Origin of the sequence: Tychonema sp. LEGE 06208 (assembly GCF_015207505.1) — a bacterium.
Taxonomy (GTDB): Bacteria; Cyanobacteriota; Cyanobacteriia; order Cyanobacteriales; family Microcoleaceae; genus Microcoleus.
Window position 1 is genome coordinate 57,672 of record NZ_JADEWT010000002.1, and the last position, 88,205, is coordinate 145,876.

The 88,205-nt window shown below is 46.0% G+C and carries 55 protein-coding genes and 1 tRNA gene (1 of these 56 only partly in view); 31 read left to right on the forward strand and 25 right to left on the reverse strand.

Annotated features, from left to right (window positions below):
* Positions 1 to 309, reverse strand: the 5' portion of a protein-coding gene (locus IQ263_RS01060; protein ID WP_194010863.1) for a hypothetical protein. 36 nt of this gene lie to the left of the window's left edge; 309 of the gene's 345 nt are visible here — the first part of the coding sequence; it begins with the start codon at positions 307 to 309; its stop codon lies off the left edge, out of view.
* Between the two features lie 651 nt (positions 310 to 960).
* Between IQ263_RS01060 and IQ263_RS01065 the strand changes: the two genes are divergently transcribed.
* Positions 961 to 4,347, forward strand: a complete 3,387-nt coding sequence (locus tag IQ263_RS01065) for a PAS domain S-box protein (protein WP_370588906.1) — start codon at positions 961 to 963, stop codon at positions 4,345 to 4,347.
* 362 nt (positions 4,348 to 4,709) lie between these two features.
* On the opposite strand, the gene IQ263_RS01070 is transcribed toward IQ263_RS01065, so the two are convergent.
* Complete coding sequence (locus IQ263_RS01070) at positions 4,710 to 5,777, reverse strand: ABC transporter permease (RefSeq protein WP_194065758.1); 1,068 nt, start codon at positions 5,775 to 5,777, stop codon at positions 4,710 to 4,712.
* Between the two features lie 367 nt (positions 5,778 to 6,144).
* Positions 6,145 to 7,278, reverse strand: coding sequence for an AI-2E family transporter (locus tag IQ263_RS01075; RefSeq protein WP_194065759.1), 1,134 nt, complete (start codon positions 7,276 to 7,278; stop codon positions 6,145 to 6,147).
* 101 nt (positions 7,279 to 7,379) lie between these two features.
* On the opposite strand from IQ263_RS01075, the gene IQ263_RS01080 reads away from it, so the two are divergent.
* The 3 genes from IQ263_RS01080 (at position 7,380) to IQ263_RS01090 (ending at position 13,166) form a co-directional block, all read left to right on the forward strand.
* Positions 7,380 to 7,565: a hypothetical protein gene (locus tag IQ263_RS01080; RefSeq protein WP_194065760.1), complete on the forward strand. Its 186-nt coding sequence runs from the start codon at positions 7,380 to 7,382 to the stop codon at positions 7,563 to 7,565.
* Positions 7,566 to 7,656: 91 nt separating this feature from the next.
* Positions 7,657 to 9,450, forward strand: a complete 1,794-nt coding sequence (locus tag IQ263_RS01085; RefSeq protein ID WP_194065761.1) for an efflux RND transporter periplasmic adaptor subunit — start codon at positions 7,657 to 7,659, stop codon at positions 9,448 to 9,450.
* Positions 9,451 to 10,055: 605 nt separating this feature from the next.
* A complete protein-coding gene (locus tag IQ263_RS01090) occupies positions 10,056 to 13,166 on the forward strand; it encodes an efflux RND transporter permease subunit (RefSeq protein ID WP_194065762.1) in 3,111 nt (1,036 codons plus the stop codon).
* Between the two features lie 384 nt (positions 13,167 to 13,550).
* Here IQ263_RS01090 and IQ263_RS29110 read toward each other — a convergent pair whose 3' ends face one another.
* Complete coding sequence (locus tag IQ263_RS29110; RefSeq protein WP_255515782.1) at positions 13,551 to 13,682, reverse strand: hypothetical protein; 132 nt, start codon at positions 13,680 to 13,682, stop codon at positions 13,551 to 13,553.
* Positions 13,683 to 13,748: 66 nt separating this feature from the next.
* Here IQ263_RS29110 and IQ263_RS01095 point away from each other — a divergent pair, with 66 nt between their 5' ends.
* The 8 genes from IQ263_RS01095 (at position 13,749) to dpdE (ending at position 23,592) form a co-directional block, all read left to right on the forward strand.
* Positions 13,749 to 13,997, forward strand: a complete 249-nt coding sequence (locus IQ263_RS01095; RefSeq protein WP_194065763.1) for a DUF4160 domain-containing protein — start codon at positions 13,749 to 13,751, stop codon at positions 13,995 to 13,997.
* Positions 13,998 to 14,013: 16 nt separating this feature from the next.
* Positions 14,014 to 14,310 carry a DUF2442 domain-containing protein gene (locus IQ263_RS01100; RefSeq protein WP_194065764.1) on the forward strand — a complete coding sequence of 99 codons (297 nt, stop codon included), beginning with the start codon at positions 14,014 to 14,016 and terminating at the stop codon, positions 14,308 to 14,310.
* A 435-nt stretch (positions 14,311 to 14,745) separates the two neighbouring features.
* Complete coding sequence (locus IQ263_RS01105) at positions 14,746 to 14,922, forward strand: hypothetical protein (protein WP_228049705.1); 177 nt, start codon at positions 14,746 to 14,748, stop codon at positions 14,920 to 14,922.
* 103 nt (positions 14,923 to 15,025) lie between these two features.
* Entirely contained in the window at positions 15,026 to 17,605 is a 2,580-nt protein-coding gene (locus tag IQ263_RS01110) for a calcium-binding protein (protein WP_194065766.1), read from the forward strand.
* Positions 17,606 to 17,874: 269 nt separating this feature from the next.
* Positions 17,875 to 17,946 (forward strand) — tRNA-Gly (locus tag IQ263_RS01115).
* A gap of 54 nt (positions 17,947 to 18,000) precedes the next feature.
* Complete coding sequence (gene trhO, locus IQ263_RS01120) at positions 18,001 to 18,945, forward strand: oxygen-dependent tRNA uridine(34) hydroxylase TrhO (protein WP_194065767.1); 945 nt, start codon at positions 18,001 to 18,003, stop codon at positions 18,943 to 18,945.
* Between the two features lie 516 nt (positions 18,946 to 19,461).
* Entirely contained in the window at positions 19,462 to 20,118 is a 657-nt protein-coding gene (locus IQ263_RS01125; protein ID WP_194065768.1) for a glutathione S-transferase, read from the forward strand.
* A 138-nt stretch (positions 20,119 to 20,256) separates the two neighbouring features.
* Complete coding sequence (gene dpdE, locus IQ263_RS01130) at positions 20,257 to 23,592, forward strand: protein DpdE (RefSeq protein WP_194065769.1); 3,336 nt, start codon at positions 20,257 to 20,259, stop codon at positions 23,590 to 23,592.
* Positions 23,593 to 23,727: 135 nt separating this feature from the next.
* On the opposite strand, the gene IQ263_RS01135 is transcribed toward dpdE, so the two are convergent.
* The 7 genes from IQ263_RS01135 to gatB form a co-directional block, all read right to left on the reverse strand.
* Positions 23,728 to 23,946: a type II toxin-antitoxin system RelE family toxin gene (locus IQ263_RS01135; protein WP_194065770.1), complete on the reverse strand. Its 219-nt coding sequence runs from the start codon at positions 23,944 to 23,946 to the stop codon at positions 23,728 to 23,730.
* Between the two features lie 142 nt (positions 23,947 to 24,088).
* Entirely contained in the window at positions 24,089 to 24,292 is a 204-nt protein-coding gene (locus IQ263_RS01140) for a hypothetical protein (protein WP_194012618.1), read from the reverse strand.
* A gap of 204 nt (positions 24,293 to 24,496) precedes the next feature.
* Positions 24,497 to 25,690, reverse strand: coding sequence for a pentapeptide repeat-containing protein (locus IQ263_RS01145; RefSeq protein WP_194065771.1), 1,194 nt, complete (start codon positions 25,688 to 25,690; stop codon positions 24,497 to 24,499).
* Between the two features lie 128 nt (positions 25,691 to 25,818).
* On the reverse strand, positions 25,819 to 26,457 hold the full coding sequence (locus IQ263_RS01150; RefSeq protein ID WP_194065772.1) for a Uma2 family endonuclease: 639 nt from the start codon (positions 26,455 to 26,457) through the stop codon (positions 25,819 to 25,821).
* Positions 26,458 to 26,538: 81 nt separating this feature from the next.
* Positions 26,539 to 27,114, reverse strand: coding sequence for a Uma2 family endonuclease (locus tag IQ263_RS01155; RefSeq protein WP_194065773.1), 576 nt, complete (start codon positions 27,112 to 27,114; stop codon positions 26,539 to 26,541).
* Between the two features lie 39 nt (positions 27,115 to 27,153).
* Entirely contained in the window at positions 27,154 to 28,320 is a 1,167-nt protein-coding gene (locus IQ263_RS01160) for a pentapeptide repeat-containing protein (protein WP_194065774.1), read from the reverse strand.
* Between the two features lie 658 nt (positions 28,321 to 28,978).
* On the reverse strand, positions 28,979 to 30,475 hold the full coding sequence (gene gatB / locus IQ263_RS01165; RefSeq protein WP_194065775.1) for an Asp-tRNA(Asn)/Glu-tRNA(Gln) amidotransferase subunit GatB: 1,497 nt from the start codon (positions 30,473 to 30,475) through the stop codon (positions 28,979 to 28,981).
* A 171-nt stretch (positions 30,476 to 30,646) separates the two neighbouring features.
* On the opposite strand from gatB, the gene IQ263_RS01170 reads away from it, so the two are divergent.
* The 5 genes from IQ263_RS01170 to IQ263_RS01190 all read left to right on the forward strand — a co-directional run bounded on the left by IQ263_RS01170 (position 30,647) and on the right by IQ263_RS01190 (position 39,963).
* Positions 30,647 to 30,847: a hypothetical protein gene (locus tag IQ263_RS01170; RefSeq protein ID WP_194065776.1), complete on the forward strand. Its 201-nt coding sequence runs from the start codon at positions 30,647 to 30,649 to the stop codon at positions 30,845 to 30,847.
* 259 nt (positions 30,848 to 31,106) lie between these two features.
* Complete coding sequence (locus IQ263_RS01175; RefSeq protein ID WP_194065777.1) at positions 31,107 to 34,385, forward strand: PAS domain-containing sensor histidine kinase; 3,279 nt, start codon at positions 31,107 to 31,109, stop codon at positions 34,383 to 34,385.
* Between the two features lie 357 nt (positions 34,386 to 34,742).
* Positions 34,743 to 37,919 (forward strand): EAL domain-containing protein, encoded by a 3,177-nt coding sequence (locus IQ263_RS01180; protein ID WP_228049706.1) that lies wholly within the window; start codon positions 34,743 to 34,745, stop codon positions 37,917 to 37,919.
* Between the two features lie 106 nt (positions 37,920 to 38,025).
* Positions 38,026 to 39,615, forward strand: a complete 1,590-nt coding sequence (locus IQ263_RS01185) for a glycoside hydrolase family 57 protein (protein ID WP_194065779.1) — start codon at positions 38,026 to 38,028, stop codon at positions 39,613 to 39,615.
* A gap of 84 nt (positions 39,616 to 39,699) precedes the next feature.
* Positions 39,700 to 39,963, forward strand: coding sequence for a hypothetical protein (locus tag IQ263_RS01190; RefSeq protein WP_194065780.1), 264 nt, complete (start codon positions 39,700 to 39,702; stop codon positions 39,961 to 39,963).
* Positions 39,964 to 40,009: 46 nt separating this feature from the next.
* Here the strand turns inward: IQ263_RS01190 and petP are convergent, their stop codons facing one another.
* Positions 40,010 to 40,210, reverse strand: a complete 201-nt coding sequence (gene petP / locus IQ263_RS01195) for a cytochrome b6f subunit PetP (RefSeq protein WP_194065781.1) — start codon at positions 40,208 to 40,210, stop codon at positions 40,010 to 40,012.
* A gap of 659 nt (positions 40,211 to 40,869) precedes the next feature.
* Here petP and IQ263_RS01200 point away from each other — a divergent pair.
* Both IQ263_RS01200 and IQ263_RS01205 read left to right on the forward strand, forming a co-directional pair.
* The gene (locus IQ263_RS01200; RefSeq protein WP_194065782.1) at positions 40,870 to 41,976 is read left to right on the forward strand and encodes a FecR family protein; all 1,107 of its coding nucleotides are present in this window, start codon (positions 40,870 to 40,872) and stop codon (positions 41,974 to 41,976) included.
* A 540-nt stretch (positions 41,977 to 42,516) separates the two neighbouring features.
* A complete protein-coding gene (locus IQ263_RS01205) occupies positions 42,517 to 44,328 on the forward strand; it encodes a CHASE2 domain-containing protein (RefSeq protein ID WP_194065783.1) in 1,812 nt (603 codons plus the stop codon).
* Between the two features lie 419 nt (positions 44,329 to 44,747).
* Here IQ263_RS01205 and alaS read toward each other — a convergent pair whose 3' ends face one another.
* Entirely contained in the window at positions 44,748 to 47,399 is a 2,652-nt protein-coding gene (alaS, locus tag IQ263_RS01210; protein WP_194065784.1) for an alanine--tRNA ligase, read from the reverse strand.
* Between the two features lie 1,277 nt (positions 47,400 to 48,676).
* Between alaS and IQ263_RS01215 the strand changes: the two genes are divergently transcribed.
* From IQ263_RS01215 to IQ263_RS01245, 7 genes are all read left to right on the forward strand, one after another.
* A complete protein-coding gene (locus tag IQ263_RS01215; protein WP_194065785.1) occupies positions 48,677 to 49,285 on the forward strand; it encodes a hypothetical protein in 609 nt (202 codons plus the stop codon).
* A 6-nt stretch (positions 49,286 to 49,291) separates the two neighbouring features.
* Positions 49,292 to 52,240, forward strand: coding sequence for an OmpA family protein (locus IQ263_RS01220; RefSeq protein WP_194065786.1), 2,949 nt, complete (start codon positions 49,292 to 49,294; stop codon positions 52,238 to 52,240).
* Between the two features lie 2 nt (positions 52,241 to 52,242).
* Positions 52,243 to 52,779 (forward strand): Rab family GTPase, encoded by a 537-nt coding sequence (locus tag IQ263_RS01225; RefSeq protein ID WP_194065787.1) that lies wholly within the window; start codon positions 52,243 to 52,245, stop codon positions 52,777 to 52,779.
* On the forward strand, positions 52,776 to 54,326 hold the full coding sequence (locus IQ263_RS01230) for a PAS domain-containing sensor histidine kinase (protein WP_194065788.1): 1,551 nt from the start codon (positions 52,776 to 52,778) through the stop codon (positions 54,324 to 54,326). The genes IQ263_RS01225 and IQ263_RS01230 overlap by 4 nt, the downstream gene beginning before the upstream one ends.
* A gap of 232 nt (positions 54,327 to 54,558) precedes the next feature.
* Entirely contained in the window at positions 54,559 to 57,363 is a 2,805-nt protein-coding gene (locus IQ263_RS01235; protein ID WP_194065789.1) for an adenylate/guanylate cyclase domain-containing protein, read from the forward strand.
* 313 nt (positions 57,364 to 57,676) lie between these two features.
* Positions 57,677 to 61,066: a PAS domain S-box protein gene (locus IQ263_RS01240; RefSeq protein WP_194065790.1), complete on the forward strand. Its 3,390-nt coding sequence runs from the start codon at positions 57,677 to 57,679 to the stop codon at positions 61,064 to 61,066.
* A gap of 4 nt (positions 61,067 to 61,070) precedes the next feature.
* The gene (locus IQ263_RS01245) at positions 61,071 to 62,183 is read left to right on the forward strand and encodes a hybrid sensor histidine kinase/response regulator (protein ID WP_194065791.1); all 1,113 of its coding nucleotides are present in this window, start codon (positions 61,071 to 61,073) and stop codon (positions 62,181 to 62,183) included.
* A gap of 395 nt (positions 62,184 to 62,578) precedes the next feature.
* Here the strand turns inward: IQ263_RS01245 and IQ263_RS01250 are convergent, their stop codons facing one another.
* Positions 62,579 to 63,778: an NAD(P)/FAD-dependent oxidoreductase gene (locus tag IQ263_RS01250; protein WP_194065792.1), complete on the reverse strand. Its 1,200-nt coding sequence runs from the start codon at positions 63,776 to 63,778 to the stop codon at positions 62,579 to 62,581.
* Positions 63,779 to 64,104: 326 nt separating this feature from the next.
* On the opposite strand from IQ263_RS01250, the gene IQ263_RS01255 reads away from it, so the two are divergent.
* Positions 64,105 to 64,383 (forward strand): hypothetical protein, encoded by a 279-nt coding sequence (locus IQ263_RS01255; protein WP_194065793.1) that lies wholly within the window; start codon positions 64,105 to 64,107, stop codon positions 64,381 to 64,383.
* A 51-nt stretch (positions 64,384 to 64,434) separates the two neighbouring features.
* Positions 64,435 to 64,974, forward strand: coding sequence for a DUF2231 domain-containing protein (locus IQ263_RS01260; protein WP_194065794.1), 540 nt, complete (start codon positions 64,435 to 64,437; stop codon positions 64,972 to 64,974).
* Positions 64,975 to 65,029: 55 nt separating this feature from the next.
* Here the strand turns inward: IQ263_RS01260 and cutA are convergent, their stop codons facing one another.
* The 8 genes from cutA to IQ263_RS01300 all read right to left on the reverse strand — a co-directional run bounded on the left by cutA (position 65,030) and on the right by IQ263_RS01300 (position 73,021).
* Positions 65,030 to 65,362: a divalent-cation tolerance protein CutA gene (gene cutA / locus IQ263_RS01265; RefSeq protein WP_194065795.1), complete on the reverse strand. Its 333-nt coding sequence runs from the start codon at positions 65,360 to 65,362 to the stop codon at positions 65,030 to 65,032.
* A gap of 424 nt (positions 65,363 to 65,786) precedes the next feature.
* Positions 65,787 to 66,677: a pentapeptide repeat-containing protein gene (locus IQ263_RS01270; RefSeq protein ID WP_194065796.1), complete on the reverse strand. Its 891-nt coding sequence runs from the start codon at positions 66,675 to 66,677 to the stop codon at positions 65,787 to 65,789.
* A gap of 250 nt (positions 66,678 to 66,927) precedes the next feature.
* A complete protein-coding gene (locus IQ263_RS01275; protein ID WP_194065797.1) occupies positions 66,928 to 69,438 on the reverse strand; it encodes a VIT domain-containing protein in 2,511 nt (836 codons plus the stop codon).
* 845 nt (positions 69,439 to 70,283) lie between these two features.
* On the reverse strand, positions 70,284 to 70,802 hold the full coding sequence (ilvN, locus tag IQ263_RS01280) for an acetolactate synthase small subunit (protein WP_194012453.1): 519 nt from the start codon (positions 70,800 to 70,802) through the stop codon (positions 70,284 to 70,286).
* A 169-nt stretch (positions 70,803 to 70,971) separates the two neighbouring features.
* Entirely contained in the window at positions 70,972 to 71,784 is an 813-nt protein-coding gene (locus IQ263_RS01285) for a carbon-nitrogen hydrolase family protein (RefSeq protein WP_194065798.1), read from the reverse strand.
* A gap of 145 nt (positions 71,785 to 71,929) precedes the next feature.
* Positions 71,930 to 72,169 carry a hypothetical protein gene (locus tag IQ263_RS01290; protein WP_194065799.1) on the reverse strand — a complete coding sequence of 80 codons (240 nt, stop codon included), beginning with the start codon at positions 72,167 to 72,169 and terminating at the stop codon, positions 71,930 to 71,932.
* Between the two features lie 118 nt (positions 72,170 to 72,287).
* A complete protein-coding gene (gene psaJ / locus IQ263_RS01295; protein WP_193971956.1) occupies positions 72,288 to 72,416 on the reverse strand; it encodes a photosystem I reaction center subunit IX in 129 nt (42 codons plus the stop codon).
* Between the two features lie 116 nt (positions 72,417 to 72,532).
* Positions 72,533 to 73,021: a Photosystem I reaction center subunit III gene (locus IQ263_RS01300; protein ID WP_194012451.1), complete on the reverse strand. Its 489-nt coding sequence runs from the start codon at positions 73,019 to 73,021 to the stop codon at positions 72,533 to 72,535.
* A gap of 341 nt (positions 73,022 to 73,362) precedes the next feature.
* Between IQ263_RS01300 and tsaD the strand changes: the two genes are divergently transcribed.
* Positions 73,363 to 74,433 (forward strand): tRNA (adenosine(37)-N6)-threonylcarbamoyltransferase complex transferase subunit TsaD, encoded by a 1,071-nt coding sequence (gene tsaD, locus IQ263_RS01305; RefSeq protein WP_194065800.1) that lies wholly within the window; start codon positions 73,363 to 73,365, stop codon positions 74,431 to 74,433.
* Between the two features lie 362 nt (positions 74,434 to 74,795).
* Positions 74,796 to 75,287 (forward strand): GNAT family N-acetyltransferase, encoded by a 492-nt coding sequence (locus IQ263_RS01310; protein ID WP_194065801.1) that lies wholly within the window; start codon positions 74,796 to 74,798, stop codon positions 75,285 to 75,287.
* 63 nt (positions 75,288 to 75,350) lie between these two features.
* Here IQ263_RS01310 and IQ263_RS01315 read toward each other — a convergent pair whose 3' ends face one another.
* Positions 75,351 to 76,094, reverse strand: a complete 744-nt coding sequence (locus IQ263_RS01315; protein ID WP_194065802.1) for an HAD family hydrolase — start codon at positions 76,092 to 76,094, stop codon at positions 75,351 to 75,353.
* 227 nt (positions 76,095 to 76,321) lie between these two features.
* Positions 76,322 to 80,527: a CheR family methyltransferase gene (locus IQ263_RS01320; protein ID WP_194065803.1), complete on the reverse strand. Its 4,206-nt coding sequence runs from the start codon at positions 80,525 to 80,527 to the stop codon at positions 76,322 to 76,324.
* A 1,215-nt stretch (positions 80,528 to 81,742) separates the two neighbouring features.
* Between IQ263_RS01320 and IQ263_RS01325 the strand changes: the two genes are divergently transcribed.
* Positions 81,743 to 85,969 (forward strand): chemotaxis protein CheB, encoded by a 4,227-nt coding sequence (locus IQ263_RS01325; protein WP_194065804.1) that lies wholly within the window; start codon positions 81,743 to 81,745, stop codon positions 85,967 to 85,969.
* Between the two features lie 398 nt (positions 85,970 to 86,367).
* Here IQ263_RS01325 and IQ263_RS01330 read toward each other — a convergent pair whose 3' ends face one another.
* Positions 86,368 to 87,777 carry an adenylate/guanylate cyclase domain-containing protein gene (locus IQ263_RS01330; RefSeq protein WP_194065805.1) on the reverse strand — a complete coding sequence of 470 codons (1,410 nt, stop codon included), beginning with the start codon at positions 87,775 to 87,777 and terminating at the stop codon, positions 86,368 to 86,370.
* Positions 87,778 to 88,205: the final 428 nt, after the last annotated feature.

The following is an 88,205-nucleotide window of genomic DNA, read 5'->3' on the forward strand; positions in this document are numbered from 1 at the left end:
AGACTTGATGTCGCCTACTCTGGCGACTAACAAGTTTTCGCTGCCGGCATCCTGCAACCTGTCCTTCCAATACTGGATGCTCTCGGAGTTGTGAAACCAGAAACTAATTACGGTGTCTACGACTCGATCGACATCCCAGCCGCGATAGGGAGAAACTATCTCTACGGATGCCACAAAGGAGTCGAGAGTGCACTTCCGGTTTCCCAAGTATTCTACACCGGACGGTTGCTGTTGTTGCAGCAATTCCTGCTGCTGGTTAAAAAATGATAAAGTTGGAGATACGCCCAGGATTTCAAATGTATAGTTCATGTCATCCTCCAGAAGTATTGTTTTGCTAAAAGGTCGTAGCGGAGCGGGGCGCAAGCGATCGTCCGTTTGTCAACTGTCAACAGTCTACTGTCTACTGTTCAACCTCTTTTGGCGCGATCGGGATTTGGCCCCCTTATTTTATTAATAGCAAATTTTTTAACAGGGGATTGTCAAATAACTTACATTTGTGATGGCTTGGTAGAAAAATTTAGAATCAATTTTTTATTCAGCAGGGACAAGGCTGGCGTTCGGCACCCGGAGAAAATGAGAGAATTGTAGATTTTAGACAATTTGAGGTTTGAGGTTAAATAATAATTGGGACCGATCGATCAATTAAGGGATCAAAGCTTGCCTGCAGTTGTATTATGTTTGATCGGGTGTGAGTTTTGGGCACCGTGTCCCCGATCGCGATCGGCGCATTCACACAAGTAGTGGCACAATTAATATTATAATTTTTTACAGTAGCTGTTGAAACCTCAACCAAGTTTTGAGCGGCAGGCCACGGCACTTCACTATTGGTGTGCAACTTGATAATTTATAATATCTAGGGCATCTTTTAATCGATAAACGATACGCAAACCTGGTAAGTGCAAGAATATTGATGTTATTGAAAAGTCTGAGCAGTGTTGTCTGATGAAAAGCTCGCCCAAGATGTCACTGAGCCTAGTTTTGTTGATACCCCTGGTGGTACAAATCTCCGTAGCAGTCGGCGTAACGGGATGGCTGTCGTTTCGCAACAGCCAGAAAACCGTCAATAACCTTGCTACTAGGTTGAGCTTGGAAGTCGCAGCCCGGACGAAAGAAAATTTCCGCAGTTTTGGGGATGTGTCTCACCTGTTTCTGCAAATGAATACTGCTGCGATCGCTTCGGGAAACTTAAACCCGGAAGATTTCCCCAATTTAGAGCGCTATTTGTGGAACCAGACCAAGCTGAGCGATCGAACTACAACCATTTACTACGGCGACGAACAGGGCAAATTCCTCTTGCTCAAACGCGAAGCCGAAGACTTAGTATACATCAGAGACGAATCAACCGCTCCCAACCGCCAAATTTATCGCCTCGACAGCCAGGGAAATCGCACAGAGCTAATTAAAACGGCCCCCTACGACCCCCGTACAAGACCGTGGTATCAAGCTGCCAAACAGTCAGGAAAAGCCAGTTGGTCTCCGATCTACGTCTTCACTGCAGCGCCAGTTCTGGGGATTACGCCGGTGATGCCCATCTACAACCAAACGGGCAGCCTGCAAGGGGTTCTGGCAATTGACTTGACTCTTTCTCAAATCAGCGATTTTCTCAAAAGAATCAAAATTAGCCCGTCGGGACAAGTTTTTGCGATCGAACGCAGCGGGGAAATAGTCGCCAGTTCCACGGACGAACTGCCCTTTGTCACAACCAAAGACGGACAAAAACGGCTGTTGGCGACACAAAGCAAAAATTTGCTCATTCGATCGGCATCCACATACTTGCAAAAACAATTTGGCAGTTTTACACAAATTAGCAGCCAAGGACAGTTTACCTTCGATTTAGACGGCAAACGTCAATTCATTACGGTCGCTCCCCTGCAAGACGGCCGCGGCCTCGATTGGCTGATCGTAGTGGTCATCCCGGAAGCAGACTTTATGGAGCAAATTAACGCCAACACTCGCACAACTATCTTATTGTGCTTTTTTGCCTTCATATTGGCGATCGCCCTGGGAATCTTCACCTCTCGCTGGGTTGTCCAACCGATTACCCGATTGCTAGAAGCTTCCAAAGCATTAACAAAAATGTCCGAATCCTCCGACTTCACATCCTCGGAATTAGACGGCGAAGTCGAAGTCAAAGGCATCAACGAACTCGGTCTTTTAGCTCAGTCTTTCAACCAGATGGCCAGACAATTGCGATCGTCTTTTGTCGCCCTAGAACAAACCAACTCCAATTTAGAACAGCGAGTAGCAGAGCGGACTGCCGAGCTCGAAGCCACCGAAGCAGAATTGCGGGCTTTGTTTGCAGCCATGAACGAATTAATTATAGTTTTGGACTCCACCGGCCGCTACTTGAAAATCGCGCCCACAAATATGTCTCTGCTATACAAACCAGCCGAAGAATTAGTGGGCAAAACTATCGGAGAAATGTTTCCGCAAGCTACAGCCGACAATTTTACCAGCCATATCCGAGCAGCTTTAGAGACTCAGCAAACTATCAGTATCGAGTACGATTTAACCATTGATGAACGCGAAGTTTGTTTTGCCGCCAGCATTTCGCCGCTGTCAGAAACATCCGTAATTTTGGTAGCCCGCGACATTACCGAAAAGAAGCGAGCCGAATCGCTGCGGCGGATGAGACAAAAACAATTGCTCACACAAAATACAGTTTTGGTAGAATTAGCCAGAAATAAAGTGCTATATCGAGGCAATTTGCAAGTAGCTTTGAGGCAAATCACTGAAGCTGCGGCTCGTACCTTAAATGCAGAAGGAGCAGGAGCTTGGTTGTACGATGAGGGCCGCTCGAAACTGCAATGTCTCGACCAATTTTGGTGCAGCAACCAGCAGCACTCCCAGGGTGTGGAAATCGCTGCAGCAGACTATCCAGCTTATTTTAAAGCTTTGGAAGAAGACCGGACGATCGCAGCCGACAACGCTCTCTCAGATATCAGAACTAGAGAATTAGCGACATCTTACTTTGCCGAAAACGGCATCACATCCACCTTAGATGCGCCAGTGCGACTGGGAGGCCAAACAGTCGGAGTTATCTGTATCGAACAGGTGGGAAGTGTTCGCCACTGGACAGTAGAAGAGCAAAATTTTGCTGCTTCCCTGGCAGATTTGGTATCATTGGCGATCGAAGCTAGCGATCGCGATCGAACACAAAACGCACTGCGTCAAGCAGAACAAAAATACCGCAGCATCTTTGAAAACGCAGTCGAAGGCATTTTTCAAACAACCCCAGAAGGCCGATTCTTGAGCGTCAACCCAGCTTTAGCCCGCATCTACGGCTACGCAACTCCCGAAGAATTGACATCAAATCTCACAAACATCAGACAGCAAGCTTACGTCAATCCTAAGCAGCGCCAGAAGTTTATGCAAGTGATGCAAGAATGCGGACAAATATCAGGATTTGAGTCAGAAGTTTACCGCGTTGACGGCAGCATAATTTGGATTTCTGAAAGCGCCCGCGCAGTGTGCAGCGCCGACGGTGAGGTACTCTACTACGAAGGCAGCGTCGAGGATATTAGCGATCGCAAAGTCTTTGAAAACGCCTTGCAAGTCGCCCTAGAAGCAGCCGAAGCCGCCTCCACCGCAAAAAGCGCATTTTTAGCAAACATGAGCCACGAACTGCGAACACCCCTCAATGCCATCATCGGATATAGCGAAATGCTGCAAGAAGAAACCGAAGAATTGGGCTATGACGAAATAACCCCAGATTTAGACAAAATCCGCACATCCGGCCGACACTTGCTGTCACTAATTAACGACATTCTCGATATTTCTAAAATCGAAGCCGGCCGCATGGATCTTTACTTAGAAACCTTCGACATCGCCGCCTTGATCGAAGAAGTAGCCGACACCGCCACCCCACTAATCGAAAAAAATAATAACACTTTAAACTTACAAGAAATTACCAATCTTGGCAGTATGTACGGTGACATTACCAAAGTGCGGCAGATTTTATTAAATTTGCTAAGCAATGCTGCCAAATTCACTCAAAACGGTACAATTACCCTCACCGCCAGCCGAGAAAACGCCCGCAACAACAGCGAAGCGATAGCAGAAAACCGTTCTGAAACGGCAGAAAATTCTGCCCAATCAAACTCCTCTAAAGAATTTTTAGTTTTTAATTGTACAGATACAGGAATTGGAATGAATCAAGACCAATTGCAGCACATTTTCCAACCCTTTACCCAAGCAGACGCTTCTACCACACGCAAGTACGGCGGTACAGGTTTGGGACTAGCAATCAGCCAGCGTTTTTGCTTAATGATGGGCGGCAATATTTCAGTAAACAGTCAAGTCGGCGTTGGTTCTACTTTTACCATCCGCTTACCTCTCAATACTTAAATAATTGGTTATTGGTTATTGGTTATTGGTTATTGGTTATTGGTTATTGGTTATTGGTTATTGGTTAGTGGTTAGTGGTTAGTGGTTATTGGTTAGTGGTTATTGGTTAGTGGTTAGTGGTTAGTGGTCATTAATATAATTCCGTAGGGCGCGTTCACCAACAATCTTTCCTTCACATCCCAAATATTAATAAACCCGCCCCCACACCGCGAATTATCTACATCAACCTTGAGAATTGAGATTATTTCGATTCATTCTTGGGGCGGAGGTGGGTTTTTCAGTTCTGGGATTTGATGATATAAATTTTGGTGAGCTCGCCCTACAAATAGGTTAATTCTTAATTACCAATTACCCATTACCCATTACCTTTGAATGCTTCTCGGATCGAGAGCATCCCGCAACCCATCCCCCAATAAATTGAACGCCAAAACTGTCAAAATAATCAGTGTCGCCGGAGGCCAAACTAACCAAGGCTGCAACACTAAAATTGAGGCATTTGTAGACAGAGATAGCAAATTTCCCCAAGAAGGATCGGGTTGTTGAATTCCCAAACCAATTAAACTCAAAACCGACTCCGCCACAATAAAACCCGGAACCGACAAAGTAGCAGAAATAATAACATAGGTTGCAGTTTGTGGCAAAACGTGGCGGACAATAATATAAATTGGATTCGCACCCATAGCCCGCGCCGCCTGTACGAATTCTCGCTGTTTTATTGACAGTACCTGACCGCGAATTACCCGTGCTAAACTCGCCCAACTGATAAATGAAGTAATCAGCACAATCAATATAAATCGCTGAGCACTTGTTAATCCGGGAGGGAGGACTGCTGCTAGGGCTACTAATAAATAAAGTCCGGGAATCGTCATCAATACTTCGGCGAATCGCATTAAAATACTGTCAATCCAACTGCCGAAATAACCGGATATTCCTCCGATTAACAATCCCAAGGGGAAAGAAATTGCTATACCAACTAAACCGATGCTGAGGCTAATTCGGCTACCGTGTACTAGGCGGCTGAATTGATCGCGAGCTTGTTCATCTGTGCCTAAAATATTGATTTTGGCTTGGCCGGTAGTTCCAAACAAGTGGATATTTAAAGGTAAAATCCCTAAAAACTTATAGGGAGAACCTTTGACAAACAAACCGACAGCAGAGGGTTTTTGCCAGTCTACAATTAGCTCGCGAGCGCCCGTATTCACGTCTACTGGGCCCTGAGTGGTCGGATAAACGTGAGGCCCGATAAATCGCCCGTCTTTGGTGCTTAAATGAATCTGAGTCGGCGGCAACAATGAACCGTTTAATTGAGAGTCGTAGGGGTCGTAGGGGGCCACAAATTCGGCAAAAAATGCGACTGTATAAAAAAACAACAATACCACTGCTCCCAGTCGAGCCAGAGGATTTTGCCTAAGATTTTGCCACCATTTCATAAGTTTTAGGTTTGAGATTTTAAGTTGGTTCGTAGTGAGGACTTTAGTCCTTTTAAAAGGTTCGTAGTCAGGATTTTAGGGCTTATTGAAAAGTTCGTAGTCAGGACTTTAGTGCTTCTTAAGAAACGAAGATTTTATAACTTAAACATCTGCCCAAATCCTATGTTTTCAGAAGCAGGGAGGTAAAGAGAAAGAGATGCAGAGCCTCCGAATCTGCATTACCAGGTAGAGCCTGGTAACGAGCAAGTTTTGCTTAAAAGGTTCGATCGTTCGGAATGCAAGTCCTTCTTAAATAAATCAGTAGCAAGGGCTGAATTCGTGACTGATAAAAACTTTACGGACAGAATTTTTTACTGCGAACCTTAGACTATTTTTCTTCATCTGGAACCAAAATTAGTTGAGTTTCACGATCCGTTGTTTGACTCAATTCCTCGCCGTTAAAAGGGTTGTAGAAAAACGAGCCTGTTTGCGGAGGCAATTTGGGATTGAGTAAGATTTCTACTATACTTTTGACAACGCCAGTTAGGGGAATGGCCAGGATAACTCCTAACAATCCTCCTACTCTACCTCCTAAGAGTAAAGCTGTGAAAATAATTACTGGGCTCAATCCGGTGAGATTCCCCATGATTCGGGGGGCGACTAAATTGTCTTTGATTTGCTGGAGACCGATCGCCACTGCCAACACTTGCAGCGCCAGCCACCAATCGATAAATGCTACAATTATAGTAACCGCTCCAATTCCAAGCGTCGCTCCGATAAACGGAATTATTTCCATCAATCCGATAAACACGGCAAACAACAGAAAAAACGGAACTTGCAGCCACGAAAAAGCGAGAGTTAGTCCGATCGCCATAAATAGTCCCAGCAGCAACTGTCCCGATACAAATCGTTGGAGGTTTCGCTGCAAAGTTTCGGTTAACACATAGCGAATATCTGGGGAAAAAATACTGGTCAAACCCTGCCACACTCTTTTACCGTCTAAGAGCATATAAAATGAAATTACCAGGATAAAGATTAAGTCGATAAACCAGTTAAAAGTACCTACGACTAAACCTAAACTTGTACTTGCGATCGCCTGTACTTGCTCCTGTACTTTCGCCGATAACTGCTGCTCCAATATTTGCACGTCGAAGGGCAAATTGCGATCGGCACTCCATGTTTGAAATTCACCTAACTGCTGCCGCGCCGACTCCAGCAAGTCCGGGAACCTTACCCCTAACTGACTCGCTTGGGTGAACACAGGCGGTACAATAGTTAAACCAATTACTAATACTAGCAAACCCGCAACTAAATAAACGAGCGCAGCAGCTACTCCCCGCGGCAAAAATACTTGAAGTCTTGCTACTGCATAATTTAATAAGAATGCAATCAGTCCGGCTGTCACTAAAATGCTGACCAGTTCCCCAACATAACTGATCGCAGTTAGGGTAAACCATCCCGTTACTAGCACTAGCAACCAAGTAATTAGCAACTGTTGGACGGGAGAAAAAACACTGTTCATTATGATTTTTGTCAATTAAACTGGTACAACTTTTTAGCCGATGTGCCTGATTTTAGCAATAATTCGTTCAAAATTAGGCTTAATTCTGTGAGGATCAGTTGGTGACGAGAAAATTGTTTTGCTACAGACAGGGCTGGCCCGATCGCCCGCAGGCTCCAAATCACGCTAATAATACTCGGCGAGGAACCCTGGGCGAATTAAATGTCGATCGCAACTCTCCGGCGATCGGCCAGCCGTCAAGTGAAATCGCCTCACACTCACCCAAAAGGAGGACGCGACATTACTAGCGCCCTCGGCTAAAATAAACTAAATATAAAAATTGCAATCTTTCTTTACAATTGAAAAAATCAAGGGCTCAAACCGGCGGGAGGAACTAAAGTGACCAATCAAGTTTTTTCAGAAGCGGAAGAAAAGCAACCGCTTCTCCCCGTGCAAAGCGGGCGCGACAAAAATTCAATAGCCGATGGGCCTGAAAGTGGAGTTTCAGACCGATCTAGCTGGCACTTTTCTGGTGAGGAAGATGAACGAGAAAGATCCCTAGAAGTTCCAGAAGATGGGGAACAATCAGAACTTGAGGAACCAGAAGAGCCGGAAATTGGGCCCAGCAAAAAAATCAGGTGGCCGACGGTGTTGGCGGGCGCGGGGATTGGCGTAGCTGCAACTCTGCTAGCGGTACACTTGACTGCTGGCCAGAAGAGCGCGAAACCGGCCGCTACAGCCCCAGCGGCTGCTCAACAGACGGCGGCCCAAACGGTGACAGTCGCGCCTGTGAAATCGGCCGATGTGGCTAAAACTCTCGAAGCGACGGGGACTGTGGCCCCCTACGATTTGCTGCCGGTATTGCCGCAAGCCAACGGCTTGCAAATCCAACAGGTTTTGGTGAAGGAAGGGGATGCGGTAGAAAAAAATCAGGTAATGGCGATTTTGGATGATTCGGTGGTGCGATCGCAAATTGCCGCAGCGGTGGCTAAAGGACAATCGGCCGATTCTACAGTAGACCAAGCGCAAGCTCAGGTGCAGCAAGCTCAATCAAGCCAAAAAGAAGCCCAAGCCGGTGTCGAACAGGCTCAAGCTGGCGTGGAAAAAGCCGTTGCTGACTTAGCGCAAGTTAAAACCGGTGTCGGCCAAGCCCAAGCAGGTGTCGAACAAGCTAAAGCTGGCGTGAATCAAGCTAAAGCGGGAATTGCTTCGGCCGAGGCTAAATTAACTCAAGCTCAAAGAGATGTAGAGCGTTTTTCCAATTTGGCGGCGCAGGGAGTAATCAGCCAACAAGATTTGGAACAGCGCAAAACCCAGCAAGAAACTGCTCTTCAAGATGTGAACAAAGCTAAGGCTGATTTGAATAAAGCTTTGGAAGAACAGAACAAAGCAGCGGAAGAAGTGCGATCGGCTAAAGCTAAAGTAGCTAATGGCGAAGCTAATATCAGTACGGCGCAAGCGGCCCTCAGCAGTGCCCGCGCTAAGGTGAATACGGCGGCCGCAACTGTCAGCAGCGCTAGAGCAAATGTGGGGAACAACGCAGCAAGTGTCCGCAGCAATGATGCCCAAATCCAACAGTTAGAAACTCAACTTTCACAAACGATCGTCCGAGCACCGGACAGCGGTATTGTTGCTGAAAGAATTGGTCGTGTTGGGGATGTTTCTTCGGGGAGTCAAAAACTATTTTCGATTATTCGCGGAAACAAGCTAGAACTGCAATTGAAAGTGCCGGAAACTCAGATTTCGCAAGTGCAGCCGGGAACAGCCGTGCAGATTACTTCAGATTCTGACAAGCGGATTAAGTTGTCGGGAATTGTGCGAGAGATTTCGCCGTTAGTTGACCCGCAAAATCGCCAAGCTACGGTGAAAATTGATTTGCCGCCAAGCGATTTTTTGCGATCGGGAATGTTTTTGCGCGCTTCGATTTCGACGGCGACGGAGCAAGGTTTGAAAGTTCCTGCTAAGGCTATTTTACCGCAGTCTGACGGCAGTTCTATTGTTTACAAACTTGTGGGCGAGGACAAGGTGCAGGCTCAGAAAGTGGTAGTTGGGGAGATTACTGGAGGGGCGGTTGGCGATTTGACGAAAGCTCAGGTTGAGATTAAAAAAGGGTTGAAAGCGGGCGATCGCGTGGTTATTGCTGGGGCTGGTTATCTGAAGGATGGCGATCGGGTAAAAGTTGTTAGTCAGTAGTCAGTTGTCAGTAGTCAGTTGTCAGTAGTCATTAGTCAGTAGTCATTAGTCATTAGTCATTAGTGCGATCGCGAACGTTATTAGTGAGTGGTTGTAGGGTGCATCAAGGCTAAATGTTTTCTCAGAGATTGCTGATTAACTTTATCCCTGACGCACCCTACGATTAGTTAATTAGTTTCTTCTTTCTTCCTTATTCCTTATTCCTTCTTTTCACCCGCTCAGCTTCGCCGAAGGGAATTATTCCTTCTTCCTGATGACGTTGGACAGAAAGCTCGGGGGAAGGGACAGCACTAATAACCAATAACCAACAACTAATAACCAATAACTAATAACTAATAACCAATAACCAACAACCAATAACCAACAACCAACAACTAACATTAAACAACCAACATTAAACACCTAATAACCAATAACTAATAACCAATAACTAATAACCAATAACTAATAACCAATAACTAATAACCAATAACCAACAACCAACAACCAATAACCAACAACCAACAACCAACAACCAACAACCAACAACCAACAACCAATAACCAATAACTAACAACTACTGACTACTGACTACTGACTTCTTCCCTTCTTCCCTTCTTCCCATTATGTCTTTCAATATTTCGGCTTGGTCGATCAAACAGCCAGTCCCCACGATTGTTCTATTCTTAATTCTGACAATCGGGGGTTTGGTATCATTTCCCGTTTTAGGCATTGATGATTCACCTAATATCGATATCCCTTCTGTTTCGATATCTGTCAGCCAACCGGGGGCAGATCCAGCAGAACTTGAATCTCAAGTTACGAAAAAAGTAGAAGATGCTGTGGCGGGCTTGGGGAATATTGACCACATTATTTCTACTGTTAATGATGGTTCTTCTAATACGACAGTTAACTTTTTGTTGGGTACAAATAGCGATCGCGCTACGAATGATGTCCGAAATGCGATCGCCCAAATTCGCCAAAACTTGCCGCAAGATATTAATGATCCCGTTGTCAAGCGGGTGGAATTTGCGGGTAGTTCCATTATGTCCTACGCCGTGGTTTCCGATCGCCAAACCGTAGAACAGTTAAGCGAATTAATCGACCAAAACATCAGCCGCGTCCTCCTATCCGTTAAAGGTGTCGCTCAAGTGCAGCGAATCGGAGGCAGAGACAAGGATGTTCGAGTTGATTTGAACCCGGAATTACTGCAAAGTCTCGGCATTACAGCTACCCAAGTTAACGACCAAATTCGCAATTTCAATATCAATCTTCCCGGTGGTAGAACTGAAATCGGCAATTCCGAGCAAACAGTCCGCACCCTCGGCAGTGCCAAAACTATCGAACAGTTGAAAGCTTATCAAATTACTTTGCCCAAAGGCGGTTTTGTGCCGCTTTCTAGTTTGGGAAAAGTTGACGAAGGCTATGCAGAAGCGCGTCAGGGCGCGCGGCTAAACAACAAACCCGTGGTGGCTTTTTCTATCCTCCGCAGCACCGGCAGCACTCTCGTGACTGTGGAAGAAGCAGTGCGGGAAGCTGTCAAGACAATGGAAACAACTTTGCCGCCGGATGTGAAGCTGGAACTTATTTATACCTTAGCAGATCACATCCGAGATTCTTATCAAGCTTCTGTGGATGCTTTAATTTTGGGGGCGGCTTTAGCGATTATTACTATTTTTATTTTTCTGCGGGATTGGCGGGCAACTTTGATTGCTGCTGTGGCTTTGCCGCTGTCGGTAATTCCTACTTTTGCTGTGCTGAGGATGGTGGGATATACGCTTAACAGCATGACTTTGTTGGCGCTGTCGCTGGTGGTTGGCATATTAGTTGATGATGCGATCGTCGAAATTGAAAATATCGAACGGCACGTCGGGATGGGGAAAACGGCTTATCAAGCTGCTTTGGATGCTTCGGCTGAAATTGGTTTAGCTGTCGTTGCTACGACGATGACAATTGTTTCGGTATTTGCACCGGTGGCTTTTATGCCGGGAATTCCGGGTCAGTTTTTTCGGCCTTTTGGGGTGACGGTTTCGGCATCGGTGTTATTTTCGCTGTTAGTAGCTAGAACCGTGACTCCGATGATGGCGGCTTATTTGTTTAAGGAGAAAGGGCATCATGAGGAACTCAAAAAAGACCAACTTTCTTATCAGTACCGCCGGCTTTTGACTTGGGCGCTGAAGCATCGGGCGATCGTCCTAATTTTAGGAATTGCTTTGTTTTTCGGCAGCGTTCAATTAATACCTTTCATTCCGACAGGGTTTATCGATCGCGATGATACCGGACTTTCTACTGTCTCGATCGAATTACCCCCCGGTTCCACCTTGCAGCAGACAGATTTAGCAGTGCAGGAAGCAACTAAATTATTGCTCGCCCACCCAGCCGTAGATAGCGTTTTGGAGACTGAAGGCGCTCCGACTGTCTCCGGGGGCGCGGGTGGCGGCGGAGGGGGCGCGGGTGGCGTAAATTCAGCCAGTCTGTACGTGAAATTAAAGCCGGCAGATCAACGGATCGGACAACAGAAGTTTGAGGAGGGAATGCGGCCGAAACTGCGGGATGTTCCGGGCGTGCGGCTGAGTTTTGCTCAAGGACGTGTGGGCGGTAGGAAGCAAATGTCGATCGTCCTCAAGAGCGAAAATGCGGAAGCTTTAACCAAAACTGCGGCATCTCTGACGCAACAAATGAAGCAAGTTCCAGGGCTGATTGAGGTAGAATCGAGCGCGAGTTTAGTGAAGCCGGAGATTTTGGTAAAACCCGATCCAATTAGGGCGGCGGATCAGGGTGTATCGGTGCAACAAATTGCTCGCACTGCATCTCTGGCAACAATTGGAGATGTTGATTCAAATCTGGCTAAATTTGATTTGGCTGACAGACAAATTCCAATTCATGTGATGTTAGCGCCGCAGTTTCGCAGCGATATCGAAACAATTAAGAACCTGCAGGTACCGGGAAAAAATAATACTTTAGTGCCGTTGAGGGCGGTGGCGGATATTGCTTTGGGTAGCGGGCCTTCTCAGATCGATCGCTACGACAGAGCCCGTCAAGTATCTGTAGAGGGCAATTTGTTGCAGGGTACGACTTTAGGAGAAGCTTCGGCGGCGGTAAAGAAACTGCCTGCAATGAATCCTTTACCTCCCGGTGTGGAACAGGAATCTTCGGGTGATGCCAAGGTGATGCAGGATATTTTCAGCGGTTTTGCGGGGGCTCTGGGAACGGCGGTATTGTTTATTTATGGTGTGTTGGTGTTGCTGTTTGCAAATTTCCTGCATCCGATCACAATTATGGCGGCCTTACCTTTGTCTCTCGGTGGCGCGCTGCTGGGACTTTTGGTGGGACAAAAATCCCTCGGTTTGTACGCTTTGATTGGGGTAGTGTTGCTGATGGGAATTGTGACGAAAAATTCGATTTTGTTAGTGGATTACGCGATTATGAATCAGAAGGAAGGCGAACCGACGTATGAGGCGACGCTGGATTCTGGAATAGCGCGGTTGCGGCCGATTTTGATGACAACTATTGCGATGATTGCTGGGATGGTACCGATTGCGCTGGGAATTGGCGCTGGTTCTCAGGTTCGCAGCCCGATGGCGATGGCGGTAATTGGCGGTTTGATGACTTCGACGCTGCTGACTCTGGTGGTGATTCCGGTGGTGTTTACTTATATGGATGGTGTGCAAATCTGGATTTTTAATTTGGTGCGGGGGAAGAAAAAACGTCAAGGGCGATCGAAGTTCTCTGGCTAGGGAAATGGTACAGCCTAGAAGCTGTCAATTTAAGCCTTAAATCCCTGAGAAATTTCGCTTTTGGCAGTAGCCAGATCCCCCTAAATCCCCCGGATAGTCGGGGGACTTTGACAAGACTATTTTCCCCCCTTTCTTAAGTCGGGTTAGGGGGTATCGGGAGGCTCATGTTAAGGGACAAAAGACTGGTTTTGCTCGTTGTGTTCGTTACCAGGTTCTGCCTGGTAATGCAGAGTCGGAGGCTCTATGTTCTAAATCCGATCGAGCCTCAGCAATTTGTTCGTTACCAGGAAGAGTCTCCTTTGATCTGACAAGTTAAAAGAGAGAGGACTTTAGGAGGTGTTTAAGTTATGAAGTTTTCGATCCTTAAAACCTACTCCCTATCATTTAACCAGATTGTGGAGCCAGAGAATCAATATGATCTGTGGCAAAATTGAGAAAGTATTCTGTCGGCGATATCAGTTGTTTGGCGTCGGTTTCTGTGATATTGCGATCGACATTCGCTAGAAATTCCTTCAATCTCAAATCTCATTGGGCCCTAAACTTGGTTACAATAATCCTTATCTAGTCGTTTAGAGAAGCTTTATGCCAGAAGTTGCACGATTTTACGGAATCATCATCAAAATTTTCTTTGGGGATCACGCACCTCCTCATTTTCACGCAGTTTACGGTGAGTACAATGCTTTGATAGCCATTGAGTCTTTAGAGATTATTGAAGGAGATTTACCGAATCGGGCCCAAAAGCTGGTATTAGAATGGGCTGCGCTGTACCAAAAAGAACTGCTGGATATGTGGAACAGCCAAGAATTTAGTAAACTTCCACCGTTAAAATAACTGTGATTTTTTTTTTATGAAACCTGAGCGCATTGTTTCGGCTAAAGCTATTGATGATAGCACCTTGATTGTTAAATTTACCAATTCAGAAATCAGAAAATATGACATTTCTAAATTATTAGATAATCCAATGTTTTCGGACTTACGCAATCCTGGGTTTTTCAGAAACTTTAGAATTGAACCTGGTGGTTATGGGCTGGTTTGGAATGAGGACATCGATCTCAGTGAATATGAACTTTGGCAGAATGGAATTAGTTTGACGGATGAGGAAATTGAGCAATATATTGAATCTATACATAGTGTTGCTCACTGAGAAACAATGCCTGATGTTGGGCGATCGAATTTTCGATCGCGCACATCTCGATATCAGGAATGAAAATTTAATAACTTAAGCGATTGCTCGTTACCAGGAAGAGCCTGGTAATGCAGATAGGCGAGGCTGTGCTTCCTTTGATATCGTAACTTACAGGAGAGAGGACTTTAGGAGGTGTTTAAGTTATGAAGTTTTCGATCCTTAAAACCTACTCCCTATCATTTAACCAGATTGTGAAGGCAGAGAATCAATATTATCTGTGGCAAAATTGAGAAAGTATTCTGTCGGCGATATCAGTTGTTTGGTGTCGGTTTCTGTGAGATTGCGATCGACATTACAGTCACAATTCTACTATACCAAAAAGCCGTGAAGCGAAGTTATCCCCTAGGGAATCGCCCTGCGTATTGCCACAAGAACCTACAATATTTTCCCGCTATGGAAAAAGCACTGCCCTGTCCGAGTGCGGTGTCGCGATCGGCATCTCGTTGTTTAATTCAGTTAATCGATCGGTGCGTAGATACAGATTTTGGCGATCGCTCAAATATGAAGGTAGTAACTATAACATCTTTTGGCGCAAATAAAATAAAAAAAATCTCGCAAAAAAAACTTTGACAATTTGCATAATTTTTGAGGAAAACCCCTGATAGATAAGTAAGGTGTGGCGCTTAATCTCAAAATTAGCCCCCACCTGTTTATCGTAAGCAGGAAAAAAACATTGGCAGTATTAACTGGTACATCCTCAAACGACAACCTGACAGGCACCCCAGATGATGACAACATCACAGGCTTAGAAGGCAACGACACCATCGCGGGCTTAGACGGCAATGATACTTTGTCTGGCGGTGGAGGAGACGACAACCTCAGTGGAGGTGCGGGCAATGACTCCCTCCTTGGTGGCAGTGGCACTGGTAGCAGTGGCACTGACACCATCGATGGCGGTGCGGGCAATGACTTTCTGAATGGTGGCGGTAGCCTGGCCGGCGGCGATGGAGACGACACCCTGTTCGACTCTGGGTTTAGCACGGTCGATGGCGGTGCGGGCAATGACTATCTCAGTGGTGGTTTTAATAGCACCTTAGAAGGCGGTGCGGGCGATGATACGCTCGCTGGATTTATCAGTGGGAGTGTGCTGCGAGGCGGTGCAGGTAACGATCGCTATTTGTTGCGGGCGAACGGGCAGAGTCAACTTCAAATTCAGGATACTGGCGGGAGCAATCGCCTAGACTTTACTGATTTTGACAGCGAGATCAACACCAGCACTGCGCTGTCGCTGTCGCTGTCATCGGGCACTTTGGGATTGAGCCGCCAAGGCACGAGTTTAGCCATCGACACCAACAAAGACGGCATCATCAGGGCTACCGATGACGTTGTGATTTTAGACTTTTTCGGCGCATCCCCAACTGTCGCGGGTGCTGGCTTCATTGAAACTGTGGGCAACCTCACTGGTGCCGATATTCTGGCTGCTAATCTCACTGAGGCTACGGCGGCACCCGGAACTAATGCGCTCACCGGAACACCAAACGATGACAACCTGACAGGCACCTCAGCCGATGACAACATCTCAGGCTTAGCAGGCAACGACACCATCGCGGGCTTAGAAGGCAACGATACTTTGCTAGGCGGTGATGGAAATGACAGCCTCAGTGGAGGTGGCGGAAATGATTCCCTGATTGGTGGCTTCAGTGGCACTGACACCCTTGATGGCGGTGCGGGCAATGACTTTCTGAATGGTGGCGGTAGCCTGGCCGGCGGCGATGGAGACGACACCCTGTTCGACTCTGGGTTTAGCACGGTCGATGGCGGTGCGGGCAATGACTATCTCAGTGGTGGTTTTAATAGCACCTTAGAAGGCGGTGCGGGCGATGATACGCTCGCTGGATTTAGCACTGGGAGTGTGCTGCGAGGCGGTGCAGGTAACGATCGCTATTTGTTGCGGGCGAACGGGCAGAGTCAACTTCAAATTCAGGATACTGGCGGGAGCAATCGCTTAGACTTTGTGAATTTTAACGACGAGATCAGTACCAGCACTACGCTGTCGCTGTCGCCGTCATCGGGAAGTACAGGCTTGGGCCGACAAGGTACTAGCTTGCTGATCGACATCAACCAAGACGGAATCGCTGACCCTGCTAAGGACGTTGTGATTTTAGACTTCTTCGGTGCATCGCCGACTGTCCAAGGTGCTGGCTTCATCGAAACTGTGGGTAATTTATCGGGTGCCGATATCCTGGCCGCGACAACCCCAACACCAGCGACGACGCCCACACCAGCGACAACCCCAACTCCAGCGACAACGCCCACACCAGCGACAACGCCCACACCAGCGACAACCCCAACTCCAGGGACAACGCCTATTCCTATTCCTATAAGACCAACACCGGCAGCCACACCAACACCGGGCACAAACACACCCACACCGGGCACAAACACACCCACACCAACACCTCCACCTTTCACGCCCGCGACTGCACTGTCGATCGCACAGCCGATCGCACCCACATTCACCAACAGGCCCGCACCAAGCGAATTGCCACAGGTTTTGGGCACCAGCGGCAACGACGCGATCGGTGGTAGCGAAGCCAACAATATCTTGTATGGCAACGCTGGAAACGACACCGTGGGAGGCAATGGCGGCGACGACATCGTATTTGGCGGCAAAGGCGATGACGGCTTATTCGGCGATGTCGGCAACGACCTCTTGTTTGGCAACCTCGGCAACGACACCCTTGTCGGTGGCGACGGTGCAGATACCGCATTGGGCGGCAAATCTGACGATTTGATATTTGGCGGCGCTGGTAACGATGTCCTCGGCGGCGAACTCGGCAACAATACTTTACTCGGCGGCGAGGGTAGCGATACTCTGTACGGCGGTGAAAATAATGATGTCTTGTTTGGCGGTAGCGGCAACGATTTCCTCTACAGCACAAAAGGTAACGACATCTTGGTTGGTGTTGACTATACCGGTGCTAATCCCGGACGCGGCGAAGTCGATACGCTGATTGGCGCTGAAGGTAGCGATACTTTCTTGCTGGGAAATGCCACAGAGTTCTACTACAGCGACGGCATCGATAGCAGCACTGGCGCTGGCGACTACGCTTTGATTGTCGGCTACAACCCCAGTAACGATATCATCCAACTTCAAGGCGCTCCCAGCACCTACAGGATCGGCGCTTCTCCGGCTGGATTGCCCGAGGGTGCTGCTATTTTCAAGAAGACTGGGGGTGCGGATGAGTTAATCGCGATCGTCCAACCTGTTTCTGGCTTTGGCCTTGACAGCAGTTCTTTGCGCTTTGTTTAACGGTTGAGGGCGATCGATCGGGCGATCGATTGTCCAATAGCCCCGGCGGTTGAAACCGCGTTTATACAATGTCCGCTGGCGCGGGTTCAAAACTAGAAGTATAAGTCCTGCCTTTGGTGCAGGACTTTTTTTGTTTGGATGGGCGATCGGGCACCGAAACTTAATTCTCAAAATAGTTGACTCAGAATCGCAAAATTGTTGTATAATGTTTCTCTAGTCATTTTTGACCGCAATAACTCAAAAGTAAAAGCAGGTACAATAGACTAAGCGCGGGCGTAATTCAGTGGTAGAATGTCAGCTTCCCATGCTGGACGTCGTGGGTTCGAGCCCCACCGCCCGCTTTAACTGAATTTTCATAGTTCTATGAAAATTAATTAGTGCGATCGATTCAATTTATGGCTAAATTCTTAACCGCTGCATTATATAAGTTCGTTGAACTGTCGGATTTTGCCGACCTCAAAGCACCGCTACTCGATTGTTGCAACAACCACAACGTCAAAGGCACTATCTTGTTGGCTGCAGAAGGCATCAACGGGACGATCGCCGGTTCGTCAGAAGGCGTGCGCGCAGTCCTCGCATTCTTGCGCTGTGACGCGCGTTTTGCTGATTTGGTTCACAAAGAATCTTTTTCCGAAAAAGCCCCGTTTTACCGCCTAAAAATCCGCTTAAAACGCGAAATCGTCACGATGGGAATACCTGATATTAATCCATCTCTCATGGCTGGCAAATATGTCAAACCCGATGAGTGGAATCAGCTACTTGACGATCCTGATGTGGTGGTAGTTGATGTACGCAACGACTTCGAGGTATCTATGGGTACTTTTGCAGGCGCTATTAATCCCAAAACAAAAAGCTTTTCCGAGTTACCTGAATGGGCGCTCAAAGAAGCTGCTTTGCGCGAAAAACCCAAGGTAGCAATGTTTTGCACTGGCGGTATTCGCTGCGAAAAATCTACTGCTTTTTTGCGCTCTCAAGGTTTTGAAGAAGTCTATCACCTCGAAGGCGGAATTTTAAAATATTTGGAAACGGTGCCCGCAGCAGAAAGTCGTTGGGAAGGTGAATGTTTTGTCTTTGATGAACGGGTTTCTGTTGTTCATGAATTAAAACCTGGTAACTACGAACTTTGTCGCGGTTGTCGTCACCCCATTAGTCAGGAAGATAAAGCTTCTGAATTATTTGTAGTTGGTGTAAGTTGTCCTCATTGTCATGACTCGAAAACTGAAACCAAAAAACAAGCCTTATTTGAGCGGCAGCGTCAGATTGAGCTTGCTAAAAGCCGCAATCAAACACATATTGGCGCGCGCTATGATGTTAAGGAAAAAGTTGATAATGGGATATAGATTTTCTAGCGAAAGATGAGGTAATATCCGGGATAGGGCATAGGGCATAGGGCATAGGGCATAGGGCATGGGGCATAGGGTATAGGGCATAGGGCATAGGGCATACCTCACCACGCGATTGAACCGCTATAGATTAATTAGTATTAACACTAAGCTGAAAGAAACCGGGTTTCTCTGAAAACTCTGGTTGGGCGGCGTAAAATCTCGAAAGAAACCCGGTTTCTGACTCAATTAGTATTAGCGCGTTTATGAAAGAAACCGGGTTTCTCTGAAAACTCTGGTTGGGCGGTAAAATATAGCAAGAAACCCGATTTATGACTCTAAAGCCTTCATTCTTCCTGAAGACTAATGACTAATGACTAATGACTAATGACTAATGACTACTGACTAATGACTAATGACTAATGACTACTGACTACTGACTACTGACTACTGACTACTGACTACTGACTACTGACTACTGACTACTGACTAATGACTACTGACTACTGACTACTGACTACTGACTACTGACTAATGACTACTGACTACCCAATTTTGTATTCTTTCCGCCGCTGTCCCTATGCTATGCGCGCGCGCTTGGCGCTAATGATTAGCAATCGGGTGTGCGAGTTGCGGGAAGTTGTTTTGCGAGACAAGCCACAAGAAATGTTAGATGTATCGCCCAAGGGTACTGTACCGATATTGATTGATGTTGACGGGCGGGTACTGGATGAAAGTATTGATATCATGTTGTGGGCCTTAGAACAATACGATCCTGAAAAATGGTTAATTCCAGAACAAGGTACTGTTGCAGAAATGCTAGCACTAATTGCTGAATTTGATAGTGGCTTTAAATATCATCTCGACCGTTATAAATACCCGGAACGTTATGCTGGTGTTGAGGCTAGAGTACATCGAGATAAAGCTGCTTTGTTTCTGGAAAAACTCAATGCAAAGTTAAACGCGACTAAATATTTGTATGGTAATAATGTAGCATTGGCCGATCGCGCGATCGCACCTTTTGTTCGTCAATTCGCTCATACCGATAAAAATTGGTTCAACGAACAGCCTTGGTATCAGCTAGAAGCTTGGTTAGCCGCCTTTACAGACTCGGAAATCTACGCTAGTATTATGCACAAATACCCGAAATGGGAATCTGGCAATGCCGGGGTTGTTTTTGGGCGATCGTAATTACCTATCAACCGTTTGTAGTGAGGACTTTAGTCCGCATCCAAGAGAGGACTAAAGTCCTGACTGCGAACCTAAACTAATGTTATTTTTGTCGCTCAGGCGTTACTGTATTCTAGTGAGTATTGTCAGGCTGAAATTATGATTGATGTTGGTTCGTTAGTTCGATCGCCCAAAAACGATTTGGGAATCGGAAAAGTTGTCGAGGTATCGTCTACCGATGCCGTAATTGAATATTTTTGCTCAGTAAAAAACCGCTTCCGCAAAACTATAGCGTTGGGTTTGCTACAAGAAGCTAGACTTCAGCGACAAACCCGCTGCTACCTCTGGAGTAACACTCAGGAAAGGTGGATAATCGGGCGAATTTATGATTGGGATGAAGATAAATTAGAATACGAAATTGACCTCCCCGACAGCCAAAGTTTGCAAGCTGTCGAAACCGAACTTTACGTCCGCTGCAATATCCCGATCGCCGATCCGATCGATATTTTAGCAGTCAAAGGCCAAGAAACACCGTATTTTCACGATCGCCGATTGGCATTTGTGCAATCGGCGATCGAACAGCGCGCCGTCAGCCGCGGCATGACCGGATTAATTTCTGCTAACATAGAGCTCTACCCGCACCAAGTTGAAGTCGTCCGGCGCGTCCTAGAAGACCCGATCGTGCGCTATTTGTTAGCAGACGAAACAGGACTAGGGAAAACCGTAGAAGCCGGGACAATTCTCCGCCAATTCCTACTCGACGATCCCGACGGACGCGCTGTAGTGCTCGTTCCCAAATATTTGCTCGAACAGTGGCGACAAGAGTTAGAAAATAAATTCTATTTGTCTCATTTTGCTGACCGAGTGCAGCTTGTTGCTATTAGCGAAATCAATCAAATTAGCCGCAACGCCAACCTGGATTTTCTGATTGTGGATGAAGCGCAGGAACTGGCCGCAATGGCTAATTCGGGCGATCGCAATCAGCAACAATCCTTTGAACTATGCCAGCAACTCGCTCAAAAAAGCAATAACTTATTGTTATTATCTGCAACGCCAGTTATCGGTCGCGAGCAAGATTTTCTGACCATGCTGCACTTGCTAGACTCGACTACTTACCGTCTAGATGACCTCGAAAATTTCAAAGAAAGAGTGCAGAACCGTCAGGAAATCGGTCGCGCCTTGCTAGATTTTAGAGAAACAGCCAAGCCTGCTGTTTTGCAAACAAAAATCGCTCAACTCCGCACTCTGTTTGCGAAAGATGATTATTTGCTCGGATTGATCGACGAGTTAGAAACTTGTTTGAAAACCGCAGAAACTGCCGAACAATCTCGCCTTGTCCAAACTATTCGCACTCACGTTAGCAATACCTACCGCCTCCACCGCCGCATTCTCCGCAACCGCCGGGATGCGGTGGAAGATGTGATTTTCGATCGCGATTGTGTGCCCAAAACCGAGTACGATCTCAATGACGAACAGTGGTCGGAAATTCAAAGCGTATTCGATAAATGGCGCGCTGCTGCTCCCAAATCCAGCGAATATCAGAGAATTTTTCTGCTGTTTTTCCGCGCTTCGGGTACTTGGTTGAATGTTTTGGAACGGGTTGTCAAAGCTCGCTTGCAGAAAAAATCGACTCCTGAACTCGATCGCGAATTCGGACAAAGCGACACCGCAATTTTGACCAAAACAGCGCTGTTTCCCGAAGAAAAGGAAATGCTGGAAACCTTGCTCAATAGCCTGCAAAAGCCCCAGGAAGGACTCGACAGATTGAGTTTGTTACGAATTGCTATTTTGCGATTTTTGGCAGTTGCTTTGAAGGTTCCGCGCGAGTATCACAACAATTCTCGCGATTTGCTATCGAGAATTCAACAGCAAATTAAACGGCCGATTCCGGGCGAACGTTTCCCGAAAATTGTGATTTTTACCAGTTTTACGGCAACTTGTCAAGAAATTGCGGAAAACTTAGCTAAAATATTTGGTAAAAAGGCGATCGCCAGCCACGACACCGGCAAGTCTGGGGATGATGTTGAGGCTAGTCTCCATCGGTTTAAGACTGAGCCGCATTGTTTTATCTTAGTGTGCGATCGATCGGCAGAAACAGGCGTAAACCTGCAAATAACCGATTGGTTAATTCACTTCGATTTACCGTGGTTTCCCAACCAGCTAGAACAAAGACTCGGCAGAGTCGATCGCATTGGTAGCAAAATGGGAGTACAATTTTGTTTGTTTGCAGGCCCGGATCTGCCAGAAAGTCCCCACGAAGCTTGGTTTCAAGTCTTAAAAGACGGCTTCGATATCTTCAACAAATCGATCGCCAGCCTTCAGTTTTATGCCGAACAAAAACAGCTAGAACTTGAAGCAAAGTTGTTTGCTGAGGGAGCAAAGGGCTTGTCAAGCGAAATTGAATCAATCAAAAATCAAATCGCCCAAGAGAAAACCAAAATCGACGAACAGTACGTTCTCGATGAAATTGACACTCTAGAAGACAGCGCATCTCAGTATTTTGAATCTCTCGAAAACTGCGACGACCGCCATAAAGAAATGCAGCGGGCGACGGAAGGTTGGCTTTGTCAAGCTCTCCACTTCAAACAAATCGAACATCCGACAGTATCAGGGTTGATGCGCTATCAACCCACTCAAAAAACCTTGATTCCTTCAAACGATTTGAGAACTCGATTGATTCCTTATTGTCAGCAGTACGGTAGTTACAATCGCCGCATTGCTCATCAAAATAACGATGTAGTTCTTTACCGCATTGGAGAAGGATTGATCGATGCGCTTGGCTCTTACATTCGCTGGGACGATCGGGGTCAAGCTTTTGCGATGTGGCGGCACGATCAAAGTTGGGATGCTGCGGAAGGGATGGAGTGGTTCGGCTTCCAATTTAATTATTCTATCCAGACTGATGTGGAACCTGCAGCTCTAGTTTTGCAAGCACAAAGCATCGAAAATTACAACTTGAAAGCTTTGCAGCGGCGCGCTGATGCTCTGTTTATCCCAACTTTTGAAACTGTGTTTGTAGACGCTCGCAGCGAGCAGATGTCTCTGGTGGAAGATGCGGAAGTTCTGCAGATTTTGCAGCGGGGTTATAAAGGCAAAGGCGGCCCGAATCGGGATTATAATTTGTCTAAAAATCGTACTTCGCTGATTGACAGTTTTGTCGATCCGTTGGAATGGGATGATTTTTGCCAAAAAAGCCGGGTGGTATCCGAGGAATTGCTGCGAGGGCGCGAGGCTTTTGTGGAAATGTGCAATAATTCTGCTGTCAGTGCTGCAATCCAACTCAAAAACCGGGTGAATCAATTGCAATTGCGATTGAATCGACTTTCTAAATCCGAACAACTTTTAGAATCGGTTTTAGGTGATGAAATCAGTACCGAAAGTGCGTTGAGTGAAGCGGTTTTAGCGGGAATTCGCCGCCCGCAGATGACCCTTGAGTCGGTGGGATTTATTGTGATTTCTGGGCGCGCGCCTGTTAAGGAGAAGGAAGAAGGATAGCTTGTTTGAGTGGAGTTCGATCGCTCTTTTTGACCTGATTCGGAAGCACGGGTATCTTGCCCGTGCTAGGATGGACGGATAGGGATAAAAGGGCGATCGATCTTTATTTAATCAAATTGTTTCTTGAAAACAGCTTTAGGGTGGAAAGTAGCGATAAATATCTTTCCGGTGAAGAACTCTTGCAAAAGTAACTGTTTCGACATCAAAATAAAAACCTATTCGATAGTCGCCAACCCGAAACCGATACGTATTATCATCGCCTTTCAATTTTTTTAAGTTAACTATTGTCTGTAAATCATTAACATTGGCAATTTCCACAAAAGCAAATTCCTTAATTTGCACAAAAGCAGGCATACTTTAAGAGCTTTTAAAATCAAATCCTGTCTTCATCGGAATAATAAATTCGAGTCAACAGTCAACACTCAACAGTCAACATCATTCCGGTGTTACCGGAAATGATATAAATCCTTCAAAAAACTGGGCAGATATTCTACTTTCATTCTGTTTCCAGTTCTGCAAGTGCTTGCCCTAAATTTAACGGCTTTTCATTTTTTACTTCGCGCATAGCTAACAGAAGTCCTCTATCTTCGATAGCTTCTAATAAATACTTATAGTCGGTATAATCTAGAATGACTTGACTAATGTTGCCTTCGGCATCTAATATCAATTTTTGGGCAAGTGGATAATCTTCTATCTTCATATACTTTTATATACTTTTATGTGGAGATGAGTTGATAGGAAATGATGGTTCTATTTTAACTGGGATTTTTTTTATAAGGTTTGATGATGGTCGATTCCCTACGGGATAGCTATGCTTCACGGGATTTTTTTGAAGCCATCGCACAGGCGGGATGCCCGTGCCACGAGGGATGCGGATGGATGAAAGGCTTCTCGCACTTAGGAACTAAACATCCTCAAAAATCGCTCCCCCCTGCTGTAAATTCAACTTCACATCCTCCGCAAGTCCTGAGTTATTCCCAAACCTTGCTGACTCGACATTCGTACCGCTGAAATTAGTATTTGTTAAGTTCACTTCGAGCAAATTGGCGCGGCTCAAATCGGCACCGCTGAGGTTTGCTAAAGCCAGACTGGCGCGGTACAAATCGGCGCGGCTCAAATCGGCATTTCCTAAGAAAGCGCCGCTCAAATCTGCACCGCCGAATTTGGCATTTTGCAGGTTGGCATCGCTGAAATCGGCATCGCTGAGGTTTGCACCTCGGAAGTTTGTTCCCTGGAGCTTTGCACTGCTAAAATCAACTGTATTCAAAGTAGTTCCGCGCAAGTTAGCGCCCGCGAAATCTCGTGCTGGATTGAGATTGGCGATTTTTGCCAACTCTGTAAAATTGTCGGTTTCAGCAGAGATGATGCGATCGACCATTTCTTGCAATTTAGCTTCAGCTTCCGGGAAAATTTCCACCTCGGGCTGTTCCACCGCAGGCAAATTGTAGGACAATAGCGCCCAACTCAGAGCAGGTTGGAGTTTATTTGCTTGCAAATATATAGTCAAGATTCTTTCTAAAACCGAATGTTGATTTGGCGTAATATCGTGGGGCCACAAACCCTCCGCATCTGTGATATAAATATCTTCTTTGGCCACTTCAAAAGTCGCAGCAATTCGCAATGGTTGGGCTGTCAATTCTGCTATTCTAACACTTTTTAGCAAACCTTTTAATACAGAATCAGCGCGCTCCAATGCAAAAATCCAAGTAGGCGTTGTATCGTCGCCTAGGGTGGAAACGTGACACAAAGTGCCAGGATTTTCTTTGGTTTTTTCCGCAGTTTCGCTTTCTAGAACTACCGCGGGACTTTCCGTAAATAAAACTTGCGTGCTGCTTTGAATTGGCGACAGCATGAAATCACCGACTAACTGACGCGATGCTACGGGAATTTCGCAGTTTTCCAGATTGAGCTTGAGGGTTCCGCTTTGCAAGCCAAATTTGACGCGACCGCCTAGCAGGGGTTCCCAATGTTCGTTAAAATTGAGGCTCAAGTGAATGTGGAGCTGCTCGGTTTGGGCTGCAAGGGAGCGCACGGGAATTGCTTCTAATTGCATCCACAAACAATCTGGATATTTGTTGTGAGACTCTAGCGATCGCATATCGGGAAAAGTGCTGGCTCTGCCAGATTGTAATTGATATTTAAATTAGTTTATCATCTCTAATCGATCGCAACACAGATTTTTCTCGCGGGTTTAAATTGTAAATTTTGTTTGATTCGATCGGCAAGTCATTGGTTTGCCTGAATTTGGCTTTTTACCCAAGTCCGAAATGCTTTAATTAATTCCAAATAATCCATTGTTTCTGCTTGTTCCAAAAATCTCACTATCTCTAATATCGGCAAGCTGGGAAATGCTAAACTGATCTCGCAATCAACGTATTCTCCATTTTCAAATCTGTTGATTCTGAGCCGCGTTCCATTATAAATCCAAACTTCCGGCACTCCCAAATCCGCATAAACCTGCAAGCTATTTTCCGAACGGCTGGTAATATCAATTTCCACCACTAAATCCGGTGGCGGATCTCGATCCATGTCGATTCTTTTTTTGCCTTTAATTGCACTCAGATTTTGGATGTAAAAACATTTATCCGGTTCTGCACCGCTAAGTTCAGGACGCTTAAATGTGGTAGAACCAAGAGGTTCAATTTTTACATCTAATTCTTCAGCTAAGATCTCCACAAATCGACCCAATACTTCTTTGAAACGTTCGTGCTCTGGGGATGGTACCATAATTTCAAGATTGCCGCGATTGTATGTCAGTCGAATTTGCCGATCGCCAATTTCGGCAAGCAAATTTTCGTAGGTTTGCCAACTGATACCCGATAGCTGGACAATTTGTTGGGGCGGGGCGAGAGTTTGAGCGGTCATAGTGCTACTTTGGTGAAGAGTTCGCAGGCGCAAGCTAAGGAAGCAGCCATCGCACTTTTGCATTATATCATCGCAGGAAGCCTAGCCGGGAAATACCGCAGATAAATCCAGAGACAACTCTGGAAAACCGGGAATTACCACAAACTCATTCGGTAAAACCACTCGTTTGACTCGATAATCGAAACTACCTGTTTGTTTCTGATAAGGTTCGCTGTAGGTTTCCAGTTGAATATCTACCAAATTAAATATCCAATAATCAGAAATTCCCGATTCAGCGTAGAGAGATAGCTTAGTTCTGCGATCGTACTTCAAAGTCGAATCAGAAACCTCAACCACCAACAAAATATCAGCACTTTTTGGGTGAGAAGATAAATAATTATCAGAACAATTTCGAGCAATCACCATATCAGGTTCCGGTTCGCTATCATCAGACAAGATAATCGGTTCTTGACCGCGCACGCAGGCACTTTTTGCCATCATCAGGCACAACTCTCCCAGAAATAGCGAGTTACAAGCCGAGTGAAACGTAGTTTTTTTAGCTTTTTTAATAATTTCTCCGCGAATCAATTCAAATCGGTTATCAGACTCAAAAAAACCCAGTTCTGCCAAACGGTGATATTCGGCGATGGAGAATCGTTTTGCAGTTACGGCATTCATAGCTTTTAATTACCCTCTACAATTACCAACATTCCCATTTTACTCGAAAATTCCGCCCCTGGTTCTCAACTCAACTTTCACGGCTTCCGAAAGCCCCAAACAACCAGAAAACCTCGTGTTTTTTACTACCGCATTTTTTAATTCAGCGCGGCTCAAATCCGCACCTTTTAAATCAGCACCGCTCAAATCTACGCCGCTCAAATCAGAATTTTTTAAATTAGCATCAGTTAAATTTGCATTTACTAAAATCGCATTCGGTAAATAAGCGCTGCTCAAATTAGCGCCGACTAAATTTGCACCGCTCAAATTCGCCCTAGGTAGCTTTGTCCGCAAATCTGCACGGCTTAAATTCGCGCTGCTGAGTTCAGCATCCCGCAAATTAGCATTGCACAAATTAGCATCAATTAAAAGTGCAGCGCTCAGCAATGCACCGCTGAGATCCGCTAAGGTTAAATCTGCGCCTTGGAGGTTGGTTTCGCGCAAATCCGCGCCGTTCAAATCAGCGTAGTGGAAGTCAAAACCGCTTAAATCAGCTCCGGCAAAATCCTCGATGGGATTCAAACCAACTGTTTCTGCAAGTTGTAGAAAACTCTTATTTTTATCGGTTAAAAACAGTGCGCGCACGATCGCCAATTGCTGCTGTCGGTACTCGTCGGCTTTCTCGTAATTTGCTAAATACTTGTAAGCAATCTTCAAATTCTTGAGAGCGCTGCGCTCAACGCGATCGTCGCTGTGGGCGCGCGCGATCGACAACTGCTGCTGATAACATTCGATCGCACCAGGTAAATCGCCATTAGCATCACAAGCCAGCGCCCAATTTTCCAAAGCTTCCAACTCAGATCGAAAGTCGTCCGTTTCCCGCGCGATCGCCAAACGCTGTTTCTGGTAATCAATAGCACCCAAAAAATCTGAGCAAGCACAGCAAGCATTCCCCAAATTTCCCAAAGCATTCGCCTCGCCCCGGCGATCGCCAATTTCCCGCGCCAACACCAAATGCTGCTGGTAACAGTCGATCGCCCGATCGTAATTCAAGAGCGCTTCGTAAGCTACGCCCATATTACCGAGCGCCGCACCCGATCGCCGCTTATCGTCAATTTCCCGATACAGCGCCAGCGCTTCCTGCCAAGAATCCAGCGCCGCCTCAAATTGGCGCGCCTGATACTGCGAAATCCCCTGCTTGATTAACTCGCTAGCTTGTTCGCTCATATAGCAATCCTAAATGATTTTCTGTAGGGACACGGCAGTGCCGTGTCCCTACTCAAATTGATATTAATCTACTTGAAGCGTTCCACAGTTGACAGTTGGCCCGAATTTACTCGTTACCAGGCTCTGCCTGGTAATGCAGATCCAGAGGCTCTGCCTCTATTTACCCAGGGTTTCTCAAAACAGAGCGATCATTTAATTTATTAAATTTTCGTTCCTTAAACCAATTTTTTACCATAACAAAAAAGGTTCGCACTCCCGACTTGGCTATTGGGCCGGAAAACCTATGCAAGTCCGCACTACAAACGAGCTGTCCTGACTTGGCTATTGGAGCGGAAAGCGTATGCAAGTCCGCACTACAAACGAGTTATACATCCCCGATCGCCAAAAAAGATCAAAAAAATCAAAAAAGACAAAAAAGACAAAAAAAGAGAGAGTTACCTAAGTAACTCTCTCTGCCATCAGGGTGCATCTACGTAACACAATATAACATTATCAGGATGAGGGGTGACACCCCCAAAGGTGAAGATATGGTAAAAGAATGTGTATTAATTATAAAGTTATCATGCAGCGGGATCGGCGATCGCGCGGCGGGATCGGGAAAAACCGATCGCCCTGCGCGCGCGTCCGCTACACAATCCCCTTAACGGCGGCCTTGACTTCAGCCGTTAAGCTTGGTCGCAAGCAACTCATTAGTCAATTTCGGATCGGCCCGGCCGCCCGTTTCCTTCATCACCTTACCGACAAAAAAGCCCAACAGCTTAGTTTTACCAGCCCGGTACTGTTCGAGCTCCTTGGGATTGGCGGCCAACACTGCATCGATCGCCCGATCGATCGCCCCAGTATCCGAAATTTGAATCAAACCCTTACTCTCAACCAACTTAGTCGGCGAACCGCCGTTTGCTAGCAACTCCGGCAAAATATCCTTAGCAATTTTGCCGCTGATCGTGCCAGCATCAATTAGCGCCAGCAGTTCGGTCAAATCCTGCGGTTGAAAAGGAATTTCTGCGATCGCCAGTTTCTCATTTTTCAGATAAGCAGTAATATCGCCCATCACCCAATTAGCAGCTTGTTTAGCAACAGCACCGGCGGCGATCGTTTTTTCAAAATACTCCGCCACCGCTTTGTCGTCAGTCAAAACCCGCGCGTCGTAGGGAGAAAGACCTAATTGAGTTTCGTAGCGGTGCCGCTTTTGGGCCGGCAATTCCGGCAGTTGAGCTTTCCAATCCTGCAATTGCTCCGCTGAAACTTCGATCGGAGGCAAATCCGGTTCCGGGAAATACCGATAATCGCTCGCACCTTCCTTAATCCGCATACTGAAAGTACACTGCTTGTTTTCATCCCAAAGCCGCGTTTCTTGGATGATAGTTTCGCCATTTTCGATAGCTTGAGTTTGCCGCTCAATCTCGTAATCGATCGCCCGTTCGATCGCATTAAAAGAGTTCATATTTTTAATTTCGACCTTGGTGCCGAACTCTTTTCTCCCAACCGGGCGCACCGAAATATTCACATCGCAGCGGAGCGAACCTTCCTGCATATTCCCGTCGCCGACACCGATATAACGCACGATCCGGCGCAATTCTTGACCGTATTCGGCAGCTTCCGCGCCCGATCGCAAATCCGGTTCCGAAACAATTTCGATTAGAGGCACACCGGCCCGGTTGTAATCCACCATTGAATAGGTAGAACCGCTGAGCCGATCGCTGCCGCCGTGAACCAATTTGCCTGCATCTTCCTCCATGTGCAACCGAGTAATTCCGATTTTTTTTCTAGTAGAATTGCCCGCCTCGTCCACCAGTTCAATTTCTATCGAACCGTTAGTAGCGATCGGCAAATCGAACTGAGAAATTTGATAATTTTTCGGCAAATCGGGATAGAAATATTGCTTGCGGTCAAACTTACTGTAAGGTGCAATTTCGCAGTTGAGAGCCAGACCAGCTTTCACCGCATACTCCAACACTTTTTGATTTAATACTGGCAATACTCCCGGCATTCCCATACAAATTGGGTCAATATTAGTATTTGGGGCATTGCCAAATTCTGTAGAAGAACTGGAGAAAATCTTAGTATTCGTGCTCAATTGACAGTGAGTTTCGAGACCGATAATGGCTTCGTACTGAGTTTGGTTTTTTATCGAAGAGGGTGCAGCAGCAGTCATAGGCGACCTAAAAAAATGAATAACTTTAGATTATATTTTAACTTTTTATTTGCCAAACTGACTTGAGATTCTTTGTAGGCTAGGGACGGTTTTCACTGAACACCGGCAGGGCTGGCAAAAAATATCGGTTGTAACCGCCTCTTGAGCCCGCTTGGGATGGGTTTTATTTGTGTGAACCGGGTTTCTAACCGCCGTGCGGCAGTGCCAACGCCCTACTACAGCTTCGCGATCGCCAGTGACTCCCTAAGCGCCTTGGTATCGCGATCGCCCCCAAACCCCAACCCCGTGGGAGAATATAGCAATTGGAGCTCTGATATGAGATATCGATCGCCCCAATTCCCCAATCCCCCAATTCCCCAATCTAAAATCTAAAACTTGTGAGCCAGCGAAGCCGAAGTATCTAAAATCTAAAATCGATAGATTCCCCAATCCCTCAATCCCTCAATCTAAAATCGACTGACTTCTCAACTTTTTGAGAAAGGCCATAGAGCCTCCCGCCTCCAACCGCCGACTCCGCGCACCAATCAAAGATTTTAAATGTATAATTTAACCAGCAATTGCCTATTTTTAGGTTTTAATTTTTCAACTATATTAACTTTTTTAAACAAACACTTGCCTAACAATCAAAACTATGCCTGAAATCCCTGTAGAAAGTACCGCACAGTTTCAGAACAGCATCAGTGAGCTAGAACAGGCAGAATCTGCCCTCAAAATCGCTTGGGACGAACTCGAAAAACAAACAGCAGAAACTATTGCTCAGATAGCCAAAGCCGACCAAGCAAACGCAGAGAATATCCGCGAGCGATTTGCCAAAGCCAAGCAACTGCGCCAGCAACTTCAAACTAAAATAAAAGAAGCCAACTCGCGGCGAGAATTTCACTTAGAAAACTCGCCATTAGCAGTTATAGAGTGGGACAGGGAAGGTCGGGTAGTGCGGTGGTCGCCAATAGCTGAACAAATATTTGGCTGGAGTGCAGCAGAAGTAATCGGCAAATATTGGCACGAATGGTCAATAGTTTATCCAGAAGACTTCGATCTGGTGTCCGCCGTCACAAATCAACTGTTACAGAACAAAGAACCCCGCACCGTTTGCCGCAACCGCAACCATACCAAAGATGGCTCGGTAATTTACTGCGAATGGTACAATTCTGCACTCATTGATGAATCGGGAACATTAGTTTCAATTCTCTCTTTTGCTAGAGACATAACCGAACAACACCGCACTCAAGAAGAACTTCGCCAGCGCGAACAGGAATTTAGCACGCTTGCCGAAAATTCTACCGATATCATAGCGCGGTTCGACCGACAACTGCGGCACCTTTATGTTAACCAAGAAATTGAACGAGCCACCGCCAAATCCCCATCAGAATTTATCGGCAAAAGTAACAAAGAATTAGGAATTTCCCCCGATATTTGCAACCTGTGGGACGAAGCCTGTGTCAAAGTTTTTCGCGTCGGTAAACAAGAAACTATCGAATTTAATTTCCCCACTTCCGACGGGACAACATACTATCAGTGTCGAATCATTCCAGAATTTGCTGAGGACAATTCAGTAGAAACTGTTTTGGCGATCGCCCGCGACATCACAGAAATCAAACAAGTCGAAGCCCAGTTGCGCCAAAGCGAAGCTCGATTTAGGCGCGTAGTTGATTCTAACATCATCGGGATTGTTTTTTGGAACATTAACGGCGAGATCACCGATGCGAATCAGGCTTTTTTAAACCTGGTAGGGTACACGCGAGACGATTTATTTTCCCAAAAAATTGGCTGGCAAACAATGACACCGCCAGAGTGCCGCAGCCTCGATGAAGAAAAACTTGTAGAAGTGGTAGCTAACAACACAAATACCCCTTTTGAAAAAGAATACATCCGAGCCGACGGTAGCCGCGTTCCGGTGCTGCTAGGCTCTGCATTGTTAGAAGGTTCCCAGGAATTAGGAGTGAGTTTTGTGCTGGACTTAACCGAGCGCAAACAAGCCGAATTAGAGCTGGAGAAACAACAAGAACTTTTAGAAAGCATCATTAAAACCATCCCCAACTTCCTGTACATTTACGACACAGAAGCACAGCAAAATATCTATGCAAATGCGGCAGTCACAGCGATGTTGGGCTACAGTCCCCAAGAATTGCAAGACAGGGGTTCAGAAGCAATCTCTAGCTTGATTTACCCGGAGGATATGCCCAAGTTAATTGTAGGTATGCAGCGGCTAGAAAACAGTACCAACCCCCACGAAACCGATGACATCGACTACAGGATAAAACACAAAAATGGAGAATGGCGCTGGGTTCACGATCGATCGACTATCTTCAAAAGAACTCCCGATGGAAAAATGAAGCAAGTAATCGGTTCCGTACTCGACATTACCGATCGCAAAAGGGCCGAAGAATCCTTAAAACAGCAAAACGAATTGCTGCAAACAATCTTCGAGAACGTTCCAGTCATGCTGACATTCTTAGATGCCCAGGGTGAATTATGCTGGGTAAACCGCCACTGGGAACAAGTGCTCGGCTGGAGTTTTGCAGAAACCAAAAACCGCGATATGTTGGCAGAATTTTATCCTGAGCCGGAATACCGCAAATACGTTTTCGACTTCATTCAAGCAGCAACTCAGAAGTGGGGCGACTTCCAAACGAAAGTTAGAGATGGGCGAATTATCGACACGACTTGGGCAAATGTTCGCCTCTCCGACGGCAGGTTGATCGGTATCGGTCAAGATATCAGCGATCGCAAGCGAGCCGAAGCAGAACTCCAGCAGCTCAACGAAACTTTAGAAGCTCAAGTAGCCCTGCGTACAGCCGAATTAGAGACTTTTTTTGATTCTTTACCCGATCTTATTTTTGTGGTAGAACGTGAGAATATGCGCTTCTCTTTTGTCAACTGGCCTTTTGTCGAATTTTGCGGATTCGACAGCAGGCAACAGATGCAGGGCAAAACTATTTATGAATGCTATCCAAGCCAACTTGCAGAACAATTTTACTTGGAAAATATGCAAGTATTTGTATCTGGCCAGACGATTCATTTTCAGGAAAATTTTGTGGTTGCTGGTGATGCTGTTTATTTCGACACTTTTAAAATTCCTCTCAGGAATCTTGACGGCGAAGTTTATGCTTTAATTGGCACGGCTCGCAATGTCACTGAGTTGATCCAGACGAAACAAGCTTTGTCGGAACGCACGGAGCAATTAGAGGTTGCTAATCAAGAATTAGAATCTTTTGGCTACTCGGTTTCCCACGACCTCCGCGCTCCTTTGCGCCACATTTCAGGTTTTGTTAATGCTTTGAAACAGCGCTTAATATCAACTGAGGTTTTGAACGATCCTAAAATTGTTCATTACATCGAAATAATTGAGGACAGCAGCCAAAAAATGAGCTTGTTGATTGATGGTTTGCTGGCTCTTTCGCGGGTGGGGCGGACTGATTTAATCAAAATTCCGATCGATCTTGCCCGGTTGGTGCAAACTGCGATTAAATTGAGTAAACCCCGAACTGCGGCAGATCCCGCCGAAAATCCCGACAGCAAAGTTGAATTTACCGTGGGAGATTTGCCGGGGGTGATGGGAGATCCCACCTTGCTGCAACAGGTGTTCAGCAACTTGATCGACAACGCTGTCAAGTTCAGCCGCGGACGCACTCCGGCTATAATAGTGATTGATGCTTTACCTGACGGAACTATTTTTGTCAAGGATAACGGGGTAGGTTTTTCGATGGAATATGCCGATCGGCTGTTTGGAGCCTTTCAGCGGCTGCACTCCCAGAGAGAATTTGAAGGTACTGGCATAGGTTTGGCGATCGTCCAGCGGATTATTCACCGCCACGGCGGCACGATTTGGGTTCAAAGCGTACCCAGTCAAGGAGCCACGTTTTTCTTTAAACTAGGGCCGACAATCTCAAACGCTAATCTAGATTCCTGAGCGATCGGGATATAGCCTTTCGAGCTTTCATAGGAGGTACTATCCGGTATAGGGCATAGGGCATAGGAAGGGCATAGGGCATATCTCACTTTTTTGAGAACCGCTATAGTAGTTTTTAATTCTGAATTGAAAACTATCATGCAGTTTAATAAGTCACAGTCGGTTCGGCAATCCCTCAGTGGCAGGTGCGAAATCAAGGTCTTGAGAATAGATAATAAATCGTCCCAAAAATAACTTAAAAATTTAGAAAGCTCAATGAAAGTAAATTTCAGAAATGACATATAGCAAAAAAAACACCATTTAAAGATTACGAAAAACTGTATGTTAAATAGAAACTCGACCGATTCTTTACTTAAAATGGTAGCCGAATCAACATTAAAATTGTTGATAATAGAAGACATGGCAGAAGATATAGAATTAATAGAAGTAGCCTTAGAAGCGGGCGGAGTTAATTTTAATTTCGATACAGCAGAAACAGCAGCAGAGTGCAGACAAATGCTCCAAAATAGCAATTACGATGCTGTGCTGTCAGATTACCGCCTCCCGGAATTCAACGGTTTAGAAGTGTTGAAGTTAATGCAGGAATTGGGGCAAGACATACCATTTATTTTAGTAACGGGAAGTTTGGGAGAAGAAGCGGCAGTTGAGTGCATCAAAGCCGGCATGACCGATTATGTATTAAAAGGGCGTCTGTTTAGGTTGCCAACAGTATTAGAACGATCGCTCCAAGAATACAAAATGCGCCGCCAGCAGCAAGAGGCGATCGCCCAAATTCAGCGTCAAGCGACTCGCGAGGCGATCGTCAACCGCATCGTTCAAGCCATGCGCTGCACCCTCGTACTCGACGAAGTGCTGCAAACCACCGCAGATCAACTGCATGAAGCTCTAGAAATTAGCGGCTGCGCGATTTTGCAGCCAGATACCGCAGGCGGGATCGCGATTCGCTACATGAGCTCAAAGGCAGTCGGCAGAGAACTGGCGATCGGTCTAAATTGCGAATTTGCTCAATACTATCGCTCCTCCCTCGGCCGCGGAGAAACGATCACGATCACCGAGTTATCGAGTCTGGCCCCGTCCCTGCAAGCAGCAGCCGAATTCTTAGGGTTTCGCGCGATCGCGATCGCACCGCTGCTCTACCAGCAATCATTTTTAGGAGGAATTTGCCTCTATCAGTGCGATCGACCGCGCTCTTGGAATGCCGAAGAACTGTCGCTAGTCAAAGCTATTGCCGATCAGTGCGCGATCGCGATCCATCAAGCCGAACTCTACCAAACGGCCCAAACCGAACTAGCAGAACGCAAGCGCGCCGAAGCAGAAGTCCGCGGCATTCAGCAGCAACTAGCCACGATGGCAGCCAACATTCCCGGCTCAGTCTACCGCGCCGTGTTGCATCCAGACGGCAAGATGTCGATGCCCTACATCAGTCCAGGGGTGCGCGAACTTACTGGCTTCGATCCTGCAGAAGTCATGGCGTGCCCGCAACTATTGACCGAAATCATTCATCCAGAGGACAAAACCTTGTTTGACGGCAGCGTAGCAACATCGTGTGACAATCTAGAACACTACGATCGCCAGTACCGGATTGTCTTGAATTCCGGCGAAACCAAGTGGGTGCAAGATAGCGCCAAATTTTCTCATAACAAAAACGGCGACGTAGTTATAGACGGAGTAACCCTCGATATCAGCGATCGGAAATTTGCCGAATCAGCGCTGCGGCAAAGCGAACAGCGATTTCGATCGCTGATTGAAAACGCTACAGACATCACGATCATTCTTGACGGCGAGGGAATCTTTCGCTACATCAGCCCTTCGGTGAAGCGAATTTTAGGATACGCGCCCCATAAGGCGATCGGGCGCAGCGCCCTAGGGACAGTTCACCCAGACGACTGCGCCACGATCGCCCAAACCCTCCACAAAGCCCTTCAAAACCCCAAAAGAAGCCAGTCCCCAGTTGAGTATCGAGTCCGCCACCGCAACGGTTCTTGGTGTTATGTAGAAGCTGTAGCCACCAACTTGCTGCACGATCCTGCTGTCAAGGGAATCGTGATCAACTGTCACGACATCACTCAGCGCAAACTCGCCGAAGAACAACTGCTGCACGATGCTTTTCATGACGCCCTCACCGGATTACCCAACCGATCGCTATTTATCGATCGGCTAGAACACTCTGTGAGGCTGGCAAAAAGGCGCACAGACTACTTGTTTGCCGTGCTGTTTCTAGATTTAGACCGATTTAAAGTCGTCAACGATTCCCTCGGCCACGCCATCGGCGATCTACTGCTAGTGGCGATCGCCCGCCGTCTAGAAGCTTGTCTCAGGCCCGGAGATACAGTAGCCCGCATCGGGGGAGACGAATTCGTGCTTTTGCTGGAAGATATCGACGGCGTAAATGAAGCTAGTAGCATTGTCAACCGCCTGCAACAGCAAATCACCTCTCCGATTTTGCTAGACGGACACGAAGTCTTTATCACCGCCAGCATCGGCATTGCTTTGAGTTCTGATGAAGACCTGGAAACGACAAACCTGCTGCGCGACGCCGACACCGCCATGTACCGCGCCAAAAAACTCGGCCGAGCCCGACACGAAGTTTTTAACAGTTCCATGCACGCCCACGCTTTGCGACTGTTGCAGCTAGAAAATGACTTGCGGCGGGCGATCGAATCAATTAGAGACCAAGCCATAGAACAAGAATGTAATCCATGCACGCGATCGGGCTTACCTCCCTTATCCGCAGCCCCCCAGTTTATCATTCACTATCAGCCGATCGTCAGCATCGCCAATAACACAATTAACGGTTTCGAGGCCCTAGTGCGCTGGCAGCATCCAGAACGCGGCTTAATTTCCCCAGTTGAATTTATTCCCATCGCCGAAGAAACCGGATTAATCGTAGCCCTCGGCCGTTGGGTGCTACGCACAGCTTGCCAGCAAATCCGCCAGTGGCAGCAACTATTTCAAAACAACCCGCCCTTAAGCGTCAACGTCAACCTTTCAGTCAAACAGTTTTCTCAGCCAGATTTAATCGAATATATCGATCTAGTTCTCGAAGAAAGTCACCTCGACGGTAGCAGTTTAAAACTAGAAATTACCGAAAGCGTACTCATAGAAAATTCCGACTCAGTAACAGCAATGCTGGTGCAGCTTAGAGCCAGAAACATACACCTTTGCATCGACGACTTCGGCACCGGCTATTCATCCCTGTCCTACCTGCACCGCTTCCCCACCAATACCTTAAAAATAGACCGATCTTTTGTCAGCAGAATGGGAGGCGAGTTCGACCTAAGCAAAGGAAGTATTGACCCGACAGAGATTGTGCGGTCGATCGTTACTTTGTCGCACAATTTGGGCATGGATGTGGTAGCCGAAGGAGTCGAAGAAGCCTCGCAACTATCTATACTCAAAGGATTAAAATGCGAGTTCGCCCAAGGATTCTTTTTTTCCAAGCCAGTAGACTCTCAAACAGCAGCAATTCTGATCCGACAGCAAGCCGAAACTCAAGATTTGCTGACATTGAGTTTTTTAGAAAAAGGTCATTAAAAAAACACGGCATTTTGTGCGTCCCATTTCAGCATAAAATCTTAAAATATTTTAAAGCTGTCCCTAACTACTGGCGTCAGTTAATAACTACGGCATCGAAATCGCTATGACTATTGGCTACCTCGCCCTCGTTCTCCACGCCCACCTGCCTTTTGTCCGCCACCCCGAAAGCGACTACGTTTTAGAAGAAGAATGGCTGTTTGAGGCGATCGCCGAAACCTACATTCCCCTACTGCAAGTCTTTGAGGGGCTGCTTCGCGACGGCATAGACTTTAAAATTACCATGAGCATGACACCGCCCTTGGTGGCGATGCTGCGCGACCCATTACTGCAAGACCGCTTCGACAACCACTTAGCGAAACTCGAAGAACTAGCGGATCTCGAAATTGAACACAACAGCGGCAACGGTCATCTCCGATATTTAGGCGAACATTACGCCGCCCACTTCTCTCAAGTTCGCAATTATTGGGAAAAGTGCGATCGAGATTTAGTCAAAGCCTTCAAAAAATTCCAAGACAGCAACAACCTCGAAATCATGACCTGCGGGGCCACCCACGGCTACTTACCGCTGATGAAAATGTACCCCGAGGCAGTTTGGGCGCAAATACAAGTAGCCTGCGAAAGCTACGAACAAAACTTCGGCCGCCGACCAAAAGGTATTTGGCTGCCCGAATGCGCCTATTACGAAGGCTTAGAGAGGATGTTAGCCGATGCCGGTCTCCGCTACTTTCTCACAGACGGTCACGGCATTCTCTACGCCCGCCCCCGTCCCCGCTACGGTAGCTACGCGCCAATTTTCACCGAATGCGGAGTAGCAGCCTTCGGTCGAGATCACGAATCATCGCAGCAGGTTTGGTCTTCCGAAGTCGGCTATCCCGGCGCAGCCGAATACCGAGAATTCTACAAAGATTTGGGTTGGGAAGCCGAATACGACTACATCAAACCCTACATCATGCCCAACGGCCAGCGCAAAAACACCGGGATTAAGTATCACAAAATCACCGGTCGCGGATTGGGTTTAGGCGACAAACAGTTATACGATCCGTACTGGGCGCGGGAAAAAACAGCCGAACACGCCAGCAACTTTGCTTTCAACCGCGAGCGGCAAGTCGAACACCTCAACGGCATCATGCAGCGCCCGCCGATTATTGTATCGCCTTACGACGCGGAACTTTTCGGTCACTGGTGGTACGAAGGGCCTTGGTTCTTAGATTACTTGTTCCGCAAGAGTTGGTACGACCAAAATACCTACGAGATGACGCATTTAGCCGATTATTTGCGGGGAAATCCGAATCAGCAAGTTTGCCGTCCGTCGCAGTCGAGTTGGGGTTTCCGGGGTTTTCACGAGTATTGGCTCAACGATACCAATGCTTGGATTTACCCGCACTTGCACAAAGCTGCGGAACGGATGATTGAGTTGGGAAGTATGGAACCGGAGGACGAATTGCAGTATCGGGCTTTGAACCAGGCCGCGCGGGAAGTGCTGTTAGCTCAATCGTCTGACTGGGCCTTTATCATGCGGACTGGGACGATGGTTCCCTATGCGGTGCGGCGGACTCGATCGCACTTAATGCGCTTTCACAAGCTGTACGATGAAGTCAAAGAAGGTAAAGTCGATTCCGGTTGGTTGGAGAAGGTCGAAGAGATTGACAACATTTTTCCTGAGATCAACTATCGCGTTTATCGATCGCTTTAATATCAAGTCCGGTAGTACCCGACTGGTATTATTTCAAGTTTTGTAGGGGTTCCTTCGCGCCTGATATTTGATAATTATCGACAAATGATATCAACCCGCCCAGCCCTTACCAGTCCGCTCTTACTTCCAGCCAATTCCCAACAAATTAAAACCCGCCAGCGCGGGTTTTTTATGGATAAAAATATAGCACGTTTTTATGTCCGCGCCCAAGCGTGCTACTTAACATTTACCGTAACTGTCAGTCAGAGAACGGGAGTAGAGGAGAACGGGAGTGAGGGAGTAGGGGAGTGTGAAAAAATTTTCCTTCTTCTCTCGAACCTCGAACCTCAGTATCCGTTACATCCTTGACATCCCGTACATGGCGGCGGAAGCCGAACTTCACGCTTGACTTCTGCTAAACCGGTTCTAGCTCATCTTCAAAGAACCAAGTCGCAAAACCGTTAAACTTCACAATCACGCCTACTCCACTGCCGTCAACCATTCTGAATCCGTCAACGGTGCCGACGGGATTTTCCTTGATCTTGCCCACGATATTTGCAGGTATCCGATCTCTGAGACGGCGCACCTTAACTCTCTGACCTACTTCTATTGCCACTGAAATTGTTCTCCTGCTCTATATAACCTCTATACAAGCGTCCATTTTACAGTTTGGCGGACTCGATCGAACAGCAACACCAGCAGACCGATCGCCCCAGACGATTTTTGGATCGAAATTTCGACCAACTTTTCCGAAAAGACGGTATTCTAGTCCGAGTTGCTCGATCGCGATCGCCGACGACCTACGGTTCCACAGCAGCAAGCTTCACTCGCCAGACCCAGCCGCACTGCTACAGATCATTATTTTTTATCGCTTTGCAAAAATATTTTTTTATTAACTCCCACAATTACAATATTTCTACCCAATTATTCATCCTTCCGGCCGAATGCAAAAAGCACTCACTAGCAGTAATAAATTTTATGTTTGTTATATACAAATACTCATCCATGAACCTTGACATCGGCGCAAACTCTTGCTATAAAAGACTTTGAGTGTGGCAGATAAAATTTCCCCAAGGTCGGAGTTTAGTCAACGGGCACGTTGTAAAACTTTACTAAAACTTCACAATAAACAGAAGATTTAATGGTAAGAGTTGATGCTGAGAAAGCTTATTTTGGCTGCTGTTTGATAGAATAAAAAGTGGAACGATTGCCGGATGTAGGGAGTCTAAGAAAGGAAATGAAGTGTAGGAACTTCAAAATGACAAAATCGAAATTATGAAGAAAATTTTTACGTGCTGGCGATCGAGCAAAATTCCGTTGAGAAGTTTGTCCTTGGCTGTGTTGGCCTGTCTGCCGGCATGGAGCGGGGCGATCGCCAGTCCGATCTCTCCATCCCTCAAACAGCAGTCAAACTTTACTAAAATTGTCTCAGATCCTCGACCGCCAGCAAAGCCGAGCGACTCAACATATCCAAAAAATCCGGCAGAATCGGCGGCTAATCCATCCCCAGCAGCAACCATAAACGCTCAGGGAACAGCGGCCCCACGATCGCTCCAAATTACTGAAATTCGCGGTACTGTCAGCTTTAAGGGCAGATCAGCAGTGGCGGGCGATCGGCTCACAGAACCCGGAGATGAAATCATCACCGGCGCAGATTCCACAGCCAGGATCGCGATCGACAACAACGGCGGCATCGTGGAAGTTGCCGAAAACACCGCAGTCAGAATATCCAATTTATCTGGTAGTGCAGAGGGCGAAAAAGAGACAGCCATTTTTGTCAGCAGGGGGCGAGTCAGGTTGTCCGTCAGCAAAACAAATGCGACAACTCCCGCAACCAACACCTCAACAATTATCCCGCCGAACCAAATTGCCGCCCTCAATACCTTCAGCGGACTCGGAAATTCGATTCAAATTGCCCAACAAAAAAAATCTGCCAGAACCGCCCCTGTCAGGGTAGAAACCCCCGAAGGCGTGGCCGGAGTGCGCGGCACTTCCTTTGGTGTCAGCGTCAGCGACGGCAAAACCTCAGTCGAAACTATTGAAGGTGCCGTCGCAGTATCCGGGAGCACCGACTCCGAAGTCGTTGTCAACGGCGGCAGCGCGACGACAATTTTCCGTCAATCTCCTCCCGCGCCCACCTCAACAAGCCCTCACCTAGCAGAACTCCAAGTCCGCAGTTTGTTCAGACTCAGTGGCAATATCTATCGCCTCAGCGGTCAAATTAACCCGATCGACATAATTTATGTCAATAACGAAGCGATTAAGATCGATCGAGACGGCAAGTTCAAGATCCAAGGGGTTTTACCTCCCAGCCGCCGCCTCAACATCGTAGTGCTAGCCCCCTCCGTCAGACAACGGCATTACATCCTTGTAGTGCCCTAAACAGCCTATCTAGCTGTAAGGAGTTAGATCTGAGATATGACACCAGTTTCAACTCAATTGACCGATCGAAAAAAGGTTAGTAGTGCGGACTTGAGTCCGCAAAATAGAATAGTGTCCGGTAAATTTACAGTTCAGAAAAAGGTTAGTAGTGTGGACTTGAGTCCGCAAAATAGAATAGTATCCGGTAAATTTACAGTTCAAAAATTGGTTATTAGTGCGGAATTCAGTCCGCATTACTAACCTTTTTTATTATGGTAATCGGCGACGCTTGGCTTGATAATTTCGTTTACAGACGAAGCATTTAGCGGTGAATCTGTGCAGTCAAAATAAACAAAATTTGCACCCGCGCTTTGTGCTTGCGGTATTGTAAAAGTTCAATAGCATAAATTTTCTCGAACCTCGGACGCGAATGTCATATCAATTCCGGTTGCACTCATACATAATGTTAACAGTCAACAGTCAACAGTTAACAGTTAATAGTGAATTTACTATTCCGATAAAGAGATAATTTGATATCAATTATAGTGTTATATTAATTGCATGAAGTTCAAAAAACTGATTGAGCATTTCAAACGTCAACCCATCGCCATCCGGCAATATATAATCACAAATCCTCCCTGGATGACAGGTGCTTTAGCAGGCGTAGTTTCTGTACTAATGCTGCACTTGGGAATGTGGAAACCCCTAGACTATTTAGGATACAAAACACTATTTGAAATTCGAGAATCGGGAATTTTGCCAAATCCAGGGTGGGATTCGAGAATTGCCGTAATTGCGATCGAACCCCAAAGCTTGCAGGAATACGGTAAATTTCCTTGGCCGCGCAATCGCTACGCCGAATTGCTGCAGGCGCTGAAAAAATCTCCCCCCACAGCAATTGGCTTCGACATTCTTTTTCTCGATCCGAGTCCGAAAGATGATATTTTAGCGGAGGCGATCGCCGCCAATGGCAAAGTTGTACTCCCGAGAACCACCAAAGAAGAACCAGTAGCATCTTTAAAAGCAGTAGCCGCAGGTGTCGGACACATAATGCACGAGGCCAACAGCGACGGCATTAGCCGCGATTCAACAATGTTTCTGGGATCTATTCCTAATTTCGGTTTAGCAATGGTTCAGAGGTATAATGCTGCTAACCCGCAAAATCCTGTATTGCTACCGCAGCCAGAAAATATGCAAGACCAAAAAGTCTGGATTAACTGGCCAGGGAAAACAAAAAATCTACCAACCTACGCTTTTGTTGATGTTGTAAAAGGTAGAATTCCTGAAAATGCTTTCGCGAATAAATTAGTCTTAGTTGGTGTCGTCGCTACCGGTGTCGATCAGATATCTACCCCTCTCAACAAAACTACGGCTGGGGTTTATTTATATGCGGCGTTGATTGACAATTTACTCGATCGACGCTTGCTGCAGCGGCTACCGGTACTGTTAGAATTTTTTTTATTGTTGGGAATTGGGCCGCTGACGGCTTTGGTTCTGTGCAACCGAGGTGTTAAAGAGAGAATTGCGATCACCCTCGGTTTACCTGTCGTTTGGATTGCCGCCGCTGCTGTATTATTTAGCTACTATTTTTGGTGGATTCCCATTGCCGCACCCATCGGCACTTTAATATTATCAAGCACTGCTTTGCAACTGCGGGAACAATACGAAAAACAGCAGTTAATGAGGTTGTTTGAAAAGCACGTCGCCCCCGAAACTGCTCAGCTTATTTGGAAGCGCAAAGCGGAGATATTTGAACAAGGAGAACTCGAACCTCAAGAACTTACAGCAACTGTGCTGTTTATGGATATTCGCAGTTTTACTTCGATTTCCGAAAAAATGCCCGCGCGGGATTTACTCACCTGGCTGAACAATTATTTAGAAGCGATGACTGACTGTATTATGGATCACGGCGGCGTTGTCGATAAGTACATCGGCGATGCAATTATGGCAGTTTTTGGAGTGCCTTTTTGCCAAACAGAATATCCCGCAATTCAACAAGATGCTTTGAATGCAGTTGCGGCTTGCATCGCCATGCACGAAAAACTGAACGAAATTAACCAGAAGCTGAGAATTGAACGCAAACCTTTAATTAAGTTTGGCATAGGTTTGCATACCGGACAGTTAATTGCTGGTAGCGTTGGCGGTTCCCGGCGTTTGAATTATTCTGTGATCGGCGATGCTGTCAATGTTGCCGCTAGATTGGAGGCGATGAATAAGCAAATTGTTTCTGACAGTCCTTTTAATTTGTTGGTGACGGGGAAGACTTTTGATTACGTGTGCGATCGCTACGAAGGCCAAAAAGTAGGATCGATTCAATTACGGGGCAAACAAGAAGAGACTGTGGTTTATGCTATTTTGGGCGAAAAGCAGTAGTTATTGGTTATTAGTTATTGGTTATTGGTTATTGGTTATTGGTTATTGGTTATTGGTTATTGGTTATCGGTTATTGGTTATTGGTTATTGGTTATTGGTTATTGGTTATTGGTTATCGGTTATTGGTTATTAGTTATTGGTTATTGGTTATTGGTTATTGGTTATTGGTTATTGGTTATTGGTTATTGGTTATTGGTTATTAGTCATATCGTTGACCGTTGCATCGTCAGGTGATTTAACCGGCGCTAGAACACAGAGTACACAGAGTCCGAGAATATATATCTGAATCATTCCGATGCTACCGGATTTGATATCATTAGTCAGTAGGGGCGGTGGATGGTGCGGGCCCGCCCTTCTTCTTAACAGCCAACAGCCAGCAGTCAACAGTCAACAGTCAACAGTCAACTGTCAACAGTCAACTAACCCAACCCTTCAATCAACAAATTGCGAGCACTTTCCAAGGCTTCCTGCAACTTACTAACATCGCGTCCGCCAGCTTGGGCCAAATTAGGCCGCCCGCCGCCTTTACCGCCGCAAAGTTGAGCAATTCCCCCGATAAACTTGCCAGCTTGCAATCCTTTCTTATTGACTTCTGGACTAAAAGCTGCAACCAAACTTACCTTATCCGGTTCAGGAATTGAGGCCAAAACTACCGCAGCATTTCCTAACTTTTGCTGCAATCTTTCGGCCGCAGTTTTCAGGGCTTCTGTATCCACATCACCCAATTGAGCTACAATGATTTTGAATTCACCGAGATCCTCAGCCGCATTTAGCAACTGGTCGGATTTCGCGATCGCCAATTCCGACTTCACAGCAGCCAAATGTTTCTGAGTATCCTTCAACTCATTCTGCAAATTAGTAATCCGGTTGGGTAACTCTTCCGGCTTCGCCTTAAATCGATCGCCCAAATCGCGCACAACCCTGTCTCGCACATTCAAATAATCCAAAACAGCTTGGCCCGAAACCGCCTCAATCCGGCGAGTACCAGCCGCAACCCCAGCCTCGGAAACAATCTTAAACAGCCCGATTTCTGCGGTATTGTTGACGTGAGTCCCCCCGCACAATTCCATCGAAACGCCGGGAAAATCGATTACCCGCACCACATCGCCGTACTTCTCGCCAAACATCGCAGTCGCGCCTTTTTCCCTCGCTTGGGCGATCGGCATTTCTGCAACTTCCGCAGCGTGGGCTTCAGCAATCCAACTATTAATTAAATCCTCAATTTTTTGCAATTCTTCTGCGGTGACAGCGCGGGGAGAATTGAAGTCAAACCGCAATCTTTCTGACGATACCAGCGAACCAGCTTGCGAAATCGAATCGTCCACAATTTTTCGCAAAGCTGATTGTAATAAGTGAGTTGCTGTGTGGTTGGCCTGAATTCGGCGGCGGCTGCTATTGTCAATCTTCGCAGTAATACTATCGCCAACTTTCAGGGTTCCCCGTTCCACCAAGCCGAAATGCACGAAGAAATCCGATTCTTTCTTCACGTCATCAACTCTCACCAACAAACCATCACCATTTTCTCCGCTTTTCAAATAACCTCGATCGCCAATTTGTCCGCCGGATTCAGCATAAAACGGCGTTTGGTTCAACACAATTTGTACCTCGGTTCCCGCCTCTGCAGATTCCACAGATTTGCCGTCAACTAAGATAACTTCCACCTCAGCTAAACTCGACAATTCAGCATAACCAACAAACTCAGTTCCCTGGATTGTTTCAGCCAACTTATCCAAAGAACCCTGCACGGTTAAATCGATGGTTTGATGAGCTTCTTTGGCGCGAGTTTGCTGTTCTTTCATCGCGACTTCAAAGCCGTCCAAATCGACAGTGATTCCCTGTTCTTCAGCAATTTCTTGTGTCAGTTCTAAGGGAAAACCGTAGGTATCGTAAAGGGTGAAGGCATCTTGACCGCTGATTTGTTGGTTGGTTTGCTGTTTTGTGCGATCGACAATTTCTTCCAGCAGCTTCTCTCCGCGTTCCAAAGTCTTGAGAAACTGCGCCTCTTCCCTGGCTAATTCTGCCTTAATTTGAGCTTCGCGCGATCGCACGTTGGGATACGCAGCTTCCGAAAGGGCGATCGCACTTTCGGCCACCCGCACCGTAAATTCACCCTGAATCCCAATCAGCCGCCCGTGGCGCACCACCCGGCGAATCAACCGGCGCAAAATGTAACCCCGACCCACATTCGACGCGCGAATTTCGTCTGCAATCATGTGTACCACAGCCCGAATGTGGTCGCCAATTACTTTCAGCGAAACCTTGACTTTTTCATCGCTATTGTGGTAATCAATTCCGGCAATTTCCGCCGCCGATTGAATAATCGGAAAAATCAAATCTGTTTCGTAATTATTGGGGACTTTCTGGAGGATTTGCGCCATCCGTTCCAGTCCCATGCCAGTATCAATATTTTGATTTTGCAGCGGTGTTAAATTGCCCTCTGCATCCTTATTGTACTGCATGAAAACCAGGTTATAAAATTCGATAAACCTGCTATCATCTTCGAGATCGATATTGTCGCCTCTTTCTGGGTGAAAATCGTAGTAAATCTCCGAACACGGGCCGCAGGGGCCTGTGGGGCCGGATTGCCAGAAATTGTCTGCTTCTCCCATGCGTTGAATTCGATCGCCCGGAATGCCAATTTCATCGCGCCAAATCGCAAAGGCTTCGTCATCTTCTCGGAAAACACTCACAACCAAATTTTGGGGCGGTAAACCGAAAACTTCCGTGGAAAGTTCCCAAGCCCAGGCGATCGCCTGTTTCTTGAAATAATCCCCAAAACTAAAGTTACCCAACATCTCAAAAAACGTGTGGTGGCGGGCGGTGCGGCCTACGTTTTCGATGTCGTTGGTGCGGATGCACTTTTGCGAAGTTGTGGCGCGCGGCGAAGTGGCGGCGCGCTGACCGAGAAATATTGGCTTGAATTGTAGCATTCCGGCGATCGTCAGCAACACTGTCGGATCTTCCGGTACCAAAGAAGCGCTGGGCAAGATTTTATGTCCCCGCTGGGCATAAAAGTCGAGGAATGTTTGGCGGATTTCGCTACCACTGAGACATTTAGGAGAAATAGACATGAGAAAAGCACTTAAGTATTTGAAGGTGTAGCAACAATAGAATTTATAGTCCCGGACGCACCTATGTCCAGAAACCCGATTTTTCAACCAGAATACACGGTTGGTAAATCCTCAATCCCGATGAAAAAACCCGGTTTCTTTGCGGATGAGTGCGTGAGTCCTAACTTACATCTATGTGGATATTAATATCATTATACGTAGTAATGTAAAGACCTATCAAGTTTTGCAAATAGTGCTTTACTACTCCGAAAGCTCGTGCTAACTTAATAATAGACACCGGGACAGAAAGAAACAGGAGGTCGCTATATTTAGAAGCAAAGTTCAAGGATATAGGCATGGTGTCTCCGGTCTAGATTCCCCAGCGCAGCCGAAATTAACCGAACACAACTTGGAATAGTGGCAAAACTAGCGATCGCGCAGTTAAGCCAAACCGCCGTCGAGTCAGACTTATTGTGCTTGCGGATTAAAAGTAAAGTTGCACAAATTGTCAACCCTAGTAAGTAATCGTTCTTTACCGGAAACACATCTCGTTTGTTAGAAAAAACAAAGCTCTCATATTATTGGGTCTGATCGCTGTCGATCGGGCCCTACGCTTTTTGAGAGGAAGATGGGGAGAAAGTTCGATGTTTATTCTTCAGTCTGCGGATGCGGAGGAAAGTTGGTGCAGACCTGATTTTAACCGCCGAGTTGAATCTTTCGAGCCATAGATCCTATCACGTTCGGTCTACGATCGTAACAAAAACGGTTCGTAGTGCGGACCTTAGTCTGCACTAGAAACCAATTTTATCGTTGTGAATCGACAAGACAGGATATTATAGATAGTTGCACTGGTGCGATCGCGTCTGCCCCTTTTTTTGCCGTGACCTAGATGCCCTGGCATCAAGGGCGCTCAAAGATGCGATATCATGGAAAAGTCAAGACAAGACATTAAAACCTATCCCCTGTATAGCAGGAAACTCTAAGCTTGAGGAGCTTGCTGCAAAGCAAGAATAGCAAACCGCCATTTTAGGTTACAAAACCCACCCTAAGAATTTGAATCTCAGGATATAAAGGAGTCAAAACTCTAAAAAATCCCCTCCCCGACACAGGGGTGAGAGTTTCAAGCAATAGAGTTCTGTCAAGTCAAAAAAGTAGTGCAGCCAACTGTTGTAATAAATCACCGCAGAAAAAGCTGCAGGCGCGTCTTTAGAGCCTACTTAAAATGCTCGACAGGCAAATTAACAAAAAATTCCACACAGTTCTAAAACTCACAATATCGGGAGATTCGAGGTACAAAAATGGCAGAAATCACTAAAGAAGAAATGCGCGAACGGCTGGGAAATATAGACCAGATTCGAGATATAATTTTCGGGGCGCAGCTTAGAGAATACGACAATCGCTTCGATAAAATAGATTCTGAGCTGTCAATGATGCAGCAAGATACCCAAGCTCGCATCGAACAGATAAAAACAGTTCTATCCGCAGAAATGAAGGTGGCAATTGATTCGTTAGAAAAGAAAGTTAAATCGCTTACCTCAAACACGCAAGAAGAAAGCGCCGACCTCCGCCAGCAAATCGATCGCCTTAACCGCAAATTCTCCAGCAGCATAGAATCCCTCGACGAAGCGATAGACAATCAAACCAGTTCGATTCGCGACGAACTCTCCCAAACCAGAGAGCGACTCTCCGAAGAAACCCGCACTCTGAAAACACAGGTTTTTGAAGAACTCGACCGCCGCTTTTCCATGCTCAGAGACGTTAAAGTTTCCAGAGATGACATGGCAGAAATTCTGTTTGAACTAGGCATGAGGCTCAAAGGAACAGAATTTGTCCCCGAACTTAAAGGCGTTACTGATAATAAATTAAATAACGAATTCTTGTTGCCGGAGCGCCACCACCACGGATAATCACGCATGGCTTTACCGAAAGAAAATCCAGAAGTTGAAAATCAGCTAGAGGGTTTTGTTTCTCAACCTGACGAGTCTGCTGCCAGCGCAGCAACCCAGCTAGAACCATTCCTGAATCTGTTACTCGATCTCAAAATTATTGCTGATTCAAACCAGCAAAGTTCCGATCGCGAAAGTGACAGCAACAGCGAAAACGATCGAGCTGGGGCCCTCGACGGGTTGATGGATTTGTTACCTATTTCCTCTGCTTCTGCTGAGGAAATTACCACAACTGCTCCCTCAAACACTCAATCTCCCCAATCCGAAGCTGACAGCAACAGCAAAAACCATCGAGCGGCAGCTACCGGCGGGTTGATGGATTTGTCAGGTATTTCTCGGCAAGAGCAAGAGGAAATTGCAGCGCAGCAAAATCCCGATTCCGAAAGTCACAGCATCGGCAAAAAAGCTCAAGCTGGAGCCCTCGGCGGGTTGATGGATTTGTTAGGTATTTCTGAGCGAGAGCAAGAGGAAATTGCAGCGAGCGTCCAGCACAAAACTGCCTCTGGCGAACCCAAATCTACAAATTTTCCGGCCGTTGCAGGCGAGTCGAAAAGTTGGCTGTTCCCTACTCAAAAACTCAACAGTTCTGAACTGGAAAGAAACTATTCCTCAGCTAAAACTATAGATATTTCCGCAGATGTTTCGGAGTTTGAGAGAGAATCGCCTGACTTGACAATTTCAGATTATCCTCAGTACGTACAGGCGGAAAAATCCCAGGATTTAGACACCGCTTTAGAGGATTTGTCCGATCGCCCAACTCTAGAATCACCCGCAGCAACTAATCCAAATACCGCAGTTCCCGCACCTTCACAGCCCTCAGAAAAAATGTATCTAGATGCGGTGGTTGCTTCTGGGCCATCGATGTCAGAATTGCCAGAACAGCCGACACCGATATCGCAGCGATCGGAAATATTAGGCGAAATTAAACAAGACTTAAATGAAGCCGACAACGCGATGGAAAGGCTGCAAAGTCTGATTTTTGGCTCGCAAATCTCGGATATCGAGCAAGTCAAAAATCTCCTCGAACAAAACGACTTGCCCGGTGTGCGCCACCTGATGGTAACTATCAACGATAAATTAGGAAAACTCGAACACCAAATCCACGATCCCCAAGAACTGATCGCGCTGATGCTGCCTTGGATCGCAGAAATTCTCAGCCGCAAAATTACCGATTCCCGAGAAGAAGTTGTTAACGCGATCGTGCCAATTATTGATGAAGTAATTAGGGCAAAAACGGTAGAAAACAGGCCAGCAATGAGTTCGGCGATCGCTGAATTGCTCCCAGACGCCCTTGCTCAACAAATAAAAAATTCGCCACAAGAAATTGCTAAGGCGATCGCCCCAGAAATTGGCATGGCAATTAAAGAGCAAATTCGCCTTGACCAAGAGTCGATCGCCCAAGCCCTCGCTCCGGAAATGGGCAAAGCGATTACAGCCCAAATACAACTCGAACGAGATGCAATGGTGGATGCCCTCTATCCCGTCATAGGCAATACTATTGCCAGATACATGGCAGAAGCTATCAAGACAATCAATGAAAAAGTGTCAAATGCCATGAGCGTGGAAGGAGTGAAGCGCAAAATTCGCTCCAAAGTACAAGGAGTCTCCGAAGCCGAATTAATCCTCAAAGAATCAGTACCCTTTACCATCCAAGCAGTATTCTTAATTCACAAAGCATCAGGCTTGATAATTTCCGAAGTTCAAAACTCCGAAAGTTACCAGTTAGAATCAGAAATGGTAGCAGGAATGCTCACAGCTATTCGCAGCTTTGTCAACGAGTGCATCGTTGTGCCGGGAGAAATTTCCGAACTCAATCAAATTGAATACGGCGACTCAAAAATTTTGCTAGAAGTAGCGGGATACTGCTACATTGCAGTCGTAATTAAAGGAGAACCGCCAGAATCGTTCATCAGCAAGCTGCGGAAAACACTTAGTAATCTCATCCTTAATTACGCTAAATTAATTCACGAATTTAACGGCGACCCCGATACTATACCGGAGTCGCTGCACCCGTTTATCAAAACTTTATTCGACCCCCTGGACAAGGAAAAATCCACAAAACCCCCGCTCGCCCTAGCCGGGATCAGTTTACTCGCCCTCAGCTTAATCTTAGTACCTTGGGGAATGTATCAGTACCGCCGCAGCATCGACCGCCCCCTGGTAGCAAATGTCGCTTTAGCTTTAGCATCGACGCCAGAATTAGCAGTTTACCGCTTAAACGCCGACCTTGAGGGCAACACTCTCAAGTTAACCGGAAAATTGCCAAATCCACAATTGCGAGCAAAAGCCGCAAAAATAGCTGCATCAACTGTACCAAATCTGAAATTAGACAATCAAATTATCGCTGTAGATGTACCTCCCGACCCTGTTTTGGCAGCCGGCGAGGTGCAGCGGATTACCGCTGTTTTGAACCAGAGGGAGGGCGTTTCTATTTCTACTCGCTATGGCGATCGCAAAGTGACAGTAGAGGGCACAGTCACCGACGCTGCAGACTCACAAAAAATTGCTCAGTCCCTAAAACAAATTCCCGGCGTTCAGTCCGTCGTCAGCACGATTAAACTAGATCCGCTCCAGATCTTAAGCCGCATCTACTTTGACCCAGGAACGGCGAAATTAGACTCAACATCCGCAGAAATCATCGCCAGTGTCAAAAAATTCATGGATCGATATCCTCAAAAACATATTAAGATAATTGGGCACAGCGATGGAACTGGCGAAGTTGCCACAAATCAACGGCTGTCGCTCCGGCGTGCCGCAGCAGTGCGAGATGCTTTGGTGCGGCAAGGTGCAGACCCCAAGCGCCTCCAAACGATCGCCAGCCCCAATTCACCCGACGGCGTAGAACCCAATCAACCGCTACTTTTGAGCAGATGCGTGATATTTGAACCAATAACTAAGACCGCAAACGGCAAATAATTATGTCAGTTACTATATCTAAAAAAATGTGCATGATCGGCGACTTTGGCGTGGGCAAAACCAGCTTGATCCGCCGTTTTGTCGATCGGCAATTCAGCGACGAGTACCTCTCCACTGTCGGAGTCAAAATTTCCAGCAAAATTATTACATTAGAAAATATAAAACAGCAGGCAAATATCACAGCCAAGTTGCTGATTTGGGACTTAGAAGGGCATACAAAATTCAAAGGAATTGCACCGACTTACTTGCAAGGAGCTAGCGGCGTTTTAATCGTTGCCGATGTCAGCCGAACCGAAACAGTTGAGCGAATCTCCGAACACATTAAGCTTTTTTCTTCAGTCAATCCCAAAGGGTTAATTATCATCGCCTTGAACAAAATAGACTTGATAGACGAAGAAAAATTGGCAATGCTAGTGGAAATCTCCCACGCGATCGCTAAAGACAAAGTAATAGCAGTTTACACCACATCTGCCAAAACAGGCCAAGACGTTGACGAAATTTTCCACAAACTAGCTTACACAATGGTAGAACAAACATGAACCCCCTTTTTAAGAAACTCTTGGGCCCGCGACAAACAGAGTATCTGGTAGTAAATCACAACTTCATCATTCAGGAAACCTCCGCCGAAGCACAACATTATGCCGATACTCCCGGCGACGCGCTCCCCGGCACAGATGCTCGCATCAGTTTTCCCGAACTGATTGGTATTGAAAATATCCTGATTTCCATCGCAATGGGACGGCGGCCGAGTTTTGAACTCAAAGGTATCGCTCGGTTTGCCGACAACAACCACCCTTTATACTTCGATATGTTGGCAGTAGAACATGAAAACGAACAAGGTGTGGCAAATAATTTGCTCATTTTGATTGAAGATGCCACCGAAAAAATGGTAATGAAGCAATCATTAATTCAGAGAGCAAATGAAGCTAATCTGTTGGTAAGCGCCCTAGCAGCTTCTAAAGATTATATAGATAAAGTTATTAGCTCGATGGGCGATGCTTTGTTAGTGACAACAACCTTAGGAATTATCAAAACAGTCAATCAATCGGCACAAGGGTTATTTGGGTATAGTGAATCAGAATTAATCGACCATCCACTCTCCAAAATAGTAGTCGAAGAAACCTTGCTTTACCAAGCTCGCCATCGCTATATTTTGTCTCAAAAAGAGCTGCTCCGAGAACTGGAAGTAGTCTGTACTACCAAAATAGGAGAAGAAATTTGGGTAGAATTTTCCTGTTCGGCAATTCAGACAGAATTACAAGGACTTTACGATTTCATCTATATCGGCAGAAACATCACAGAACGCAAACAACAAGATATAGAAATTCGTAGTTCTTTGGTAAAAGAGCAAGAACTAAGACAAATAAAATCTCGTTTTTTTTCAATGCTCGCTCACGAATTCGGCAATCCTTTAAATACAGTATTATTTGCTACTCAAATCCTCAAAGAATACGGCGACTCAATCACCCACGCAGAACAACAAGAATATCTCGGACACCTTAAATCAGCATCTAAACACATGGCTCACCTATTAGATGATGTGCGGTTGCTCAGCAGCGCCGAAGCCGGAAAACTCCAATTCAATCCCGCACCAGTTGACTTGCTAAAATTTTGCAGCGAATTAGTAGAATCAATTAAAATTAGTGAGGGACAATATCGTAAAATTAACTTTATTTGCCGACCATCAACTCCGCCTGCGAAAAAAACCGATCGCGATTCGGAGAAAACACAACCCGATCCCGAACTCGATCCCAAATTGCTGCGGCACATCTTGACAAACTTGCTTTCTAATGCAGTAAAATACTCACCTACCGAAAGCAATATTTATTTTCAATTAAATTGTTATCATGAAAAAGCTACATTTAAAATTCAAGACGCAGGCATTGGCATTCCGATAGAAGACCAAGAACAACTATTTGAATCCTATTACCGGGCCCAAAATGTCGGTAAAATCCCCGGTACAGGACTGGGTTTATCTATAGTCAAGCAGTGTGTAGACTTGCACGGAGGTCAAATCGAATTTTCCAGCGAGACAGGGTTAGGCACTACCTTTATAGTCACAATTCCATTTTACAAACAAAAATAATACAATTTGCGATTTGCGATTTGGGAATTACCCCGCTCAAAAACGGGTACTTGCTTGCCGACGCGAGCGTCAGGGTCGAACCCAAAATTTTAGACAAAAGTTCAAGCTGCCAGATTCATCTGTGGAGTAAATCTCAAATCTCAAATCTCAAATCGACTAATGACTAATGACTAATGACTAATGACTAATGACTATCAGGAACAGAGGGCGCATTCACTACTAAGAATCCAACATGAACACCCTGTTAAAAAAGCTGTTGGTTCCCCACCACCTGGAGTACCTAGCACTGGATAAAGACTTTTTAATCCAAGAGACATCTTTCCAAGTGCAGCGCTTCGCGGACTTTCCCGAAGAAGTAACGGCCGGCAACGATGTGCGGCTTCCTTTTCCTGAATTGGTGGGAACTGAAGAAATTTTAATCGATATTTTTGAAGGGCGGTTGCCAAACTTTGAATTTAAAGCGATAACTCGGGTACTAGAAAATGGCTCGCGGCTTTATTTTGATATGTATATCGTCGAATTCAGCAATGACGATAATTATCAGAGATTAATTATATTTTTTGAAGACGTAACCGACAGGATGGGTTTAGAACAAACTCTAGTCCAAGCTACCAATGAAATGAATATTTTATTGAGTACCTTAGCCGCTACTAATAATTATGTTGAAAAAATTATTACTTCAATTGCTGAAGTTTTGTTGGTGACAACTGCATCGGGAAAAATCAAAAAAATCAATCAAGCGACTCAAGATTTATTCGGTTACAGCGAATCAGAATTAGTAGGACAGCAAATAAACGCTCTTGCTGCTGATGGTGAATCTTTGCAAGCAGTCAGCCAACAGCAGTCTCAATCATCTCCAACCAATGTCGAAGTAGTTTGCACGGCAAAAACCGGAGAAAAGTTCACAGTTGCTTTTTCCTGTACGGCAATTCCGAGTGAAATTCAAGGAATTTCTCAAACAAGGGGCGCCCTCCAAGATTTCGTGTACATCGGCCGCGACGTTACAGATAGAGAGCGAGCCCGCAAGCGAAAACTAGCTCAGTACGTCACCACTCGTATCCTGTCTACATCCGAAACAATCAAAAAAGCTCTAACAGCAATTCTTCCGGTAATTTGTGATAGTTTGGGATGGGATACCGCCGAACTTTGGATGCCGGAAGCGGGCGAAAAACTGCTGTCAGGAAGTAAGAGAATAACTGCGGTTTCCGACCCCAATTTGCTGCGCTGCCTGGTCAGTTGGAGAAAACGATCGGTTTCTATCCCTAAATTTGCCGAATTTGGCGAACAAATGACCTGTGAGTTGGGGGAAGGATTGCCCGGTATCGTTTGGGCTAGCGGTTCCCCTCAGTGGATTGCAGATGTCACAAAAAGTGATATTTTTTTGCGCCGAGAAATCGCTGCAATTGAAGGACTGCACGGAGCTTTTGCCTTCCCTATTTGGGGGGATTACGAGCAGGAAACTTCGGAAAAGTCTGTGTTGGGAGTGATGACTTTTTTTAGCTGTGAAGTGCGGAGTTTTGATGAAGATTTGCTCCAAATAATGGGGGCAATCGGCAGTCAACTCGGTCAATTTATCAAGCGGAAACAAGCTGAAATAGCCTTGCGGGACAGCGAAGAACAACTGCGAGATTTATTTGAAAATGCTACTGATTTAATTCAAAGTATTGGAGCTGACGGTCATTTTTTGTATGTAAATCGGGCTTGGCGGGAAACTCTGGGCTACAGCGAAGCAGAAATTGCTGAAATGAGTGTTTTTGATATTATTCATCCCAATAGTTCCCCTGAGTCTCTGGATATATTATATCAAGCTATCAGTAAAAATGACTTTAATGAAGATACATTTTATCCCGATTCTATCGAAGTAATATTTATCACGAAATCTTCTGAATTAATTTTGCTGGAAGGTAGCATAAGCTGTAAATTTTCGGAAGGTTCGCTAGTAGCGATTCGCGCTATTTTGCGAGATATTACTGCTCGAAAAATGGCAGAAGATGCCCTGGCACAATCGGTGTCTTTGCTGCAAGCAACCTTTGATTCTACGGCTGACGGTATTTTAGCTATTGACAGGAACGGAAAAATAGTCAGTTTCAATCGGGAATTTGTGGAAATGTGGGGGATACCTAATGAAGTGATGGCGCTGCGAGACGATGCTACAACGATCGCTTTTGTGCTGAACCAACTCAAAGATCCCCAAGGATTCCAAGACAGAATAGAATCGCTTTACGATCAGCCAGAAGCCGAAAGTTTCGATTTGTTGGAATTTCAAGATGGCAGATTTTTTGAACGCTATTCGGAACCGCAGCGGCTGGGAGATAAAATTATCGGCAGAGTCTGGAGTTACCACGATATTACGGAACGCAAGCAAGCGGAAGATGCCCTGCGGGAAGAACAAGCAAAATCAGAAAAGTTGCTGTTAAATATTTTGCCGAAGGCAATAGCAGAACGCCTCAAACAAAACGAAACTACTATTGCTGAATATTTTCCTGAAGTGACTGTTTTGTTTGCAGATATTGTGGGGTTTACAGCTTTGTCTAGCACGATGAATCCGATCGCTCTGGTGGAACTCCTCAATAAAGTTTTTTCAAGATTCGATTTGTTGTGCGAACAGCACGGCTTAGAAAAAATCAAGACAATTGGCGACGCATATATGGTGGTGGGAGGGCTGCCGAATCCCAGGGCAGATCACGCTGAGGCGATCGCCAAACTGGCTCTAGATATGCAAACAGAAATGGCTCGGTTTCATCAGAAGAATCACAAATTTTTTAGCATCCGCATCGGTATCCACAGCGGCCCGGTTGTGGCCGGAGTTATTGGCATCAAAAAGTTTATTTATGATTTGTGGGGCGACACGGTAAATATTGCTTCCCGAATGGAGTCTCACGGTATATCTTGGCGGATTCAAGTCAGCGAAACTACTTATAAGTTATTGGAACACCAATATTTATTTCAGGAACGGGGAATTATTCAAGTTAAAGGAAAAGGGGGAATGAAAACTTATCTGCTCGTTAGGAAAAAAAAATTAGTCAGTAGTCAGTAGTCATTAGTCAGTAGTCATTAGTCAGTAGTCAGTAGTCAGTAGTCATTAGTCAGTAGTCATTAGTCAGTAGTCATTAGTCATTAGTCATCGGTCATATCGTTTCCGGTTGCATCGGAATGATGTTAACAGTTAACAGTCAACAGTTAACAGTTAACAGTTAACAGTCAACAGTCAACAGTTAACAGTCAACAGTCAACGCCTGAATTTACTATTCCGATGAAGAGAGGATTTGATATGATTAGTCATTAGTCATTTGGCTGATGACCAAAAGTGTTGCTAAAGTTAGTTAACAATACTTTGTAGGTCTAGACTGATGGAATTTACGAATTTGTTGACAAATTTACGATCGCCCTTAGAATTTGTCGATCGCCCGCCAGTGACGGTTGCGCCCTCAACTTTGCTCCCAGAGGCGATCGCCCTGATGCGTCGGGCGAGAAACCCTTACCCGCTGCCTAATTCACCTGCACTTCCCGACTCAAACGAAACGGTAAAAGCATCGATTAGTTGCGTCTTAGTTGTCGATGAAAATCAGGTAGTCGGACTGCTAAGCCCCCGAGATGTGCTGAACTTAGTCGCCTCCGAATCTGGATGGCAAACAATGCAAGTTGCCGATGTGATGACCCGAAATTTAATTGTTTTAAAAGAATCAAAACTTACCGATATCTTTAGCATATTTAAGCTATTTTGTCAACATTCTATCGATTGTTTGCCAATTGTGGACGAACAAGGTCAGCCCGTAGGTTTACTCACCGAAAAAAGGATTCGCCCAGAAATTTACAACCTAGTCAAAATTGGGCAGCAAGAAGTTGTAAAACTTCAGCAAAAACAGTCTGAACTCTTAGAAAACCATGCAGAAATCTCCAAAGAAGTCAGCGATCGCCAAAATGCCGAAACAGCCCTGCGCCACAGCGAATCCCGCTACAGGGCGATTGTGGAAGACCAAACCGAACTGATTTGCCGCTACCTCCCCGACGGCACAATCACATTTGTCAATCAAGCTTATTGCCGCTATTTTGGCATGAAACCAGAAGACTTACTTGGTAATAGCTTTCTGCCATTAATTTTAGAACAAGACCGAGAATCTATTGTGGAGCAATATAATTTAGTGTCTCCCGAAAAGCCTGTTTTTACTTGCGAACACCGGGTAATTTTGCCGAAGGGAGAAATTCGCACTCAGCAGTGGAGCGATCGGGCTATATTCGATGAGAGCGGACAAATTGTCGAGTATCAAGCTGCAGGGCGGGATGTTACGGCTCACAAACAAGCAGAAATCGCTTTGCAGCAACTCAATGCAGAGTTAGAAGTGAGAGTTCAGCAGCGCACTGAACGCTACGAACAAGCCGTATTAACAGCTAAATTGACTGCAGAAAAACTGCAAAACTCCGAAGCTCAACTGCTGGCGCTGTTTAATGCGATGACGGATATCGTGATGGTTTTCGATGGCATGGGCCGCTACCTCAAAGTGGCTCCCACGGCTCCCCAACTGCTGTATAAACCGGCTCCTGAAATGCTGGGCAAAACCATCGCGGAAATCTTCCCGGAAGCGGAAGCTCATTTTGCCCTCAACTACATTCACCAAACCTTGGCATCTGGGAAAATCCATAGAGTTGAATACAGCATGGAAATTGAGGGCAAGTTAATCTGGTTTGATGGCCGTATTTCGCCGCTGGGGGTCGATCGAGTGATGTGGGTAGCGCGAGACATTACCGCTCGCAAAAACGCAGAAGCTGCACTGCAAAAAAGTGAGGAAAAGTTTCGCAATTTGTTTGATGATGCTCCAATTGCGATCTGTTTGGCAACCGTGCGCGACTACCGCTTGAGCGAAGTGAATGCAGCTCATCGGCAGATGTTGGGTTACACTGATGCGGAGTTGGCGACAATGAGTTTAGCTGATATCACCTACCCAGAAGATTTAGAAGCAGATTTAGAGCAAATCAAGCAGTTAATCGAGGGCAATATTTCTCGCTTCGGGATGGAAAAACGCTTGATTAAGAAGAATGGCGAACTGATGTGGGCTAACTTGACGGTGACGCTGATCCGCGACGGCGAGGGTCTTCCTCTCTACAGCATGGCGGCGATCGAAGATATCAGCGATCGCAAGCGAGCAGAAATAGAATTGCAACAGTTAAAAGAACGGCTACAATTTTTGCTAGCCTTCAATCCGGCGGTAATTTTTACTGTGGAGCCGAGAGGGAATTTTCGTACTACTTATATTAGCGACAACGTGAGGACGATAGTTGGCTACGACTCTCACAAACTGTTAACAGATTCTCACTTTTGGTTGAATCGCATTCACCCTGAAGATCGACCGGAATTTATAGAAAAGTTTTCTAATTTATCCGATGGTAAAAATTCTATTTTCGAGTACCGCTTTCGGCACAGAGACGGATTTTACCGCTGGCTGCGGACGGAACTAAAACTATTGGTAGATAGCAGAGGAAAACCGATCGAAATTATTGGTTACATTGCCGATATCAGCAATTCTAAATACGCTGAAATTGCCAGGGGGCAGCAGTTTGAGCAAGAACGGCTGGTGGAGGCGATCGCCCGTCGCGTCCGCCAGTCTTTGCAATTAGAGGAAATTCTCAACACCACGGTTGCCGAACTCCAGCAAATATTGTTAGCCGATCGAGTTTTGGTTTATCAAATTTTACCTAAAAGTGGCGGTTTGGTCGTTGCTGAAGCCGTGGCAGAAAGATGCAGCCCGCTGGTAGGGAATTTTTTGGGCGAAGAGGTTTTTCCTGCCGAAAGCTATCAGCTTTATTTGCAAGGGCGAATTCGTGCGATTTCCGATATAAATGAGACCTCTATTACACCTTGTATGGTCGAGTTTATGAAACAAATTGAAGTGAGGGCAAAGTTGGTAGTGCCGATTATTCAGCAGGGCCAGCTTTGGGGATTGCTGATTGCACACCAGTGCGATGGGCCCAGGGATTGGCAAGAATCGGAAATCAATTTATTTCAGCAGTTGGTTAATCAATTGGCGATCGCCATTCACCAATCTCTACTCTACCAGCAACTGCAAGCTGAACTGAGCGAGCGCTTCCAAGCGGAAGTAAATTTGAAAAACTCCCTCAAAGAGAAAGAGATTTTGCTCAAAGAAATTCACCACCGCGTCAAAAATAACCTCTGCGTCGTTGCTAGTTTGTTAGAATTGCAATCTAACACAGTTTCCGATCCCCAATTAGCCCAAATGTTTGAAGAAAGTCAGAACCGCCTGTACTCTATGGCTCTGATTCACGAGAAACTGTACAGATCGACTAACCTGGCGCAAATTAATTTTGGCGAATATCTCGAAGATTTGGTAACTAACTTGTTTCACTCTTACAATATTAGCGACAACCGCATTCTGTTGCAGGTAATAGCTGAACCAATTTCCCTCAATCTAGAGACTGCTACTCCTTGCGGCTTAATTGCCAATGAATTGGTTTCAAATACCCTGAAACACGCTTTTCCTGATGGTGCTAGCGGTACAGTTAGTGTAGAATGCTATCAAACGGGCGATCGGCAAATTCACCTTTTCGTCAAGGACAACGGTACGGGCTTTCCTCAAAATTTAGATTTTCGGAAAACTAACTCGATGGGCTTTCAAGTTGTTTGCACTTTAACCGAACAGTTAGAAGGAACCATCGAACTATCAAGACAAACGGGCACAGCATTTCACTTGAAATTTAACGAATTAAATTACGTTCAAAGGTTTTAGATTTATGGATTTTCAATTTCAAGCAATTAATATTTTGATAGTCGAAGACGAATTATTAATCGCTAAAAATTTATCTGTAAAATTAGAGAAGTTGGGATATAAAATCGCCGATATCGTTTCTTGTGGAGCCGACGCTATCCAGCGTGCGGGCGAAATAAAACCAGATTTAATTTTAATGGATATAGTCATCAAAGGCGAAATTGACGGCATAGAAACAGCAGCAATAATTAATCAAAAACTAGATATCCCAATTATCTATACAACTGCCTACGCAGACGACGAAACTTTGCAGCGAGCCGAAAATAGTGGTTCTTACGGCTACCTGCTCAAACCGTTTAAAGAAAGAGAACTGCACGCCACAATCAAGATAGCGCTGAGCAAACATCAAGAAGCAGTTAATATGCAAACACTTCTGGCACTAGCCGCCGCAAAAAGCGACAACAGATCGCGATTTGTTTCAATGGCATACCACGATTTAAACACTCCTTTAACTACCATACAGCTATCGGCTGAAATGCTGGAAGATTGCAATTTCATGAGCTTGCCAGGAACGACAAATAAAAATATCGACCGCATTAAAAAAGCAGTCAGCAATATGAGTGGATTGCTGGAGGATATTTTAATGCTCAGCAAAGCAGAATCAGGCAAACTTTCATTGAGTTTAAATGAGTTAAATGTGACTGATTTCTGTGCCTCTATTTTAGAAGAACTGCAACCGATCCTCACGGACAAACACCTCCTAACTTTCGCTGCTAAAACAGAACCGCTGCACGCTAATCTCGATGCAAAATTGCTGCACCACCTCTTGACTAATTTGCTTTCAAATGCTATTAAATATTCTCCCGAAGGCGGCAATATTAGTTTAGAATTAATCTGCGAAAACCAGCAAATAATATTTTGCGTTCGAGATGAAGGAATTGGGATGACAGCGGAATATGAAGGAAAACTATTTCAGCAGTTTGAGCGGGGCGAGAATGTAGGTAAAATTAAAGGCTCTGGTTTGGGACTCTGCATTGTCAAACACATAGTTGACCTGCACGGCGGTACAATAAGTGTGGAAAGTGCTATTGATAAAGGTACTACATTTATTGTCGCGCTTCCTTTTCTTGGTCATTAGTTATTAGTTAGTGGTTATTGGTTATTGGTTATTAGTTAGTGGTTATTGGTTATTGGTTATTGGTTATTGGTTATTGGTTATTGGTTATTAGTTATTAGTTAGTGGTTATTGGTTATTGGTTATTGGTTATTGGTTATTGGTTATTGGTTATTAGTTATTGGTTGTTAGTTATTAGCGGAAAGGGGCGGGTTAACCAACTATAGCGGTTCGATCGCGTGGTGAGGTATGCCCGGTTTGGCCTATGCCCGGTTTGGCCTATGCCCTATGCCCGGTTTGGCCTATGCCCTATCCCCTATCCCGGATAATACCTCATACCAGAGCACAGAAAGGCTATATCTATAATTCCAACTAATAATATACATCAACCGGCCCTACCCACTAACAGTTAAGATTAGTCATTTTTTAACAAATCTATCTGGAGACAAAAGCTCGTAGCGTAGCGGGGCGTAAGCCATCGCCCAATCTTTTTCTCCCGCCGCCCAATTTGCAAATCGCTCAGCTAAAGCGGGTACAATAGCCAAAGGATTGCTCAAACCCGAAAAAACCTGCAATCCAGGGCGATCGCCAATCGGCCCCACTACAGGCAAATTATCGGCGCTAAAGGCTACAATACAATCGTGCCAAGTTGCAGGTAAATTTGCCACATCTGGCAAAACCTTGCCGATACCGGCACGAATTGCCTTTTCGCTAGTTTGGCGATCGACTTTAGTATTCAAATCGCTCAAAGTGCGCGACAATTGCCCAATCCGCAAACTGCCATCATTAAACCGAATTGCACCAGCATCTAAAATCGGCGGGTGCAACTCTTTATCCGGTTCATCCCAAAGAAAATCTACCTCAATTTTACTCGATTCAGCTTCCAATTCAAAACGTTTTAATAGCGCAGGCATCACCAAAGTCCTGAGTTGCAAATCCACAGGTGGAGTCTCCAAAATCTCAGCGCGAGTAAAATAAACTCCTGCCGAAATACCTGCAGCCTTCAGCAAACTTCGACTCCAACCTCCCGCACAAATCACTGCATTTTCGCAAGCATAATTTTCGCGTACCGTTTTGACTCCCGAAATCCGATTTCCTTCTGCAATCAACCCAGTTACTTCAGCAAATTCTATAGTTCCTCCCAACCGCAAAAACCCTTGACAATAAGCTTGATTTGTGGCTGTGGGGGAAATGTGACCGTGACGCACAGTCAGAGCTCCGGCGATCGCACTTTTATTCAGCAAAGGTTCCAACTCACCAGCTTCTGCAGCGCTCAAAAGCTGCGGAGGAATTGCAAAATGGGCGTAATTAGCCGCTACTTGTTCGGCATCGCTTCCCGCATCAATTGTCAGCAACAAATCCAACTCGCGAAACTCCGTATCAGCATCTAATTGGGCCGATAAATTGCGGTGGCGTTCGATACCTTCCTGACATAATTGGCGAGTTAAATCAGTCGTCCCCGACCAATAAGCCAAGCCGCCGTAACTAAAACGAGTAGCATTTTGCATCGCAGTATCTCGTTCTAAAAGCAGCACCGAAAAACCTTTTTTTCTGAGTTCGTAACTCACTGCTGCGCCCGTAATTCCGCCGCCGACAACAATCCAATCGTAACTTTTCATTAGCAATTTAAAGGAAAAGAACAAATAATATCAAATCCTCTCTTTATCGGAATAGTAAATTCACTGTTGACAGTTAACAGTTAACAGTCAACAGTCAACAGTCAACAGTTAACATCATTCCGATGCAACCGGAATTAATATAATACTTTGATTTTAGCTTAGGTAGTTTGGGAACCAGCTCAAAAGTCTCTACCTAGAGGAAGATGCTGCGCGCGATCGGCATAACTGCAATTTACACCCCTTGGGAGATGTTTGCGGAGGGATATTTTTTGTTCAATATTAGGAATTACAGCCAGCAAAAAATTTAGAAATACTACAGAGGTTTTATGAGTATCGACAAACCGGGCAGAGATATGGAACGCACTGCCAATCCGGGCGATCGCATTTCCGACAAACCGCAAACCATCGAAGAAAAAGCCAAGCAACTGGCGGTAGATAACGTGCCAGACATCACGGGAGACACAGTTACAGTTCCAACTTATTTCATTGTAGAAGAACCAGACGGGGAAAAGAAAGCCCTGCACCACGTCAAAGATGCGGAAGAAATTTCTGACGTAGTTCGGCAGATCCGCGTTGACGAAAATGGCGATCGGATTATGGATTAACTTTAATCCCATAAAAACGGGTTTGTCGTACAAAAGTTATCTGTAAAAATCATGGAAACAAATCAAACAAATAGTACACCTTATCCTAATATTCCGCCGATTCTCGAAAGTGATGACGCAGAGTATCGCGATGCCGGGATTACCAGTACAGTTTCAGTTGCGGGCCATCCCCTCCACCCAGTGCTGATTGTGTTTCCGATCGCCTTTTTAGTCGGAGCCGCCGGCACGGATATCGGTTATTGGCTGACAAGCGATCCATTTTGGGCGAGAGCTTCGGTTTGGCTGATCGGTTGCGGTTTTGGTGCGGGGATTTTGGCGGGAATCACGGGCTTTTTAGATTTTACGAGAATTAAAAGAGTGCGCGATCGCAGTGCCGGTTGGTTGCACATGGGCGGCAATGTGGCCGCTCTCGTACTTTCCCTGATTAACCTGCTGTTGCGACAGGGAAATCCCGCTGAGCCGATCGTCTTTACAGGTTTAGCCTTGTCAGTCGTCGTTGCTTCCTTGCTGGGCGTTACAGGCTGGTTCGGCGGCGAACTAAGTTTTCGTCACAAAGTCGGTGTCATCGGCCCTACCAGTCAAAATTTGTAGGTTTCCAACCGTTTGTAGCAGGGACTTGATTCCCTATTTTTGGGAGAATTTACGACTAAAGTTCTGACTCCAAACTTAAAGATTGTCCCAGCCAATGGAGATAAGCCTCGCTGCCAGCGACAATCGGAATAGCAATAATTTCGGGAACTTCATAGGAATGGAGTTCCTGTATTTTTGTTTTTAAAGCCTCAAATTTAGCCAAATCAGTTTTAATCACCAACTGCCACTCCGCCTCGGAATGAATCTCGCCTTGCCAAGTATAAACAGAGCGAATCGGCGACAAACTCACACAAGCAGCCAGCTTGTTTTCGACTAGAGATTTAGCGATATTCTCGGCCTCGGCTTCCGAGCCTGCTGTTACCAGTACCACTCCGAAATTAACTGTCATAACGATTTAAGTTTTGAGATTAAATAATTAATTTGAATAGAAAAGCCCGATCGCATTTTCTAGCAGGAAAAGGGTAAGCTGTCCCGCAAATAAACATTGTATATTCAGGGCTAGCGGGACACCCGACTCATTGTGCGATCCTTTTTTTAACATACAATTAATTTAAATACCGCCATAGCTTAGGAATAAAAATTTAATAACTTAAGCAATTGCTCGTTACCAGGAAGAGCCTGGTAATGATTCTGGGGCGAGGAAGAGTCTCCTTTTATCTAGCAACTTACGGTAGAGAGGACTGTAGGAGGTGTTTAAGTTATTAAGTTTTCGATCCTTAGACATTCCCAATTCCCAATTCCCAATTCCTAATAACCAATAACCAATAACCAATAACCAATAACCAATAACCAATAACTACTAACTAATTATTTTAAATTGCCGCAACTTCCCAAGAATTGATTCTGCACGCCCCAGCTAAGGAAAAGTAGCGCCTAGTAGATTCCGGCAAAATAGCTCCCGCCAACAAAGCACTGTCTAAATTAGCTCCGATTAAAGTCGCCTCGCTCAAATCTGCTGCCATCAAATCAGTTTGACACAGCTTTGTCCAATTCAGATTTGCTCCGATCAAACAACTTCCCTTAAACTTAGCCCCAGTTAAGTTTGCACCAGCCAATTTAACGCCTCGCAACTGAGCCGCACTGAAATTTGCTCCCGCCAAATTCGAGCCTTCTAAATTAGCTCCCATCAGTTTAGCTTCGCTGACATTAACGCCGCTCAAATCTGCACCGCAAAGATTCACCCCTGTCAACTGCGCTCGCCGCAGACTGACTCCGGTTAGTTGAGCTCCAAAAAGTTTTGCACTGTTGAGCTTTGCACCGTAAAGGTTTGCCCATTTAAAATTAGCTCCCGTCAGATTCGCGCCCAGGAAGTTAACTAATTGCAAGTCGGCGCTGCACAAATTGGCATTCCACAATACAGCACTCCGCAGGTTTGCGCCGCTTAAATTTGCGCCGCTTAATTTGGCTCTAGGCAATTTTGCTTTTACCAAAAAAGCTCCGCTCAAATTAGCTTTTGTCAAATCTGCGCCGGAGAGTTTGGTTTCGCCCATTTTGGCAAAACTCAGATTTGTTCTGTGCATTTGTGCGCCTTTGAGCGTTGCTTTGGTGAGAAATGCTCTGCTGAGGTTCGCCCCAGAAAGATTAGCGCCCGAAAGGTTGACTCCGATTAAGATGGCTCCGCTGAGGTTCGCACCGCGCAAATCGGCTCCAGCAAAGTCTCTTTCTCCTTTTTCGTAATTGTTGAGCAGTTCGCTAACTTCCATAGGGCGTGATACCTTCTCTGATTGGGGGGGCGATCGAGAAATCTTAATTAGGAGGTTGTTTCAGAAATGGAACTGTGTCAGAAATTAGACTGTTTTAGCGTTTGCTTCAAACTTGATAACTTCCTGTAACACCAGTTTCTGTTCAAACACTATCTCTTAATAAAGATTTTATATTGTTCTCACAGTAGCGATCGCCCTTTCGGTACTTTTGACTTAAAAGTTAATGTTTCTTGACATAGATAGTCATTCCTTAACGATCGGGATTAATCCGCAAATTCAGGCGCACCGTACCCTGGAACCCTGCAGGCGGTTGCCAGGAAATCAAGGCTTTCTTGAGAGTCTCTAGAGCGTCTGTTGCTTTCAGGGTAGAGCTTCCAGAGTCTATCGCCACTTTCTGTACGCGGCCGTTTTGTATAGACAGCTCCCACACCGTCTCGCCGCTAACCCCCGCCGGGAGATTAACAGATTGCAGGTATTGAATCAGAGCAGCGCGACTCGCGGCATCCAAGCCTTGGGCACTGACTACTTGCAAGCGAGAAGTCAAAGGCTTCGGCGCGGGCGGCGGCGGCGGTGCTGGTTCGGCGTAAGGGGCTAGCCGCGCGACACCAGGAGCTGGAGCAATCGGTGCAGAAGCGCGAGTCGGGGTCATACTGCGAACCCTGCCCCTAGTTTGCTCGTCCTTCTGGGCATCAAAAATACCTTCATAGCTGACACCCTGCGGCAATTCTACAGGCACTTGCACGCGACGGCGCGATCCATCTGGATCGACTCGCACTTCTTCGCTCACCGCCACCAAAGCCGTGTATTCCGATAGCAAGTGATAAGTCAGAGCAGTATTAGTCACAGCTTCCACCAGAGATTTAGTCTCGCCGCCAAACATTTGATTCATTAAACCTTTAATGCGCGATCGCCCCCAAAGTTGAGCCACCGCCGGATTACCAAAGTCTGTAACACTTGCTGCGACTGAAGTTGACTCCCGCTGTCGCCCCGATTCGCGAGCAAAATTCACAGGTAAAATCTGCTCGTAAACTTTGCCGCCGGCTTGAGTGCCGCGGATGCGAAGTTTGCCGTTAGCCCGATCGCTCTTTTTGCCAAACAAAACCAGCGGTTGACTGGTAAATAAGTCTGGCGGGGCGATCGGATAAATCTCCGGTTTTTCCCCCATTCCTTCCCAACTAACTTGAATATTAGTCAATACCGGATTATTAATTTGGCGAAAAAACTTTTCAGCAGCCGGTGCTGACGGTTCATCTTGACGAACTACTTGAGAAGTACCTCTTCCCACTTCTGCCAAACGGTTGAGCAAAAACCGATTCACCGAACTGCCCACACCAAAACTATAAAGTCGATTTCCCGGTTTCAGACTCTGCTGCACCTGGGCGAGAACTTCATTTTCATTACCAATATAACCGTCAGTAATCAGTACAATACTCCGCAGAGTTCCTGTTTTTGTCGCCGGAAACTGCATCACAGTTTGAATGCCGTTGAGCAGTTCTGTGCCGCCGTTAGCCTGCAAAGCATCGATATACTTAATTGCCATTTGTCGATTAGCTTCTGTATTCGCTAAAGGAGTTGTTGAAAGCGCTTTCGCAGTGTTGGCAAAATCAATAATAGTAAAAGTATCCTTGGGATTTAGCCCTTGAATGAAGCGACGCATCAACTCCTTAGATTTTGCCAGCGGTTCGCCCTGCTGGGAACCGGAAGTATCCATCAAAAACACGACATCTTTCGATACAATTTCATTGGTTTTGTAGTTTAAGGCGGGAATCAAATAAGTAGCAAAATGACCGCCCCGCTGGTCGGATTGAGTCAGGACTGTGGCGCGAGTATTTTCGCCTGCTACTCGATAGCGCAGAATTAAATCTTTATTGGGAATTGTGTCAGAGTCAGCTAATTTGACGCGAACAATATTGGCGCTGCGCTGAGTGGTAATTTGATGGGAAGTAGAGCGGACATCGCCGATCGCCACTCCGGCATCTATTTCTACCTCCACAGCGATATCGTGACCCGATCGCGTTCCGGGAGTCAAAACAGGCGGGTTAATGCGATCTGGATCGGTCGTATTTCGCGAAACGTAGCGCGGCCCAACCACCGTAGGAAACACAAATTCGTAATCGCCACCGACAAACTTGAGACTTTCGGTGTAGCGAATCCTAACTTCAATTTTTTCGCCCGGTTTGATATTAGCCAGAGACTGAGTAAAAATATTAGATCGTTCTTGTTCCAACAAACCCGCAGTCCGGCCTTCTTGGCGAGCTTTTTGGTAAATTTCCAAAGCTTCATCGCGCCGTTTGATATCACCTTTAATAATGCGATCGCCGATTTTAATTTCCATGTCATCCACCGCCGCTTCGTCGGGTAAAGGAAAGACATAAACAGCTTCTAAAGATTCGGGAAAAGGATTTTCAAACTTCTGAACAACTTCGACGCGGGAGATATTGCCGGCAATTTTGGCTTTAACTTCGGTTCGCTTGAGAGGAAAAACTTGTTCTCGCGCAGTATTTTGGGTTTTGACGAACAAACCGCCTACTTGACAGCGAGTTTCGGGCGATCGGGCTTCCACGTTGCAACCAACATCGTTACTAGCGACGATTTTCGGCGACAGAGGCGAGTAATTGTGCTCCCTAGCGTTGGCTTGAGCCGCGTTTGGAGCTAGCCACACGCCGCACTCGTTAGCGAAGCCCTCGAAGAGGATCGCAGCAAACAATGCGATACCAACAGAAAGCAATTGTTGAGGGGACAGAACGCAGACAAACTTCATAGCGTATTTATCATCAGACTTGAGGTGCTCTGTCTACCATGACCTTAGCATTGGCGAAACGTTCCTGAGTTACCTTTCTGGAAACAGTGAGGGAACCTGTGTTTTGCATTTACATAGAGCAGTTCTCATAAAAATTAATACCGGATGCGGGAAACTCAGCGACTTTAGTCCTGAGAGGGAAGCGACACGGGGACTGAAGTCAAGAGTGTTCTTTCTTGTTGCTATTGTTATTGAGATATTGTATTATGTTCGACAAGTAAGTAAGAACAAACATCTACGTGTTGAGACATCCTAGTACGGAGAAATTCCCGCCCCTGGAAACAACGGTTGAGCGCAAGTTTGATGACAGTATGACAGTAAAGGGCAAATAACAGCAGGTTGTTGAGCGTACCGTATTTTGGCAAGCGTGATGGTTCAGAAAACTTTAAAACGACAAAAGTAGCTAAAAACCTAAACTTGATTTGGGTGACTAAGTAGACGTTGTTTGGCTAGCGTAGCGAGAATCAGACTTTAGTAATAACTAAAGTTATTCTGTCAGCAGAATCGAGCGTGGCTTTAGCCCGCTTGAGTGTCAACAAGATGAGGTATTGACAGATCTATCTCTCAATCCCTGACTCCCCCAATCTAAAATCTAAAATCGACTGACTTCTCAATCTAAAATCTAAAATCCCTCAATCTAAAATCGACTGACTTCTCACCTTTTGGAGAGTGTCAAATATGTAAATTATTGATAGTGCTGTCCCCCCGAACATCGACTTCGCTCGGGGGGGACAGCACTATATAATTCCGATGCTACCGGATTTGATATTAGATCCGTTACATCTCCTATCTTCAGGCTTGACTGCTTAAACTTTCGCTTCCAAAGACTTGAGAAACTCCGTATTTACCCCCGACTCCCGCGTCAGGGCAATTTTTCCAGTCCGAGCAATTTCCTTAATCCCAAATTTATTCAGAACTTGGACGATCGCCACCATTTTACCCGGATCTCCGACAACTTCCAAAGTCAGCGTATCATCACCAATATCCACCACTCGCGCTCTAAAAATCTGAGCTAACTCAATGATCTCCGATCGCGTCCCGCTAGCGGCATTAACTTTCAGCAACATCAACTCCCGTTCCACACAGGGAGTTTCCGTTATATCCTGAACTTTGAGCACATTAATCAACTTGTACAGTTGCTTGGTCAACTGTTCGATCACCCGATCGTCTCCCGGTACAACCATCGTAATCCGAGACACTCCCACTTGCTCCGCCGGGCCGACGGCCAGACTTTCAATATTAAAACCCCGACGGGCAAACAAACCAGCAATTCGAGTGAGGACACCCGCTTCATCTTCAACTAAAACCGAAAGAGTGTGTTTCATTTCTCCAAAAAAGACGCATTTCGTGCAATTCTACTTTCGCCAATTCTCCTTTTAGCAGAACTGCACGGTCATTGAACCTTCATTAAACAATATGTTTGGCTCAAAATTATTTAGGCTTTTTCCCTGACGGAAACCGAAATTTTGAGACCCATTGGATCTCAAAAATCCTTTACAGAAAAACCCGGTGTTGCAGCGATGGCATTTGGCGGCGGACTTGTTCTAGCCGATCGGGATTAATCTCTGCAATCGCCACACCCGGTTCTTCTCCCGCGTCCGCCAAAACCACACCCCAAGGGTCTACAATCATCGCGTGACCGTGAGTTTGACGGCGGCCGTAGTGGCGTCCAGTCTGTGCCGGGGCGATCGCGTAACAAGTATTTTCGATCGCCCTAGCTTGCAGCAAAACCTTCCAGTGATCCTTACCCGTGTAAGCCGTAAAAGCGGCCGGCACGAACAAAACATCAGCACCCTTTTGCGACAAATACCTGTACATTTCCGGGAACCGCACGTCATAGCACACAGAAAGTCCCAGCGTCCCCAACTCCGGCGACACATAAACCTGCGGCCAATCTTCACCAGCTTTCACCGTGTTTGATTCCCTGTAAGTAATGCCGTCTGGTACATTCACATCAAATAAATGTACTTTTTTGTACCTTGCCAACTCCTTGCCGTTTGGGTCTACCAGCAAACAAGTATTGTATACCTTCCCGCTCTCGGTCGGCACCGGAAACCCGCCACCCAGAATCGTTACCTGGAAGCGCAGGGCCATAGTTTTGAGGAATTTTTCGCTTTGGAGTCCGATCGCCTCTGCTTGAGCAATTTTATCCTCTTCTTCTCCCATAAAGGAGAAATTTTCTGGTAAGGAAATTAATTCCGCACCCCGACGTACTGCTAGGTCGATTAATTCCTCTGCCTGAACCAAATTTTTTTCCAGGTCAGGCAAGCTAGTCATTTGAATTGCTGCGGCGAGATAAGACTTCATCGATTCACAATATTAGTCAATAGTCAATAGTCATTAGTCAATAGTCATCAGTCATCAGTCATTAGTCATCAGAAACTTGAGAAACTAATGTGGTAACTAGATATAGCCTTTCAAGGGAAAGATGAGGTACTATGCGGCATAGGGCCTAAGCATACCTCACCACGCGATCGAACCGCTCTAGTTGAAAATTTTGGCTTTTTCCCACTGGCGCGGGGGAAGCCTCTCTTCGGAGTGCTTTTGTAGTGTGAGGTGTTGCAATCCTGAGTTTTCCCCGCTGGCGAGTTTTCCCCGCTGGCGAGTCTAAATCTGGGCCGCAACACCTCGCACTCAAACAAAAAATACTTTTTACCAAGCCGGAGATTTTCCCCGCGCGGGTGGCCTTCAACCAACCGGCTTTGAGAGTTTTGATGTTTGAAATTTCAATTCACATTTAATTCAAAACTCAAAACTCAAAACTCTCAACTATTTTCCCCTAGGTTTGGCGATCTAATTTCGCTCAAATCTTACGGTAGCGGATGGAAAAGCAAGTCTGGGAAAAAGCGGTTAAATTCAATCAAACCCGCAGCTTGAATTGAGATCCAGAGGATTGCCAATACTGGTGCTGTCGAAAGAAACTTGACAAAATATTGCATGAATTCTGCTCCTGAAAATTTGAGACAGGTGGTAATTGTCGGTCTACCGCTAATTGCGCTAATTTGCAGTGCAATTGGTTAACTACTAGCTATTAGCGCCGATCCATTTCCCAATTTTAGCGGGGGGAAACAGTAATTTCGTCGTCCTTAGCAAACATTTCACCGGTGGTGATTTCTTTGACAGCCGCCAGAGGCCACAAAACACCGCTCAGCATACAGCTAATTGCCAAAGGAACGTCGATAATAATCTCTTTTTCCTCGGGAGTTGATGATTTTTTGGCTGCTTGCAGGTAAGCGCGGCCCACCCAACCAATCCAACCAGCAATATACAAGAACAGGACGCTGGGAATCAAAAAGTCGCCAGCGAAACTCAAATTGCCGTCTACGATTAAGTGCGGGTATCCTTCCGGGCCGCACATCTCGGCAGAATAACGCTCGAATCGCGCTTTCGCAGATGCTGGGTCGCCATTTGTAGAACGCGCATTTTTAGCAAGTTCTTGGAATGCGGGAGAGTCTTTGCACGGCACTAAATTGTAAGCCGAAGCAACTGGAGCAAAACTGAACCACAGACTAACCACTAAAATTGCAGCAAACAATCGTCGCATGAAATTGTTTCCCTTTGTTACAAAACAATAAGTTTTTTTACAAGCATTTCAACTTGCCGATCGCGAATCTAGATTACCGCACTTGCTGAGAGTGTAAAATCTCCATCATTGATGCGGGAAAACCTAATACAATCAGGGATTCGCATTTTATCAGTCAGCGTGAGAGCTAGCAATACCGCAAGGATATTTCACAGCTTGCATCACTTCTCGATCGCCCGCATCTGTCCACAGGACAGGCAGATGCTCCTAGGAGCTATAACCTGAGTACAAGTATAGCGGGGGAGTTGCGCCGAATTAGTTAAGCTAGCAATAGCTAACCTATCAAATAAAATTACCAGTTAATGGCAACCATTTTCGCGATCGAAACAAGTTGTGACGAAACAGCAGCAGCAATTGTTAAGAATCGTCAAGTTTGCAGCAATGTTGTAGCATCACAAATTAAAATCCACCAGCAGTATGGTGGAGTAGTACCCGAAGTAGCTTCGCGCAGTCACCTAGAAATGCTAAATCAGGTAATTGCCCAGTGTTTGAGTGAAGCCAACCTGAGTTGGTCAGAAATTGACGGCATTGCAGCCACTTGTGCACCCGGTTTAGTAGGTGCATTGTTAGTCGGGCTCACAGCAGCCAAAACCTTAGCAATAGTCCACCAAAAACCTTTTTTAGGTGTCCACCACCTCGAAGGACACATCTACGCTTCTTACCTTACCGAACCCGACTTGCAGCCACCATTTTTGTGCTTGTTAGTTTCCGGGGGACACACCAGCTTGATTTACGTCAAAGATTGCGGCGTTTACGAAACAGTAGGACAAACACGCGACGATGCAGCCGGTGAAGCTTTTGATAAAGTCGCCCGACTCTTGCAGCTAGGATATCCAGGCGGGCCGGTAATTGACAAATTAGCAGCCCTTGGCAATCCCCAAGCATACCCCCTACCAGAAGGCAGAATTTCGATGCCGGGAGGCGGCTACCATCCCTACGATAGTAGCTTTAGCGGGTTGAAAACAGCAGTTTTGCAATTAGTGCAGAAACTTAAAAAACAAGATATTAATACCGGTGGCGAAGGCATTTTAGCTGACTCTACAATTAATGATATTGCGGCGAGTTTTCAGGAAACAGTAGCTAAGAGTTTAACAAAAAGAGCGATCGGCTGCGCGCTAGATTTCGGGCTCAGCACTATTGTAGTAGGCGGCGGAGTTGCAGCAAACAGCGGACTGCGAAAACACTTACAAACAGCAGCAACCAAACACAAATTGCGAGTATTGTTTCCCCCATTAAAATATTGTACAGACAACGCAGCAATGATCGGCTGTGCCGCAGCAGAACACTTGCAGCGAGGACACACATCACCGCTGAATTTAGGAGCAAATTCGCGGATGGCAGTTAGCGATATTATGGAACTGTACAGCAGTTGACTGTTATTAGTTGTTTGTTATTAGTTATTAGTTATTGGTTATTGGTTATTGGTTATTGGTTATTGGTTATTGGTTAACAGCTAACAGCTAACAGCTAACAACTAACAATTAACGCCTAACAACTAACAGCTAACAGCTAACAGCTAACGCCTAACAACTAACAACTAACAACTAACACCTATAGCAATCCTTGCAGGAGTCGTAAATATTTTTACCCCACCCCAACCCTCTCCGCGAGTTCGGGGAGGGAGTAAGAAATTAACAAATGATTTAGGATTGCTATAACAACTAACAACTAACAACTAACAACTAACAACTAACAACTAACAACTAACAGCTAACACCTAACAGTCAACCAAACCATGAAAATCAGATCCGCAGTAGAAAGCGATTTAGCAGCAATTGTTCAAATATATAACGCAGCAATACCGGGCAGAATGTCCACAGCAGATTTAGAACCAGTTTCAGTAGAAAGTCGCCTCGCGTGGTACAGAGAACATTCTCCCAATACCTGGCCGATTTGGGTAATGGAATCAGAACAAAATATTGTGGGGTGGCTGAGTTTTCAGCTTTTCTACGGACGCGCCGCCTATCAGCATACAGCAGAAGTTAGCCTCTACGTCTCGCCCGATCGCCAACGCTGCGGAATTGGACAAAAATTATTGCAATCGGCAATCCTGCGGAGTCCCGAATTCCAAATTAAAAACCTGATAGGCCTGATTTTTGCCCACAATCAGCCGAGTTTAAGATTGTTCGAGAAATTTGGCTTTCAGCAGTGGGGATATCTGCCGCAAGTCACCGAACTTGATGGCGTTGAAAGGGATATCGTAATTCTCGGTTTGCGTTGTTTGTAGGGAAACGCCAATGCCGTTTCCCTACCATCGGCCTGATTTGGAGGAGACGGCAATGCCGTTTCCCTACTCTGCTACAATTATGATTTCATCCAAAGATGCGATCGCCACATCAGCCTTTTCCAAATGACTAACCTCGGCATTTCCCCAACAAATCCCGATACAGCCAGCCGCCCCCGCATTCTGACCCATCTGAATATCACCCGTTGAATCTCCCACCATCAAAGTCGCTGCAGGATTTACTCCCAGTTGTTCGCAAGCTTGCAAAAACAATCTCGGATTGGGTTTATTAAGTTCCGTCGAATCCACACCCATTTCTAACTGAATCCAATCGCTTAATTCATGAGTTTTCACAAATTTCTGCACCGCCGCCGTCGTAGCAGCAGACAAAATTCCCAGCTTTAAACCAGCTTCGGAAAGATATTTCAGCACTTCCAAACTGCCGACAAACATCGGAGAAGATGACGCATTTTTAAACATTTCGTCCGCTTCATTAAAAGCGCGGCCCGCAATAGTTAAAGATTCCAACCATCCCCTGCCAGTTTCCGCAATGTATCCCGCTGTGACAATCTCATTTTCTCTGCGACTGCCGACTGCTAGCAAACCCGTGGGATCAATGCTGCCGCTTTCGATGCCGAAAGCCATTTGTAAAGGCTCTCCAACGCCGGGAATTTGAGCATCTGCGAGGCGCGATCGCTTAAGCCCCAAAAGTCTCAAAAACTCCTGAGAATCCTCTAGAGTGCCGTCTTTGTCAAAGATTATGGCTTGAATATTTGAGAAGGTAATATCCCGACATTTAATACTTACCAAGAATCATAACTCCGAAATTTCTATATTTTTTTGTATTGTCTCATCTTGTGCTCTTTTTGGCAATTGTTTTTAGATAAGATGGCGGTTGAAACCGCGTCTACACAAACGATGTCCGAGATTAGACGGCGGTTGAAACCGCGTCTACACAAACGATGTCCGCCTCCGCGGACTGAAGAAAAAAAAGATTAGACGGCGGTTAAAACCGCCGAATCTAATCTCCATATTGCTTAAAATCTTCCGGCTAAATTTGCCACTATTAATGCTATTTGAACTGGCTTCACAGGCTTAGCAATATGTGTTTGAAAACCCGCTGCGATCGCCCTTTCGCGCTCTTGCTCGCTCGCATACGCAGTCAGCGCCGCGGCGGGGATTTGTCCTCCGGCTGCTGCAGCCAGAGCTCGCACTTGCCGAATTAAAGAATATCCGTTTTCTCCTGGCATTCCCAAATCCGAAATCAGCACGTCATATCTGCCGGGATTTTCCGTCAAAGCAGCCATCGCCGCTGTGACAGATTCCGTCGTCAATACCTCCGCGCCGTAGCTTTCAAGCACAAATTTTAAGAGCTCGCGGGTATCAGCTTCATCATCGACAACTAAAACCTGCAAATTTTCTAAAGAAGGGACACGATCGCCTAAAATGTTCGCAGGCTCTGACAGTGCAGCCGACTCTAAAGCGTTTAGCTGTGCAATATCTTCAGGCGAGCCTCGCAAAGGCAATCTCACAGTTATTGTAGTACCTTTTCCCTGCCCCGGACTATCGGCTTGCACCCTTCCCCCGTGCAATTCCACGAGATGGTAGACGATCGACAAACCCAATCCCAGACCTTGATTTTTCTTAGTCGTGCTAGAATCTCCTTGGCGGAAGCGATCGAAAATATGCGGCAACAACTCCGGCGCCATCCCTTTTCCCGTGTCGGTGACTTGAATTTGAGCGCGATCGTCGATCGGCTGTAAAGCAACTTCCACTCGTCCCCCCGGTGGAGTAAACTTAATCGCATTAGACAAGATATTCCACACAACTTGTTGCAAGCGATCGGCATCGCCCAAGACAGTTACAGAAGTCAACTGCGAAACAATTTCAAGGTTTTTGGCCTCCGCTGATAATTGCAGCCCATCGATCGCAGCTTGCACCACAGAAGCCAGATCGATCGAACTAATATTGAGTTGAAGCTTACCGTTGGTAATCCGCGAAATATCAATAATATCTTCGATTAACTGAGCTTGCGTCATAGCGCTGCGCTCGATCACATCTAGGGCGCGATCGGTGGCTGCTTCTTTCAAGTTTCCGGTGCGGAGTATTTGCGCCCACGCTAGAATCGGAGTCAGGGGATTGCGGAGCTCGTGGGAGAGATTCGCCAGAAATTCATCCTTAGCTCTGTTAGCAATTTCTGCTTGTTGGCGGGCTAACTTTTCCTGCTCCAATAACTGCGATCGCTCTGTCTCAAACTGCTTGCGATCGGTTATATCCTCCACCGACAGCAGAATCATCGAAACCCTCTCTTCTGGCTCAACTTTACAAGCATTTAGCAGCACAGTTTTCGGCCCTAGCCGCTCAAAAACCTGCTCCACCTCAAAATTTTCAACTTCCACATTATTAAGCAGAATATCTTGCAACATACCTCGCAGTTGCGAGATATTCCACTGCCCGTCAGCAATTTCAAACAAACAAGTTTGGGCGGTTTCTGAAGATGAAACTTTAAACGTTTCGTAGAACGATCGATTAGCGGTATTCACTCGGAAACTAGCATCCAGCACGATTAAAGGAGTTGGCACACTTTCCACAATTGTTTCTGCATAGTTGCGGGCTGTTTCTAGGGTTGCAGCACTGCGTTTGAGATCGTCAATATCAATCAAAACCATCACCACACCCTCAATCTGGTTTTCCGCTGTACGGTAAGGACGAATGCGGAGGGCGTACCAATGTCCCAATGCAGTTTGCACTTCTTGTTCTTTGGTATTGAGAGTATCGAGCACTTCCCAAATCATCGCTTCTAAATTGGGAATTTCCAGATTGGCTCGGATGTCGCTAAACGGGCGCCCGACATCCGTAGAAATCAGATTGAACAGCCGCTGCGCCATCGGCGTAAAGCTGCGAATCCGCAAATCGTTTGCCAGCATTAAAATAGGAATACTGATACTTGCCAGCAAATTAGTTACATCGTTATTAACCTGCTGCAAATCTAGATTTCGAGTGCGAAGTTCCTCAACAGTGGTAATCAGTTCTTCATTAGTCGCCTGAATTTCTTCCTTGGCAGTTTCTAGTTCTTCGTTAATGCTTTGCAGTTCTTCATTGCTCGAAATAATTTCTTCGTTAGCAACTCTCAAGTCTTGATTGAGATTTTCTTGCTCCTCTATCACCGCTTGCAGGTGCAATTGAGCCACAGTTTTGTCTTGGTTGGCGGTGCCCAGTTCCTGTCTGAGCCGCACTATTTCCCGCTCCAAATCGTTTGGTTCTAGGCTGTCAAAATTTACGTCAGCTAGGTCGAGCGCTGGGGGTAAAGCTTCTTCAAACACTAACAAAAAATAGCGCATTTCCGCGATCGCAGGTTGGAACGGAATCACCTCAAAATTAACAAAATTTGTGAATTCGCCCTCTTCCAGCCTCACCCGTTCTTTTCTCACCGTCACGTTTTGAGTTTGCGCTTGATAAATAGCCGTGCGAAGTTCCAGAGACAATCCTGAAACCGCCATTGCAAACAAATTTAAACTCGGCGTTCCGGGTGTTAATTTCAAATAGCGATTGGTATTTCCCCGCAGTTGCACAATGTCCATCTGGTCGTTGACCACCGCCCCCACAAAAGCACAGCGATTTAAAATTAATTGGTCTGTTTCGCGTCCCAAGTCAAAGCTGTTGGCAAAATTTGGATTCATCGGCTGGGGGTTTTCTATTTGGTTGAGGGGAGAGAAACTTGTTGCAAAGGACAGTCGGGGACGAGTCGCCGTTAACTTTTTGGCATAAATTTTCGACTGGCCGTCGGCTAAATTAAATAAGTCCGAAGATTTCCCCGTACTTTCGGAAGTGCCGAGCATCAAGAAGCCTGTTGGGTTGAGACTGTAATGAAAAATCGATAAAACTCGTTTTTGTAAAGGTTCTGCTAAATAAATCAGTACATTGCGGCAGCTAATCAAATCGAGATTAGAAAAAGGCGGGTCGATGCCTAAGTTTTGTCGGGCGAATACGCACAGTTCGCGGACTGCTTTGCTGATGCGATATCGGTCTCCTTCTACGGAGACAAAGAAGCGAGTGCGTCTCTCTGGTGAAACGCCTAACATCTGGTTTTCTGTGTATAAACCAGACCGAGCTTTGCCGATCGCCCCTTCGCTGATATCTGTGGCAAAAATTTGGATCGGCAGCGAAAGATCCCGATCGCCCAAATACTCTAACAAGCAAATGGCGATCGAATAAACTTCTTCACCAGTCGAACATCCAGCCACCCAAATCCGCACCGGAGCCTCTGTTGATTTATTTTGGGTAATTGTGCGAAAAACTTGTTCTTTTAAGCGTTGAAAAACTTCTAAGTCGCGGAAAAAACTCGTGACGTGGATCAGGATTTCTTCATACAAAGCTCTGACTTCCGCCGGATGATCCAGCAAATATTGAGCGTAATCTTCCACTCGTTCCAGCTTGTACAGCAGCATCCGCCGCTGCATCCGCCGGTTCAGGGTGGCCGGTTTGTAGTGGCTGAAGTCAACGCCTGTACTGGATTGGAGCAGCGCAAAAATCGTCGCCAGGGCCGATCCAGGTTCGGGAAATTCCTCAGTGTTAACCACGGGAAGCGGCAGGGCGAGAAAGGCGTGGTGGCTGAGATTTGCCAGTTCCCGCGCAATTGCTTCAGGCGGCAGAATGAAGTCTACACTGCCTGTAGCGACGGCGGTACTGGGCATACTGTCAAATTTTGCGGTTGCTTCGCATTGAGCAAAAGTCACGCCTCCGGCTGCTTTGATGGCGATCAGCCCCAGAGCGCCGTCTCCATCGGCTCCCGATAAAACTACGGCGATGGCTTTTTGTCCCCAATCGAGTGCTAAGGACTCGAAAAACGCATCTCCCGGCATATATTTGCCAAAAATCTTTTCCCTCGGCATCAGTCTCAGCCTTCCTTCCTGCAGCCGCAGCTTGGTATTCGGCGGAATGATGTAGACATGGTTCGGTTCTGCGGCGATGCCGTCTTCCACCTCGCGCACGGGCATTTGCGTGGTTCTGGCAAGAATTTCGCCCAGCAAACTGTGGCGATCCGGCGCTAGGTGCTGGATCAGCACAAATGCCATGCCGGTATCTGCGGGTAAGTGGATCAGCAACTGGATGAATGCTTCCAACCCTCCTGCAGAGGCCACAATTCCGACGATCGGAAAAGGGGCATCGGTTTTAGCTTCGAGTTCTAAGTCGATCGCACTTGGGGCGATCGATCCCCATGTATTTTCGTTAATTAAGTTCATTTAAGTACCGCCGATTAGCAGCTAATTAATCTGATCAGCTTGAAAAAATATAATCGAGGTTAATTTATAGCAGTTTGAGTTGCTAAAATTGTGAAACAATCTTAGGGATTAGGTACCCTGTTAGAGCGATGGTAGGAATTGGGCCCAAATACTTAAAAAATCGTGTTTTTTGTATACTTTCGTCGGCGGCTGCCATATTCAGAAACTACGCACGAAATCGCTTAAATGCTATCCCCCCTAGGGCCTATTTGGTTGTCCCATCGTTCGGGCTGAGAACCTGCTCGCATACCCCCTACTTTCTGTTCAGAACACCCTATTTTAAGCTTTTATCGCCCACTTGGGAAGGTAGGGCTATTGGACTTTAATAAGTTTTTCCTTACAACTATGACATAAATTGTGGTCGGTTGCGGTAAATCGTGGGAATTAATTGTGCGATCGAGAGCGAGATATCTATTCTGCGTAAATCTCAGAAACCTGGTTTCTATCTATATTTATTGTCACCCAACCAAAAAGTCGTAGAAACCGGGTTTCTCTCCCCTGCGTAAATCTCAGAAACCTGGTTTCTATCTATATTTATCGTCACCCAACCAAAAACTCTAAGAAACCGGGTTTCTCTCCCCTGCGTAAATCTCAGAAACCTGGTTTCTATCTATATTTATCGTCACCCAATCAAAAACTCTAAGAAACCCGGTTTCTCCTCCTTGCGTAAATCTTAGAAACCGGGTTTATATCTATTTGTACCGTTAGGTGATTGTTAACTGTTGACTGTTGACTGTTGACTCGATTTTATTATTCCAATGCAACCGGAAACGATCTAATATATATCAAAAATTAGAAGTTTTGGAAATATAGCCTTAATCAAAAAAGTTAGGTATTAATTTTGACATGAAAAGCTCGACCGTACAGAGTATCTGCATACCGGATCGGGAGCATTTGTGTTTTGCAAGAAGTATTTTTTTTATTATAATGCGAGCGTACACGCTCGCGTATTTTACTCGCGAGCGGGGACGATCGCGCGCTCAAATACAAAACTGAGATGCTTCCTACCCGCTTGTTCTGATAACCGCTATATCTAATAGTTATAAATACCTCCTCAATCCTTAAGAAATAGGGAGAATACCGACAATTTAAGTTAAAATAAAAATAGTACAAATTACTCAGTGGTCGGCTTACAAAAGTATGCTACTGATTAGCTGAAGTCGAGGAATTCAAATTATGACTTCTAATGAATCTTCCCCTGAAATTAAACCAGCAGAATCGATCGCCCCAGCCGCCCTCGACAGCCAACAATTAGCCGAAACTGAAGCCCCCTTTCCCATTGTCGGGATTGCCGCCTCAGCAGGAGGGCTCGAAGCATTCACGGGGTTACTCAGCCATTTGCCGGTAGATACGGGTATGGCGTTTGTGCTGATTCAGCATTTAGCCCCGGATCACAAAAGTCTGCTAACCGAGATTCTCGCCAGACAGACGAAAATGCCTGTTAGTGAGGTAAAAGACGGCATGGCTGTAGAGCCGAATCAAGTCTACATCATTCCGCCCAACACCAAGATGGTGCTGTGTAAAGGCGTGCTGCAACTATCCCCGCGCGAGAAGATTTATGGCAAATATATGCCGGGAGATGCGTTTTTTACCTCATTGGCGACCGATCGCGGCCACAAGGCGATCGCCGTAGTATTATCCGGGGGAGACGGAGACGGTTCCCTAGGGCTCAAGGCAATCAAAGCAGCCGGAGGCATGACTTTTGCTCAATGTCAAGACACGGCAAAATTCGATAGTATGCCGAATACCGCTGTCGCTACAGGGAATGTCGATTTTGTTCTGCCGCCGGAAAAAATTGCCGAGGAACTGGCAAACTATAGCGGCAGCGGCCTTCTAACTTCCACAATTTCCCTAGCAAAAGTTGAAGAATCGCCCGAACCGGGAGATGCCCTGGCAACTATTTTTGCCCTGCTAAAATCAACCGCAGGCGTTGATTTTAGCCACTACAAACCCACAACGATCGCGAGGCGCATCCAGCGGCGGATGGTATTGTACAAGCTCGAAAACCTCGATGATTATGCCGAATACCTGCGACAAAATGCGGCTGAAGTCACAGCTTTGTATGAAGAAATCTTGATTCACGTTACCAGTTTCTTCCGCGATCCCGAAGCCTTTGAAAATTTAAAAGAGCTGGTTTTCCCCGCCATTACCCAAAATAAATCGCCAGACGCTCCCATTCGGATTTGGGTGGCGGGATGTTCCACTGGTGAAGAAGTTTATTCGATCGCCATTTGCTTGTTAGAGTTTTTGAGCGATCGGGATCTTTCGCCCCCGATTCAGATTTTTGCTACAGATATCAGCGAGACGGCGATCGGCAAAGCGAGGTCTGCCATCTACTCAGAAAACCAGATGGTAGACGTTTCACCAGAACGCCGCGATCGCTTCTTTATTCGCATCGAAGAAGCAAGTAGTTATAGAATCTGCAAAGCAGTCCGCGAACTGTGTGTATTTGCGCGACAAGACTTAGGCAGCGATCCGCCTTTTTCCAATCTCGATTTAGTTAGCTGCCGCAATGTCCTGATCTACTTGGGAGAGTCGCTGCAAAAAAAAGTGATGCCGATTTTTCATTACAGTCTCAACGCAGCAGGCTTTCTGTTATTAGGCAGTTCTGAAAGTACGGGAAAATTTTCATATTTGTTTACTTCTGTCGATAAAAAGTATAAAATTTATGCCAAAAACTTCACGGTGTCTCGTCCCACATTTTCCTTGGTGCCGAGTTTATATCCCGTCGCTAAAGCTGTTCGAGAACAGAGAATGAATGAAGACAATTCGATCGATAATTTTGACTTAGATCGCGAAACTGACCAACTGATTTTGAATCGCTATGCCCCAGCCAGCGTGCTTGTTAACGAGCAGATGAAAATCCTGCAAGTGCGGGGAGATATCGATCCTTACTTTAGAGTGGTAGCCGGAACGCCGGACTTAAACTTGCTGACAATGGCAAGGGGAGGCTTGCTTGTGGAGCTTCGCACCGCAATTTCTCAGGCACAATCGCAGAACGCGACTGTTAGGAAAGAAAGGGTATTGGTTGAATGGGGCGGGCGATCGTCTGCGGTGAATCTTCAGGTGGTGCCGTTCCAGTCGCGCACCACCGCAGCACGCTATTTTTTGGTGCTGTTTGAAGAAGTTTTAGCCCCGGCGAGCGACTTTTCCACCGTCACCGCCCAAAATGGCGATCGAGGTGATTCCGATCCGGAAAATGAGCGGCTGACGCAGGCGCTTGCCGCCGCTAACCAAGAAAAACTTGCGGCGCGATCGCACCTGCACTCGCTAATCCAAGAGCAGGAAAATCTCAACCAAGACCTCAAAGTTGCCAATGAAGAAGTCCTCTCCAGCAATGAGGAACTGCAAAGCATCAACGAGGAACTAGAAACTGCTAAAGAAGAGATTCAAGCTACTAACGAGGAACTCACCACCACTAACGAGGAACTTCGCAGCCGAAATCTCGAACAAAGCCTGGTCAATAACGATTTGACAAACTTGCTTGCTAGTATCAATATCCCAGTTTTAATGCTGGCAAACAATTTAGAAATTAGACGATTTACGCCAACGGCGCAGAAACTTTTTAATCTGATTATCACAGATATTGGACGACCCTTTAGCGACATCCGATCGACTCTTGATGTTCCTGACTTGGAACAGATGATTTTGGAGGTAATTGATACTCTCCAGACGCAAGAACGAGAAGTTAAAACTTTGTCGGGATATTGGTACAACCTCCGCATTCGCCCTTACCGCACCACGGAAAACCAGATTGAGGGCGTGGTGATGGTTTTGATCGATATTGATGCTCTAAAACGCAGTGCCAGAACTTTGGAGGAGGCCCGCAACTACGCTGAAGCTATTGTGGAAACTGTGCAAACGCCTTTAGTCACGCTAGATGCTGATTTCCGAGTGCACAAAGCAAATCGATCGTTCTATGAAACGTTTCAGGTTTTATCCTCAGAAACAGCGCAATCTTCGCTGTTTGAGCTAGGAAACGGGCAGTGGAATATCCCGCAATTGCGATGGATTCTGGAAGATATTCTGGTGAGCGATGTTCAGCTTCAAAACTTTGAGTTGACTCATTTCTTTGAGAATATCGGCTCCAAAACTATGCTGCTGAATGCTTGCAAACTTGAACGAGAAGACCAAGCTTTAATGATTTTGCTGTCTTTGGAGGATATCACTGCTCGCAAGCAGTTTGAGACAGAGCGATCGCAGTTATTGGAACAGGAACAGTTTGCCCGCCAAGAAGCAGAAATTGCTAACCGCACTAAAGACGAATTTTTGGCGAATCTCTCCCACGAACTCCGCAATCCCCTGACTCCGATCCTGGGGTGGGCGAAGCTGCTGCGTAGCGGGAAGCTGAAGGAAGCCGTCGCGGATCGCGCTCTAGAGGTGATCGAGCGGAGCGCGCTGGCGCAAGCTCAGTTAATCGAAGATATCCTGGATATTTCGCGGATTACTGGCAACAAGCTCGTTCTCGATACCAGTCCGATGGATCTGCAGTTAGTGGTGCAAGCTGCGCTCGACGGGGTTCAACTATCAGCGGATACCAAAAACATTGAAATTGTTTCGGAGTTGACTTCTATAACTGTTTTAGGCGATGCCGATCGCTTGCAGCAAGTTGTGTGGAATATCCTGTCTAATGCGATTAAGTTTACTCCACCGGAGGGACGAGTGGAAGTTTCCTTGGAGCCGATCGAGCTTCGCGCTCAACTTCGAGTTACTGACACGGGAAAAGGCATTGCGCCGGAGTTGTTACCGCATATTTTCGATCGCTTCCGCCAAGGAGATTCTAGCAGCATTAAGACGAATCAAGGGCTGGGATTGGGTTTGTCGATCGTCTACAATCTGGTGCAATTGCACGGGGGAATCGTGCTCGCCGAAAGTCCGGGGGAGGGAAAAGGAACTACAATAACTGTGAGATTGCCTTTGCCAGACTCGGCTGAAGTGTTGACAGGGGCGATCGATTTCCCACCAACTGTATTGGCTGCAAATTCAGGCGACGCATCTAGCGATACCGTCCCTTCTCTCGAAGGCTTGCACATTTTAGCTGTAGACGATCGCATCGATACGCGCGAGTTATTGGAATTTGTGCTCGAAAGCTACGGGGCTGAGGTTATGACAGTTGAATCTGCCAGAAGTGCGATGGCTGCTTTGACTGAAAATCCCGGCAAATACGACGTGCTGATCTCCGATATCGCCATGCCGGAGGAAGATGGGTATTTCTTGATTCGAGAAGTGCGAGCTCTTGCTGAGGCAGCCGGAGGACAAATCCCAGCCATTGCGCTGACTGCCTATGCGAGCGAGCCCGAACGCAAAAAGGCGATCGAGGCCGGTTTTCAAAGGCATATTACTAAGCCTGTGAAACCCATTGAACTAGCATTAATTGTTGCTAATTTCGTAGGACGATTTTAAAGACTTTTGATCTAATATATAGCCTTTCTCAGAAAGATGAGGTACTATCGGGGATTGGGAATTGGGAATTGGGAATTGGGAATTGGGAATTGGGAATTGGGAATTGGGAACAGGGCAAACAGGGCAAACAGGGCATACTAATCGTTACCAGGCTGTTCCTGGTAACAAGTAATATCAAATCCGGTAGCATCGGAATTATAAAATCGAGTCAGATCAAATCCGTGCTTCATAGTTCTGTATTCATCTCTCTCTTGTCTTCCTCTGTGTTCTCTGCGCCCTCTGCGGTTAAATCATTCCGATGCTACCGGAAACGATATAATCGCTTAAGTTATTAAATTTTCATTGCTAAGTGGTTCCCAAAAAGAGCCGGCAAACCAATATATTCGTCCCTGCAGAAATTAGTTTTTTTCAGCGATTAGTTCAGCAGCCAAAGCGATAACAGATTCCGTATTAATCCTCGCCGTATAAGCGATTTGTGGGCCTTGTATTCCCTTTAAATCTTCAACACGTTTGTGAATTTCCGACACACCTGTAGCTTTTAAGGCTGTCAAAAAAGCTGGGTCGTGATAAACTTCTTCGGAAAACGAAACTTCGTCACTTTTAGAAAGATTTTGAATGCGAGCCGCTTTGTTGACTGTAGAGCCGAAATAGTCGATCGTATTATTGAGATTTACCAGCAAAGCCGTCCCTCGGTGAATGCCCACGCTAACACGAATCCATTCTGCAGGCGGGCGAGTAGAGTTGTACTTTCTGAAACTGGCGACAGCAGCCGCAGCCGCCATAATTGCTTCTTCGTTACTGATAAAAGAAGCCATAAGGGCATCGCCGATGGTTTTAATGACTTTGCCGCCAAATTGCTCTACCGACTCAAATAAAATTTCAAAATGATCGCGCACAATATTGTATGCTTTAGTATCTCCAAGGGTTTCGTACATTCTGGTAGAACCGGTAATATCGGTAAACATAATAGTAATCGCGCGAATCTTGACTCGTTCTCTTTCCGATATCGCTGCTTCGCCGAACAAACGCTTGTAATCTGGGTGGTGAAGCAGTTGCATTCCTGACAGTCGCAGGGGCAGTTGTTCTAAGGTCAATTCCTCGGGCAATTCATCGGGATGCAAAATCAGCCCGGACAAATTGTGTTCGGTATTAGTTAGTTCGATTTTAACTTTTCCCGGACGCACAGTCAGCTCTTGTTTGTCAAAATCTGGCCCCGCTAACTGCTTGATTTTAATTTCTTGTATCTCTTCGGTTGCTTCGCCTTCTACTTTTAAAATCCCTTTAGCTAAGGTGAGGGGACAGCAGTACCGATATTGACCGCTTTCTAAGATAATTATTTCGGATGCACAGCAGCATAAAGGTGTTATCAGTTGCAGTTTGTTCTGAAGTACGGGAGGGGGAGCACAGACGGGGCGCAGTTTCGGGTCTTCGATTTCTTTGTTGAGGGAAAACGTAACTTCGACGCGATCGAGCAAATCAATGTTAAACTCGCGATCGCACATTGGGCAAAAAGACATTTCCGATGCGTCTGGCAAATCCTTGAATTCGTCTGCTATCATGTTGCAGTGCGGGCAGTGAATGTCCCAGTGCAGGTCAAAAGTGCCGGCTTTTACTCCGTGCAGAAATTCTGAAGTAATTCTTTTAACATTCTTGACAGTATCGCCGGCGACGTAGTAAGGATTAATCCGCAATCTCTGCAAAAGGTGGGAACCGATTAACCAGTTTTCGATTTGGTCGATCGTTCCTTTGCTAGAATTGGAACGTTGTTTAAGTTGTTCTACTTTTTCTGTTAATAATTCGATATTCACGAGCTGCTTGCCTTTGAGCGTCAGGGCAAGAAATTTTTAAGCATTGTCTCAGATAATTTCTTCGTCTGCTTGGTTCTTCCCTGACAATTCTGATAAATTTGCACCTGTCCCGCTGTCCCTGATCTGTGTATAAATCTTAACAAATTAGCAAGCTAAAGGCGATGTTTCTTTAGGCTGAAGGATGGGTCAGTTGTTACACAAGAGCGATCGCTGCATCTGTCTTCAGGAATATATTATAAAATGTCCGGCGAATTAATTATAATCAATCTTAGTTTCAAACAACAATTCAGCCCCAGAGGCTCTCGATTGAAACCAGACTAAAATAGCAAATATCCCACCCATCCCCATACCACAAATGCTAAACAAAATTTGGCAATTCCTCAAACAACTAATTCAGCGCCTATTGGGCTCCGCACCCCCACCAAAAC

What these genes read in the sequence shown, in the direction of transcription:
- IQ263_RS01065 (WP_370588906.1), top strand. Translation starts at nt 961, where the DNA reads ATGTCACTGAGCCTAGTTTTGTTGATACCCCTGGTGGTACAAATCTCC.
- IQ263_RS01070 (WP_194065758.1), bottom strand. Translation starts at nt 5,777, where the DNA reads ATGAAATGGTGGCAAAATCTTAGGCAAAATCCTCTGGCTCGACTGGGA.
- IQ263_RS01075 (WP_194065759.1), bottom strand. Translation starts at nt 7,278, where the DNA reads ATGAACAGTGTTTTTTCTCCCGTCCAACAGTTGCTAATTACTTGGTTG.
- IQ263_RS01090 (WP_194065762.1), top strand. Translation starts at nt 10,056, where the DNA reads ATGTCTTTCAATATTTCGGCTTGGTCGATCAAACAGCCAGTCCCCACG.
- IQ263_RS01095 (WP_194065763.1), top strand. Translation starts at nt 13,749, where the DNA reads ATGCCAGAAGTTGCACGATTTTACGGAATCATCATCAAAATTTTCTTT.
- IQ263_RS01100 (WP_194065764.1), top strand. Translation starts at nt 14,014, where the DNA reads ATGAAACCTGAGCGCATTGTTTCGGCTAAAGCTATTGATGATAGCACC.
- IQ263_RS01105 (WP_228049705.1), top strand. Translation starts at nt 14,746, where the DNA reads ATGGAAAAAGCACTGCCCTGTCCGAGTGCGGTGTCGCGATCGGCATCT.
- trhO (WP_194065767.1), top strand. Translation starts at nt 18,001, where the DNA reads ATGGCTAAATTCTTAACCGCTGCATTATATAAGTTCGTTGAACTGTCG.
- IQ263_RS01125 (WP_194065768.1), top strand. Translation starts at nt 19,462, where the DNA reads ATGACTACTGACTACCCAATTTTGTATTCTTTCCGCCGCTGTCCCTAT.
- dpdE (WP_194065769.1), top strand. Translation starts at nt 20,257, where the DNA reads ATGATTGATGTTGGTTCGTTAGTTCGATCGCCCAAAAACGATTTGGGA.
- IQ263_RS01135 (WP_194065770.1), bottom strand. Translation starts at nt 23,946, where the DNA reads ATGCCTGCTTTTGTGCAAATTAAGGAATTTGCTTTTGTGGAAATTGCC.
- IQ263_RS01140 (WP_194012618.1), bottom strand. Translation starts at nt 24,292, where the DNA reads ATGAAGATAGAAGATTATCCACTTGCCCAAAAATTGATATTAGATGCC.
- IQ263_RS01145 (WP_194065771.1), bottom strand. Translation starts at nt 25,690, where the DNA reads ATGCGATCGCTAGAGTCTCACAACAAATATCCAGATTGTTTGTGGATG.
- IQ263_RS01150 (WP_194065772.1), bottom strand. Translation starts at nt 26,457, where the DNA reads ATGACCGCTCAAACTCTCGCCCCGCCCCAACAAATTGTCCAGCTATCG.
- IQ263_RS01155 (WP_194065773.1), bottom strand. Translation starts at nt 27,114, where the DNA reads ATGAATGCCGTAACTGCAAAACGATTCTCCATCGCCGAATATCACCGT.
- IQ263_RS01160 (WP_194065774.1), bottom strand. Translation starts at nt 28,320, where the DNA reads ATGAGCGAACAAGCTAGCGAGTTAATCAAGCAGGGGATTTCGCAGTAT.
- gatB (WP_194065775.1), bottom strand. Translation starts at nt 30,475, where the DNA reads ATGACTGCTGCTGCACCCTCTTCGATAAAAAACCAAACTCAGTACGAA.
- IQ263_RS01175 (WP_194065777.1), top strand. Translation starts at nt 31,107, where the DNA reads ATGCCTGAAATCCCTGTAGAAAGTACCGCACAGTTTCAGAACAGCATC.
- IQ263_RS01180 (WP_228049706.1), top strand. Translation starts at nt 34,743, where the DNA reads ATGGTAGCCGAATCAACATTAAAATTGTTGATAATAGAAGACATGGCA.
- IQ263_RS01185 (WP_194065779.1), top strand. Translation starts at nt 38,026, where the DNA reads ATGACTATTGGCTACCTCGCCCTCGTTCTCCACGCCCACCTGCCTTTT.
- IQ263_RS01190 (WP_194065780.1), top strand. Translation starts at nt 39,700, where the DNA reads ATGATATCAACCCGCCCAGCCCTTACCAGTCCGCTCTTACTTCCAGCC.
- IQ263_RS01200 (WP_194065782.1), top strand. Translation starts at nt 40,870, where the DNA reads ATGAAGAAAATTTTTACGTGCTGGCGATCGAGCAAAATTCCGTTGAGA.
- IQ263_RS01205 (WP_194065783.1), top strand. Translation starts at nt 42,517, where the DNA reads ATGAAGTTCAAAAAACTGATTGAGCATTTCAAACGTCAACCCATCGCC.
- alaS (WP_194065784.1), bottom strand. Translation starts at nt 47,399, where the DNA reads ATGTCTATTTCTCCTAAATGTCTCAGTGGTAGCGAAATCCGCCAAACA.
- IQ263_RS01215 (WP_194065785.1), top strand. Translation starts at nt 48,677, where the DNA reads ATGGCAGAAATCACTAAAGAAGAAATGCGCGAACGGCTGGGAAATATA.
- IQ263_RS01220 (WP_194065786.1), top strand. Translation starts at nt 49,292, where the DNA reads ATGGCTTTACCGAAAGAAAATCCAGAAGTTGAAAATCAGCTAGAGGGT.
- IQ263_RS01225 (WP_194065787.1), top strand. Translation starts at nt 52,243, where the DNA reads ATGTCAGTTACTATATCTAAAAAAATGTGCATGATCGGCGACTTTGGC.
- IQ263_RS01230 (WP_194065788.1), top strand. Translation starts at nt 52,776, where the DNA reads ATGAACCCCCTTTTTAAGAAACTCTTGGGCCCGCGACAAACAGAGTAT.
- IQ263_RS01235 (WP_194065789.1), top strand. Translation starts at nt 54,559, where the DNA reads ATGAACACCCTGTTAAAAAAGCTGTTGGTTCCCCACCACCTGGAGTAC.
- IQ263_RS01240 (WP_194065790.1), top strand. Translation starts at nt 57,677, where the DNA reads ATGGAATTTACGAATTTGTTGACAAATTTACGATCGCCCTTAGAATTT.
- IQ263_RS01245 (WP_194065791.1), top strand. Translation starts at nt 61,071, where the DNA reads ATGGATTTTCAATTTCAAGCAATTAATATTTTGATAGTCGAAGACGAA.
- IQ263_RS01250 (WP_194065792.1), bottom strand. Translation starts at nt 63,778, where the DNA reads ATGAAAAGTTACGATTGGATTGTTGTCGGCGGCGGAATTACGGGCGCA.
- IQ263_RS01255 (WP_194065793.1), top strand. Translation starts at nt 64,105, where the DNA reads ATGAGTATCGACAAACCGGGCAGAGATATGGAACGCACTGCCAATCCG.
- IQ263_RS01260 (WP_194065794.1), top strand. Translation starts at nt 64,435, where the DNA reads ATGGAAACAAATCAAACAAATAGTACACCTTATCCTAATATTCCGCCG.
- cutA (WP_194065795.1), bottom strand. Translation starts at nt 65,362, where the DNA reads ATGACAGTTAATTTCGGAGTGGTACTGGTAACAGCAGGCTCGGAAGCC.
- IQ263_RS01270 (WP_194065796.1), bottom strand. Translation starts at nt 66,677, where the DNA reads ATGGAAGTTAGCGAACTGCTCAACAATTACGAAAAAGGAGAAAGAGAC.
- IQ263_RS01275 (WP_194065797.1), bottom strand. Translation starts at nt 69,438, where the DNA reads ATGAAGTTTGTCTGCGTTCTGTCCCCTCAACAATTGCTTTCTGTTGGT.
- ilvN (WP_194012453.1), bottom strand. Translation starts at nt 70,802, where the DNA reads ATGAAACACACTCTTTCGGTTTTAGTTGAAGATGAAGCGGGTGTCCTC.
- IQ263_RS01285 (WP_194065798.1), bottom strand. Translation starts at nt 71,784, where the DNA reads ATGAAGTCTTATCTCGCCGCAGCAATTCAAATGACTAGCTTGCCTGAC.
- psaJ (WP_193971956.1), bottom strand. Translation starts at nt 72,416, where the DNA reads ATGCAATATTTTGTCAAGTTTCTTTCGACAGCACCAGTATTGGCAATC.
- IQ263_RS01300 (WP_194012451.1), bottom strand. Translation starts at nt 73,021, where the DNA reads ATGCGACGATTGTTTGCTGCAATTTTAGTGGTTAGTCTGTGGTTCAGT.
- tsaD (WP_194065800.1), top strand. Translation starts at nt 73,363, where the DNA reads ATGGCAACCATTTTCGCGATCGAAACAAGTTGTGACGAAACAGCAGCA.
- IQ263_RS01310 (WP_194065801.1), top strand. Translation starts at nt 74,796, where the DNA reads ATGAAAATCAGATCCGCAGTAGAAAGCGATTTAGCAGCAATTGTTCAA.
- IQ263_RS01320 (WP_194065803.1), bottom strand. Translation starts at nt 80,527, where the DNA reads ATGAACTTAATTAACGAAAATACATGGGGATCGATCGCCCCAAGTGCG.
- IQ263_RS01325 (WP_194065804.1), top strand. Translation starts at nt 81,743, where the DNA reads ATGACTTCTAATGAATCTTCCCCTGAAATTAAACCAGCAGAATCGATC.